Origin of the sequence: Staphylococcus sp. Y174-1 (assembly GCF_049897865.1) — a bacterium.
Lineage (GTDB): Bacteria > Bacillota > Bacilli > Staphylococcales > Staphylococcaceae > Staphylococcus > Staphylococcus saprophyticus.
The window spans coordinates 832,137-947,479 of sequence record NZ_JAFCXB010000001.1 but is presented as its reverse complement, the minus strand read 5'-3'; the positions used below and the strand labels follow the sequence as shown (position 1 = coordinate 947,479).

The following is a 115,343-nucleotide window of genomic DNA, read 5'->3' as shown; positions in this document are numbered from 1 at the left end:
TAATAGAGATTTCGTAGTCCCACCTATGCAATCAAGGCAAGTATGATTAGGATAAAGGTTTACCTGAGCTAACGCTCATGTATAAGTCTCACTAGCATTTTTATGTGACATACCTCATATACTTTTGTATAAGAACTACTCATTTTCATAAAATAAGTAATTCTTTAAAGCAGTGAGACTTTACATTTTCAATTCAGTCATATACTGCCTAAACGAAAAAGAGTCTGAGACAACTATTTATGTCCCAGACTCCTCAATTTTAAGAATAGGTATATTCCAAGTTCTAAAAATACCTTGTATTATAATTTTGTATTTTTTAAATCTTTTTTGATTTCATCGTGCTTCGTTCTTTTTGAAGCGGGTGTATTTAAATTATATGCAGATTTAATAATAAGGTGACTGGCTAATGGTCCGGTAATTAAAATAAACAAGATACCGATGATTAATTGCATATTAACGTACCCTTCACGTCCAATAAAGAATAAGAACACACCACTGATTAATAACATTGCGCCTAATGTTGCAGCTTTACCTGCCGCGTGCGCTCTAGCATAGACATCATCCAGACGTAAGATACCAATGGCAGCAAGAGCACTGATGAGTGAACCTATTATAACCAAGATAAGCGCTATGCTAATGACGATCGTTGTTATCATGTTCAATCACCTTACCTTTATCCATATACTTAGCAAATACTGCTGTACCAAGGAATGCAAGTATACCTATTAATAAAATAGCAACCATCATATATTTAGTACCTAAGAAAATACTAAATAAGGCGACAATGGCCATTAATTGAATACCCATCGCATCGAGTGCAACAACCCTATCAGCTAGAGAAGGGCCGATAATTACACGAACTAACATGCCTAGCATTGACAACGCAACGATAACTAATGCAATTACTAATATGATATTATAGTTCATTCATTTTCTCCTACCTCTCTGACCACTTTTTCAAGGGAAGACTTGATGCTTACAACTTCTTCTTCTTTCGTACTGAAATCGATACTATGAATATAAATTTTTGTCCGATCATCACTAATTCCTAAAACAATTGTACCAGGCGTTAGTGTAATTAAATTGGACAGTAATACAATTTGCCAATCTTTTTTTAAATCTGTGTTGTAAGTAAAGAATGCAGGTTCATTATCAATGTTAGGTTTAACGACAATACGTATGACATCGATATTGGCTTTGATGAGTTCTATTAAAAATACAAGGAAAAGTTTTATGATTTTATATACTGTAATGAGATAAAATCTACCCGGTAATACACCACGCATAATATAAACTAAAAGTAATGCGAATAAATAGCCTAAAATGAAGTTATTAAAATTATAACTACCTGTAACAAATAACCAAAATACAGACAAAATTAAATTCACTAATATTTGAATCGCCATTTTATTTTCCCCCCAATACGCTGTCAGTGTATACACTTGGATTGTAAAACGTTTCTGCTGCATCTTTAATGATTGGTTGTAACCAATCTGCAGAAAGTCCAAATATTACAGAAATAACGACAGCAACAATGGATACAGTAAGAATCCCTTTATATTGTAATTTAGGATTTACTTGATAACCTTCTGATTTACCGAAGAACCCTTGTAAAAAGATTCGTATCACAGAATAAAGTACAACCAGACTTGAAAGTAAGACTACAATACCACTTAAATAAAATCCTTTTTCAAAAGTAGCTTGAACGATATAGTACTTACCATAAAATCCACTAAGAGGGGGAATACCAGCTAGACTAAGTGCTGCTATAAAGAAAGTCCAACCTAGCACTGGGTAGTCTTTAATAAGACCGCCATATTTACGTAAGTCATGTGTTTTTGTAATTTTATACATGACACCAATTAGGAAAAATAAGGCTGCTTTGATTAACATATCATGTAGCGTATAGTAAATCGCACCCATCATACCAGTTTGATTCATCATCGCTACACCGACAAGAATGACACCTACAGCAATCATGATATTATAGAGTATGATTTTTTTAGTATCAAAGTAACTTATGGCGCCAACACAACCAAAGATGATTGTGAGTAGGGCGAGAAACAGTATAGTATAGAATGAAAAGTTCGATGTATCTCTAAAAAATAGGCTGGCAGTTCTAGCAATGGCATATATGCCTACTTTAGTTAATAAGGCACCGAAGAAGGCAATAATTGCAATAGGTGGTGCGTAATAAGCACCTGGCAACCAAATATACATTGGAAAAGCACCAGCTTTTGTAGCAAATACAAAGATAAATAAAATAAATATAATGGTTACAATGCCACTATCTTGTGATGGTAGTTGACTTAACTTTTCGCTGATATCAGCAAGGTTCAACGTGCCTACTACCGAATAAAGCATAGCTACAGCAATAACGAAGAATGCTGAAGAAGTCACATTTACAAGAACATATTTAATCGTTTCACTCAATTGTACTTTTGTGCCGCCAATAACTAAGAGAATATAGGAAGCCATCAAGAATACCTCGAAGAATACGAACAAGTTAAATATATCGCCGGTAATAAATGAGCCTATGACTCCAGTTAGCATAAACATAACAGCGAAGTAATAGTAATATGTTTCGCGTTCAATACCTACAGATTGATAGGAATATAAAATGATGAGCATTGTGACGATGAGGCTTGTGATGACAAGTAATGTACTGAATATATCAAGTACAAAGACAATACTATAAGGTGCATCCCATGAACCAAGCTCTAAAGTAATTGGACCATCTTTTAAAACATTATTTAAATTAATAAAAGCGAATATTAAAGTTAATGCCGTACCTGCTAAGGCAACATAACGTTTGATTTTAGGACGTTTACCAATGAAAATGAGTGCGATAATAGTAATCATTGGTATGACGAGTAATGAAATGATTAAGTTACTCTCTATCATCTTCTAGCACTCCTTTCATACTTTCTACGTTGTCTGTGCCTAATTCTTTATAACTTCTAAAAGCAAGTACTAAGAAAAACGCTGTGACTGAAAATGAAATAACAATAGCGGTTAAAATTAATGCCTGTGGTATAGGATCAACGTAAGAAGTAATACCTTTCTCATATATAGGTACTTCACCTTTTTTTAAACCGCCCATTGTAATTAAAAATAAGTTTGCAGTATGTGTTTGTAATGTAGTCCCAATAATAATGCGTATCAAACTCTTAGAAAGAATGAGATAGACACTCATTGCAGTGAGAATACCACATACGAAAATCATCAATATTTCCATTACTCATTCTCTCCAATCGATAAGATTATAGTCATTACTGTACCTACAACTGCACACATAACACCTAAATCAAAGAAAGTAGCTGTGTGCATCTCCATTGGTGGTAAAATACCTAATGGAATTTCAAACGGCGTATGCGTGAAGAAGTTTTTATTATAAAACCAACTTGCCATTGGTGTTGCTAAACAAAATAATAAGCCGATACCGATTAATATTTTAAAATCCCAAGGGAATATCTTACGCATTGTTTTAATATCAAAAGCGACCGTAATAATAACGAGGGCACTTGATAACAATAGACCACCAACGAAACCACCACCTGGTGTATAGTGTCCGGCCAAGAATAAAGATAGACCAAACATTACTATGAGGAAGAAGATAACAACTGCTGAATATTGAAAAATTAAATTATTCTTCTGTCTGTTCAACGTTTTTACCCCCTTCATCAGATTTATCATTTTTCGCACGTAATTTAATCATGGTATAAACACCTAATCCAGCAATACCCAACACGGAAGACTCAAATAATGTATCGGTACCACGGAAGTCAACCAATATGACGTTAACCATGTTTGTACCATGTGCTAAGTCATAGACATGCGTTTTATAAAATTCTGCGATAGAACCGAAGTGTCTGTTACCATAAGCGATTAATCCAAGTACGGTAACGACAATACCAGCACCAACAGAAATAACAATATTAACCAATTTGAATGAACGTGTTTCTTTATGTCTATTTAGATTAGGTAAATGATAGAAACATAATAAGAATAATGCAGTAGAAATGGATTCAACTACAAATTGTGTAAGTGCTAAGTCTGGCGCACCGAAGAAAATAAAGAATATAGCAACAGAATAACCGACAGCACTGGCCATAATTATACTGAATAGTCTGGATTTAGCGAAAATAATCATTGAAGCTGCTGTAATAATGAGCACTACAATAATTAATTCGAAAGGACGTATCGCACTGACATCTTTAAAATCAATATTGAAAGGTGTAACTAATAATGTAACTAAGGCAATAACAATGAGAGATGCAAAGATAATGACTAAATTATTACGTGTGAATCCAGTAACATACGTATCTGTAAATTTGCTAGAGTATCTAGGTGTTACATCTCCTAATTTATTATACCAGTAATTAATTGTCAGTTTAGTTGGTTGTTTTTGTAATAAATAAATCCAATAACTGAATGTAATGATTAATACAATACCAACAATATAAATGCCTAATGTAGAGAAGAAGGCTGGTGTAAAGCCATAGAACATATGAAATTCCGCTGTCGAATTTGTTGTTTGACCAATTGCATTCACCGCGGGTTCTATAATAGAACCTGAAAGTATCGCAGGGAATAACCCAAATACGATAACTAAAATGGCTAAAATTGACGGAGAAATGAGCATTAATGGTGAAACTTCATGTGCTTTTTTAGGTAATTTATCTTCTTTATAACTACCTAAGAAAATTTGGCCAATAAACCTTACTGAATATACAAATGTAAACACACTACCGATAATAGCGGTAATTGGAATTAAAATACCGAGTGTATCTAAACTAAATAAGTTTACATTAGTAACTTCGATCATACTTTCTAAAAATTTTTCTTTAGATAAAAAACCATTAAATGGCGGTATGCCTGCCATACTTAAAGAAGTGATTAATGTGATGGTAAACGAAATAGGCATAATGGTTAATAAACCGCCCAGTTTTTTGACATCACGGGTACCAGTTGAATGGTCAACAGCACCAGTAATCATAAATAGTGCACCTTTAAAGGTAGCATGGTTAATCAAGTGGAAGATGGCTGCCGTAAATGCTGCGATGTAAATTTGACTTTCAGCACCTTCAAAATGAAAGCTTACTGCGCCTATACCGAGCATTGCCATAATCATACCTAGTTGAGATACAGTAGAAAATGCGAGTATCCCTTTCAAATCTTGTTGTTTTGTTGCATTTAATGATGCCCAAAATAGTGTGATGAGGCCAACAGCAGTCACTGTCCAAATCCAACCTTGAGACACTGCGAATATAGGTGTCATACGTGCCACTAAGTAAAGCCCAGCTTTAACCATAGTTGCTGAGTGAAGATATGCACTAACAGGCGTTGGTGCTTCCATCGCATCTGGTAACCAAACATAAAATGGAAATTGTGCAGATTTAGTCATTGCACCAATTAATACCAGAATCATAGAGAAAATAAAAAATGGACTTGTTTGGATTTCTGAGGCATTACTTATCAATTCTTGAATACTTGTTGTTCCACCGGCAATGGAAAGTAAGATAATACCACCCAAAAGTGATAAACCGCCAAATACAGTAACGAGCATTGATTTTTGTGCTCCGTAAATTGAGGCTTGTTTATCACGCCAAAATGAAATAAGAAGGAAACTTGAAAATGAAGTTAATTCCCAGAATAAATATAAGATAATTAAATTATCTGATAATACAATACCTAACATTGCACCCATAAAAAGCAATAGGTAACAATAAAAATGTCCTAATTGCTCTTGTCGACTTAAATAGCTTATAGAATACAGTATAATTAAACAGCCAATGCCAGTTATAAGTAAACTGAATAATAAACCAAGACCATCTACATACAAATTAAAGTTCATACCAAAATGCGGCATCCAATTTGCTTTTTCCATAATGGTATTGCCTGACATCGTTGTTGAAATATATGATAAAAAATATATAAATAAGACGACGGGGATAGGTAACACAAACCATCCTAAATGTATCCGTTTATAGAACCGATATACAAATGGAATAATGAGTGCAAATATCAACGGTAATAGTACCGCTATATGTAACAAACTCATTATATTATCCTCCTTTTAAAATTTATTATAAATTCATTATACATGAATTGAAGAGTTCTGAAAAACGTGTTTAAGCCTTGAAGGACTTGAAATATATGTGTTGTTAAATAAGAAGAAACACGGTATTTTTATTCAAAATTTTGTTTATATTGAAGTGAATAATCTGCTTTGAGACGCTGTAGATTTTCAAGCGACATTGTTGCGTGCAATGTATTTTCAGCTTTTAATTTTTCTTCTAAATGTGTAATAGCTTGTTGTAAAGATACTTTATATGGTAATGGTTCTACATTAAAAGGTCTTAAATGAGATTTTTTAGTGTAACGCTTTTCATATTGGCTCAGTGCTTTTCTTTCGTGAAAGAAAACATTTTCTGTTTCTGTTGGATTATGCAAATCCCCTTGTTTAGGGTGTTTAATGACTTGTTCAACTTGTACGAGTACTTGATTTTCATCTTCTTCCTTAATGGTAACGCCGTAACTGCCAGTTTTATGTGAAAAACGATATAACATGATTCATTCCATCCCTTCTTTTATGTTAGAATACATATATCATCTTAACATGAAATGGAGAATAAAAATGACGAACTATCCTCAGTTAAATACAGAAATTAACGGTAATGAAATTAAATTGATTATGCACACAAATAAAGGAGATATGACCTTTAAACTATTACCTGATGTAGCACCAAAAACTGTAGAAAATTTTGTGACACATGCGAAAAATGGTTACTATAATGGTGTAACATTCCATCGTGTCATTAATGATTTTATGGTACAAGGTGGCGACCCAACAGCTACAGGTATGGGTGGAGAAAGTATTTATGGTGAACCTTTTGAAGATGAATTTTCAAAAGAAGCCTTTAATATTTATGGTGCGTTATCTATGGCAAATGCTGGTCCACATACGAATGGTTCACAATTCTTTATAGTACAAATGAATGAAGTACCCGAATCAATGTTGAGTCAGTTAGCTGACGGTGGTTGGCCAGAGCCAATCGTTAAAGCATATGCTGAAACGGGTGGCACACCATGGTTAGATCAAAAACATACAGTGTTTGGTCAACTGATTGAAGGTAAGGATACTTTAGAAGACATAGCAAACACTAAAGTAGGGCCACAAGATAAACCATTACATGATATAACAATCGATTCAATTGAAATAGTCGAATAATACGAATGACATTGTAAATTAAAGTACGAATTGAAAGCCTAGATCAACCCAATAAATCGTATGGGTATATCTAGGTTTTTTTTTTATCGACGAATTTTAAAGGCATAGACATCGTTGGCAGTAATATATCAATGCAATAATAATCAGCGTGGCATACGTATGTTTTATCCATTGCTGTAATCATGATGAACCACTGATTTATGTCTGCCTATGAATGAAATGTGAAATTTTTCTACTATAATATTAGTGCCATCGTATAATGTATGCTATTATAATAGTGTTAAGAAAAACGAAATAAGGGGTTATCACGTTGAATAATCACTATAAAGTAGGTCAACATGTCAAAGTTCGTGTGACTGGTATTCAACCGTATGGCGCTTTTGTAGAAACCCCTGACAATGCTGAAGGTTTAATTCATATTTCTGAAATTATGGATGATTACGTCCATAATTTAAAAAAGTTTTTATCAGAAGGGCAAATTGTAAGAGCGAAAGTGATTTCAATTGATGATGAAGGTAAACTGAATCTTTCTTTAAAAGATAATGACTATTTTAAAAATTATGAACGTAAGAAAGAAAAACAGTCAGTGTTAGATGAAATTAAAGAGACCGAACGATATGGGTTTCAAACAATTAAAGAACGCTTACCGGTTTGGATAAAGCAGTCCAAAAACGCGATTAAAGATGAGTAATTTATCTTTTGAAAAAGCTGCCATTTCATGATTGAAATGGCAGCTTTTTTGTTTATAACATTTTAGTAAATATGACAATAAAGTGAGTATTTGTTTTAAAGTATGCGAATATGGCTATACAAAAATATATGCGTGAGCATATTTATTTTAAATTAAAACTGAGGTAGCTAAAATAAAAAAGTATTAAAAATTATCCAAACTTTTTAAAAGTACATTTAGGAGGAACAGTAAACATGAATCAAAAATTCCAACCATTATTTGAAAAATTAACTTTACCGAATAAAGTTGAATTAGATAATCGTTTTGTATTAGCGCCATTAACACATGTATCATCTAATGATGATGGCTCTATTTCTAATGAAGAAGTCGTATATATGGAACAACGCTCAAAAGATGTAGGATTAGCCATTTCCGCAGCGAGTAACGTTACCGATTTAGGAAAAGCATTCCCTGGTCAACCATCTGTTGCACATGATTCGAATTTAGAAGGTTTAAAACGTTTAGCGCAAGCTATGAAGAAAAATGGTGCTAAAGCAATTGTTCAAATTCATCACGGTGGTGCACAATCATTACCTAATTTAACACCGGGTGGAGATGTTGCTGGACCTAGTCCGATTTCAATGAAAAGTTTTGGTGAGCAAGAAGAACACCATGCACGTGAAATTACAGTAGATGAAATTAAAGAAACAATTAAAGCATTTGGAGAGGCAACGAAGAGAGTCATTGATGCTGGATTCGATGGCGTAGAAATTCATGGTGCCAACCATTATTTAATTCATCAATTTGTTTCACCTTATTACAACCGTCGTGATGATGAATGGGGAGAAGACCGTTTGAAATTCGCTTCAGAAGTGATTGATGAAGTAACCGAAACGGTTAAAAAGTATGGTAGTAAAGATTTTATTGTTGGCTATAGACTTTCACCAGAAGAAGTAGAATCTCCAGGTATAAGCATGGAAATTACTGAAACATTGGTTAAGCATTTAATTGAAAAACCATTAGACTATCTACATGTATCATTAATGGATATACATTCTAAAACACGTGAAGGTAAATATAAAGGTCAAGAACGTGTACAATTATTATTAGAATGGATGGACGGCCGTATGCCATTAATTGGAATTGGTTCAATCTTTACTGCTGATCAAGCAATTGAAGCAATTGAGTCTACGAAAGTTGATCTTATTGCTTTAGGTAGAGAAATATTACTAGATCACAACTTTATTAGTAAAATTAAAGACGGTAAAGAAGATGAAATCATTTCACAATTTGATCCTGAAAGAAAAGATAGACATCATTTACCACCAAATTTATGGGATCAATTCAATCGAGGATTCTACCCATTACCAAGAACAGATAACAAATAAATAACACATTTGAACGCATAAATTTTCTGATGAATGAATCCAGAAGATTTATGCGTTTTTTACGAATATAATGCTTAAACATACAATTAAATTTAAAAATAATAATAGTTAATTTTATTTTTAAATTTAAGGAAATTTTCTTGTAATCATAGTTAGGGTTATGTCATTATATATGTAAGGGCTTACATAATTTTGACAATTGTATATATGAATTTAACAATACAAAAAATAGCGTATTTAAGACGTTGAACAGTGATTGAGTAAGCTGTTTTAGAAAATAGTTTCAGTTCACGTGTAAATACGTTATGCTATGAGTGAGTATTGCTTAGGAGTCATTTTTGCTCTTAAATTTTTACAAAGGGGAGATATCATGTCAAGATCAGAAGAAATCATTGAAGTAACAAATCATTATGGTGCACAAAACTATGTACCACTTCCAATTGTTATCTCGGAAGCGGAAGGCGTATGGGTCAAAGACCCTGAAGGAAATAAATATATGGATATGTTATCTGCATATTCAGCTGTAAACCAAGGTCATAGACACCCTAAAATTATCCAAGCTTTGAAAGAACAAGCGGATAAAGTTACATTAGTTTCACGCGCTTTCCATAGTGAAAATCTAGGTGAATGGTATGAAAAAATTTGTAAGCTTTCTGGCAAAGCAAAAGCTTTACCGATGAACACTGGTGCGGAAGCAGTTGAGACTGCATTAAAAGCAGCACGTCGTTGGGCTTATGATGTTAAAAATATACAACCAGATAAGGCAGAAATTATTGCTTTCAATGGTAACTTCCATGGTCGAACAATGGCGCCTGTTTCCTTATCGTCTGAACCTGAATACCAACGTGGGTATGGCCCGTTATTAGATGGTTTCCGTAAAGTAGATTTTGGCGATATTGAGGCTGTTAAAGCAGCAATTAATGAAAATACTGCAGCTATTCTGATTGAGCCGATACAGGGAGAAGCAGGTATTAATGTACCTCCAGAAGGTTATTTGAAACAAATTAGAGAATTATGTGATGAGCATAACGTTTTATTTATCGCTGATGAAATTCAAGCTGGTCTTGGACGTTCAGGTAAATTATTTGCAACAGATTGGGATAATGTAAAACCGGATGTTTATATTCTAGGTAAAGCTTTAGGTGGCGGTGTATTGCCAATTTCAGTGGTATTAGCAGATGAAGAAGTATTAGGTGTATTCACACCTGGTTCACACGGATCAACATTTGGTGGTAATCCACTTGCTTGTGCAGTCTCAAATGCAGCGCTAGATGTCATTATCGATGAAGATTTACCAGGACGTTCTTTAGAGTTAGGTGATTATTTTAAATCAGAATTAGAAAAAATAGACCACCCAGCAATCAAAGAAGTACGTGGACGTGGATTGTTTATCGGAATTGAACTTAATGAAGCAGCAAGACCATTCTGTGAATCTTTAAAAGAGCAAGGTTTATTATGTAAAGAAACGCATGATACGGTAATTAGATTTGCACCACCACTTATTATTTCTAAGGAAGAATTAGACTTTGCATTAGACAAAGTTAGAAGTGTTTTTGAGTAAATTCACATTTCTGTAACATATGTTCTGAAACCCCTTTAAAAAGGTAAATCTTATGTTACAATTATCATGAAAGCGAAATCATTAGTAACGAAAAAGAGGCGAAATGAATCATGACTGAGAATAATAATTTAGTTACTTCTACGCAACAAATTATTAAGGAAGCATTGCATAAATTGGGATTTGACGATGGTATGTATGATTTGGTAAAGGAACCTTTACGTTTCCTACAAGTTAGAATTCCTGTACGTATGGATGATGGTACTGTACAAACATTTACTGGTTATCGTGCACAGCATAACGACGCTGTTGGACCAACAAAAGGTGGGGTTCGTTTCCACCCAGACGTTGATGAAGAAGAAGTTAAAGCATTATCAATGTGGATGACATTGAAATGTGGCATTGTAGATTTACCATACGGTGGTGGTAAAGGTGGTATCGTGTGCGATCCACGTCAAATGAGTATTCATGAGGTAGAGCGTCTATCTCGCGGATATGTTCGTTCAATTTCTCAATTTGTTGGACCGACAAAAGATATTCCAGCACCAGACGTATTTACAAACTCTCAAATTATGGCATGGATGATGGATGAGTATAGTTCGCTAGATAAATTTAACTCTCCAGGGTTTATCACTGGTAAACCGATTGTATTAGGTGGTTCACAAGGACGTGACCGTGCTACTGCACTAGGTGTTGTCATTGCTATCGAACAAGCGGCACAAAGAAGAGGACTAAATCTTAAAGGTGTGCGTATTGTCATCCAAGGATTTGGTAACGCTGGTAGTTTCTTAGCTAAGTTCTTGTATGATATGGGTGCAACAATTGTTGGGATTTCAGATGCGTATGGTGCATTACATGATCCAGAAGGTTTAGATATTGATTACCTATTAGATAGAAGAGATAGTTTTGGTACGGTTACGAACTTATTTGATGAAACAATTTCAAATAAAGAATTATTTGAAATTGATTGTGATATTTTAGTTCCTGCAGCCATTGCGAATCAAATTACTGAAGACAATGCTCATGATATTAAAGCTGATATTGTTGTTGAAGCGGCAAATGGACCAACTACACCAGCTGCAACACGCATATTAACTGAACGTGATATTCTACTCGTACCTGATGTATTAGCAAGTGCTGGTGGAGTTACAGTTTCATACTTTGAATGGGTGCAAAATAACCAAGGTTATTATTGGACTGAAGAAGAAGTTAACACGAAAATGCGTGAAAAGCTTACAACAGCCTTTGACACAATTTATGAATTATCTCAAAATAGAAAAATTGATATGCGCTTAGCTGCATATATTGTAGGTGTTAAACGTACGGCAGAAGCTGCACGTTACCGTGGTTGGGCATAAGCCAATACAGATATAACAAAAACGACAATTGCTGTTTTTATCAGCAATTGTCGTTTTTTCGTATGTTGTTTAATGGATTTAAAAATAAAGGAATAAACAAAAATTAATATTTATTCTGTTCTCCTTCATTTATTACTTGTTTGTATAGATCTGGATAATTTGTAAATACACCGTCAACACCATAATGATTCAATCGCTTCATATCTTCTGGGTCATTAACTGTAAATGGGTGTACAAGTAAACCAGCTTTTTTAAGATTTTTAACATTTTGTGTTGTTAAATCAGAGGCTTCAGGACCTACACCAATTGCATAATTTCTAATTTCATTAAAATCTTGCTGAGATAAAGCTAATAATTCACCTTTATCAAGTAAACGGATTAATGGCACATTTGAGTTTAGTTTCTGCATTTTAAGTAAACTTTCTTGTGAAAAAGATTGTACTAAAACATGACCATTATTAAGTGATTGTTTATTTAACATATGATGTTTATTAAGGGAATCCAATAATTTTTCTTCCATACCTGGATAAACATCAGGCGATTTTGTCTCAATGTAGTAATTAGCTGATGTTCCATAACGCTCTAAAATTTCATCTAGGGTTGGAATTTTTGCACCTTTATAATTTGAATTAGCATATTGCGGATTTTGACTATTAAATTTACTGCCTGCATCTAATTGTTTTAATTCTTTTAATGTATATTGATCCACTCTACCTGTTCCATTTGTTGTACGATCTACTGTTTCATCATGCATTGCAACTAAATGGCCATCTTTAGTCATCTGTAAATCAATTTCTATGTATGAGGCACCTATGGCATTATGACTCTTATCATATGAGAAAAAAGTATGTTCCGGTGCATAGCCGCTCGCACCTCTGTGTGCAATTGTCGTGAATTTTTCGGCTGTCAAATTTTGTACTTTCTTTTGGCTTTGTTGTGATTGATTACTAGACCCGCTTTGTTGCTTTGTAGTGTTTGACTGTTCCGTATAGGCATTACCGTTTCCCGAAGCTTCAATAAATGATGAAGTACACAAACCCGATAATGTTAAAGCAGTTATACTAGAAACGATTAGCTTATGTGTATGTTTCATAATGACGACACTCCTTAATATGAACTATATACTCACAGTACATAAAAAAGAGGGGGATGAGAATAGAATTTACAGTATTATAATTCAAAATAAATAAAATTAATTTTAAGCTTACAATTTTAAAAGAAATATATAGTTATAGAATCTAAAGTGAAGACAATGGAAACTTTTAAAATAAAGATGAAACTGAACCCCAAATTTCTAATAGAGTTTTCCTAGTCATCTATTACCTAATTGAAGAAGAGTCTGGAACATCTATTTTTGTCCCAGACTCTAACTATTATATGCGACCTAATGACATATTAAAAATCTATGCATGTTTAGTCATTGAGTTGTTTATGAATGATATCGAGTTGTTGTTGTACCGATGATTGACCCGTCGAACCGTAACTAATTCTTCTGCTTACACAATTTTCTGGTTTTAAATAATCATAGATATCCGCTTCTATCAGTTCATTTGTACTCTGATATTGTTCTAAAGGTACATCTAATAAATATATATTATGTTGAATAGACCAAAGCACAATTTTACCAACAACCTCGTGTGCGCTCCTAAAAGGGACACCTTTATTCACAAGATAGTCTGCGAGTTCAGTCGCATTTGAAAAATCATTGTATACCGTTTGTTGTAGACGTTCAACATTAACGGTCATTGAATCTATCATACCGTCAAATATGCGTAAGGATCCTTTTAAGGTGTGAACGGCATCAAATAATCCTTCTTTATCTTCTTGCATATCTTTATTGTATGCTAAAGGTAGACCTTTGAGTGTCATCAACATACTCATCAAGTGACCAGTTGTACGTCCAACTTTGCCTCTTATAAGTTCAGCCATATCTGGGTTCTTTTTTTGAGGCATAATGGATGAACCAGTTGAAAAAGCATCTGATAAGGTAATAAAATTTGCTTCAGCTGAAGACCAAAAAATAATTTCCTCAGCAAAACGTGACAAATGTACCATCGTTAATGAAATATTGTGCAATGTTTCAACAATATAATCTCTATCACTCACGGCATCCATACTATTTTCATATATGGCACTAAAATCCAAAAGTGATTGCGTTTCATGACGATCAATCGGATAGGTAGTACCACTTAATGCGGCCGCACCTAAAGGAGAAATATCAATGCGTTTTAAACTATCTTGAAAACGTGATTTATCTCTTTCCAACATCCAATAATAAGTTAGTATATGGTGCGCGAATGAAATAGGTTGTGCTCTTTGTAAATGTGTATAGCCTGGCATAATAGTGTTAATATGCGATTCAGCAGTATTTACAATTGTATGTTGAAATTGTGTAATTAATTCAATCAAAGCATTGACTTCAGCTTTTGTATAGAGATGCATATCTGTAGCAACCTGATCATTTCTACTACGACCAGTGTGTAATCTACCTCCAGCATCACCAATACGCTTAATTAATTCATGTTCAATATTTAAATGAATATCTTCTAACGAAGCATCCAATTCTAAATTATCTTGTTCATAATCCTTCAATATAGCATTTAAACTTTCAATAATTTGCTCGCAGTCTGAATCTGTAATGATATCTTGTTTCGCTAACATTTTTGCATGTGCAATACTCCCTTGCACATCATACTGAATTAACGTCTTATCGAAGTGGATAGAGGCATTGAATTCATCAACCCAATCCTCAGGTTGCTCGCTAAATCTACCACCCCATGCTTTATTGCTCATCTTTATAGCCACCGTGTAACATTGAATTGACTTTTGTAGGTAATCCAAAGATATCAATAAAACCAACTGCAGATTCTTGATTAAATGCGTCTTCTTTTGTATAAGTTGCTAATTTTTCGTTGTATAACGTATAAGGTGATTGTCTACCATTGACGATAGCATTGCCTTTGTACAATTTAAGACGTACATCACCAGTAACGTGTGCTTGTGTACTATCAACAAATATTTTTAAACTATCTGTAAGCGGAGAGAACCATAGGCCATTATATATTTGTTCAGAAAATTGTTTTTCAATAACTGGTTTGAAATGTGCAACATCTTTTGTCAGTGTAATTGTTTCTAGCGCTTTATGTGCATTCATAATTACTTCTGCTGCGGGTGTCTCATAGACTTCTCTTGATTTAATACCAACGAGTCTATTTTCTACGTGATCTACTCTACCAATCCCATGTTTACCTGCGAGTTTGTTCAATTCTAAGATGAGTTCACTTAATTTATAAGCTGTGCCATCTAAAGCGACAGGGATACCTTTTTCAAAAGAGAGTACAATTTCTTCGGCTTCATCTGGCGCGTCTTCTAATTCGTTTGTTAAATCATATGCATCTTTTGGTGGTGCAGCATAAGGATCCTCAAGAATGCCACATTCATTACTTCTACCCCATAAATTTTGGTCAATTGAATAAGGAGAATCATGTTGAATAGGGACTGGAATATTATGCTTAATTGCATAATCGATTTCTTCTTCACGGCTCCATGCCCATTCTCTTACTGGTGCAAATACTTTTAATTCAGGGTCTAATGCTTTAATTGCAACTTCAAAACGTACCTGGTCATTTCCTTTACCTGTACATCCATGCGCAATACCTACTGAGTTTGTTTTGCTAGCAATTTCAACGAGTTTTTTTGAAATTAAAGGTCTTGATAATGCTGATACTAAAGGATATGTTCCTTCATACATTAGATTGCCTTTGATTGCATACGATACATAATCTTGGCTGAATTCTTCTGTAGCATCAATAATATGACATTCTATAGCCCCCATATCTAATGCTTTTTGATGTACTAATTCTAAATCTTTACCCTCACCGACATCTAAGCAACATGCAACCACATCATAACCTTTATCTAATAACCATTTAACTGCCACACTAGTGTCTAAACCACCTGAATATGCTAATACGATTTTCTCTTTCATACTGCCACCTCATTTAATTTGATTGAATTTGTCTTTTTTTATGAATTTGATATGGATAGTATAGCAGATTATGAATGAAAATAAAACCATTATTTTACATAAATATACATATAATATTTTGATCTTTAGTATGAAAGTTGATTTATAGGGCTTTAAATATGAATTTATGTTATAGGAAGGGGAAATGTAATGTATATAATAGTGAATAAATTATAAAGCTCATTATTCTTGGATGATAAGGTTTAACTATTATTTTTGATAAACGATAGGCTAGTTGTTTGAATAGTCAAAATAAACTTAGTAAAATAATAATGAAATTAAAAACACTGGAGGCAATTCAATATGACGCATATTCAATTAGATTATGGTAAAACTTTAGAATTTTTTGGCGAACATGAACTACAACAACAAAAAGATATAGTTAAATCAATTCATAATACTATCCATAAAGGTACTGGCGCAGGCAGCGACTTTCTTGGTTGGATTGATCTTCCTGTTGATTATGATAAAGAAGAATTCTCACGTATTTTAGAAGCTTCAAAACGTGTCAAAGACAACTCGGAAGTATTCGTAGTTATTGGTATTGGTGGTTCTTATTTAGGTGCACGTGCTGCGATTGAAATGCTAACTTCTTCATTTAGAAATAGCGATGAATATCCTGAAATTGTATTTGTTGGCAATCACTTATCATCTACTTATACTCAAGAATTAATAGATTATCTAGACGGTAAAGATTTTTCAGTAAACGTTATTTCTAAATCTGGTACTACGACTGAACCAGCCGTATCATTCAGATTGTTTAAACAACTTTTAGAAAATAAATATGGTAAAGAAGAAGCGAAAAAACGTATCTTTGCTACTACAGATAAAGAAAAAGGTGCATTGAAGCAATTAGCTACAAATGAAGGTTATGAAACATTTGTAGTGCCTGATGATATCGGTGGCCGTTATTCAGTATTGACAGCTGTTGGTTTATTACCAATTGCAGTTGCTGGTATTGACATTAAAGCAATGATGGAAGGTGCAGCGAAAGCACGTGAAGAATTGTCATCTGAGAATTTAGAAGATAATATTGCTTATCAATATGCAACGATTCGTAACGTTTTATATGCAAAAGGTTATGATACAGAAATGTTAATTAACTATGAACCATCAATGCAATATTTCAATGAATGGTGGAAACAATTATTTGGTGAATCTGAAGGTAAAGACTACAAAGGTATTTATCCATCAAGTGCAAACTACACAACAGATTTACACTCACTTGGACAATATGTACAAGAAGGTCGTCGTTTCTTATTTGAAACTGTTGTTAAAGTAAATAATCCAAAACATGATATTACGATTGAAGAAGATAGTGATAATTTAGATGGTTTAAATTATTTAGCTGGAAAAACAATCGATGAAGTAAATACAAAAGCGTTTGAAGGTACATTATTAGCGCATACTGACGGTGGTGTACCTAATATCGTTGTAAATATACCTTGTCTTGATGAAGAAACATTTGGTTACGTTGTTTACTTCTTTGAATTAGCTTGTTCAATGAGTGGTTACCAATTGGGTGTTAATCCATTTAACCAACCTGGCGTAGAAGCATATAAACAAAATATGTTCGCTTTATTAGGTAAACAAGGATTTGAAGATAAAAAAGAAGCATTAGAAAAACGTTTATAATATTTTCTAGTAGTTTGAAGTTAGATTGCTTACATTAAAATATGTAATGACAATGAAAAAGAGTGTGACGTTTATAGCGTCGCACTCTTTTTATGCATTTTTATCGTATGCATAAATCTAATACATGATAGCAAGCTCATTCCTGAGACCGATTTATCACATGCTGAATACTTTATAGTTTTAAATAAGCAACTTTACACTTATAATTATATAGAATAGTTATAATGAGGGTTGATTTAATGACAGAGGAGCAAGTACAGCATTGGTTTGATATGTTTGGTAGTTTAGGTTATATTGCAGGTTTCCTGCTACCTTTTATTGAAGCTTTTATTCCGATTTTACCAATCATTGTGTTTATCATTGTAAACGTCAATGCTTTTGGGTGGTTTATAGGTACTGTATTAGCTTGGGCTGGGACAGTTGCAGGGAGTTATATTGTCTTCTTGTTTTTCAGAAGATTAAATAATACAAAGTATATGAAAAAGGTTCAGCAACGTACTTCTGTGCAGAGGTTGATTCATTTTATCGATCGAAGAGGCGTTATTCCTATCTTTATTTTAATGTGCTTTCCATTTACACCAAGTGCACTCGTAAATATCGTTGCAAGTATGTCCCATATTAAAGCGCATGCTTATCTAACTGTGCTGATTATTTCTAAGTTTATCATGATTGGACTCGTTGGTTGGTTAGGCAATGATATTACGACTTTATTCTCTAATCCAACACGATTGATTACAATTGTGGTTGTCATTATCATCGTTTGGTTCGTTGGAAGGAAGATTGAGAAACATTTTATGAGTTCGTCGGAGGAGTGACAACTTGCGAAAAATATTAAAACATTTGATTTCAATTATAATTGCGATTATTATAGTACTGTTGATTCAAGCTTTTGTTATTACTGGTTCGGTGGTGAAAGATAATACAATGTCTCCGAATCTAAAGGAAAATGATCGTATATTTGTAAATAAAATACAATCAACATTTGATTTGTTAGATAATAATGATATTATAATGTATCGTAATGGTGATGATATTCAATATAGTAGGATTATTGGCAAACCTGGGCAGTCGATTGCTTTTAAAGGCGGTAAGCTTATTAGAGATGATAGGCAAGTTGATGAACCTTATACCCAAAACAGCATAGAAAATTTATCACTTAGGGATATAAAAAATTCTGAAAGTGATATCATACCACCAAATGCTTATTTTGTGCTCAATGATCAACGTACGAATAAGCATGATTCTAGGACATTGGGCTATATTAAGAAAGAAGATATTATCGGTAATGTTAGTATGAGATATTACCCATTTAAAAAATTCACGGTAGACTTCAATTAAATAGACGAGGTGTAAAAATTGAGAAAAGAGATAATCGAATGGATTGTATCCATTGTAGTAGCAGTTGCATTAGTATTGCTGATTGTTAACTTTGTGGCTAAACCGTATACAGTTAAAGGTGACTCTATGGATCCGACATTGAAAGATGGAGAACGTGTGATTGTAAATTTATTTTCTAAAAATTTAAGTGGCATTGAAAAAGGAAATGTTGTTGTATTCCATGCTACAAAAGAAAATGATTATGTAAAACGTGTGATTGGTACAGAAGGTGACAACGTAGAGTACAAGAAAGATGAATTGTACGTTAACGGTAAAAAAGTAGATGAACCTTACTTGGATTATAATAAGAAGCATAAACAATATAATTACATTACAGGAAGCTTTGAAACTAAAGATATCAATCAAGTAGATGAAAAGAATAAAATTCCTAAAGGTAAGTTGTTAGTGTTAGGAGACAACCGTGAAGTAAGTAAAGATAGTCGTTCGTTTGGTTTAATTGACGAAGATCAAATAGTCGGTAAGGTATCATTCAGTTTCTGGCCACTAAATGAAATGAAATTTGGATTCAATCCTGATACAGATTATGGAAAGTAGATAAATTGTGTAAGAGATAGAACGCTCGTACCAATAGATGATTTCATTGTCTATTACAATAATTAAAAAATGAACTGTAGACCAAGTAGGTTTCCAGTTCATTTTTTATATTTTAAGTTTGTACAGTCTTATAATAAAGTGAATAAAAAAATAGTGAATGGTAAGTAGATATGTAAATATTACGACATTGCTTATAGACGTATATAATAAGTAAAATGCTTATGGTAATTAATTAACTATGATAGGTGTAAGAAGTCATAACAGATAGCTTTATATGTTAAAATGTGAGTCAAAGGAGTTGGCGTAGATAATGGAATTAAATGCGTATATCGGTAGAGCAGGTACTGGGAAATCAAAAGCGATTATTGAAGAAATTAAAGAAAAAATGAAACAAGATCCATTAGGAGATCCGATAGTATTAATTGCGCCTACGCAAAATACGTTTCAACTTGAACAAGCATTTGTAAACGACAAAACATTAAATGGTAGTTTGAGAACAGAGGTATTGCACTTTGAACGTTTGAGCTATCGTGTATTTCAAGAAGTCGGCGGATTGATGGAACAACAATTATCAAAAGCAGGCACAGAAATGATGATATATGACATCATACAACAACATCAGTCTGAATTAAGGTTATATCAATCACAGGTAAAATATTATGGTTTTAGCGAGAAACTATATGAACAAATACAGGATTTTAAAAAATATGCGGTATCGCCACAACAACTAGAAATGTATATTGCGGAAAATAATTTACAAACGAGAACAAAGCATAAATTACAAGATATAGCATTGGTATACAAACACTTAGAAGATAGAATCAATGGTGAATATGTATCAACAGAGGATAGTTTGCAGCGGTTTATAGAAATGATGGACCAATCTGAGTGGCTTAAACGCGCAGAAATTTATATAGACGGTTTCCACAACTTTTCAACATTAGAGTATCAAATCATACAAAGTTTAGTAAAATATGCGAAAAAAGTGACGATTGTATTAACGACTGATGGTGATAGAGATCTTTTTAGTTTGTTTAGAAAACCCTCTGAATCATTGACGCATATAGAAGAAATTGCGAATAATTTAAATATACAATTACATAGTAGACAGTTTTTGGATGTGCAGCGATTCATACACAAAGACTTGAAACACTTGGAACACAATTTCAATGCATTACAGTTTGAGCCTATTCCAACAGAAGGTAATGTTGAAATTCTAGAAGCTTCTGGCATGCGTGAAGAAATTAACGAAGTTGCGCGACGTATCTTAAGAGAAAATCGTGAACAAGGTCGTCGTTTCCAAGATATTGCTATTTTATATAGAGACGAATCATATGCTTATTTAATGGAATCTATATTGCCACAGTACGATATACCATACAACATAGATGTTAAGTCATCTATGACGCATCATCCAATAATGGAAATGATACGTTCACTTATAGAAGTTATCCAAACTGGATGGCAATTTGATCCATTAATGCGTTTGTTTAAAACAAATGTTTTAACTAAAAAATTTAAAGATAGCCAATATCTTATTGATATATTAGAGAACTTTGTATTAGAGCGCGGTATATATGGCAAGCGTTGGATAGACGACAAATACTTTGATATAGAACAATTTAGAAAAATGGGTTTGAAACGCCAGCCATTAACAGATGAAGAACGCGAAACCTTTGAGCGTGTCATTCAATTAAAAAATGACGTAATGAAAAAAGTCATGTTATTTGAGGAGAAAATAAATAATGCTAGCACAGCGATCGCTTTTGCAACTGCATTTTATGAAGCGATGGAAGCATTTGATTTGCCAAGTCAATTAATGACAGATAGAGATGCATTAGACTTTAATGGTGAACATAAAAAAGCCGAAGAGATAGATCAAATATGGAATGGTCTTATACAAACACTAGATGATTTAGTGACAGTATTTGATGATCAAAGCATGTCAAAAACGCGCTTCTTAGAACTCTTTGATATTGGATTAGAACAACTAGAATTTATTATGATTCCGCAGACATTAGACCAAGTGAGTATTGGAACTATGGATTTAGCGAAAGTGGATAATAAACAACATGTTTACCTTGTAGGGGCTAATGATGGCGTGTTGCCACAAACGGTGACTGCATCTAGTTTAATTACAGATGAAGAGAAAAAGTATTTCCAAGAGCAGTCATCAATCGAATTAAGTCCCACAGCTGATATTTTACAAATGGATGAAGCATTTGTTTGTTATATTGCTATGACAAGAAGTCGTGCGCATGTCACATTTTCATATGCATTGATGGGAGCGAGTGGTGATGTGAAAGAGCCGAGTCCATTCTTACATCAAATTCAGCAATTGTATACAAATTTAGAAGTACAAAATATTCATCATCAACATCAAGCAGAGCCTTTAAGGTTAATGGAACATCCTCATCAAACTAAGATTGCGCTTTTTGAATCTTTGAAGGCATGGCTAGATGATGAATTGGTAGCTGAAACTTGGTTAGATACGTATCAAGTGATGAGAGATGATACGCGCTTAAATGATGGTTTAAGCTATTTACTTTCTGCTTTAACATACGATAATCAGACAGTTCAACTCAATCCATCATTATCTAAAGCATTATATGGCTCAACCATTAATGCAAGTGTGTCTCGTTTTGAAGGATATCAGGCGTGCCCATTTAAACATTTTGCTTCTCATGGTTTAAGACTTAATGAACGTACAAAATATAAACTAGAAAATTTTGACTTAGGCGACATATTTCATCGGGTTTTAAAATTCATTTCAGAAAAAGTAAATGGTGATTTTAAGAATTTAAATCCAAAACAAATACACAAGTTAACGACAGAAGCATTGAGTGAAATATTACCAGAAGTTCAATTTAATTTACTTAATTCAACGGCGTATTATCGCTATTTGTCGCAACGCATTGGTGCCATTGTTGAGACGACATTGACTGCACTTAAATACCAAGGAAGTCATACTAAGTTTACACCACAACGTTTTGAAGCTAGCTTTAGAAGAAAACCTAAAGATCAAAGTGAGTTATTAGCAGCACCATTGCAAACGAAACAAGGTATACCAATCAATATTCGCGGGCAAATCGACCGTATCGACACATACCAACAAGGCGATGAAAGTTTTGTAAATATTATAGATTATAAGTCTTCCAAGTACAGTGGTACGTTAGATTTAACTAAAGTATATTATGGCATGCAAATGCAAATGATGACTTATATGGATATTGTTCTGCAAAATAAATCAAGACTTGGTTTAACAGATATGACTAAACCAGGAGGTCTACTATATTTTCACGTACATGAACCACGTATTAAATTAGCTTGGAATCAATTAAGTGAAGATAAAAGAAACACCGAATTTATTAATTCGTTTAAACTCAGTGGTTTATTAAATAGTGACACATCTGTCTTAGATGCGTTTGATACACGATTAGAACCAAGTTACAATTCCGATATTGTACCGTTAGGTTTGAAAAAGGATGGCGGAATTAAAAGTAATAGTAAAGTTGCCGATGAACAGACAATTTATAAATTAATTAAGCATAATAAGCAGAACTTTATTGAAACAGCGTCAAATATCATGGATGGTCATACCGAAGTTGCGCCAATGAAATATAACCAAACATTACCATGTGATTTTTGTAATTATAAATCAGTCTGTCATGTAGATGGCATGATTGATAGTAAACGATATCGTACAGTTGACGAATCAATCAATCCACTTGAAGCAATCCAAGATGTAGATTTAGAAAGTGAGGGTGAGTAATGATGAATGACATACCAGTGAAACCAACAGGGACACGATGGACTGATAACCAATGGCAGAGTATCTATGCCAAAGGCCAGGATATTCTTGTTGCAGCTGCAGCCGGTTCTGGTAAAACAGCAGTACTTGTTGAACGTATCATTCAACGCATTATCAGAGATGAAATTGATGTTGATAAATTGCTTGTGGTTACTTTTACAAATGCAAGTGCACGTGAAATGAAACAACGTGTAGATCAACGCATTCAAGAAGCTTCAATTGAAAATCCGGACAATGCACATTTGAAAAATCAACGTGTCAAAATACATCAAGCACAGATATCTACATTACATAGCTTTTGCTTGAAACTCATTCAACAACATTATGATGTCTTAGATATTGATCCTAATTTTAGAACAAGCAGTGAAGCGGAAAATATATTATTACTAGAGCAAACAATCGATGAAGTGCTCGAACGCCATTACGATATATTGGATCCTCATTTTGTTGATTTAACAGAGCAATTATCATCTGACCGTAATGATGATCAATTAAGGAATACCATTAAAGAAATGTATTACTTTAGTGTTGCTAACCCAAATCCATTAAATTGGCTACAACATTTGTCAACACCATACGAAGATGAATCACAGCAAGAAACATTATTCAATTTGCTTAATGATTTAGCGATGATATTTATGAATTCTGCGTTAGAGGCACTCAATAAGAGTTACGATTTATTTATGATGTTGGAAGAAGTAGATAAACAAGTCGCTGTATTAGATAAAGAACGCCGTTTCTTAGCAGAAGCGATGGAAGGTGGCTTGTTAAATACGCAAAAAATTGCTGAACATCAATTTGAATCACGTTTTCCTGCAAAAAATAAAAAGATAAAAGAAGCTAATGAAATGATGATGGATGCATATGATGATGGTAAAAAGCATTATGATGATTACAAAGCGTTAGTGAGTAAAGTCCAAGAAGATTATTTTTCACGTGAAGCCGCTGACTTAAAAACAGATATGCAACGTTTAGCGCCAAGAGTCGCTTATTTAGCGCAAGTTACAGCAGATGTGATTGAACAATTTAATCATAAAAAGCGAAGTCGTAACTTACTGGATTTTTCGGATTATGAACATTTCGCCTTGCGTATTTTGATGGACTCAGACGGTAATCCGTCAGAAATTGCAGATATGTATCGCAAGCAATTTGAGGAAATCCTTGTAGATGAATATCAAGACACCAATCGTGTTCAAGAAAAAATCATTGCCTGCATTAAACGTGGTGGCGAAGCGGATGGTAATTTGTTTATGGTTGGTGATGTGAAACAGTCTATTTATAAATTTAGACAAGCAGATCCAAGTCTTTTTATAGGGAAATATAATCGCTTTACGCTTGATGGGTCTGAACACGGTATGCGCATAGATTTGTCTCAGAACTTTCGATCAAGGGAAGAAATATTAACAACGACGAATTATTTATTTAAGCATATGATGGACGAGGCAGTAGGAGAAATTGTTTACGACGATGCAGCACAGTTATATTATGGGGCGCCGTTTGATCATAAACCACATGATGTACAGTTGAATATGTTAATTGAAGATGCAACATCAGACTTAAATGGATCAGAACAAGAGGCAGAATATATTGTACAGCAAGTTGAAAAAATAATGTCGCAACATGAAATTTATGATATTAAAATGGAACAATATCGAAAACCGAGCTATAAAGATATTGTGATTTTAGAAAGATCATATGGACAAGCGCGTAAAATTCAACAAGCATTTAAGGATCATAATATTCCATTTCATGTGAACAGCAAGGAAGGCTATTTTGAACAAACTGAAGTGCAATTGATTTTATCGTTTTTAAGAACCATAGATAACCCTTTACAAGATATTTATTTAGTCGGTCTCATGCGTTCGGTTATTTATCAATTTACTGAGGATGAGTTATCTAATATACGTGTATTTAGCCCAAACGATGATTACTTTTATCAATCGATAAAGCATTACATGGCCAATGATGTAGCTAATAAAAAATTAGTAGCTAAACTTGCGTCATTCCTTGAAGATATCGAACAATATCAAGACTATAGTCAAAGTCATCCAGTTTATCAACTCATCGATAAATTTTATAATGATCACTACGTCATACAGTACTTTAGCGGCATTATTGGTGGTAAAGGTCGTCGTGCGAATTTATATGGATTATTTAACAAAGCGGTCGAATTTGAAAACTCAAGTTTTCGTGGATTGTATCAATTTATTCGTTTTATTGATGAACTTATTGAACGTGGTAAAGATTTTGGTGAAGAGAATATAGTCGGACCGAACGATGATGTTGTTAGAATGATGACAATTCATAGCAGTAAAGGGCTAGAGTTTCCATTTGTTATATATTCTGGGCTTTCTCGTAAGTTTAGACGTGATGATTTACATCGGCCGGTTATATTAAATCAGAGTTATGGTTTAGGTATGGCGTATTATGATGTTGAAAGTAATTTATCTTATCCGTCGTTATCTTCAGTGACATATAAAGCGATTGCTGAAAAAGAGATGGTTTCAGAAGAAATGCGACTCATTTATGTTGCTTTAACACGCGCAAAAGAACAACTTTTTTTAATTGGTAGAGTTAAAGATGAAAAAACACTTTCACAGTTTGAACAAGTATCCGTATCGGAATCCCATTTACCGGTGAGTTATCGCATAACAGCACAACGACCGATTGATATGATTTATCCAATACTAGCCAAATACCAGTCTTCATCATTGCCAAATGAGTTGCGCTTTGAACAGACGATAGAGGGCGTTGATCAAGCCATGCGACCATATGTACAATTAAACACTGATTTTTATGAAGATATTGCGTCAGAAACAGTCACTGATGTAAGCGAACAGCGCACGGTAGCAGATATAGAAATGAATCATTCGAAAAATGAAGCACTTCAAGCTCAAATTCGTAATCAATTAAGCTATGAATATCCATATCAATCAGCTATAGAAAAGCCCTCAAAGCAGTCGGTTTCGGAGTTGAAGCGTCAGCATGAGACGGAACAATCAGATACGAACTATGATAGAGTTAGACAATATCGTATTGGTTCTACTTCATATGAGAGACCGGCATTTTTAAGCCGTAGTAAGCAAAGAAAAGCGAATGAAATAGGTACATTAATGCATACAGTTATGCAACACTTACCTTTTAATAAGGATAGATTAACCGAAGAAGATGTAAACCGTCTCGTAGATCATCTGATAGCGCAACATATTATTCCTGAAGATGCCAAACAAGATATCCGATTTGATGATATCTACAATTTTATAGCAAGTGACTTGTATCAATTAATTGCTGAAAGTGACGAAATATATCGCGAGTTGCCATTTGTTGTTAATCAAAATGAGGTTGACCATAACAAGCATAGTGAAGAAGATGCTTCAATTATTCAAGGGATGATTGACCTTATATTTGTTAAAGAGGGACAATATTATTTTGTAGATTATAAGACAGATGCCTTTAATAGACGAAGAAATATGTCAGATGAAGAGATTGGTGCTCAATTGAGAGAACGCTATAAGGTTCAAATGAATCATTATCGTAATACATTAGAAACAATATTGAAGACCGATGTGAAAGGATTCTTGTATTTCTTTAAATTTGGTCAGTTATCTATAGAAGGATAAAAAGGAGCGTTACACGTGCCTGTGAAACAAAGAATATTTGAATTAGATGCTTTGCGAGGAATAAGTCTTTTCGGCATTATTTTAATGAATATTTTAGTTTTTAGTCTTCCGTACGAGATGGCTTCAATGTCTCAGACAGTAAAAGGCTTTAATGCTGTATTACTTCATTTGATTACACTGTTTGTTATAGGTTCATTTTATCCAATATTCACTTTTTTATTTGGGTATGGACTTGGTATGATGTTTGAGCATAGTCGAATCAGAAAAATTCGATTTTATCCGATGATCTACAGAAGACTTAGCTTTTTATTAGTCATCGGCGTAATTCACGGTATGTTTATCTTTTCAGGTGATATCCTATTTGGTTATGCATTTACAGGGCTATTCGCAGTACTGTTTATTAAAATGAAAGCCCAAAAGCTAATTAAAATAGCTAGTATTTTATTTGTGTTTAAAATCCTTATCTTTGTGGTGCCTTTTGCCATTTTAAATTATACGCAAGGTGTTTATGAGAAAAATAACTATCTAGGTATATCTCTGCAACAATTTATCGATGTTAAACAGAATGGACACTATGATTCATTTTTAAAGTTGAACGTTCTTGAGAATCTATATAGTATGTTGGATATTTTAATGGGATCTGCATTTCTGGAATTTTTACCTTATGCCCTTTTCGGTATTGCTGCATATAAGATGAATTTAATTGAACTTATTCGAACAAAAAGCTCATCCTTTTTGAAATGGGGGAGTTTAATAGCTATTTTAGGCTATTGTATTAAAATGCCTTTTGCTATTGATTATGATAATGGTTCATTCGCTGTTATCAATGCTGTAGGTGGCCCGATTGTATCTGCAGGATATATTATACTCATAGTATATTTATGTCAAAGTGTTCATGGTGCACAAATCATGCGTATATTTAAGTATCCCGGTAAATTGAGCTTATCGGTTTATATTACTCAAAGTATCATGTTTACATTTATTTTTATGGGCTTTGGCTTAGGGTTATATAACAAGTTGCCATTATATCAATCCTATCTCATTGTTATCATTTTTTATAGCTTACAAGTCATTGGTTGCTATTTTTATTTGAAAAAATTCAGTAAAGGTCCAATAGAATGGTTATGGCGAAAAGTCACATATTTGAAGTAATCGTTTTAGTTTAGGTAAAAGGCCTGAATTTTTGGCTTATGCTAGTTATATATTTGTTATTTAGTGGTAAATATAGTTATAATATGAAATAAGATATAGATGAGGAGCTGATAATGAATGAAATTCCTATCATTCAAACATGAAGGACAGACATCATATGGTGTGAAAGTAAAACGTGAAGAAGCTGCATGGGACTTGAAGAAAGTATTTGCAGATTTTGCTGAAGGTTCATTTCACCCTAAAACGTTATTAAATGGTCTTCAACAAAATCAAGTCGTAGATTTTCAAGAACAAGTTCGTAAAGCGGTTGTTGCAGCGGAAGACAGTGGTAAAGGTGAAGATTACAAAGTTCAGTTTAGCGACATTGAATTTTTACCGCCGGTCACGCCAACTAATAATGTAATTGCCTTTGGACGTAATTATCAAGATCATGCGAATGAGTTAAATCACGAAGTACAACGTTTGTATGTTTTTACTAAAGCTGCTTCGTCATTAACTGGTGATAATAGCACGATACCAAATCATAAAGATATTACGGATCAACTAGACTATGAAGGTGAGCTTGGTATTGTCATTGGCAAATCTGGTGAGAAAATACCTAAAGGTCTCGCTTTAGATTATGTTTATGGTTATACAATTATTAATGATATAACAGACCGTAAAGCTCAAAATGCACAGGACCAAGCATTCTTATCTAAAAGTTTAACAGGGGGTTGCCCTGTAGGACCATATATTGTAACAAAAGATGAATTACCAACGCCAGAAGATGTCAATATTGTAACCAAAGTTAACAATGATATTCGTCAAGATGGCAATACAGGTCAAATGATTCTTAAAATTGATGAATTAATAGAAGAAATTTCAAAATATGTAGCATTACATCCAGGAGATATTATTGCGACTGGCACACCAGCGGGTGTTGGTGCAGGTATGAATCCACCGCAATTCTTACAACCTGGTGATGAAATTAAGGTAACAATAGATAATATTGGTACGTTAACAAACTTTATTGCAGATAAATAATCATTGATTATTGTTAACTGGTTAGTCCATGGCGGGTTAACCAGTTTTATTTTTTGTAAATTAGTAATGTAGTTTTTTTGAATTGTACAGTTATATTGAGTATGATAAGAGATGTAATCTTTTGACTTCAAAGTTAAAAGGGGACAACAATACTTCTGTTTTATATATTTTTGAAGTAAAAATTGTGTGGGGGTAATCAAGTATGTTACATATGCATATTGCTAGTTGGGTTTTATTAATCATCTTGTTCTTTGCTGCTTATTTTAATTTTTCAGAAAAACAAGGTGCATCACCATATTTCAAACCAATTCATATGCTATTAAGACTATTTATGCTATTAGTCTTAATTTCTGGATTTTGGGTTTGGATTCAATCATTTTCATCAGGAGCTGCTGGTGGGCACATGTTACTTACATTGAAAATGATATGTGGTGTGGCTGTAGTTGCATTAATGGAAGTAACAATTACTAAACGTAAAAAAGGGCAACCTAGTCATGGCTTAATGTGGACGACGATTGTAGTAATCATCTTAACGATGATTATAGGTATTATTTTACCTATGGGTCCAATTACGCAAATGTTTGGTTTATAAACGTAAGTGTATAACAATAATAAAAGCCGTACAATTCCATTAGGAAATGTACGGCTTTTATTTATATAGTTATTTATTTCGTGCTTTATAACCTATCATATTAATAATATCTTTGGGTCTACTGTATGGTGGTGCATAAGCTACTTCAAATTCAACTAATTCATCGATAGTGAGTTTATGCATCATAGCCATTGATAGTACATCAATACGTTTGTCGACACCTTTCATACCTACTGCTGCAGCACGAATGATACGTCGATTTGTCTTATCAAAGTAAACGCGTAAGTGCAGCTTGGTATTTCCTGGGTAATAACCGGCATGTTCACCTTGATTTGCTTCGACCATTGCATAATCAAAATTTGAAAGCTCTTTCGGTGATACACCGACACTAGCAAATGTATAATCGAAGAATTTTACGATATTTGAGCCTAAATAACCTTTAAAGTGTATCTTGTGATCACCAGCTAATTGTTCGGCGATGACACTAGCACCACGATGTGCACCCCAAGCTAAAGGAACGTGTGCATTTAAATCAACATGGCGATAATGGGACGTAATGATATCACCTAGTGCATAAATATTTGGAATGTTCGTTTGAAATTGGTCGTTTACTGGAATATAGCCTTTATCATCTAAAGTAACGTTTGAATTTTTTATAAATTCTGAGTTTGGTTTAACACCAACGCCTTCGATAATTAGGTCATAATTTTCAACTTTACCAGATTCAAAATGCACTGCATTGCCCACAACTTTTGAAATTTCTTCGTTGAATCTATAATGAATATCTCTCTTATCCATTTCATCGAGGATTGCTTGATTCATGTCTTGATCCATTAGTTTATTAATATGTGTTGAACGATGGATGAGTGTAGGGGAGATACCTCTTTCATATAGATTGTCTAAAATTTCAAGACCAATATATCCAGTACCTACGACAAGTGCGTTTTTAACTTGATTTTCTTTGATGAATGTTTCAATTGCATCTGTATCTTCCATGTTTCTTAATGTAAACGCAATAGGACTATCTAAATTTAATGAATTGGCACTACAGCCAGGACTTAATATTAAAGTATCATAATGTGTCTCAAAATACGTATCCTGTATACGATCATAGACAGTAATTGTATTCTCTGTGTCATTGATTGATGTTACTTTGTGACAAGGTTTGACAACAATATTTTTAGCTTCATAAAATGATTCAGGTGTTGCTTCAAGCACCTTATTGCGCGAATCTACCACGTTACCTAAATAATAAGGCAGGGCACAATTAGCAAAACTCATATCTCTATCTTTTTCAAAGACAACAATTTCGCTTTCTTGATCAAGTCTTCTAATTTGACTGGCTACCGTTGCACCACCTGCAACTGCACCTACTACTACAATTTTATTCATAATGAAAAGCCTCCTTAAGTATCTATCTATGATTCTATACTAGATTTTACTGTTTCTTCATAAGGCATATTTAATTGGAAATAGTCGTTTAAATAACGTCCAATGCCATCCTCATTATTAGAATATGTAGTTTGATTTGCAACGTGTTTAAGTTCATCTAAACCATTGTCCATCGCGATACCGTGTTTCGCATATTTAATCATTTCCAAATCGTTATCTTCGTCTCCAAAAGCAATGATATGATTTCTATCAATATTTAAATACGATTTCACATAATCAATCCCACGTGCTTTGCTAATACCTTGCTTAACAATTTCTATTACTGGGAATGGTGAACCCCATCGACGATGTTCAATATTTTCAGCGTAAAAACGTGTGAGCATTTGTTTGACTCTAGGAATCATAAATTCTTCTGCTTCAACTAAAATCGATGTTGGAGACTCAGTTAATGAGTTAAGTAAATCGCCTGTTTCAACTTTTGGATTTCCCATAGAGAACCCATCGAATAATTTTTGATCGTAATTATTAATAAAAACATAATCTTTAACTTCAGCAATCATGTTTGTTACGCCATAATCATTCAGTGATTCAATGATGTTTTTAGATAAATCTAAGTCCAATACTTCATGCATTGGCTCAAACTGATCGTCTTTTGGATGATGAACAAAGGCACCATTGAAATTAACAACGGGTGTATCCATATTTAATTCATGGTAATATATTTGACTGGCTCTATGAGGTCTACCAGTAGCAATCATTAATTTATGACCTTGTTGTTGTAGTGTTGTTAAAACGTTTTTTGTATATGGTGAGATTACTTTTTCATCTGTTAATAACGTGCCGTCTAGATCTAGACAAATTAAATAAGATTCCATTTAATTCTCCTTAATGTTTTTTATTGATGTATGAATATCATAGCATTTTATTGGCGTTTTGTAAGATATTTGATATATTGTTAGTATCATTAAATTCGAAGAGGTGATATGAATGGATGAAGGATTAAAAGATAGCATATTAAATGCGTTAGAAATGGTTATTGACCCTGAGTTAGGTATTGATATTGTCAACTTAGGTTTAGTATATAATGTTGATGTTAATGACGAAGGTTTATGTACAGTTGAAATGACATTAACATCTATGGGATGCCCAATGGGACCACAAATTGTTAACCAAGTTAAAATGGTTTTAGCTGAGATTCCAGAAATAGCAGATACAGAAGTGAATATTGTTTGGAGTCCACCATGGGGTAAAGACATGATGTCTCGTTATGCTAAAATTGCATTAGGCATCGGCTAACGCTACTAATAGTAATTGAAAATACTAGCTTAAAGATCGATAATGGTCTATAGGCTAGTATTTTTTTGAAAATTTAAAGCATGCTGACAATCTTAAAATAAAAATTTTCTATAGTGCAAATCATTAAAATAATTGCAGTTATGTTACGAAAGTATTACAATGGCTTGGTGTAAAACATTAAAAAGCAAAAGTAATATATTCGGAGATGAAAGTATGGTAGTAAATGAACAGAAATTCTAATAATCGTAATCAAACCAACCGTCACACGCGTTATATGCCTGGTTTAGATGGACTTAGAGCAATTGCAGTTATAGGTATTATTATTTATCATTTAAATAAGCAATGGTTATCTGGTGGGTTTCTTGGTGTAGATACATTTTTTGTAATTTCGGGCTACTTAATTACAAGTTTACTTTTGTTTGAGTATGAAAGTACCGGCATTATCAATTTGAAGCAGTTTTGGTTACGGCGAATTAAACGTTTGATACCGGCCGTATTGGTATTAGTTGTTACAGTAACTTTAGCGACACTCATTTTTAAGCCTGAACAAATTATAAGTATAAAGCATGATGCATTTGCAGCCATTTTTTATGTATCAAATTGGTGGTATATTGCAACTGATGTAAATTATTTTGAACAGTTTGCCTTTATGCCATTAAAACATTTGTGGTCATTAGCAATTGAAGAGCAATTCTACATAGTTTTTCCAATCGTTTTGATAGCATTATTATTAACAATTAAGAAATACCGAAATGTAACACTTATTTTTTGGATTATTTCACTGATTTCATTACTTTTAATGGTTTGGATTTCTCAACCACATATGCAACATTCTCGTGTTTATTTTGGAACAGATACAAGGTTACAAACGATGTTGCTCGGTGTTATATTAGCCTTTATTTGGCCGCCATTTAAATTAAAGCAGAACCCTAATCCTAGTCTCAGGTTCATTATTGATAGTATAGGTGCAATAGGGATTTTAATACTCTTATTACTTTTCATTAAAGTCGATGATAATAGTGATTGGATCTATAATGGTGGTTTTTACCTTATTTCCGGTATCACTTTATTTGTTATCATTAGTGTAGTGCATCCATCGGGGTATTTCGCTAAATTAATAGGAAATCCTTTCTTTGTTTATATTGGTAAACGCTCTTATAGTTTATATTTATGGCATTTCCCAGTCATAAGCTTTTTACATTCCTATTATGTTGAAGGTCAAGTCCCATTATATGTATATGCTCTAGACATCTTATTGACTATTTTCTTTGCTGAAATATCATATAGATTCATTGAAACACAGTTTAGAAAACAAGGATTCAAGGCCTTAAGTATTAATAAATATAAAAAGTCCACATTAATCAGAACTATACTACTAGGCGTGATACTGCTACCAACCATTTTTATTTTTGCGGGGACATTTGATCGTTTAGGAAAAGGCCAAATTAATAATAAATCAACGTCATATAATACAGCAGAAATTGATAAGTATATGGTTAGACCCATACCGGTCGACGATGTTAACTTTTTAGGAGATTCAAATTTTAAAAAAGATAAAGATAATGAGGTATATACTGATTTGAGTCCACTGCTTATTGGTGATTCGGTTATGGTTGATATTGGAGAAACTTTTAAAACGCACGTTCCCAATGCAACCATTGATGGTAAAGTCGGACGTAATTTATATGAAGCTATACCATTAACAGATGAAAAATATAAATCTTACAATTATAAGTCTAAGCAAGTGATTTTAGAATTAGGAACGAATGGAGATTTTTCTGAAGCACAGCTGGACGAACTGATAGGCAAATATGGTAAAGCCAATGTGTATTTGATTAACACGCGTGTACCAAGAAGCTATGAAGGTCATGTCAACCAAGTTATGTCAGACGCAGCTAAAAAGCATCATAATGTAACATTGATTGATTGGTATCAACGTTCGAAAGGCCATAGCGAGTACTTTGCACCAGATGGTATTCATTTAGAGCCTTCAGGTGTAAAAGCATTAACAGATGAAATTTTAAAACATATTGCAACGAAATCAACCGCTAAGTAGCAAAATTAAATATGAAATTGAGTCAATTTAATAAATTTAATTAGAGTGTGATTTGCATGAAATAGACTGCTAAAACACAATAAAAGGCATAACCGCTTAATGAACAAGCGGTTATGCCTTTTAATTTATTGAGTGTCATGAATATTCATATCTAAGGGGTGTTTATATATCATGTTTAAAATGAACAAAGTCATTGTTTAGAATATAAAAATTATGGGCAAAACATAGGTATATAAGGCATTGCACGCAGCTAAAATAATTTAAAATTTATAGTCATATTGGTTGATAAAAGTGAACAATAGGATTATAATAAAATTAAGGTCAAAGAAAGTCAAAGTCAAACTTACTTTGTTCTTGATCAAAGACTAAATGGTGAGGTGAATCATTTTGGATATTAATCAAATGACCTATGCAGTTCAAGGTGCTTTGCAAAAAGCAATAGAGCTAGCAAAAGATAACGAAAATCAAAATATCGAAATAGAAGCAATATTAAAAGCAGCACTTGAAGAAAGTGAAAGTTTATTTAAAAGTGTATTGGAAAGAGCAAACATAGAGACCGAACTTTTAAATAAGGCTTACGATGAAAAATTGAAAAATTATCCTTCAGTACAAGGGGATAACGTGCAATATGGTCAATATATTAGCCAGAAAGCAAATGAATTAATAAATAAAGCTGAAACGTATATGAATACTTATGAAGATGAGTATATTTCTATGGAACATATCATTTTAGCTGCAATGGACATAGATGATACAACAATTAAATTTGTCGATAATAAAAAAGAAGTTATTGTAGAAATCATTAAAAAAATTAGAGGAGGAAATCATGTGACGTCACAAAACCCAGAAGCAAATTATGAAGCTTTAGAAAAATATGGTAGAGATTTAGTTGAAGAAGTCCGTCAAGGTAATATGGATCCTGTCATTGGACGTGATGAAGAAATAAGAAATACTGTGAGAATCTTAAGTAGAAAGACTAAGAATAATCCAGTATTAATCGGTGAACCAGGTGTAGGTAAAACAGCAATTGTTGAAGGCCTTGCACAACGTATTGTGCGTAAAGACGTGCCTGAATCACTTTTAGATAAAACAATATTTGAATTAGATTTAAGTGCGCTTGTTGCAGGTGCAAAATATCGTGGTGAATTCGAAGAACGTTTAAAAGCAGTACTTAAAGAAGTGAAAGACTCAGACGGTAGAATTATATTATTTATAGATGAAATTCACATGCTTGTTGGTGCAGGTAAAACAGAAGGCGCGATGGATGCAGGTAATATGCTAAAACCAATGCTTGCACGTGGCGAATTACACTGTATCGGTGCAACAACACTCAATGAATATAGAGAATATATTGAAAAAGACTCTGCATTAGAGCGTCGTTTCCAAAAAGTAAATGTGTCTGAGCCAGATGTAGAAGATACAATTTCCATTTTACGTGGACTGAAAGAACGTTATGAAGTTTATCATGGTGTACGTATTCAAGATAAAGCATTAGTAGCTGCGGCAGAACTATCAGATCGTTATATTACTGATCGCTTCTTACCGGATAAAGCGATTGATCTTGTGGACCAAGCGTGTGCAACGATTCGTACTGAAATGGGTTCAAATCCAACAGAGTTAGACCAAGTTAATCGTCGCGTCATGCAATTAGAAATTGAAGAAAGCGCATTGAAAAACGAATCAGATAACGCGAGTAAACAACGCTTACAAGAATTACAACAAGAATTGTCTAATGAAAAAGAAAAACAAAACGCAATTCAATCACGCGTAGAAGAAGAAAAAGGCAAAATTGCAAAACTACAAGAAAAACGTACTGAATTAGACGAAAGTAGAAAAGCCTTAGAAGATGCAGAAAACAATTATAATTTGGAAAAAGCGGCAGAATTACAACATGGTAAAATTCCTGAATTAGAAAAAGAATTACGCGAGTTAGAAGCTGCATTCCAAAATGAGCAAAATAGTGACAATGAGCGCATTATACGTGAGATTGTATCAGATGAAGAAATTGGTGATATTGTTAGTTCATGGACAGGTATCCCTGTTTCTAAACTTGTAGAAACAGAAAGAGAGAAGTTATTAAATCTTTCAGACATTTTACACGAACGTGTCGTTGGTCAAGATAAAGCTGTAGATTTAGTTTCTGATGCTGTTGTCAGAGCGCGCGCTGGCATTAAAGATCCAAATAGACCAATAGGTAGTTTCTTGTTCTTAGGACCTACAGGTGTTGGTAAAACAGAATTAGCCAAATCCTTAGCGTCAACTTTATTTGATTCAGAAAAACATATGATACGAATTGATATGAGTGAGTACATGGAAAAACATTCAGTTTCCCGTTTAATTGGTGCACCTCCAGGCTATGTAGGTCACGATGAAGGTGGACAATTAACTGAAGCGGTTCGTCGTAATCCATATTCTGTTATATTATTAGATGAAATTGAAAAAGCACATTCAGACGTATTTAATGTATTGTTACAAATACTTGAAGAAGGTAGACTTACTGATTCTAAAGGTCGTGAAGTTGATTTTAAAAATACAATTATCATTATGACTAGTAACATTGGCTCACAAATCCTATTAGAAAACGTAAAAGATGCTGGTGTGATTACTGATGATACAGAAAAAGCTGTTATGAATAGCTTAAACCAATACTTTAAACCAGAAATTATTAACCGTATGGATGATATTGTATTATTTAAACCATTAACAATCAGTGATATGAGTTCTATAGTAGATAAAATATTAACTGAATTGAATATTAGATTAATGGCACAACGTATTTCAATTAATGTGTCAGATGAAGCTAAAGCGTGGTTAGGTGAAGAAGCATACGAACCACAATTCGGTGCAAGACCGTTGAAACGTTTTGTGCAAAGACAAATAGAAACACCACTTGCACGTAAAATGATTAGAGAAAATTTACCTGAAGGCACAACAATAGACATCGACCTATCAGAAGATGGTTTAAGATTTACTGAAAACAAACCAGAAATCGATTAGTAAGTATAATTGAATTTAACAAAACGGTGTGGCGCAGAAACCTTAATTTTTACATTGGTTTCTGCGCCACTTTTTTAATTATAAAATCGGGGAACAAGATTGTAAGTTGATATATCATATCTCAACAAACCAATAAGTTTATTTTTTAATATTGAAAATAAAAAAACTGCCAACGTCAGTCAGAAGACTTTGTTGACAGTTTAAAGATTCTAGGATATAAATCAATGTTTCAAACTTTACATTTCATTAAAATGATTCGTTCTTAAACATAAGCTAAACCATTATCCTAGTCATCTAATGTTGTTCATTTGTATTATTATGTTTAGGTTTAATTACCAAATCAAATAAGATAATAATAATCGTAAATACAACAGCGCCTATGACTGGTGTAATGAGGTTCAGTGCACCGCCACCATTTAAGCTGTTAAGTACGAAATTAATCATTTGTAATAAGACAATAGACCAAAATAAAACTGCGAGGTATTTCATTATGTAATGCCTCCAATATCGTATATATATCTACATTATAAATAAAAAAGTGTAGTTTGTATAGTAGGTTAGTAATAATTGTGGTTATACTTTGTGATAATGAGCTAAGTCATTTATAATTATTTGTGGAAAATACGCAATGAAATATGTATAGTTCTTGTATTTGAAATGTGTATTATGTTAAATTAATACCTGGTATTAAAATTAAATTTAAGAAGGTGTACAACCATGGACGTGGGTATTAAAGGTTTTGGTGCATACGCACCTGAAAAAGTTGTAGAAAATACCTATTTTGAATCATTTTTAGAAACATCAGACGAATGGATTTCTCAAATGACTGGTATTAAAGAACGTAGATGGGCTGGTGAAGACGAAGAAACTTCAGACATGGCTTATCAAGCTAGTTTAAAAGCAATTGAAGATGCAGGTATAGAAGCATCAGAAATAGATATGATTATTGTTGCGACATCAACAGGGGATTTTCCATTCCCAACAGTTGCCAATATATTACAAGAAAGATTAGGCATCGGCAAAGTTGCTTCTATGGATCAATTAGCCGCTTGTAGTGGTTTCATGTATTCAATGATAAATGCTAAACAATTTGTTCAATCTGGTGATTATAAAAATATTTTAGTAGTTGGAGTGGACAAATTATCTAAAATCACAGATTTGACAGACCGTTCAACAGCCATTTTATTTGGTGATGGAGCTGGAGCTGTAGTAATCGGTGAAGTATCTGAAGGTCGAGGTATCTTAAGTTATGAATTAGGTTCAGACGGCTCAGGTGCTAAGCATTTATATTTAAATCCAGAAAACGGAAAAATATTTATGAATGGCCGTGAAGTTTTTAAATTTGCTGTAAGAATTATGGGTGAAGCATCTAACAACGCAGTAGCAAAAGCTAATTTAACTGCAGATGATGTAGATATGTTTGTACCTCATCAAGCAAATATAAGAATTATGGAGTCAGCGAGAGAACGTTTAGGTATACCAAAAGAAAAAATGAGTGTATCTGTTGATCGCTTTGGTAATACTTCAGCAGCGTCAATCCCATTAAGTATAGGACAAGAGTTAGAAAATGGTAGGATTAAAGATGATGATGTCTTAGTGTTAGTAGGTTTTGGTGGCGGCTTAACATGGGGCGCTGTGACACTAAGATGGGGAAAATAGGAGGATAAATTATGAGCAAAGAACAACGTGTTGTTATTACAGGAATTGGCGCATTATCACCTATAGGAAATAATGCTAAGTCTACTTGGGACAATGCATTAAAAGGTGTAAGTGGTATAGATTCGATTACACGCATAGATACAACGGATTACAATGTCCATTTAGCTGGAGAGTTAAAAGACTTTGATATTGAAGAGCATATTCCTAAAAAAGAAGCGAGACGCATGGATCGCTTTACACAATATGCAGTTGTAGCTGCAAGAGAAGCCGTTAATGATGCTAAACTTGAAATTAATGATAGTACTGCGGATAAAATTGGCGTATGGATTGGTTCAGGTATTGGTGGTATGGAAACATTTGAAATTTCACATAGCCAATTATTAAATCGTGGACCAAGACGTGTGAGTCCATTCTTCGTACCTATGCTGATCCCAGATATGGCGACAGGTCAAGTATCAATAGATTTAGGTGCTAAAGGGCCGAATGGTTCGACGGTTACTGCTTGTGCAACTGGTACGAACTCAATAGGTGAAGCATTCAAGATTATACAACGTGGCGATGCAGATGCAATGATTACTGGTGGTACAGAAGCACCGATTACACATATGGCATTAGCTGGCTTTAGTGCGAGTCGTGCATTATCTACAAATGATGATAAAGAAACTGCATGTCGTCCTTTCCAAGAAGGTCGTGATGGATTTATCATGGGTGAAGGTGCAGGTATTGTCGTTTTAGAATCACTTGAATCAGCGAAAGCTCGTGGTGCGCAAATTTACGCTGAAGTCGTAGGTTATGGATCAACTGGTGACGCATATCATATAACAGCCCCAGCTCCAGAAGGTGAAGGCGGTTCACGTGCTATGCAAGCGGCAATAGATGATGCTGGTATTGAAGCGAAAGACATTCAATATTTAAATGCACATGGAACAAGCACTCCAGTAGGTGACTTAACTGAAATTCAAGCTATTAAGAATACTTTCGGTGAAGCGGCGAAATCATTGAAAGTAAGTTCAACTAAATCAATGACAGGTCATTTACTAGGGGCTACAGGTGGATTAGAAGCTATTTTCTCTGCACTTTCAATTAGAGATAGTCGTATTGCACCAACGATTCATGCTGATTCACCAGATCCTGAATGCGATTTAGATATCGTTCCAAACAAAGCAGAAGATTTAGATATTACCTATGCAATGAGTAATAGTTTAGGTTTTGGTGGACACAATGCTGTACTTGTATTGAAAAAATTTACTGATTAATGTAGATAAGTTATATTTTGAAAAGCAAGATCATCTCAACCGGATGCTCTTGCTTTTTTTGTAAATATCGAACTTAAGAAAGTTAGAGAAATGATAACAATAATAGAGAGGCTTATAGTTTATTATAATAACTTTTTAACGGTTGAATATTTAAAATTCTTGTAAAACATAAAATTTATATTGTGAAATGTTTAGAAAAAGTTAAAATATAAAGTGAAGATAATTTTATATTTATAAAATGTCTATTCAAGACATACATTTAGTGTATAATGTAAATTATTGGATTATAAAGTGGGGTGTAATTAAGATGAAGCAATTTCTAACATTATCTACAACGTTGAAAACAAGAATGATAGCAGATTTCATCTTAATTATAGCGAGCCAAGCGATTTTACCCTTTATGGCATTATATTTAACGAGTAAAGTAAATGCTGTATTTGCTGGTACATTTTTAATTGCCAATATCATTGTAAGTTTTGTAGTGTCCTTCGTAGGTGGATATTTAGGAGACAATTATAATAGGAAGAAAGTAGTCAATTTAATACATTTTATCTACGCTGTGTGTCTGATTATTTTAAGTATTACGGTGACTATGGATGGTTTAGGTTTAATCATATTTTGTATAACGGTATTTATCTTTGAATTATTGTTTGCTGCGAGTGAACCTATTTTTGAAGCAGCAATTATGGATGCCATTTATGAAGAAGTTCGCGAGTACGTTTATCAATTAAATTATTGGATGTTTAATATTGGTACGGCGATTGGCATGGCATTAGGCGCGTTGTTATATTTAGGACATAAGCATTTATTATTTGTATTATTTTTCATTGCTATGCTGATAAGTTGGTATTTATTTGAAAAATATTATGACGTGGAGCAAGTTATTACTAAAAAAGAAGATCTAACCTCTAAATTTAAACATTTCGTAGATAGTTATCATGTTGTCATTAAGGATAAATACTATATGTTGCTTAATATTGGGTTTATGATGGTCATCATGGCTGAACTCAGTTTGAATTCTTATGTAGTTGTAAGACTAAAAGAAGCGTTTGAACCTTTACATTTTTTAGGCTTTTATATTGATGGTGTCCGAATGTTTACAGTAATTATGATCATCAATACACTTGTAGTGGCGACATTAACTTTTACGGTTAATAGAATTGTAGATAACACCTCAAAGAAAATTGCATTTATGATAGGTATTGTTTTATATACCGTTGGTTACAGTGTTTTGATGTCAGCTTCTGAATTTTGGATATTATGCTTATTTTCTATTATAGCTACATTAGGTGAATTGATTTATTCCCCAATTCAAAATGCGCAACGTTTCTTGATGATTCCTGAAGATAAACGAAGTACTTATAATACATTTGGGATGATTTCATTCTATGGAGGGAATATATTGGCACGTTTGGGATTAATAATTGGTGCGTTTATTCTGCCTTGGATGATGTCAGTATATGTAGCTGTTATAGTACTATTAGGATTTATCCTCTTGTATTACGCATTATTTCATAACCCTAATATTGAAACAAAATAATGAAAAGACTGTATTCGTTTATTGTGAATCATCACAATAGCTAATACAGTCTTTTTTATATAATAAATGAAATGGCAATCGAAATAAGTAAATATAGCAAATTAAAAACAAAGCCCACTTTAATCCATGGATTTACAAAGTAGGATGATTTTTTGGCTTGTGTAGGTTTAAAAAAATCATCATTTTCTAGCGTATCTTTGTGTTTTTTATTCGTTAGCTGATACTTTAGTCTTCTAAAACCGTAACTCGTAGGATCTAATATACCTTCTTGAACAATGATTAAACTAAATAGGATAATCACAAATATAAAAGATACATAGAATATGATATTTAAATACTGAGTTAATTGATGTGAGGCAAAGAGCCAACATAAGAATGAAATCAATGGTGTAAATAATAGCCAAAATAGATAAGTGGTAAATTTCCTCATATTTATTGTCTCCTTTATTTAATAAATTTATTGTAACTTAAAATAACTAAAAAATGAATAATTTGCCTTATAAATTCTTTTATATCAACACTTTTAAAGAGAAAGAAAATTAAATAAAATTCATTTACTTTAATAAAGTAAAGCAAAACAATATTGATTAAAATATGAACTATAAGTATACTATTATTAAATATTTCTGAATATTTCGAAGGGAATGTTTATTCTGAAATTAAAGGGGGATAAAAAATGCTTAAGTATGTTTTGAAGCGTTTAGGCTACATGATTTTATCACTGTTCATTATCATTTCGATAACATTTTTCTTAATGAAGCTGATGCCCGGTTCACCATTTAATGATGAAAAATTAAATGAAGAGCAAAAGCAGATTTTAAATGAAAAATATGGTCTCAATGATCCAGTACCAGTGCAGTATGTTAGTTATTTGAAGAATGTCGTTACGGGGGACTTTGGTAACTCATTTCAATATGATAACCAACCTGTATGGGAGTTAATTAAACCGAGATTAGTTCCGTCGCTTGAGATGGGGTTAACGGCAATGGTGATAGGTGTAATTATAGGTTTGATACTAGGCGTTATTGCAGCAGTACGGCAAAATACTTGGGTTGATTATACAGCAACGGTCATCTCAGTTATTGCAGTTTCAGTACCATCGTTCGTGTTAGCGGTATTGTTACAATACGTATTTTCAGTTAGATTACAGTGGTTTCCAGTCGCAGGTTGGGAAGGTATATCGACAGCTGTACTACCTTCACTGGCATTGTCAGCAGCAGTATTAGCAACAGTTGCAAGATACATAAGAGCGGAAATGATAGAAGTTTTAAGTTCAGATTATATCTTGTTAGCACGTGCAAAAGGGAATTCAACGATGAGAGTGTTGTTTGGTCATGCATTAAGAAATGCATTAATCCCAGTCATCACAATTATTGTACCGATGTTAGCAAGTATATTAACGGGTACATTGACAATTGAAAATATATTCGGTGTGCCTGGTTTAGGGGATCAATTTGTACGTTCAATTACGACAAATGATTTCCCAGTAATTATGGCGACAACGATTTTATTCAGTACACTATTTATTGTTTCTATTTTCCTTGTAGATATTTTATATGGTGTGATTGATCCACGTATTCGTGTACAAGGAGGTAAAAAATAATGGCTGATAAAAGAGATGAAAAATACAATGATGACCATTCAAATGCAGTTATGACACATACCTCAGAAGCGATACCAGCTTCGGATTTTATTAGAAGTAAAAACAATTTAGAAAAAGAACCAGAAATGCAAAGAGAAAGTAAAAACTTTTGGCAAGACGCTTGGGCACAGCTTAAAAGAAACAAGCTTGCCGTCGTAGGGATGATAGGTTTAATCATCATTATCTTACTAGCATTGATTGGACCTTTATTAAGTTCTCATGATTATGCAGAGCAAGATGTAGAGAGACGTAACTTACCTGCAAAAATTCCTGTATTGGATCAAATTCCATTTTTACCTTTTGATGGTGAAGGAGCACAGGGCGTAGATGCATATAAAGAAGCAGGTGTGAAAGAAAACTTCTGGTTCGGTACAGACCAACTTGGAAGAGATTTATGGTCTAGAACTTGGCAAGGTGCACAAGTATCCTTATTCATTGGTGTTGTAGCAGCGTTACTAGATATATTCATAGGCGTTGTATATGGCGCAATATCCGGTTTCTTTGGGGGACGGATAGATAATGTCATGCAACGTATTATTGAAGTCGTTGCGTCTATACCTACACTAATTGTTGTTATTTTATTCGTACTAATATTCGAACCGTCTATTTGGACAATTATATTAGCCATGGCAATTACAGGATGGATTGGCATGAGTCGTGTGGTTCGTGGTGAATTCCTAAAGTTAAAAAACCAAGAATTTGTATTAGCATCTAAAACTTTGGGAGCATCTAAAATAAAATTAATATTCAAACATATTTTACCTAATACATTAGGTGTTATCGTAGTTACATCTATGTTTACAGTACCTAATGCAATATTCTTCGAGGCTTTCTTAAGTTTCATTGGTATTGGGGTACCAGCACCTAGAACATCATTAGGTTCTTTAGTGAATGAAGGTAGAGCCATGTTATTAATTCATCCGCATGAATTATTTATTCCAGCACTTGTATTAAGTTTATTAATCTTATTCTTCTATCTATTTAGTGATGGATTACGTGATGCATTTGATCCTAAAATGCGTAGATAACAAAAGGGGGCAACATATATGTCAGAAAGAGTATTGGAAGTTAGTAATTTGCATGTTTCCTTTGATATCGATGCAGGGGAAGTGCAAGCGGTAAGAGGCGTGGACTTCTTTATCAATAAAGGAGAAACCCTTGCAATTGTTGGTGAATCTGGTTCTGGGAAGTCAGTTACAACCAAAGCGATCACTAAGTTATTCCAAGGAGACGCTGGACGTATTAAAAAAGGTGAAATTAATTTTTTAGGGGAAGACTTAGCTAAAAAATCAGAGCAAGAATTAATCAAATTACGTGGAAAAGACATTTCAATGATTTTCCAAGATCCAATGACATCATTAAATCCAACAATGAAAATTGGGAAACAAGTCATGGAACCACTTATGAAACATAAGAATTACAGTAAAACAGAAGCTAAAAAAAGAGCGTTAGACATATTGAATTTAGTTGGGTTACCAAATGCAGATAAAAGATTTAATGCATATCCTCATCAATTTTCAGGCGGACAACGTCAAAGAATTGTTATCGCAACCGCGCTTGCTTGTGAACCTAAAGTGCTTATTGCAGATGAACCAACAACAGCGCTTGATGTAACAATGCAAGCTCAAATATTGGAATTAATGAAAGAACTACAAGATAAGATTAGTACCTCCATTATATTTATCACGCATGACTTAGGGGTCGTTGCGAATATTGCTGACCGAGTAGCGGTCATGTATGGAGGACAAATGGTAGAAACAGGGGATGTGGATGAAATATTTTATGATCCTAAACATCCATATACATGGGGATTATTATCATCTATGCCAGATTTGACAACTGGTACAGAGACTGAATTATTAGCTATTCCAGGTACACCACCCGACTTGTTACATCCACCTAAAGGTGATTCGTTTGCAGAAAGAAGTCAATTTGCTTTAGATATTGATTTTAAAACGCCACCGCCATGGTACCAAGTGTCACCAACACATTTTGCAAAATCTTGGTTATTAGATGAACGCGCACCACATGTGGAACCACCGGAAATGGTGAAAAAACGTTTGCGTAACATGCCAAATAATTTCGATAAGCCACAACAGGTAGAAAGGGTGTCGTTCGATGGAAAATAAAAATGAACTGTTATTACAAGTGAAAAATTTAAAACAGTATTTTAACGAAGGTAAACGCAATGAAGTAAGAGCAATTGAAAATATTTCATTTGACGTTTATAAAGGTGAAACTTTCGGCCTAGTTGGAGAATCTGGTTGTGGTAAATCAACGACAGGTAAAGCGATTATTAAACTAAATGATATTACTGATGGTGAAATTTTATATGAAGGTATAGATATTCAAAAAATTAAAAATCGTAAAGATTCATTGAAATTTAATAAAAAGATACAAATGATTTTTCAAGATCCATACGCATCGCTCAATCCAAGACTTAAAGTAATGGATATTGTGGCAGAGGGGATTGATATTCATAAACTTTCTACAGGTGTCAAAGATCGTAAAAGACGTGTCTACGATTTATTAGAAACTGTGGGACTAAGTAAAGAACACGCCAATCGTTATCCACATGAGTTCTCTGGAGGACAAAGACAACGTATTGGAATTGCACGTGCACTTGCCGTTGAACCTGAGTTTATTATTGCGGATGAACCTATTTCAGCATTAGACGTTTCAATACAAGCACAAGTTGTAAATTTATTACTTAAATTGCAAAAAGAACGAGGCATTACGTTTTTATTCATCGCTCATGACCTTTCCATGGTTAAATACATTTCGGACAGAATTGCAGTGATGCACTTTGGTAAAATTGTCGAAATTGGTAGTGCGGATGAAATTTATAATCATCCTATGCACCCTTATACGCAATCACTACTGTCGGCTGTACCTCAGCCAGACCCAGAAAGTGAACGTGTGAGAAAGAGAACACTTTTTAAAGAAGACGAGACTAAAAATGACCAACGTACATTGCATGAAATCAGACCGAATCATTTTGTATTTACAACAGATGACGAAGCGGAAGATTTGAAATCACATACACAAGAAGCATCTGTATAACATGGGAAAGGGGGATTACGATGAGAAAATTCAAATTATTTATTATTCTGATTGCACTATCGGTTGTATTAGCTGGTTGTGGTAGTGCGGAAGGGGTATATTCTGATAAAGGACAAGTTTTTAGGAAAGTACTGCCATCAGATATTTCAACATTAGATTCTGCATTAGCTACAGATACGGTGTCATTCGATATTTTCAATCAAATATACGAAGGCTTATATACATTAGATAAAGATGATAAAGCACAACCAGGGGTAGCAAAAGCAATGCCAAAAGAAAGTAATGGGGGAAAAACACTTACAATCAAGTTACGTAAAGATGCCAAGTGGTCAAATGGGGATCCAGTAACTGCACATGATTTTGAGTACGCTTGGAAACGTGTGGTGAATCCAGATACGGCATCTGAGTATGCTTATATCATGTATGATTTGAAAAATGCTGAAGCAATTAATATGGGTAAAAAGGATGTCGATGAGCTAGGTGTGAAAGCGGTTGATGACCATACATTAAAAGTTGAGTTAACAAAACCGATTCCATATATTAATGAAATGTTCGCATTTGGTACGTTTATGCCACTGAACGAAAAAGTAGTGAAGAAAAATGGTGACCAATATGGGACAACAGCAGCTAAAACAGTATTTAATGGGCCGTTCAAAGTGAAAGAATGGAAAGTAGAAGATAAGATACAACTTGTAAAAAACGAAGATTATTGGGATAAAAAGCAAGTACACTTAGATCGTGTAAACTATAAAGTATTAAAAGATCAGCAAGCTGGTGCCTCACTTTATGATACTGGTTCAGTTGATGATACGACGATTACAGCAGATCAAGTGGATAAATATGCTGACAACCCAGGCTTGAAAAAACGTTTATTAGCAAGTACATTCTACATTAAAATGAACCAAGATAATGTACCTGAATTTAAAAATAAAGACTTAAGACTGGCAATTGCACAATCTATTGATAAAGAAGGATATGTTAATTCAGTTAAAAACAATGGGTCAGAAGCAACAAATGGTTTCACTGCGAAACTAACAGCAGAGACACCTGATGCTAAAGATTTTTCTGAGTCTATTGATTCGCCATTAACTTATAATCCAAAAGCAGCAAAAAAACATTTTGAAAAAGCTAAAAAGGATTTAGGCGTTAAAAATATAACCTTTACGATGAACACTGAAGATACACCAGATGCTAAAATATCTGCTGAATATATTAAATCACAGGTGGAAAGCACTTTACCTGGTGTTACTTTGAAAATTAAACAATTACCATTTAAACAGCGTTTAAATCAAGAATCAACAGAAACGTTTGAAGCTTCATTATCTGGTTGGGGTCCTGATTATCCTGATCCACTAACATTCTTAAATATTATGACAACAGGTAACTCTAATAATAATACAGCATGGAGTAGTAAGGAATACGATAAACTTGTTAAAGATGCTAATGGAAAACTATTGAAAAAACCTGAAGAACGTAATGCAGCTATGAAACAAGCTGAAGAATTAATGTTAAATGATGCCCCAGTTGCACCAATTTATCAAAAAGGGGAAGCGCATTTAACAAATCCACAAGTTAAAGGTTTGGTATATCACCAAATCGGTGGTGATACAACACTTAAAGATGTAACCATTGATAAAGATATCGATCCTAAAACTGGTAAAAAGAAAGACTAATAAAAAATTAAAAAGTAACATAAAAGGAGCATCCAACTTAATGGATGCTCCTTTTTAACTTGCGGGATTTGAGATAAATAACTTATCTTTTACGACCTAAGCCCATTGCTTTTTCCATTTTTTTCAACGTTTTGAATGATACTTGTTGTGCTTTGTCTCTACCATTATCTAAAATAGTGTCAAGTTCTTCTGAATTTAAATAGTATTCATATTTTTCTTGGAAAGCAGTTAAGAAATCACTCACGATTTCTGCTAAGTCTGCTTTAAACACACCATAATTCGAATCTTTGTATTTTTCTTGAAGCGCATCAATTGATTCGTCAGTTAAACTTGAATAAATAGATAATAAATTAGAGATACCTGGTTTATTGTCGCGATCGAATTTAATAATACCATCTGAATCAGTTACAGCACTTTTTATTTTTTTAGCCGCAACGCTTGGTTGGTCTAGTAAAGAAATGAAGTTTTTTTGATTATCATCACTCTTACTCATTTTTTTCGTTGGATCTTGGAGACTCATTACGCGGCCGCCAACTTTAGGCATACGAATCTCAGGCTTAACTAAAATGTCGTTGTAGCGAGAATTAAATCTATCAACTAAGTTTCTTGTTAATTCCATGTGTTGCTTTTGGTCATCACCAACGGGTACGATATTTGTGTTGTATATAACGATATCCGCTGCCATTAAAGGAGGATATGTTAATAAGCCGGCAGGGACACCTTCCGTTTGTTTAACGGCTTTATCTTTAAACTGAGTCATACGTTCCAATTCACCGATAGAAGAAATGGTTGTTAACATCCAACTTGCCTGAACATGCGCTGGCACTTCTGATTGAATAAATAAAGTTGATTTTTCTGGATCGATGCCAGAAGCTAAATAAATTGCAGCTAGTTGTCTTGTTTGTTTACGTAATTTCAAACGATCTTGTGGTACCGTAATTGCATGCTGATCTACGATACAAAAGAAACAATTGTAATCGTCTTGAACTTCACCGAATTGTTTTAAAGCACCAATATAATTACCAATTGTAGGAATACCACTAGGCTGGATACCCGAAAATAATGTTTCCATATTACAATGCCTACTTTCTTAAATTTAATTTTTTACATAATAGGTTTATTATAACAGTATTTCAATCATTTGTAAGTTATGTTATACTATAGACATATCAATATTTTTAATTGAATTTATTGAGAAATACTTTTAATTTAAAATTTTTGAAAAAATTAGAGAATTCTCATTTAATTTTAATGTTGAAAGGGTATACTTTCATTGTAAGGTTAAGGAAGACGAAATTACTTAAGCAATTTCTTAATCATATAAATATTGAAATCAAATGAATTTACATTCATGAAAAATAGGAGAGTGAGATGTATGGTAACATTATTTACTTCACCAAGTTGCACATCTTGCCGTAAAGCGAAAGCATGGTTACAAGAACATGACATTCCGTATACGGAGCGTAACATTTTTTCAGAACACTTAACAATCGACGAAATCAAACAAATTTTAAAAATGACTGAAGATGGTACAGATGAAATTATATCTACACGTTCTAAAACTTACCAAAAATTAAATGTGGATATTGACGCATTACCACTTCAAGATTTATATTCAATTATTCAAGATAATCCTGGTTTATTACGTCGCCCAATTATTTTAGACGAAAAACGTTTACAAGTTGGTTATAATGAAGACGAAATTAGACGTTTCTTACCAAGAAAAGTTCGTACGTTCCAATTGCAAGAAGCACAACGTATGGTTGACTAATTAATACATTAAATACATGAAATAGACGAGCCATAAAGCGATATTTAAGCATGTTGCTTTGTGGTTTTGTTATATTTTTAACATAACAAACAATTGGGTATGCACGTCAAATGATAAGGTGATATCATCTTATTGTTATGATGTGGCTAGCTATTTGTAAATAAGTAATGACATGATTGCAACAGCACTTTCTTAGTTTAGTGCTGTTTTTTTGGCTAATTCAAAGGTATATGTTAATATTAGAGACCAAATAGGATTTAGTAAAAATTAATCAAACAAATCAATTGTAATTCTTACTACGTTCTAATACAATATGATTACTATTCATCGACTGTAAGGAGTGAGATGATATGAGAATAGAGCGCGTTGACGCTACAACTGTTAAATTATTTATAACTTATAGTGATATTGAGGCTAGAGGATTTAAACGAGAAGATTTATGGACAAACCGCAAACGTGGAGAAGAATTCTTTTGGAATATGATGGAAGAAATCAATGAAGAAGAAGACTTTGTAGTAGAAGGCCCATTATGGATACAAGTGCATGCGTTTGAAAAAGGCGTTGAAGTTACGATATCTAAATCTAAAAATGAAGATCTTATTAATATGTCAGATGAAGACAATGAACAACTTGATTATCAGGTAAATGATTTATTGTCACAAACATTTGATCAAGATGATAGTTTAGAAGATTTATTTGATCAACGTCAACAACAAAAAGATAACAAGCAAAATCAAGATCAAAATGAGCGCAATCGTCAAAATACACGTACTGTGATTGTTAAATTCAATGATTTAGAAGAAGTTATTGAATATGCACACTATAATAATCAAGTGACAGATGAGTTCGAAGATTTATTATATAGTCTTAACAATGTATATTATTATGCTGTCCATTATGATGAAACAGTAGATCAAGAAACAATTAATGATAGTTATAGTCAATTACTTGAGTTCGCATATCCTACTGATAAATCAGAAGTGTATTTAAACGACTATGCCAAAATTATCATGAGTCATAATGTTGCATCACAAGTACGTCGTTATTTCCCAAACACAGAAGCATAAAATACAAGTCAAAATTAACGTATTTAATTTATAAAAGCACGTTAGATAACAAATGCATTATAAGATGTTGAAACCAGCTATGGGTCATTACCCTTAGCTGGTTTTTTTATAGAGCAATTGCGTTTTTAAATAAATAGGCAATATTTTATCTAGTAGTAGAAGTAATTTATTGATTAATAAGGTGTAATTATTATGAGGTGAAGAAGCGTGTTGTTAGCGTATGACCATCATAAACATTTAGTTTTTGCAAATCATGCTGTTAAAGGTGCCGAATATACATGTCCACATTGTAAAAATAAAATGATTTTAAAAAAAGGTGAAATAATCACACCACATTTTGCTCATTTAAAAGTAGCTTCTATTTTTTGTAGTAAAGGTGAAACTCAGGCACATTACTCACTTAAATATCAGCTTGCACTGAAATTGTCATGTATCGGTTATCATGTACAAATCGAGCCTTATATTGCTGGGATTTATCAATATCCTGATTTAATTATTGATAAAAAGATCGCCATAGAAATACAATTTTCAAAAATCACAATTTCTAGTGTGAAAAAACGTAGTAACGGTTTGTTACATATTGGTTATAGATTAATATGGATTATTCCAAACCCATATTACGATAAACTTAGGCATATTTTAATATTAACGAAGTACGAAAGAACTTTTATAGATTTTAAATCTAAACGCTTGCTCACATGGGACAGTAGTAACAAGCAGTTATATATGTATCAAATTTATAATTTTATTGGTGGCAATCGCTATATTGCACATAAATTTAAACTGGAGATTAAAGATTTTGACTATGTGTTTAGTCAAATTGAAACTGAAGATTTTACGCGTGATATCAAATTAAACAAAAATACGATTCAGCAATATATAAATCGTTGTCGATGTACACGCTCTGTTAAAGAACCAAGTTTAAGCGTTATGTATAATTTAGGTCTATCTGATAATTGGGTAAGTACGTATTTAGGAATCATATATCCAGAACAATTATACATTCAATCCCATCCTATTTATTGGCAATTGCAATTATTATATTTACTTGTTAAAACACCGCAAAATTTAAACGAATTTAATGAAAAAATAATGCTTAATCACTTTTATAACATAGAAAATACAAAGGATGTCATAGTTAATGAGCTTATAAATAAATTCAGAAATTCTTACAGTAAAATGGAATACAATAACGTGCAAAATTAGGCCGGACGTGAGAAAATTAAAGTATTGAAAAACATAGGAGGTTTACTAAAAATGACACAACAATTAACAAGAGAAGAACAAGAACGTAAATATCCTGAATATACATGGGATTTAACAACTATATTTGAATCAGATGAAGCTTTTGAACAAGCTTTCAAAGAGGTTGAGGATAACCTCGGTCAAGAGCAACAATTTCAAGGACATTTAGGAGATAATGCTGAAACTTTATATAAAGCGTTAGCATTAGAAGATGAACTAGGTTCAAAATTAGAAAAAGTATATGTATATGCACATTTAAAACAAGACCAAGACACTGCCAATGATAAATATACAGGATACGAATCACGTGCACATCAATTAATTATAAAATTTAGTTCAGGTTGGAGTTTCTTAGTACCTGAAATCTTACAAATAGATGAAGAAACAATTCAATCATTCATTGAAGAAAATGATGATTTAAAACAATATGCATTTGATTTGAAATTAATTAATGAAAAACGTCCTCATGTATTAACTGCAGATAAAGAAAAGTTACTAACAGAAGCGCAAGATGCATTATCAACACCAGATAATGTATATGGTATGTTTAGTAACGCTGATTTAGAGTTTGAAGACGCTGTCGATAAGGATGGTAATACGCATTCACTCACTCAAGGTACATTTATTAAATGTTTAGAATCAGATGATCGCGTGTTACGTAAATCTGCATTCGAAAACTTATACAAAGCATACGGCGCATACAATAATACGCTAAGTGCTACATTGGCTGGAGAAGTTAAAAAGAATGTATTTAATGCAAGAACACATCATTATGAATCGGCAAGAGCAGCGGCGTTAAGTAATAACCATATACCAGAGACAGTATATGATAATTTGGTGAAAACAGTACATGAATACTTACCATTGTTACATCGCTATACCAAATTACGTAAAGAGTTATTAGGTTTAGATGATATGAAAATGTATGATCTTTATACACCATTAGTTAAAGATGTGAAATTTGAAATGCCATATGAGGAAGCAAAAGACTGGATGGTAAAAGCGTTGCAACCAATGGGTGAAGAATATATGAAAGTAGTACATGAAGGCTTAAACAATCGCTGGGTTGATGTGTTTGAAAACAAAGGCAAACGTTCAGGCGGTTATTCTTCAGGTGCGCACTTAACCAACCCATTTATTCTCTTAAATTGGTCGAATACAGTTTCTGATTTATATACTTTAGTGCATGAATTTGGACATTCAGCGCATAGTTATTTTAGTCGTCAAAATCAGCCTTCTAATTCAAGTGATTATACGATTTTTGTTGCTGAAGTTGCGTCTACTTGTAATGAAGCTTTATTAAGTGACTATATGGATAAGCATTTAGACGATGAAAGAAGACTATTGTTACTAAATCAAGAGTTAGAACGTTTCCGTGCTACATTATTTAGACAAACAATGTTTGCAGAATTTGAACATAAAATTCACCAAATTGAAGAGGCGGGTGAGCCGTTAACAGCTAATCGTATGAACGAAGAGTATGCAGAATTAAACAGATTATACTTTGGCGATTCAGTTGAAACTGATGAAGATATTAGTAAAGAATGGTCTAGAATTCCTCATTTCTATATGAACTATTATGTGTATCAATATGCAACCGGATACAGTGCAGCACAAAGTTTAAGTCATCAAATATTAACTGAAGGACAACCTGCTGTTGATCGTTATATTAATGAATTTCTGAAAAAAGGTAGTTCAAATTATCCTATAGAAATATTGAAAAATGCTGGGGTAGATATGACAACACCAGAACCAATTGAACAAGCTTGTAAAGTCTTTGAACAAAAATTAGACGCTTTTGAAAAGCTAATGAAAGCTTAATGTGAATGTATTCGTTTACAATATGACAAGTTTGTGACAAACTAAAATTATTTAATTCAAATGGTTGAAAGGTCTATTTTAGCGTGTTATATTATAAACATGAAATTAATCACATAACAAACATACCCCTTTGTTTGAAGTGAAAAATTTCTCCCATCCCCTTTGTTTAGCGCCGTGTAATCAGACACGGCGTTTTTTTATGCTCTTTTTAAATAAATTTCCAAGATGCGTTTAAATGAATAACTATTCAATTGACTTTATTCCGAAAAAGCGTTATCCTAAACTTGTATCTAAAATAAATACAAGAAAGAAGTGTTTTCATGAAAATTGCAGTAGTAGCAGCAAATGGGAAAGCCGGTCAACTTATTACTAAGGAAGCGGTAGAAAGATCGCTAGATGTTACAGCAATTGTTAGAAGTGAGAATAAAACAGTTGCGCATCAAGTCTTACAAAAAGATTTGTTTGATTTGACTAAAGAAGATATTGCACCTTTTGATGTCATTGTTGATGCATTTGGACAAATGAATAAAGATAAGTTGAATGAGCACAGTCAATCGCTAGAACATCTTAGTAATTTGGTTAGTGACAGTCAAAAACGACTCATTATTATAGGTGGCGCAGGTAGTTTATACGTAGATAAAGCACATACAGAAAGATTGATTGATTCTCCTGATATGCCAGAAGAAGTAAAACCTATTAGCATGGCGCAAGTCAAAACATTTGAAGAAATTAAAAAGCGTGATGATGTGCAATGGACTTTTGTGTGTCCAGCACCAGATTTTCAATTTGATGGTGAGAAAACAGGCACTTATAAAGTGAGTGATGATGAAGTAATAGGTACACATGTAAGTTATGCAGATTTTGCTAAAGCAATTGTAGATGAGGCAATGGGCCCTGAACATATTCAAAGTCGCTTTGCGGTATTTGCAAAGTAATTTTCAAAAAACAAAAAAGTAGTAAGCCATTCATAATAAAGCACTATCATAAAATGGGCTGGTGAGCAAAAGCGCACTAGTCCATTTTTTATGAACATACTAAGTAGTGCAAATATCTCTGCAATTAAAAAGATGTCATCGTAATAAAGGAAAATAGTTTGACTATGAATAGCTTAATAACTAAATATTTGTAAGATTAAAGGACAAAATATAGGAATTCACGTTTTGTTTACATTAATATAATTTTCTAATGTATTAAGTAATCTTTTTACTATAGTGTCATTAGGACAATTTCAAGTTCTTATTTATGAATAGCGTGAAAATCAAGTGCATTTTAAATTGTATGTATTTATCGTTTCTACACGAAATCTTCACGTGCTGATATACAGAGAAATTGTATGAGTTAAGGACTATGGGTTGGTCTATATCTCTAGAGTAGCAAGTACAATCTAAATGGTGTAATGAATATAAATAAAGAGGGCTAATCCATTTACATAGTGATTAGTCCTCTTTATTTGAACATGGGACTGTATGTCCCAACTTCATGTTTTTGAAATTAATACATTTATACTATATCGTACGTGTTAAAAAGATTAATTTTTTGCTTTCCAGAATTTGCCATCTGGTGATTTAAGTTTTTCAATTTTTTGCTGTAGTGCTAGCTTTTTAAGTTCTTTATTCATTAGTTTTTCCGGCCATTCATAAATCGTAAGTAGCTCTTCTTTGGTAACCAATTGTTGTTGTTGAATATAGTCTTCTAAACTTGGTGGTAATTCTTTTTCTATTGTTGAACCAATAAGCTCATTAATAATATATGTGTATATATGGTAAGGATATAAGCCTTCCACTTTTAAGCCTTCTTCATGAACATCTTCATTAAAAAATACGAGAGAGGGCGCTTCCTCAATTTCCATTTCTCGAGCAATATGCAAGTCTACTTGTAAACTTTCTTTTAAGCAAGAACTATTTAAATCTTCTTTAAATACTTCGTAATCTAAACCTGCGTTACTGATACAACTATTTACCATTGATTCAGTAATAATATCACGCTTAGGAATAATTTCATTTTGAACGAGATGTATAAATCGTTCAGCACGAATACGTCCTTGAAGTTCCGCAGCCTTATAGGCTAATGCGATATTATCTAAATCAGAGGTGCTCTGAGCTTGGCATTTTGTTAAAACACGTAATGAAGGGTTCAATATATGTCTAATACTAATATATTGCTTATATTCAATACGTAATTTAGAAAGGATAGCCGATAGCTTAAAGCATTCCTTACTGAATGGATCGAAAAAGGAATAAATTTCTATCTTGCTCACAGGTGAAAGATTTGCATCTTCACGACTATTAGGTTGTATTAATATTAATTCTTCAGTCATGTCTATTCCACCTACAATTAATTTTCGGAATTAACCATGTGATTTGCCGTTAAACGTAATCGTTCATATAAGTAATCACCAACACCAGCTGGAAATTGTGCATGCGCGATTGCATGTGCCATATTTTCAAGCCACGCATCTCGTTCGTGATTTGTGATTATGAAATCCATATGCCGTTTTTTTAGCATTGGGTGACCATGTTCCTGTGTATAAAGGTTTGGACCACCTAAAAATTGCGTCAAGAATTGCTTTTGTTTTCTACTCGTTTCTTCAAAATCCCCAGGAAACAAATGGTTAATTCTATCGTCGCGTTTAACTAAATAATAAAAATGATCAATCATCTTGTATAAGGCGTCATGTCCAATGATTTCATAAGGTGTTTGAGTCATAATATCACCGTATCCTGTTAATATATTACTAATATAACATGAATTTTTACATTTGGAAGTAATTCGACTTCTTGCTATTGTGCTTGATTAATTGCCAGATAAATTTGATTTACGTTTAAAAAATCTTTGGACTTTATTATCTGGTATTTCATGTTGCATATTAAATTGTTCAAGAATATTTTTAAATTGTTTGAACCCTTCATCGTAATCATCAACTTCAAATTCTAGTTCAAAATCTTCGAAAGCAAGATAGCGACTTTTATCTAATACAAGTAAATTCCCATTAACTTCTTTTTCGAGTCGTTCTGTCGTTAATGCGCCAAGAATAACTAATTGATTTAAGTCAAAGTCCATTTTTTCAAGTTGTTCTATGATTTCAGCAGGCAACATTTGTGTCGTGATTGATTTGTTTAATTCAGGCACGACCCGAGTTTCAAAATTATATTCCATCAGACCAACTTCAGCAGGTATTTTTAAAGTCATCTCATTATAATCATCTTTCACACGAATTCTTAAGGCTGACTGGTTTGCCTTCAAGTCAAATTGTGGTGTATCAATATAGTAGTTAGTTTGACTAAAGGTACCGACATCCTGAAAATAGGTTTTATAAATGGATTGGTATTGTGATTGGGTTAATAATTGTTTAAATTCAATTTCATTATTCGTAGCCATGCATACACTCCTTTTTTACATATAATAACTTATTTTAAATCACTTTTTCCTTATTTTAAATTGAACTGCATTTGTAAAATTTGAATTAAGTAAAAGTTATGTATATATGTTGGTAAAACATGTAAGTTGTGACGTGTTATGTACGATAGAATTATGTTAAAATGATGAGGAATAAGGAGGAACAAGCATGCGTATTTATGTAAATGAAATTAAAGTTACAGAAGACAGTATAAATTGTTATACAGAGCAATCTACAGAAGGCTTACAAGAAGCAGGACAAATGCTTGTTGATAGCGATAATTATAGTTTTGCATATATTTTAGACGATGGACAATCATATTCTTATTTAATATTTGTCCAAGAAACTTGGTCTATGTTACATGAAAATAAAGGCAAGAAATTGATTATTAATGATGAACTAGAATTAAAACAATTCGAAAATGAATTTAACTATATATTGGATAACATACAAGGTAATTCAAATTATGGTAAGGAGTTTGTGTCCGTTGTTGAAAATACTTTCGAATTAGATTGAAGCGGAGTGAAGCACAATGAATCAGTGGGATCAGTTTTTATCTCCATATAAGCAAGCAGTCGACGAACTGAAGATTAAATTAAAAGGGCTTAGAAAACAATATGAAGTAGAAGATAATGCTTCTCCTATAGAATTTGTAACGGGCCGTGTGAAACCAATGACGAGTATTATTGATAAGGCAAATAAGCGCCAAATATCATTTGATCGTTTACATGAAGAAATGTACGATATCGCTGGTTTACGTTTAATGTGTCAATTTGTTGATGATATAGATATCGTGGTTAATTTATTGAGACAACGTAAAGACTTTAAAGTTGTCGAAGAAAGAGATTATATTAGTAATACGAAACAAAGTGGTTATCGTTCATTCCATGTGATTATTGAATATCCTATAGAAACACTTAATGGAGAAAAGAGCATTTTAGCAGAAATTCAAATCAGAACGTTAGCGATGAATTTTTGGGCAACGATAGAACATACACTGAGATATAAATATGATGGAGACTATCCACCTGAGATTCAACATCGTTTAGAGCGAGCGGCAGAAGCAGCTTTCTTATTAGACGAAGAAATGTCTGAAATAAAAGAAGAAATTCAAGAAGCACAGAAATATTATTCTAAAAAGCGTGCGAAAAAGCATAATAATGACTAGGGGATGTTACGATGCGTTACACGATATTATCTAAAGGTGATTCAAAATCAAATGCTTTAAAACATAAGATGATTAACCATATGAAAGATTTTCAAATGGTTGAAGACCCAGATAATCCAGAGATTGTCATTTCTGTAGGGGGAGATGGCACATTGTTACAAGCGTTTCACCAGTATAGTTACATGCTTTCTCGTTGTGCATTTGTTGGGATTCATACAGGACATTTAGGTTTTTATGCTGATTGGCTACCACATGAAGTGGAAAAGTTAATTATTGAAATTAATAATTCCGAATTTCAAGTCATTGAGTATCCCTTATTAGAAATCATCGTTCGTTATAATGATAATGGTTATGAAACTCGCCATTTAGCTTTAAATGAGGCTACTATGAAAACGGAAAATGGGTCTACGCTTGTTGTGGATGTAAATATAAGGGGTAACCAGTTTGAGCGTTTTAGAGGTGATGGTTTGTGTATATCCACACCATCAGGTTCAACTGCTTATAACAAAGCGTTAGGTGGGGCATTGATACATCCTTCATTAGAAGCAATGCAAATTGCAGAAATCGCATCGATTAATAATAGAGTCTTTAGAACGGTAGGTTCTCCCTTAGTCTTACCTAAACATCATACGTGTTTGATAACACCAGTTAATCAGGACACAATTTTAACTACCATTGATCATGTGAGTATTAAACATAAGAATGTGAATGCAATACAATATAGAGTAGCCAATGAGAAGATACGATTTGCTCGATTTAGACCATTTCCTTTTTGGAAAAGAGTTCATGATTCATTTATTTCCAGTGGAGAGGATGAATAATGAAGTTTACTTTTAATATTACTGCTTCAGAAATGTTACGTTCTTTTTTACAACGACATCATTTCTCTAAGCGAACGATAAGCGCCATTAAACATAATGGCGCTTTAGTAGTTAATGGTCAAACTGTTACGGTTAGAAAACAATTGGCTATTGGTGATATTTTGGAAGTATACCTTGGTAAAGAAATCCCAAGTACAAATCTTAAACCTTATCAACAACCATTAAATATTTTATTCGAAGATGACTATTTAATTGTTGTATCAAAACCACCGTATCAGAACTGCGCACCTTCAAGAGACCATTTGCATTATAGTATAGTAGAACAAGTATTAGGCTATTTAAATGAAAAACAGCCTGGCATCAATCCCCATATAGTGACACGACTAGATCGTAATACCTCTGGAATTGTTATATTGGCTAAACATGGGTTTATTCATCATTTAATGTCTAACCTTAATATAGATAAAAAATATCTTTGTATCTGTTATGGTAAGACTGAAAAAGAAGGCGTGATAGATGCGCCCATTGCAAGACACCCAGAAAGTATTATTCAACGTCGTGTCGATGCAGCTGGAAAAACAGCGCAAACACGGTTTAAGCGAGTGGAATATAAGGAAGGATTTAGTATGTGTGAAGTAACATTACTAACTGGAAGAACACATCAAATACGTGTGCACTTTCAGCATATCGGTCATTCTATCGTAGGCGATGCGCTTTATGGTGGCAAGCATGAAAGCTATCATCATCAACTATTGAGATGTACCCAGGTGGCATTCATACATCCTATAAAAAATCAAAATATTGTAATTAATGATAAATATGATGCAATAGAAACGCTATTTAATATGATATAATTTTAAACATACATGGAGGTGTACGAATGGCTAATGAGAAAGATTCAATCGTTTTAGAGGATGAACAAGTTTATGACCAAACATTATTAGACAATTTGTTGTTAAATAATCATATAGATGAATTTAGAGATGAATTCTTATCCATGCATACATATGAACAAAGTGAATACTTTGAGGATAGCAATGAAGATATACGCCAACGTATGTATGAAGTACTATCGCCAGAAGAAGTAGCGGATTTCTTTGAACAATTAGAAATTGATGAAGATGAATACGAATCACTTTTTGATGCGATGAATGCTAATTATGCAAGCAAGGTACTAGAAGAAATGTCTTACGATAATGCAGTTGACATTATGAACCAGCTATCTAAGCAAAAAATAGTTAGTCTCCTCACGTTAATGAATAGAGAAGATGCAAAAGAAATAAAAGCATTATTACATTATGATGAAGATACTGCCGGCGGTATTATGACAACTGAATATATTTCTTTAAAGGCAACCATGCCAGTAAAAGAAGCGCTCATGCATGTCAAAGAACAAGCGCCAGACGCTGAGACAATTTATGTTATTTTTGCAGTTAATGATAACAAACAATTGGCTGGGGTACTCTCTCTTAGAGATTTAATTATTGCTGAAAATGATGCATACATAGAAGACATAATGAGTGAACGTGTCATTAGTGCAAATGCTGCAGATGACCAAGAAGATGTAGCTCAAAAGATGAGAGACTATGATTTTATTGCAATGCCAGTTGTCGATTATCAAGATCATTTGCTAGGTATTATAACAATCGATGATATCTTGGATGTTATGGACGAAGAAGCAAGTGAAGACTACTCTCGTTTGGCTGGTGTATCAGACGTAGATGCAACAAATGATTCAGTGTTTACGACAGCTAAAAAGAGATTGCCATGGTTAATTATTTTAACATTTTTAGGGATGATTACAGCAACAATATTAGGTTCATTTGAAGATACTTTATCAAAAGTAGCATTATTAGCAGCATTTATTCCTATTATCAGCGGGATGTCCGGGAACTCTGGGACACAATCACTCGCCGTATCCGTACGTAATATTTCTACTGGTGAAATATATGAACAAAGTAAATTTAAAGTCGCTTTAAGAGAAGCGGGTAGTGGATTTTTAAGTGGTCTTGTATGTGCTTTGTTACTATTTATTATTATAATGGTGCTGTACGGACAAGCAATACTAGCTATCATTGTTGGTGGAAGTTTGACGATTGCAATGACGGTAGGTACTTTAGTGGGATCCATGATTCCCTTAGTAATGAATAAATTGAAAATTGATCCAGCGGTTGCTAGCGGACCATTTATCACAACAATCAATGATATTGTCAGTATGCTAATTTATTTTGGATTAGCTACATCATTTATGTCTTATTTAACTTAAGGGGGTTATATGGAATTTTTATCGCTTGTTGTCGTAGTGTTAGCGGCATTTTTTACACCAATATTAGTCAATCGACTCAGAATCACATTTTTACCTATAGTGGTAGCTGAAATTTTAATGGGCATTGTCATTGGGCACTCATTTTTAAATTTAGTAGAACGAGATGCAATGCTCAATATATTATCAACTTTAGGATTTATTTTCTTGATGTTCTTAAGTGGTTTGGAAATAGATTTTAAAGCTTTTAAAAGAGATAAAAGTTCAGCGAATAAAGAACAAAAATTGAAGAAACAAGAACCTGGCCATTTACAATTAGCAGTTGTTGTTTTCATGTTTATTATGATTATTTCTATTATTTTCGCATATATGTTTAAGTGGTTTGGACTTATTGATGATGTCTTACTAATGGTTATTATTATTTCTACGATCTCATTAGGTGTAGTCGTGCCGACACTTAAAGAAATGAATATTATGCGTACGACGATAGGTCAGTTTATCTTATTAGTAGCTGTACTTGCAGACTTAGTTACAATGATTCTATTAACAGCTTATGGTACATTACATGCTTCGGGTAATACATCGTTATGGCTAATTGGTAGTTTAGTCGTCTTTACCATTATTTTTTATTTGTTAGGCGGCATTTTCAAAAAAGCACAATTTTTACAGAAATTAATGGATGGTACGACTCAAATCGGTATACGTGCAGTATTTGCCCTGATTATTTTGTTAGTTGCTTTAGCTGAAGGGGTAGGGGCAGAAAATATTTTAGGTGCATTTTTAGCAGGTGTGGTTGTCTCATTACTTGGTCCAGATGAAGATATGGTTGAAAAGCTAGACTCTTTTGGCTATGGCTTTTTTATTCCAATCTTTTTCATAATGGTCGGCGTAGATTTGAATATTCCACAACTCATTAAAGAACCAGCATTATTATTAATTATTCCATTTTTAATTTTAGCATTTTTAATTTCTAAATTAATTCCATTGTTTTACATACGAAAATGGTTTGATATGAAAACAACGATTTCTTCCGCATTTTTACTAACATCAACTTTATCGTTAGTTATTGCTTCTGCAAAAATAGCAGAACAATTAGGTACAATTTCACCAGAAATTTCAGGTATTTTGATATTAAGTGCAGTGATTACATGTGTATTTGTACCTATTGTATTTAAAAAAATGTTTCCTATGCCTGATGAGGCCACTAGACAAATTGAAGTTAGTTTGATTGGGAAAAATCAATTAACGATTCCAATTGCCCAAAATTTATCATCACAACTTTATCAAGTATCGCTTTATTATAGAAATGATTTAAGTGATAAACGTAAATTGTCTGATGCCATTTCAATGATTGAAATTTCGGATTACGAAGAAGAGTTGTTAGAACGTCTAGGACTATTCGAAAGAAATATCGTAGTATGTTCTACAAATGATGATGAAATTAACCGTAAAGTAGCATTGATGGCTAAGGCGTATGGTGTGAAACGTGTTATCTGTCGATTGGAGTCTAGTTCGTCAGATGAAACGTTACAAAAAGCGGGTATTGAAATCTTCAGTAGTTATATGAGTAACAAAATTTTGTTAAAAGGTCTCATTGAAACACCAAATATGCTTAATCTTTTAAGTAATGTTGAAACATCATTATATGAAATTGCGATGTTAAATCATCAATATGATCAAATCCAATTACGTAATTTCCCATTTGGTGGAGATATTATCTTTGTACGAATTATTAGAAATAATGAATCTATCGTGCCACATGGTGATACACAATTACGTTACAGAGATAGAGTAATCGTTACTGGTTCAAAAGAATATGTAGACGAATTAAAACGCGAATTAGAATTCTATTATTAAGTTAGTGAAAAATAGAGCGAAGGACATTGCATGGTATGCAATGTCGTTTGCTTTATTTTTATGTTTTTTTTGTACGAAAGCGCGTTATACTGACAAATTTGGAAGTGAAAACGTATTAAATTTATGAGTATAGTAAAATAAATTGTTTATTCAATCAAACCAATGTTAAAATAGGGAATGCTTATATTGGCATAGAGCAAAGTGATCGTTCGTAGCTTCATAACTACTCGAACCAATTAAAAATGGAAATTTAAATAAAGGAGTTATATTCATGTTAAATTTAGAGAATAAAACATTCGTCATTATGGGTATTGCGAACAAACGTAGTATCGGTTTTGGTGTAGCTAAAGTATTGGACCAACTTGGTGCAAAATTAGTATTTACATACCGTAAGGATCGCAGTAAAAATGAATTAGAAAAATTAGTTGAACAATTAAACCAATCAGAACATCATATGTATCAAATTGATGTTCAACAAGATGAAGATGTCATTAATGGTTTTGCTAAAATTGGTGAAGATATCGGACATATTGATGGCGTATACCACTCAATTGCTTTTGCAAATATGGAAGATTTACGTGGTCGCTTTAGTGATACATCACGTGATGGTTTCTTATTAGCGCAAGATATTAGTTCTTATTCATTAACACTTGTAGCGCGTGAAGCAAAAAAATTAATGCCTGAAGGTGGTAGCATTGTAGCTACAACATATCTAGGCGGAGAATTTGCAGTACAAAACTACAATGTGATGGGTGTTGCTAAAGCAAGTTTAGAAGCAAATGTACGTTATTTAGCTTTAGACTTAGGTGAAGATAACATTCGTGTTAATGCGATATCAGCTGGTCCTATCCGTACATTAAGTGCGAAAGGTGTTGGCGGCTTTAACACTATCTTAAAAGAGATTGCAGAACGTGCGCCTCTAAAACGTAACATTGATCAAGAAGAAGTAGGTAAGACAGCGGCATACTTGTTAAGTGATTTTTCAAGTGGTGTAACGGGTGAAAATATCCATGTAGATAGTGGTTACCATATCGTTAAATAAAGAAACACAAAATACGCATGACCATCGTTACAATTCAACGATGGTCATGCGTATTTTTATATAAATAAGACCGAGACATAGATTATTGTCTCGGTCTCAAACTTTATTTTCAAAAAAGGAAGATGAGCGCATTTTATATAACCATGAGTTCATCTTCCCACTTATTTTTTGATGATTATTCTTTTACATCACTATTCGCTTTTTCCATAATCTTTTCTCGATAATGGAATACATTTCGAACAATTGTTTTAATGACTGCATATAATGGAACGGCTACTAGGATGAGTACGAAACCACCTAAATTACCAGCAGCAAGAATAACAACAATAATCGTTAGTGGGTGAATATTTAATGATTTACCCATAACGTTTGGTGTGATGACATTACCTTCTAATTGTTGAGCGATTAGTGTAATGATACATACCCAAATGAAAATTGTAGGACTTTGAATAATACCAATAATACCTGCTGGTGCAAATGCCATCCAAGGACCTAAGAACGGTATCATATTGGCAACACATGCAAATATAACAAGTAATAATGTGTAATTTAAACCTACAATAGAATAGCCTATATATAAAATGATACCTAAGATAATACTTACTGTCACTTGACCTTGAATATAAGATTTTAAAGTGTCATTTAAGTCTTTTAATAAATCAACAATAAATACTTTTCTTTCGCCTTTAAATAATTTAGCGATAAATGGAATAAAACGTTCGTGATCTTTTAACATATAGATCAAGAAGAATGGCACCATGATGAGTAAGAATAAAGTTGAAATAAATGAAGTCAAGTAACTTAATGAGTTAGATAAAACATTTGCAGTACTATCACTCATAGATTGAACCATTTTATTAATTCTATCTGTGACATCATTAGGTAGTCTTTCCATTTGGTCTAATGAAAAGTTAATGATGTGTTGAACTTCGTGCTGTAATGCTGGAATTTGATTAATTAAATTTTCAATTTGCTCGGCAATCAGTGGTCCTATATAACCAATGACAACACCAATGATGATAATTAAGCCAATGAAAATTAAAGTGATACTTCCCCAACGAGGGATTTTATTTTTTTCAAGTATTTTTTGAAAAGGTAAGCAAATATAGAATAAGAAGCTACTTAATAAGAGTGGTAACAACACCGATTGTAAAATAATAATAAATGGCGTGAACACACTATGGACTTCCATTACTAATTTGATTAGTAAAAACAGGATTAATAGTGCAATACCTGTTCTAAACCAAACCTTATTTAGCATAGAACGGTTCCTCCTAAAATTCATTATTTAAGTACAATTCAGTATATCTTAAATGAAGACATAACAAAAGATGAAATTAAAATTATTGAAGCCAATAGAGTATATTGTGATAAATAAAGAAATCTAAAAACGATATACGCGTGACGTCATATTAAATAGTGTGAAATTATTTTCCTTTGATATAAAGTCATTGTAAATATTTTATATTAATTATAACTTGAAATATATAAATTGTGAAAATGATTACTTATGAAATACGTTGCACGGAATATTTTATAAGTGTATAATGATAAAAAATATATCATTTTACATAATGGTACTACAAGGGGGATACATTATGTTAGAGGGGTTACTTACTTGGTTTTATGATATTGTTTGGAGCAAACCGTTAGTTTATGGGTTACTGATTACAGGTGTACTTTTTTCATTAATGATGCGCTTTTTCCAAGTTAGGCATTTTAAAGAAATGATCAGATTAATGTTTCAAGGGGAAAAATCACCTACGGGGATATCGAGTTTCCAAGCCATTGCACTGTCACTCGCTGGCCGTGTCGGTACTGGTAACATAGTGGGTGTATCAACTGCAATCTTTATTGGTGGACCAGGTGCTGTATTTTGGATGTGGGCAACGGCTTTCTTAGGGGCAAGTAGTGCATTTATAGAATCAACACTAGGTCAAATATATAAGCGAGAAGAAAAGGGACAATACCGTGGTGGACCAGCATTCTATATTGAATATGGGATTAAGGGCAAATTAGGAAAAGTCTATGGCTTAATTTTTGCTATTGTCACAGTCATTTCTGTAGGACTCCTATTACCAGGTGTTCAGTCTAATGCGATTGCCAGCTCTATGAAAAATGCATTTAGATTGGAACCATGGATTATTGCAATATTTTTAGCGGTGCTTTTAGCCTTAATTATTTTTGGAGGTATTAAATGGATAGCGAATGCAGCAACCGCTATTGTTCCATTTATGGCAATTGCATATATTATAATGGCTGTTATCATTATATTCTTGAATATTGAACAAGTTCCAGGATTGATTGCACTTATTTTCAAATCTGCTTTTGGTATGCAAGCGGCTTTTGGTGGTATCTTAGGTGCCATGATTGAAATCGGTGTTAAACGTGGATTGTATTCTAATGAGGCTGGACAAGGAACTGGACCACATGCAGCTTCAGCAGCAGAGGTGTCACACCCAGCTAAGCAAGGGTTAGTTCAAGCGTTTTCTGTCTATGTAGATACATTGTTTGTATGTTCGGCAACGGCTTTAATTATATTACTTTCAGGTACATATAATGTGACAGATGGAGAGACAACCTCAAGTGGTAAACCGAGTATGATTAAAGATAATGGCATTTTTGTAGAAATGTCAAATGGTGATAAAGATTATTCGGGTACAGCGATGTATGCACAAGCTGGTATTGATAAGGCCTTTCAAGGTGGTAGTTATCATTTTGATCCTGCATTTTCAGGCATTGGCTCATACTTTATTGCATTTGCGTTATTCTTCTTTGCATTTACAACGATATTAGCGTATTACTATATTGCAGAAACCAATATTACTTATTTGACTCGGAAGGGAACAGGAAGGACAACATTCTTCTGGATTAATGTCACGAGAGTCGTATTAATTGCTGCCACAGTATATGGTGCAGTGAAGACGGCGGATATCGCTTGGATGATGGGTGATTTGGGAGTTGGTATGATGGCTTGGTTGAATATCATAGCTATTTGGATATTGCACAAACCAGCTATTCAAGCATTGAAAGATTATGAATTACAGAAAAAACAACTAGGTTCTGGTAAAAAAGCAATTTACAAACCAGACCCCAAAAAAGTACCAAATGCCGTCTTTTGGCTAAAAGACTATCCACAACGGTTGGCCAAACAGAAAACAGATGAGTCATAGAGGTATTTACACCACAAATAATAAGATTTCAACATTTTAAAATAATGCGTCTCTTGGTACAATGTCATTAAGACTACGAGGGGGCGCATTATTTATGTATGATTTTAAACCAGGATGTATCACTAAAATTAATTTTCCTAGTAAAATATTAGATAGAGATGTCACACTATCTATTTATTTACCAAAAGATTTTACCGAATTATTTAAATATAAAATCGTATTTTGTTTTGATGGTGCTGATTTTTTCAGTTTTGGTAGAATTCATCGAACTTATGAGCAGTTACGAGAGGCCAATGAGGTAGAAAGAGCTATATTTGTTGGATTTCACTATGAAGATGTTGATAAACGGCGCGCAGAATTTCATCCACAGGGTGCACGTACACATTTAACTGTAAAAGCAATGGCCAATGAAATATTGCCATATATTGATCAAACATTTCCTACATTTAAAGTAGGTAACGCACGCATTTTATTAGGTGATAGTTTAGGGGGGAGTGCTGCGTTAATTACGGCGTTATCTTATCCGCGTATCTTCAGTCAAGTTGGTTTATTAAGTCCACAACATGATGAAGCGATTGAAATGTTAATTGAACGTTGTCAGTTTAAAGAACAATTATCCATTTGGCATGCTGTAGGATTAGAGGAAGAAGACTTTAAATTGCCAACAACAGGCAAATCTGCAGACTTTTTAACACCTAATCGAAAACTAAATCAAGTCATTGAAAAAAATGATTTCACATACCATTATTTAGAATTTGAAGGTGGCCATATGTGGAAGTCATGGAAACCATTATTAGGAGATCTGTTAAAATATTTTTTATCAGATAATATTTCTTTTTAATAATCTGAACTAAGATGACTTTAGAGTAACGAATTTTTCAGAAATTTGCTATAATGAAAATATGTTAAACAAAGGAGGAATTTAAATGATTTTAGGATTAGCATTAATTCCGTCAAAAGCATTTCAAGATGAAGTGAACGCATATCGTAAGCGTTATGATGCACATTATGCGACAATTATGCCGCACATTACGATTAAGGGGCAATTTAAAATAAACGATGGTGATTTAGAATCTGTTAAAGAGACAATTAAATCTAAAATCGAAGGCATTCCAACGATTGATATACATGCGACAAAAGCATCAAATTTTGCGCCAATCACTAATGTTATTTATTTTAAAGTTGAAAAAACTGAAACTTTAGAAAGACTATTTAATCAATTTAACAATGGTGATTTTTATGGTGTAGCAGATCATACATTCGTGCCTCACTTTACTATTGCTCAAGGCTTGACTAGTCAAGAATTTGAAGATATTTATGGTCAATTAAAGTTAGCGGGAATTGATTACAAAGAAACAATTGAGCAGCTTTCACTTGTTTATTATGATGAAAAAGAAGAAAAATGGAAAGTACTTGAGAACTATAACTTAGCTTAAGATTAAACTATAAAATATGAGTCATAACATACGATAAAAACTTGGAATGAATAAAAGCGCCACTCGCAATACTAGAAATAAATTTTCTAATATGCGAGTGGCGCTTTTTTATATTATTTAGTTAAGAAGTTTTAGTTTTATTGTTCACTTTTACAAAATAAATACCATAAAAGATGGCTAAGAATAAGAATACAAGTGCTGAGAAATAAAAAGTATTGTTAACTGATTTGGTGAATTCAGTAATGAGTCCACCTACAAGGGGACCGATCATTGAACCGAAACCTTGTACACTATTGAATACCCCCCAAGTTTCTTCTTGTTCATCTGAATGGATATGACTTGCCATAAACGTATTCCACGCTGGCAGTAAAATACCGTACATAAGACCTATAAATACTGCTAGCACCCAAACGATTGTAATATTTGTAATAAGTGAAAGTGCAAATATCATCAGCGTGTATAAGACAAAGCCACCAAAAATAACCCAGTACATAAATAAGGTGCCATGTTTATCTATTATTTTAGATAAGAAGAGCATTGAAATAGCACAACCGATACCGCCGAACACAATTGCCATAGTATATTCTAATGTGGAGACACCAACAACTTTAGTAGCGTATGTAGGTAATATGGGTACCAATGCAGTGATTGAAGCACCTTGTAATAATATACCAGGGAATAATATCATGTGACGTTTAGTCACATCGACAATTTGCCCTAATTGTTGTTTGACTGGGCGTGTATTGTAATTCGTCAATCTTATTTTCACGAAGTAGTATAATATCCAAGCGATTAATACAACGAGTGACATTAAAAATGCAAATTGAGTTGGATGGAATTTAAAAATGATATTCATACCAACCATACCGACTAGCAGGCCTAACAGCCAAGAGAAATATACATATCCCATTTGCTTACCACGATTATTCTCATCTACACTTGCTAACATAATCACCCAAATTGGACTCACAGCGATACCAAGTAAAATGGCACTGGCTATTAAAACAAAGGGCGATGTAGGGAACCAAATGACTAAAAATAAACTTGCAAAGGCAAGTAAGAAACCTAGTGTTAGCACTAATTTAGTACCTAAACGCTTAAGTAAAAAGCCAATCACAAAATTGGTAGTTGCATCAGCAATAAAATGTATAGAAATAGCGATAGATGTAATACCTACCGCGATAGATGTTGCTGTTGGAAGTAGCGCTAAATAACTGAGTATGTACATTCCGCGAGCGAATTCCATTAAGAATAAGATGATGAGCATGATTATGAAATTTTTATTTGAGTTGTAATTATTTAACGAAGAGCTTTGCATATAAAGGAACCTTTCCATATACTTCTTCATAATGAGATGAATGATTAAGTAAGTTTAATAAATCTTTACATAATTTATAAGTTGAATATGGAATTCTTGACGCGTCCATAGATTCTGACATCGAAGCTAATTTGGTCGGTGCATTCGTTAGAGCAGCGACTTGCTCAATAGCAGCTTCAGGTGTATTGGCAATACGACCATAGCCTTTTTCTTCAAAGTAAACTGCGTTCTCAAGTTCTTGACCTGGCGCAGGATCTAAGAAAATCATAGGGATTTGACGCGTTAATGCTTCTGAGATCGTGATGCCACCTGGTTTAGTAATCATCAATTGACTCGAAGCCATCCATTCATTCATATGTTTGGTATAACCTAAAATCAAGACGTTGTTATAATCTTTAAATTGCGATGTTAATGAACGTTTTAAATCTTTATTTTTACCACATATCATGACAACTTGTGCATGCGGACTGCGATTTAAAATTTCTTGAATCATTTGACCAAAACCTTTAGAAACACCAAAAGCACCCGCAGACATTAGAATTGTCGGTTTGTCAGGGTCTAAGTGATTTTGACTTAGCCATGCCGTTTTATCAATGTCTGTTTCGAATTTATCAGATATAGGAATACCTGTAACCTTCAATTTATCTTTAGGAATGCCAATACTTGCAAACTCATCTTTCAGTTCCTCTGTAGCAAGATAGTATCGTTGAGAGAAAGGTGTAATCCAATTCTTTTGCATACGATAGTCAGTCATGACAGTAGCGATTGGTATATTCATATCAAATTGCTCAGTTAATACAGACATGACTGGTGTAGGAAATGTGAGTAAGATAAGGTCTGGCTTTTCTTTCAAAAGTAAATTCATTAATTTATTTAATCCGTAATATTTATAGAAACATTTATCTAATTGATCTGGTTGGCTATAATAAAAAGCTTTATACATATTTCTAAAGTATTTAAAGCTGTTAATGTACCATTTTTTACAAATAGAAGTGAGGATAGGGTGTGCTTCTAAAAATAAATCGTGTTCGATAACTGTTAAATTGTCTAGATTCATTTCTTTGAATTGGTTCACTACACTCTGAGTAACTTGTAAATGCCCATTACCAAAAGATCCAGTAATTATCAGTATTTTTTTATTTTGAGTAACCATTAAAAGCCACCCTCCAATAGATTATATTTAGCTCATGTTAAGTTTAACGTATTTTTTTAACGTGTGAAAGAAAAAACACAATTAATAATGATTATATCATTTTACAATCAGATAAGAAATGCTACATACTGTATTGGAAATTAATACATATTAAAATAAGATTGTTGTATATCTATACCATACCACTATTAATCTAGAAGTAAGCTTGCAAAATGGTAATTTAAGCAAATATATAGAAAATATTAACAATTATATAACATGGGGTTAATATTTAACAGATTTTAAATGTATAAAATAGCTATATACAATAGGAAGAAATTATTAGCATCTCATCTTTAGATTCTATAAAATAAGTTGAAAATGTGTATAATAGAACTATTGGAAATAAAGGAGCGATAAATGTTGGATGCAAATGTGTTGTTTGAAAAAATAAGAGTGAAACAAGTTATCGGCACACTAGAAAAAAATATAACAGATATAACGACCGATTCACGTACGGCACAACATGGCAGTGTGTTTGTTGCCTCAAAAGGTTATACAGTGGATAGTCATAAATTCTGCCAAGATGTCGTTAATCAAGGATGCCAAGTGATTATCGTTAGCCATCAGCAAGAAATAACAGGCGATGTAACTCAAGTTATCGTACCTGATACTTTGCGTGTGGCTAGTTTATTGGCAAATACATTGTACAATTACCCTAGTAAACAATTGATAACTTATGGTGTAACTGGAACAAATGGTAAAACGTCAATTGCAACAATGATACACCACATATATAGAAAGTTAGGTAAAGGAAGTGCTTATTTAGGTACGAACGGCTTTCAAATTAATGAGGATAAATCAAAAGGTGCTAATACGACGCCTGAAACAGTCTCACTGACTAAAAAAATAAATGAAGCAGTAGAAAAAAATGCAGAAGCCATGACTTTGGAAGTGTCAAGTCATGGATTATCATTAGGTAGATTACGAGGCGTTGATTTTGACGTAGCAATCTTTTCAAACTTAACACAAGATCATTTGGACTTTCATGGTACTATGGAAGCCTATGGACATGCCAAATCATTATTATTTAGTCAATTAGGAGAAGACTTATCACAAGAAAAGTTTGTAGTATTGAATAAGGATGACGCTTTTTCAGAATATCTTGCCTCTGTTACACCATTTGAAGTATTTACATATGGAGTGACAAATGATGCACAATTTACAGCACATCATATCAATGAATCATTACAAGGTGTGCAGTTTACCTTTAAAACCCCTGAAGGTGAGTTTCAAGTGAAATCACCTTACGTTGGTTTATTCAATGTCTCTAATATTATGGCAGCAATGATTGCTGTGTGGAGTAAAGGTATTGCGTTAAATGATATCGTTGATGCGGTAGAAAATCTAGAACCAGTTGAAGGACGATTGGAAGTACTTGATCCGTCATTACCTATAGATTTGATTATAGATTATGCACACACGGCTGATGGTATGGATAAACTGATAGATGCGGTTAAACCATTTGCTAAACAAAAATTGATATTCTTATGTGGTATGGCTGGAGAACGAGATTTAACGAAGACGCCAGAAATGGGCCGGGTCGCTTGTCGTGCAGACTATGTTATTTTTACACCTGATAATCCAGCTAATGATGACCCTAAGACACTAACTCAAGAATTAGCAAAAGGTGCTACACATGATAATTATATTGAATTTGAAGACAGAGCTGAAGGTATTCGTCATGCAATCAATATAGCGGAACCAGGAGATACTGTCGTATTAGCTTCTAAAGGGCGTGAGCCTTATCAAATTATGCCTGGACATGTCAAAGTGCCACATCGCGATGATTTAATTGGTCTTGAAGCGGCTTATGATAAATTCGGTGGTGGTCCAATTGAAGATTAAAAATTTACATTTTAATGAAATAGCTGGTCATGTGTATATTTATGAAAACAAAGTGAATCAATGTATGTTAATCGCAATTCCTGATATGCTTTGGTCATTAGAAATCGATTCATCTTTAAATGAAGATGATATGAACGAGGAACTTGTGATACACTTGTTTACGTTACTTGATGAGTCAACAGCTTCACAAATTGCTGATGACATCGTTAAATGGATATTTGAAAGTTAAAGGAGAGTATAAATGAGTATAAAGGAAGAAGTAGAATCAAGAAAAACCTTTGCGATTATATCTCACCCAGATGCTGGGAAGACTACATTAACAGAAAAGTTATTACTATTCGGTGGTGCGATAAGAGAAGCAGGTACGGTTAAAGGTAAAAAAAGTGGCAAATTTGCGACGAGTGACTGGATGAAAGTTGAGCAGGAGAGAGGGATTTCTGTTACAAGTTCAGTGATGCAATTTGATTATGACCACTATAAAATCAACATTTTAGATACGCCAGGACATGAAGACTTCTCAGAGGACACATATAGAACACTGATGGCAGTTGATAGTGCTGTAATGGTGATTGACTGTGCTAAAGGTATCGAACCTCAAACATTGAAACTATTCAAAGTATGTAAAATGAGAGGTATACCTATTTTCACATTTATTAACAAATTAGATAGAGTCGGTAAAGAACCTTTTGAATTATTAGATGAAATAGAATCTACATTAGAAATCGAAACATACCCAATGAATTGGCCAGTAGGTATGGGGCAAAATTTCTTTGGTATTATCGATCGTGAATCTCACACAATAGAGCCTTTTAGAGATGAAGAAAATGTACTGCATTTAAATGATGATTATGAGTTGGAAGAAGACCATGCAATGAAAAACGATAGTGCATTTACTCAAGCAATCGAAGAGTTAATGCTTGTCGAAGAAGCGGGCGAAACGTTTGATAATGAAGCATTATTAAGCGGTGATTTGACACCTGTATTTTTCGGATCTGCACTAGCGAATTTTGGTGTTCAAAATTTCTTGAATGCTTATGTTGATCATGCGCCAATGCCGAATGCTCGTCAAACTAATGAAGATATAGAAGTTAGTCCATTTGATCTTGATTTTTCAGGATTTATCTTTAAAATTCAAGCTAATATGGATCCTAAACATAGAGATAGAATTGCATTTATGCGAGTTGTAAGTGGTGCTTTTGAACGTGGTATGGATGTAACCCTTCAACGTACACATAAAAAACAAAAGATAACACGTTCAACTTCGTTTATGGCAGATGATAAAGAAACCGTTAATCATGCTGTTGCAGGCGATATTATTGGACTTTATGACACAGGAAATTACCAAATTGGTGACACGCTCGTAGGTGGTAATCAGAAATTCAGTTTCCAAGAACTACCGCAATTTACACCGGAATTGTTTATGAAAGTTTCTGCAAAAAATGTTATGAAGCAAAAACATTTTCATAAAGGTATTGAACAGCTTGTTCAAGAAGGTGCTATTCAATATTATAAAGCATTGCATACAAATCAAATTATTATTGGTGCAGTTGGACAATTACAATTTGAAGTATTCGAACATCGTTTGAAAAATGAATATAATGTTGACGTAGTGATGGAACCGGTGGGTCAGAAAATTGCACGTTGGATTGAAAACGAAGAAGACATAAAAGATAAAATGAGTACATCACGTTCAATCTTAGTAAAAGATATATACGATAACTATGTATTCTTGTTTGAAAATGAATTTGCTACAAGATGGTTTGAAGAGAAGTTCCCAGAAATTAAATTATATGGATTGTTATAAATTTTATTTTTGTGTATAATAACTATATTAATAGAATACCTATGACTCAGTTGTCAGAGGGGAGTAACTTAACTTTAGTTGAAAATATATGAGTTTCGCATACAATCGTTTATATATGGAAAGTAATGCAACTTGTTTATCTTTTAACTTAGTCATTTTATCGTCATTACGAAGTATCAAACTTCCGGTAAAGTGGGCAGAATAAAACTGTCGAGTGAGACCTTTGCTAATAGTGAATATGGATTGCCAGTTGGTTCTTAACATCATTATAAATGATGAAGACAAGTGCAAGTTACGTAAACACTAGCTTAGCTTAGGTCTCTATTTTTATTCTTAAAAAATTAAAGGAGTTGTCCTATATGGATCCAAGTTTGATCTTACCTTATCTATGGGTACTATTAGTGCTCGTATTTTTAGAAGGTTTACTCGCTGCAGATAATGCAGTTGTAATGGCTGTTATGGTGAAACATTTACCACCAGAGCAACGTAAAAAAGCACTGTTTTATGGTTTGCTTGGTGCATTTGCATTTCGTTTTATTTCTTTATTCTTAATCAGTATCATAGCGCATTTCTGGTGGATACAAGCACTAGGTGCGATATATCTACTTTATATGTCAATACGGAACTTGATAACCTTCTTTAAAGAGAAAGATCAGCAAGAGCATGATGGTACCGACGATCATCATTTTGATGATGATGGAGAAGAAATTCATGCCAGTGCTAAATCATTCTGGGGTACAGTATTGAAAGTTGAATTTGCAGATATTGCTTTTGCAATAGACTCAATGCTTGCAGCACTTGCAATAGCAGTTACGTTACCAGCGGTTGGTATACACTTTGGTGGTATGGACTTAGGTCAATTTGCTGTGATGTTCTTAGGCGGTATGATAGGTGTTATCATTATGCGTTTTGCAGCAACATGGTTTGTCAACTTATTAAACAAATATCCAGGTTTAGAAGGCGCGGCATTTGCCATTGTTGGTTGGGTTGGTATTAAACTTGTTGTTATGGTGTTAGCACACCCAGACATTTTAATTTTACCTGAACACTTCCCACACAGTATTTTATGGCAATCTATCTTCTGGACAGTTATGATATTATTAGTTCTAATTGGTTGGTTGACGTCAGTTCGTCAAAATAAAAAAGAAGAGAAAAAATAATCATTTATTATTAGACTGGAAAGCCATTGTGCTTTTCAGTTTTTTGTTTGCAGAAAATAGTTTATTTTAAATAATGATTGTTTAAGTAAATTTAAAAATATCTGCTTAAATTATTTAAAGAGAAAATGAGATAAAGTTAGAAATTTGTATAAAAAGTGCTTATAATCAAAGCTAAGGTATAAATGATAAAATATTTGAAAATATAATAGCTAAATAGTAAATTTGGCGATTTATGCAATACATTTACACACTCAATCAAAATAGAATTCAGTATGAATATTTGTGTGTACTAGTAAAATAAATCGGAAAAATCCTTAATGATATGTCATAATGGATAGTATAAAAAATATGTAGTTTAGGGGGGCGTTTTTGTGGCGAATGATAAAAAACATGTGATCCCAAGAGAGAAATATGGTCGTAAAAGACGAGAATATTTTCACAATGAAGAACGGGAACAACGTGTCCAAATGGAACGTAAAGCTAGAAAACAACGGGCTGAAAAAGCGGAAAAATTAGCAAAGAATAACGAAGAACGTGTTAAAGAAAATTTAAGAAAAGCACGCATAGAAAAACTAACACAAGAAGAAATTCAGCAGCAACAAGCAATGGCTGCGAAACGAAATAGCAGTAATTCAGAAAGTGAATTTGAACCATCTGAAGATAACGCTCTGAATCATGTATCTAAGCAACAACCAGAAGAAGTTTCGCCTACATCGGATATAGCCAAAGATGATGTTGAAGTGGCATCAACGACAAATGAAACAAATGGTTATTTAAAAACCAACGAAACATCAAATGATTCAGATATAGATGTAAATGCGTCTACTAACAAAGACCGTTTACATGATGATCATTTTTATTCTGAAGAAGCGCAACAGTCAAGGGTTAATCAGTATATTGAAGAAGATAACTCAGATAAGGTTCATAACAATATTGCCAGAAATCATAAGTCTGGACAGACAGATGATAAATCTGACCAACACAGACATAGTGACCAACCAACTTTAATAGATAAAGTTAAGTATTTCTTCAAAGAACACTGGGCGAAAGTACTAATTGTATTGGCAGTTATTTTGTTAATTGTCTTAATTAATGCCATCTTTAATAATGTAGATCATAATGGAAACACGAAGGATAATATATTCCAAAGCAACGATAATGCTAATAAAGAAAAAACATATACAGATACAATGAAAAGTGCGAATAGTGCCATTCATTCCATCGTAACAGTCGAAAATGATACAAGTAATAATAGTTCATCTGCGGAGAAAGAGACACAAGAAGCAGGAAAAGAAAATGAATTAGGATCAGGTGTCGTCTACAAAAAAGTGGGCGACTCTATTTTTATCATGACGAATGCACATGTTGTAGGTGATAAAAAGGAACAAAAAATTACATACGGTAATAATGATACATCTATTGGTAAGGTCATTGGAACGGACAAATTTTCTGATATTGCAGTAGTTAAAACCAAAATAAAATCAGGTAGTGATGTTAAATCAATTAAAATGGGTGATTCCAGTACATTAGTCCTCGGTGAGCCTATTATTGTCGTAGGGAACCCACTAGGTGTTGACTTTAAAGGTAGTGTTTCAGAAGGTATTGTGTCTGGTTTAAATCGTCATGTGCCAGTTGATATCGATAAAGATAATCAATATGATGTGCTCATGAGCGCTTTTCAAATGGATGCACCTGTTAATCCTGGTAATTCAGGTGGTGGTGTTATTGATAAAAATGGTAAATTGATTGGTATAGCTTCTTTAAAAATTGATATGGATCATGTTGAAGGAATTGCATTTGCAATCCCAGTCAATGACGCTGAATCTATTGCCAAACAACTTGAAGCAAAAGGCGAAGTTAAATATCCTAATACTGGCATAAAAATCGCGAATGTTAAAGATATGGATGAAGCTACGCATCAATCCCTTAACTTACCTGAAGAGGTTAATAAAGGTGTTATCATTGGAGATGTAAAAGATAATAGTTTAGGTGAAAAATCTGGGTTGCAAAAAAATGATGTAATAGTAGAATTAGATGGTAAAGAAGTTGAAGATAATCTAAGATATAGACAGATTATTTTTAGTCATAAAGATGATTTAGATACATTGCCAGCAAAAATATATAGAGATGGTAAAGAGCAAGATATCAAGATTAAATTGAAGTAGCGTTGGGGTGAGTACGCGTTGTCCATTTTCAATCAATTATTTAAAAAATCAAGTCCTCAACAAGGTATTGTGATGTATTATATAGTCGCGATTATCGTGGCATTCTTACTGTTGAACTTACCTTATGTTCATAAAGCAGGTGTCTCTGTAGACCCAATCGATTCATTGTTTGTTGCTGTTTCAGGTGTGAGTGTTACAGGGTTATCACCAGTTAATATTGTAGAAACATATACGACGTTTGGACAAATTATCATCATGATCATCCTAAACATTGGCGGTATTGGTGTAATGGCAATTGGAACAATGTTGTGGGTAGTACTTGGTAAACATATTGGTATGCGTGAAAGACAGTTAATTATGTTGGATAATAATAAAGATACAATGAGTGGTACAGTTAAATTAATTCTCGATATCGTGCGTACCATTTTAATAATCGAAGTGGTTGGTGCAGCATTATTAACGTTCTATTTTTATCGAGATAACCCTGATTTGCAGTATGCTATCATGCAAGGGTTATTTGTTGCAGTATCAGCAACGACGAATGGTGGTTTAGATATTACCGGTCAATCCTTGATTCCATATGCTAATGATTATTTTGTGCAAACCATTGTAATGTTTTTAATTATATTAGGTTCGATTGGCTTCCCTGTGTTAATTGAAGTGAAGGCATATATTAAAAATAGAATCCCTAATTTTAGATTTTCATTATTTGCTAAAATAACAACAGTAACGTATTTAGTACTATTTGTATTTGGTGTCATTATCATTTTACTATTTGAATATAACCATGCATTCCAAAATATGTCTTGGCACAAATCGTTATTCTATGCTTTGTTCCAATCTGCAACGACGAGAAGTGCTGGATTACAGACAATTGATGTAAGTCATTTTGGTGAAGGTACGAACGTGATTATGAGCATCTTGATGTTTATTGGGTCATCACCAAGCTCGGTCGGTGGTGGTATTAGAACAACAACATTTGCAATTTTAATCTTATTTTTATTAAACTTTAATAATAATAGCGAGAAATTGTCAATTAAAGTATTTAATCGTGAGATACATACAACAGATGTTCAACGATCATTTGCAGTGTTCACAATGGCAGGTATTTTAACTTTTGCAGCGACGATTTTTATATTAGTTGTTGAGAATGGTAAAATTTCATTTCTTCAAGGCTTTTTTGAGGTGATGTCTGCGTTCGGAACGTGTGGGTTATCATTAGGTGTCACTGGCGATTTTAATGATATGTCGAAAGTTACACTTATGATATTAATGTTTATCGGACGTGTAGGTTTAATTAGCTTTATTATAATGATTGGTGGACGTAGAGAACCAGATAAATTCCATTATCCAAAAGAACGTGTGCAAATTGGATAATGTGATGAGCATAGAATCCTAAAAAAACACTTAGTTGAACGACAAATTCAATTAAGTGTTTTTTAATTATCTATTTTTAATATTAGTTATAAATAATGAAGATAAGATATTAGTATCGACGTAATTTAAAAACATGTTAAACTGTGATTAACGAGGAGAGAGGCATATGAAAAAAAGTGAAAAGATTGCAATTGATGTTATTGCTACTTCAGATATGCATAGTTATTTTCTAAATGGAGATAATGGTTCTAATATCTATCGAGCTGGTACGTATGTTAAATCGAAAAGAGAAGAAAATGAACATGTCATTTTACTAGATAGTGGCGGGAGTTTAGCGGGTTCTCTGGCTGCGTTTTACTACGCTGTGGTAGCGCCATATAAACGCCATCCAATGATAAAATTAATGAACGCCATGCAATATGATGCAAGTGGCATTAGTCCTAATGAATTCAAATTTGGATTATCCTTCTTTTCTAGAGCAGTTTCATTATCGAGATTTCCATGGCTTTCTGCCAATATTGAATATAAGAAAACACGTGAGCCTTATTTTTCAACGCCTTATACAATTAAAGAAATAGAAGGTGTTAAAATTGCAATCGTTGGATTAACTTCGGACGGTTTAATGGAGAGAGAGCATTTTGAAATGGAGAATGATGTACAAATTGAAAAAACCTTGCTGTCTTCTAAGCGATGGATTCGATTTATTCACGAAACAGAGATGCCAGAATTTCTAATTGTCATTTATCATGGGGGATTAGATCAGCTTAATAAGTCATCAAATGAACGTGAGCAAAATGTGAATGAAGCAGAAAAACTAATGCAAACCTTAGGTGTCATCGATTTGCTTATTACTGGTCATCAGCATCAAACATTTATTGGAAAAGATGAAAAAACTTTATATGTTCAAGCTGGCCAAAATGCAGAACAGTTAATCCACGTGAAAATCAATTTTAAAAAGCGAACGAATTCATTCGAATTAGAAAATGTAGAATCAAAAATCGTTGATTTAAATGAATATAAAGAAGATGAAGCGTTATTAGATTTAACTTATTATGATCGAAAAACAGTTGAACATTGGGGAAAAGAAATTTTAACAAATAAAGATATAGATGCACATATTGATGGGTTAGATGACGTGATTACCAAACCTCATGCATTTACCCAACTATTACATGATAGTATACGTCGCAAATTTGATTATGATATTTCCTGTGTCCATTTGCCTACAAGCGGCGAAACTGGATTATCTGGACAAATTACTAATGAGGCATTATATAATGCATATCCTCATCCAGATGTACCAATTGATTTAACTTTGAAAGGTCAACAAATAAAAGATATTTTAGAATATTGTTATGCACATATTGAATTTAGTGGAGGTTCGTTAAGCTTAACTATTGTGGATGAAACACTCTGTACATTTTGGCAAGGTGTGGACTATACAATTGATATGAATGCATTGCCATTTGAAAGGGTTCAATTAAATAATATAACATTAGATCATATGTATCGCGTAAGTATGACAGATTATTGCTACAGAAATTATAAACAATATTTAGAGCAAGCAGTTATTCATGAAACAGGTGAAATTACGATGGTTGAATTGATTTCACGAAATTTGAAAGATGACCAATATAAAATAAAACAAAAACAGACATTTGAAGTTTTAATATAAGCACGTCTAGTATATAAGTAACTTTGACTAAAAATAAACGTCAATTTCTATTGAGATAATATAGAAATTGACGTTTTCTTTACTTTTTGCAAAATTATACGAAAGTATCTTTATTTAGAATATTAAATTAAAGATTATATGATGTTGTAACATCCTGACTCTCGGGCGCATTGTATAAATATCGTTTTGTATCGCTAACTTTCAATAGCTTGAATGAATCTCCAAAAGTGCAAAATGTTAATAACGAAAGGGGAGTGGGACAGAAATCAAATTTTTTAATAGAGATTTCGTAGTCCCACCTATGCAATCAAGGCAAGGATGACTAGGATTGAAATGTTTATCTGAGCTAAAGCCCATGCATAAGTCTCCTAGAATTTTATGCAGAATACATAAGCTTTGGCTTATGCATAAGAACTACTGATTTTCATAAATTGAAAAAGTAGTTCTTTAAATCAGTGAGACTTTACATTTTCAATTCAGTCATCTGCTGCCTAAATGAAAAGGAGTCTGAGACAACTATTTATGTCTCAGACTCCTTTTCATTTGAGAAGGGTATTGAAGTCCCAACGTTTATTAATAATCGTATAGGTTTATACGTTGAATATTAATAAGATAACAACTGCTACAATTTGAGCTACAACAGTTGTTGCTATTCTGCGTGTATAGAAATAACTTAATGAAAGTGCCATTTGTACAATAAATACAAAGAAAACAATCCATAAGTTGTCAAGATAGTAAAATAATGAAGCAGAACATAATGCTGTAATTATAATACTTAACCAACTTGGGATATTTAATTTGATTAATTCTTTTTGTAAAACAGTTCTCATGTAAAGCTCATGACAAGGTATAACAAAGACTAATGTTACTAACATTTGCCATTTATAATAGACACCCGTACGTGTGAGTTCTTTGATTAATTCAGCATATTTTATATCAGAAGCAATTGCTGCGATAATAAGTTGAATAATAATCAATACAATACCAGTAATAATGCCCACACCTAGTGATGTGAGTAAACGTTTAGATTCAATATCTCTCTGATAAAAGATATAACTGATACCAGCAATTAGCATAATGCCCGTATAAAGATACCAATATTCTTGTTTCTCGCCCCACATTACCAAAAGAATAATGTGGAATACTATGAAACTTACGACAAACCAAATTAGTGCCTTAGAAATTCTATTCATTTTAACTATCCTTCTTGTTCGACGATTGTGTATCGTTTGTGATTAATGACAGTTTTTTCTGGCAAGTCTAGTTCTTCGAAGTTCTCCATAATTGTTAAATCAACAATTACTGAGTTGTCATTAATTTTTTCAACTCGACCTTTTAAGCCGTCATAAAATTCTACGATATTTCCCACTTCTGCAACAGTCATTTTTAGTCCTCCCTAGAAATGCTAACTAGATAGTATTATACAAAAAATCGGCAGACAAATAAACAAAAAACCATTAAATTGCATGATGTAAAACAATTTTCAATTTTTAGCAAAATATCAAAGTGAATGATTGGCAATTTTTGTGAAAATATAGCATAAATAGGGTAAGGGCATATATTTATGGAAAAGGAGTGCAGTAGATGAAGTTTATTAGTAACAACGACATTACAGATCCAACATTAAATTTGGCAATGGAAGAATATGTTTTAAAAAATATGCCAAAAGATGATAGTTATTTTTTGTTTTATGTAAATAGACCTTCGATTATTATTGGGAAAAATCAAAATACAATTGAAGAAGTGAATCAACCATATATAGACGAACACGGCATTGATGTCGTTAGACGTATATCTGGTGGAGGAGCAGTATACCATGACACAGGCAATTTAAACTTTAGTTTTGTAACTGATGATGATGGTAACAGTTTCCATAATTTCAAAAAATTCACAGAGCCGATTGTTGAGGCATTACAATCATTAGGCGTTGATGCTGACATGAGTGGTAGAAATGACATTCAAGTAGGTAGTGCAAAAATATCAGGTAATGCTATGGTCAAAGTAAAGGATCGTATGTTTAGTCATGGCACATTAATGCTAAATAGTGAATTGAATGAAGTCCAAAATGCATTGAAAGTTAATCCAGCAAAGATTAAATCGAAAGGTATCAAATCAGTAAGAAGCAGAGTAGCCAATATTTCTGAGTTTTTAGATGAACCTTTAGATATTGATCGATTTAAGGAAATAATTTTAAAAACAATTTTTGGAGAAGCTACGCAAGTAGAAGAATATATATTAACTGATGACGATTGGAAAAAAATTGAACAACTAAGTAATGAAAAATACCGTACATGGGAATGGAATTACGGTAGGAATCCAAAATATAATTTTGAAAGAGAAGAAAAATTTGAAAAAGGTTTCGTTCAAATAAAATTAGATGTAAAAAAAGGTCGGATTGAGCATGCAAAAATTTTCGGTGACTTTTTCGGTGAAGGCGACATAACTGAATTAGAAAATGCACTAGAGGGTACAATGCATGAATTCGATAGTATAGAAGAAGCACTTTCAAATTACGATATTTATCATTATTTTGGTGATATTGAACGCTACGAATTAATCAGATTAATGTCATAATAAATAACATATAAAAAGGTCTATTCTCTATCTTAATTTTAAGTAGGGAATAGACCTTATTTTAAGTAACAAAACAATAAATTAACCAACGAGAAATTCCTCCAAATTTTTGTATTCTTCAGTATAGCGTTTGAAATCATTCTCGTTTTTATTTTTTAAAGCATTATCAATGAGTTGTTCCAATTTTTGCTTACGAACGTTGCGCAATGATTCATCTATGATCAATTCAATGCCTAAATCATTAATCGTAGATACAAATGATTCTAGTGTATTGTACTTTACATGTGTATTATGTTTCATAATCAACACAGCCCCTCTATCTATATTTATATACAGTATACAAGGTTTTAATTTTTAAATCAATGAATATTCAGACTTTTCCGAAAAAAATAAGTGTAAAATGCAACTTTACAAAAAATAAATTAATGCAAAAGTATAGATACTAAAAATTAATTGTAGAAAATTTATAAAAATTATTATTATATAAGTTGATTTTAAGATGCTTGTATTATATTATTTGGTTGTCGCCATAATATATAAGGAGGTAAAAATATGATTCAACCCTATATCATTAAAAAAGGGGATATGGTTTTACAACCATGCAGTTTATCAACTGGTAAGTATGAAGGTAGTTATCTTTTAAAGTATAAGGATGACAGCAAAGTTCTAAAAGAACGTGTTCCAAAGATTATTGATCGATCGTGTAGATTTTATGGTAGTAGTTATCATTTTAAGAAAGAAGATACGATGAGAATTACTGGCATAAGCAGTAAACCCCCAATTTTATTTACTCCACTTTTTCCTACTTATTTTTTCCCAACGCACTCTGATAGAAAAGAAGAAAATACTTGGATTAATATTCATTATGTTCACCAAATCAAACCACTAAAAGAAAAGAAATGTAAAGTGACATTTGTAGATAATCAAACAATTGTAGCTAACATTTCAGCACATAGCATGCATCATCAATACCTAAATGGTATTTATTATTACTATATGATGGATAGGGCAGCAAGAGTTGCTACCTTTGATCCAGAATCTCCTATTGATTATACAAAACCTCAATTAAATATTTATGAAGCATTAGCAAAATATTCATTATTTGAAAATAAATCGTAGTAAATTTGGCGACGTAAGCATGTAAAAATGATATATGTGGAATATTATATTAATTTAGTGTAAATATTCCGCATATTTTTTTACGTTTACTACTTGAAAATTTAACGAGAGTTGATATAATAATATTTGTGCTTGATTAGAGCAACCCATTATTCCACAGTAGCTCAGTGGTAGAGCTATCGGCTGTTAACCGATCGGTCGTAGGTTCGAGTCCTACCTGTGGAGCCATTGGAAACGTACTCAAGTTGGCTGAAGAGGCGCCCCTGCTAAGGGTGTAGGTCGCGAGAGCGGCGCGAGGGTTCGAATCCCTCCGTTTCCGTAATATAAAACTTTGTTTTAAACACCGTAATCCTTTTTGGGATTGCGGTGTTTTTTTGTGCGTTTAAAGTAAGTGAATTAAGTAGTTTTTGTAATTCTATAAAATAGCTCAAATCATATTTTTGTTAATCACAAAAAAATAATGTTATATTATTAATGAATTAATGTTTATTGTATAAAAAAATAATATAATTTTAAAAGGAGATTTTAAGATGGTCAAACCTTTATATGAAACAAAAGTGATTAGCAATGGTGGAAGAGATGGTAAAGTATTTAGTGAAGATAATACATTTTATCAGGATTTAGCAGTGCCGAAAGAGATGGGTGGTAATGGCGTAACAGAATCTAATCCCGAGCAGCTATTTGCAGCAGGTTACAGTGCATGTTTTAACAATGCACTTATGCATATTTTAAAAAGCGATAGTAAAGGCACGATTGAACCAGAAGTAAGTGTGACAGCTTATTTATTACCAGACAAGAATGACGGTGGTGTTAAATTAGCTGCAGAATTAGATGTAACGTTAACTGATATGACTCAGGAAGAAGCAGAAACTTATGTTGAAAAAGCGCATAACTATTGTCCATATTCTAAGGCTTTAAAAGAATCAATCGATATTGAAATTCAAGTCAGTGTCAACTAAATTAACGAAGATAGAAAAAGCTTATAACCCTTAAAGTACAAGGCGTTATAAGCTTTTTTGATTTATACAATTTGCGATTAGCTTTATTATTTATTTTTACTTATTAAATTTCTAATTGCTTTAACAATATAACCTACAGCTAAAGCTCTGAATACACGTTGAATAATATTTTTCATCCTAAGACCTCCCAAAATACAATTGAAATGTTTTAATTTGCGTTATTTTTCTATTTACCCAATTTTAAGACAAAATATAGATGATTTTGCAAATTCATAAATTTTATAAGAGGTTAAAGTCTATTTCTCGAGGATAATCAATCCATCTTCATCAGCTTTGTTGAAAAATATTGTTAACAATCCACTAATAATCGCAATGATATAGGGGATACCAGTCCAAAAGAAAATAAGGTGAAGTATTCCTTGTAAAAGCTGATTTGAATAAAATTTGTGTATACCACACCAGCCTAAAATAAACGCAAGTACGACGTAAATGACTTTATTTACTTTCATTATTCCATATCCTTTCATAAATTATAGTTAATACGGTAATTATCTCTTATCTTTTACGATACAACAATTGAAAACAATTGATTTAAAAGAGAAAAATTAAATAGTATTAACTTCGAAATTTTAGATTTTATCATTTATAATTAAAATAAATAATTAACGAAGCTGAGGAGATTATATATGATTAGAAAAGCAAATCCAAACGATATTCAAAAAATTGCAGAATTGTGTTACATCATTTGGCAAGAACTAGAAGTTGATATGGTAAAAGGTATTGAAAAGGAACGTTTACTGAAAGTAATGGAGCAAAGTATGATTGAGGTACCTTACAGAGGTCATTATAGCAATACATGGATATATGAAATAGATGGAGAGGTAGCAGGGTGCTTAATTGCATATCCTGGCAATAAGGAATTAGAAATGGAACGTGCGTGGCTAGATATGACGTTAGACGATGATATTAGAGCATACGGGTCGCCGATGCCGATGAAAGAGGCTAATGATGATGAATGGTATATAGAGACAGTCGCAACATTTCCACAATATCGTGGAAGAGGTGTTGCCACACAGTTAGTTAAACATGTGCTAAATGCATATAAAGATGAAAAATGGAGTTTAAATTGTGATGTAACTAATGAAGGCGCATTAAGTGTGTATAAAAAGTTGGGATTTGAAGCGAATAGTAAATTTGATCTATATGGTCATATACATTATCACATGGTTTATAAAGCGAATTAAAAAAGCCGAGACATGAATATATGTCTCGACTTAATTCAGCTTATTTACAGTGGTTAACAGGGACGAAAATGTATACGTCCGAGTCATGGTAATGTGACACTAGCACGTTCTTAAATACCACCAAGTAATGCGCTAATATAAATACCTAATGCATATAGTAAACCAAAGAATGTATTGGTTTTACCTGTCGCTGCCATCGCTGGCATCATTGTTTGAGGTGTATCGTTTTTCTTGAATCTACGCACGGCTTTAATTGGCATTGGGAATGAAAGCAATGCTAATAAAAAGAAGATTGAACCACCAGGGATAAAGAAAGTGATATAAATAACAAGTACATAGGCAATAATATACATGAGACCTAAGAAGCGTACTGAATTATTTTTGCCTAATAAGATTGGTAGTGTCTTTCGACCACTTTCTTTATCTTTAACACGATCTCGAATATTGTTGGCCATATTGATAAGACCAATAGTGATTACAATTGGAATGCTTATCCAAACAACAAGGCTTTGTAAATTGCCAGTTTGAATAAAGAATGCAATTAATATAATGATCATACCCATAAACACGCCAGAAAACAGTTCGCCGAATGGTGTCCATGAGATTGGTAAAGGACCACCAGTATACAAATAACCAACTGACATACAAACTAGACCAATTGGCAGTAACCAGAATGAGCTTTGTATTGCAATGAAAATACCTAATAACGCGGCTATAATATAGAATGCAATGGCTAAATTCATTACTAATTTGGGACTCATACCATTTCGAACAATGGCGCCTCCGATACCAACTGAAGTATGATCATCTAAGCCTTTTTTGAAATCATAGTATTCGTTGAACATGTTCGTTGCAGCTTGTATTAATAGACAGGCAATTAACATAGCTAATAAGAGACTTAGTTTTAAATGATCTTCACTCCCCAGTAAGAAGAGCTTAGCTGAAGCAGTACCAACGAGTACAGGTACGACAGCAGCAGTCAATGTATGTGGTCTCATTAACTGCCAGTACTTTTTGACAGTTGAATATTGTTGATATTGAGATGACATAATGATTTACCTCGAATTCTTTAAATTTATGATATTTTTTATCTAATATATTTTAATAGAATAAGGTGTAAAGGTCAAATTACGTAAAAATTTGTAGTAACGAAATAAGCTAGAAACCATACACACATTGTGAAAAGTGGTACAATATTATAATGAGTGTAAACTGATAAATGAAAGAAGTGAAATAGATGACATTAGACCTCAGGGAAAGTGAAATTGTCGAAGCGGTATACGAAAGTAATCATACTTGGGTTTCAGTAGAAGCAAAAATAGACTATGAATTAGATCCTACAGTGTTATTCCATTTGACTGAAGAAAATGCTGGAGACCGTTTTTATTACAAGAAAAATGACAACAAAACTTCATTCTTTGGCTATCATGCTATTACTAGATTTAAAAATGATTTTGAAAATAAACAATCTATTTTTCGAGAATGGCAAAAATACAAAAGTGATATTGAATTAATACATCCGAGCTCCGATAAACATCATCTGAAGATTTGCGGAGGTTTCCAATTCTCAATGCATAAATCTGGTGATGAGTGGCGAGAATTTGGTATTAATCATTTTATACTACCAGAAGTATTAATAACTATGGAAAATGGTGTTTCTTATATTACTTATACTGTAAAAGCAGAACAATTTGAAATTGAACAATTTAAAGCGTTGATTGTACATTTAACTCAAAATACAATAGATTCTGAGTCTGAAATTGGTAATATTAAACGCATTGAAGATATATATAAAGATGAATGGCGTGATTTAGTTAAGGATACAATTGATGTATTAGATGAACATAAAAAAATTGTATTAGCGAGAAAACGTTTGGTTATGTTTGATAAAAATATCAATATACCGTATATCTTACAAAAAGCATCACAAGGTGAACATAATAGTTACTTATTTGTCTTAGAGTCACAGGATAGTATATTCTTCTCGCAAACACCGGAACAATTAATGGAAGTTAACAATGGTATATTATCTACCAAGGCTGTTGCTGGAACAATCAAACGTACACATCAAGATGAAGTAGATAAAGAAAATATACAGGCTTTCTTAAATGATGATAAAAATTTAAACGAACATCGTTTCGTAGTAGAAAGTATATTAAACGATATAGCACCTTATGTTAGAGATATTACTTTTAACGAAACACCGCAGATATTAACCAATGATCATTTATATCACCTATATACAAAAATTAAGGGTCAATTAGAAAATGATTCATATATTGGATTGTTAGACAATTTACATCCAACACCAGCGCTTGGAGGCTATCCAAAAGCTGAAGCAATTGAATACATTGAACAAAATGAATTCGGTACGCGTGGATTATATGGTGCACCTGTTGGATATATAGATATGAATGATGATTGCGAGTTTATTGTAGCAATTAGATCCATGCTAATTAAGAAAAACCAGGCCACATTATTTGCTGGTTGTGGCATTGTGAAAAATTCTGATGCGGATAGTGAAGTCGAAGAAACTGCAGTTAAATTTAACCCTATGATGAAAGCTTTAGGAGTCGAGGAATATGAATAATCATACAGATGCATTAACAAAGCAGGTTTTTACAATTGTTTCTGAATTATATGCTTATGGCATTAGAGAAGTAGTTATAAGTCCTGGATCGCGTTCTACACCACTAGCAATTGCTATAGAAGCGCATCCCAAATTGAAATCGTGGATTCATCCAGATGAAAGAAGTGCAGCCTTTTTTGCAATGGGTTTGACGAAAGGTAGTGAAAAACCAGTCGCTATCCTTTGTACATCAGGAAGTGCAGCTGCTAACTATACACCTGCGATTTCCGAAAGCAGTTTGAGTCACTTACCATTAGTTGTACTTACAAGTGATCGACCTCATGAATTAAGAGGCATTGGTGCACCTCAGGCAATAAATCAAACGAATATGTTTGCTAATTATGTGCAGTATCAGTTTGATTTTCCAATTGCTGAAAAGAATGATAATGAAGATATAATGGCGAATACAATTAAATTCCAATTGCAAAAAGCGAGTCAATTTCTTTATGGCCCACATCGAGGACCCATACATCTTAATTTACCTTTTAGAGAACCATTAACACCAAATACTGAAAAAGTAGAATGGTTAACTTCAGATACAAAGATATTGCCACACTATCAAAAAACAACGAGTTTAAATGAAATTAGTGCAATGATGAAAAAAAGAAAAGGTTTAATCATTGTTGGTGATATGCAACATCAAGATGTGGATCAAATTCTTACATTTTCAACAATCCATGATATGCCAATTTTAGCTGATCCATTGAGTCAATTAAGACGTGAACACCATCCGAATGTGGTTACGACTTATGATCTATTGTTGAGATCAGGTTTAGAATTAGAGGCTGATTTTGTCATTCGTGTTGGTAAACCTGTAATTTCGAAAAAATTAAATCAATGGTTAAAAGTAACAGAAGCATTCCAAATATTAGTACAAAATAATGATCGTCCGGATGCATTTCCGATCACCCCACACGTATCATATGAAATGTCTGCTAATGATTTCTTTAGACAATTATCAGAGATGCCAACAGTTGAGCGTAAGCAATGGTTAGAGAAATGGCAAACAGTGGAAAAACATGCAATAGTAGAAATCAAAGATCATTTAAGAACTGCTACAGATGAAGCTGCTTATGTGGGTAATGTATTAGATAAATTAACCAAGGATGATGCTATGTTTGTGAGCAATAGTATGCCAATTCGTGATGTTGATAATCTATTTATTGATTGTGAGGCAGAAGTATTCGCGAATCGTGGTGCGAACGGTATAGATGGTGTCACATCTACGGCGTTAGGTATGGCCGTGCATAAAAAGATTACATTGTTGATTGGAGATTTAGCATTTTACCATGATATGAATGGCTTATTAATGTCTAAATTGAATGATATACAACTCAATATCGTCTTACTTAATAATGATGGTGGCGGTATCTTTTCATATTTACCTCAAAAAAATGAGGCAGATGCATATTTTGAAAGATTGTTCGGTACACCAACTGGATTGAATTTTGAACATACGGCGTTATTATATGATTTTGCATTTGATCGATTTGATACGATTGAAGCCTTTAAATATGCAGATTTATCGCAATTTGGTTCACATATTTACGAAATCATGACACATCGAGAAGATAACAAACAGCAACATCTTAAACTCTATAAAAAGTTGAGTGATATTATCGATGTTACATTATAAATTTCATCAATCAACCGCCCCAACAGACAAATTGTTAGTCATGTTGCATGGCTTTATTAGTGATCAACAGACATTTGATCAACATATTCATAGTCTAAATAAAAATATAAATATTTTAACTATTGATTTACCAGGTCATGGTGCAGATCAGTCTGATTTAGAGCATAAATGGGATTTTCCTTTTATTAGTCATGAGTTAGATCAAACGTTGCGATTATTTACAAATTATCAAATTTACTTACATGGTTATTCCATGGGTGGTAGAATTGGACTTTACTATGCTTTATATGGTCAAGCGCAATTAACAGGGCTTATACTAGAAAGTACATCTCCTGGAATTGAAAACAGTGATGAGCGACAAGAAAGACAGCTAGTTGATCAAGCAAGAGCAAAAGTGCTTGAAATAGCTGGCTTAGAGGTGTTTGTGAATGATTGGGAAAAATTACCGTTGTTTTATACGCAGTATGAGTTAGATAAATCAACAAGAAACGCAATTCGTGATATGAGATTACGTCAAAATCCAATGCGTTTAGCCAAAGCTTTGCGTGATTATGGAACTGGACAAATGCCGAACTTATGGCCACAATTAAATCAAATTCAAATACCAACGTGTATCATAGTAGGTGAATTAGATGGTAAGTTCTGTAAAATAGCTAGAAATATCATTTCAGTTATGCCAAATTTTGAAATGCATGTTGTTGCTAATAGTGGGCATACAATTCATGTGGAAGAAATGGCAGAATTTGATAGAATAGTAATAGGTTTTATTAATAAGGAGGAGCAAAATGACTAGACAGTGGGAAACAATTAGAGAATATAAAGAAATTAAATATGAATTATATGATGGTATTGCAAAAGTTACAATTAATCGTCCTGAAGTACGTAATGCATTCACACCAAATACGGTACAAGAAATGATTGATGCATTTACAAGAGCACGTGACGACCAACGTATTTCTGTCATTATTTTGACAGGTGAAGGAGATAAAGCGTTTTGTTCTGGCGGAGACCAAAAAGTCCGTGGCCATGGTGGTTATGTAGGCGATGATCAAATTCCACGTTTAAACGTTTTAGATTTACAAAGACTTATTCGTGTAATCCCTAAACCTGTAGTTGCAATGGTTAGAGGTTATGCTATCGGTGGCGGTAACGTATTGAACGTTGTATGTGATTTAACAATTGCTGCTGATAATGCTATTTTTGGCCAAACAGGACCTAAAGTAGGTTCGTTTGATGCTGGCTATGGTTCAGGTTATTTAGCTCGTATCGTAGGACATAAAAAAGCACGTGAAATTTGGTACTTATGTCGTCAATATAATGCTCAGGAAGCATTGGACATGGGCTTAGTCAATACGGTTGTTCCTTTAGATCAAGTTGAAGATGAAACAGTACAATGGTGTCAAGAAATGAAACAACATTCTCCTACAGCATTAAGATTCTTAAAAGCAGCTATGAATGCTGATACGGATGGATTAGCTGGTTTACAACAAATGGCAGGAGACGCTACTTTACTTTATTACACAACGGATGAAGCTAAAGAAGGTAGAGATGCGTTTAAAGAAAAACGTGATCCTGATTTTGATCAATTCCCTAAATTCCCATAAAAATTTAGGATGTGAAAGTAGTGTATAAGGATTACCTGAGCTAACCTCATGCATAAGAATTACTAATTCACATAAAATGTGAAAGTAGTTCTAAGTTGTACTTTATATCTACTGGTAATTAAGAAAAGAGTCTGGACATTTTGACATGTGCCAGGCTCTTTTTTATTAATTTTAGAATATCAATTGTATTTAATAATTAATAATAATATTAATATTCAAGCGTACTAATATTGGTAGATTATGATTTGTTATTGTGAGATAGTTAAAAATTTTAGAATGTAAATTCAAAATATTTACCTTAATGTTTTAGTGTTTCTTTTCAAAATAATAAATGGCGGTATACCTTTATATGTGAAAACTTTTTTACAATTAATTATTAAATTTGACCATTATTAAAACATCTATTAATATTATTATTAATAGATTGGGGGAGACAGATGACTTCAAACGATTATGATCAAATGAGAAAAGAAATGTGCTATTTATTTTATATTACTAGCAAAGAAGTAGTAAATAGATTTAATAAGTATTTAAAGCAATTTGATATTAGCTTTCCGAATTATATTGTCTTACTTTATATTGAAAATGATAAACCTATATATATTAAAACCTTGTGTGATGAACTTTATTTAGATTCAGGTACAATCAGTCCAATTATTAAACGTTTAGAAAAAAAATCACTTATTGAGCGTATGAGAACGGAAGAAGATGAGCGCAGAGTGAAGGTTCGATTAACTGAAAAAGGATTAGAATTGAAAGATCATTTTCCAAAAATATCAGAGGATGTCATTCAACAGTTTAATATGAAGAGGGAAGATTCTCTTGCTTATCATGAAATTTTAAAAACGTTCGCTGAACAAAATATATATATAAATGATGAAGAAAGATAAATATAACAGGATTGAATAGCTGACGAGCAGCACTTGTTTATAAAAAACCGAGTAAAAGTTATTAATAGACATAACTTTTACTCGGTTTTTATTTTAATTATATTTATTTTTAAGGTAATCTTCTAATCTTCTCATGGCTTCTTTTAAAGCATCAAGTTCGTATGCGTAAGATATACGAACATGCCCCTTTCCAATATCAGTAAAAGATGAACCAGGTACAATTGCAACATGAGCATTTTCCAGAACATCTACACAAAAGTCAAAATCGTTTTCTGTAAAGCGTTGAATACTTGGGAAAATATAAAAAGCACCTTCAGGTTTGGCATCGAGTTCAAAACCTAATGATTCAAGTTTTTGTATAAGGAAATTACGGCGTTCAATATATGCTTCGTTCATATATTGTGGTGCTTCAAGTCCTTCGTTCAATGCAGCGATACAAGCAATTTGTGCTGGTACATTTGCACAAATACAATTGTAGGCATGCATAAAAGTTAATTTTTCAATAAGATATTCTGGACCTATTAAGAATCCAATGCGAATACCTGTAGCAGAGTGAGATTTACTTAAACCACCAACTAATAATAATTGTTCTCTAATAGATGGGAATTCAGCGAATGATGTATGTTTGCCAGTAAAAGTGTTTTCAGCATATATCTCATCACTAATAACAAATATAGGCATATGCTTTAAAGTTTCAGTTAGTGCTTGAACCTCATTGTGGTTCAAAATGACGCCCGTTGGATTAGTAGGGTAGTTTAGTAATATGGCTTTGGTCTTCGCAGTTAAATGTGCCTCTATAGCTTCAGGTATGACTTTATAATTCGTCTCTGTGGTATCAATATAAACCGGCACGCCACCTAATGTTTTGATAAGTGGAATATAGCCAGAATATACTGGACCTGGTATTAATATTTCATCACCTTCATCAATGATGCTTCTTAATGCAGTATCTAATGCTTCACTAGCACCGTTGGTAATAATAATTTCTTCGGAACTATATTTAAATCCATAACGTTGATGGAAATATTGGCTAACTGCATTTCTTGTTTCCTCTAGACCTTTATTATGTGAATAGCTTGTTTGATTTTCATTTATTGCCTGGATATAAGCAGATTTAACAACATCAGGCATTGGAAAATCTGGTTGACCAATTGTTAAATTAATACAGTCTTTTATACCGCTAATACGGCTTGAAAATTGACGAATACTTGGTGCACTTAAATGTTTTGAATTATTATTTAATGATAGTTTCATTGTATAAATCACCTCAAGATTTAAAAATACCAAATTTAATTTTATATGTAGAGTTAGAGCGAGAATCAAAGATAGCTTTGGCTTTTGATTCTCGCTCCACAAGCATGTCGATATAAAGTTATAATGGATAGCAAAAATTTATATCATGCTTATTTTTTAATGATACTTGCTATAAAGCGATTGCGTTAATTAATGGTTACGCATCATTACTTTAAATATATCATATCGCGTTTCACAGTACCTTTATTCTTTGAATTTAGAAGGGGATTGTAGATTAATAATTGGATTTGTCCATTTTGATACAAAACGTGTTGATAATGCATAGACAATAATCGTCGTAAAGAGCAGTAAATAGACATAAGTTAATATCGATACTGAATCTTTAAATGGATAAATACCGAATCCACGTATAACCCCGATGACTAAACCATGTAATAAATAAACATACATTGTTCTACGTCCAATATAAGTGTAAAACTTTTCTTTTTCTGGTATTAGATTTAAGAAAGAGAAAAGTGTTATTAAAATTATGAAATAAAGTAATAACCTTTTAATAGGACTGTATAAGTCTGGTTTACCTTCGAGTGACATATAGGGTGAGTCACCTAATAACCAATCTGCATTAATAGGATGATATGTATAAGTAACATAAAATACAATCAAAATGATGATAGAGATTGGAACAAGTTTTTTATTTTTTAAAGTTTGGATATGCTTATTCGTAAACAGATAACCTAAATAAAATATTGGAAAGAACATGATGGTTCTTGAAAAGCTTAGATAATTATCGATATTTGATGAATAACCCGCAAATAATGAGATAATTATGGCAATCGGTAAAACATAGTATGGTTTATAGTCCTTCACGATTACTAATATAACGTGGAAAAAGAATAATGTAAGTAAAAACCATAATGCAAATACTGGATCGAATGGATCAAATTTCACACTATCTTCTTTACCAGTTAAATAATAGTAAAAAGAGAAAAAGCCAAAGAAAACAACGTAAGGAATTAATAGTTTTTTAGAGACTTTTTCTAAATAACCAGCTTGGCCTGCTTTTTTTGCAAAATAACCAGAAATAAATAAAAAGCCCGGCATATGAAAGCTGTATATTGTTAAATACAATGAAGAAAGATGTTTACTGGCTTCTGTATATGGCTGTAATAAATGGCCAAACACAACAAGAAAGATTAACATTGCTCTAGCATTATCGAAAAAGTAATCTCTCTCTTTCAATTGTGACATTATTTTGCTCCTTTTATATATGCGATAAATTTTATATGCGCTACTTCTAATTTATTATAAAACATATGAGAAATGCAACAAAATAGTACAATTTGTCTTTTATCATTGTATATTAGGAAGAATACTATTATAATATTAGAAAATAAAATAGTGTATTTAACCTCTTAAGAATTTAATTTAAAGTAGTGGAGATGACCAACATGTATAAACAACTAGAACAATTAATTACACTGACGAGCAATGATCTTAATTTAGTAAGTAGACGATTTGGACAACGTACAGATTTAACTTCAGAGCAATTGGAGATGCTAAGAATTTTATATAATTATAAAAAGTTATCTCAATATGATTTAACAATGAAGATTAATAAAGAACAATCTATCGTATCACGTTGGATCAAGAAGTTATGTCAAATGGGTTATATCACGAGCAAACAATCCAATAAGGATATGAGATGCAAAGATTTAATGGTGACAGAGAAGTCAAAAGCTTTAGTCGAACAAATAAATGAAGTTAGGATAGCGCTAATCGAAGCACGATGTCAAAATTTAACAGCTAAAGATATTGAAAGCTTAAATCAGTTATTAAAAAAATTAAATGCACATCATACATATTTTATTAAATGAAATATAAAATAAACGAAGCGTAGGTGATATATAGCACTTTTTTGAAAAGTGATGTATTACCTACGCTTCGTTTAATATCTTTTGTTATTTATAAAGCATAAAGTGATTTTTACTTTTTAGTCATCAAATACCAAAAATTGGGATACAGGTAAAGCTGATAAACATTTAATAATGCCTCTAAAAAGTAGTGCGATTATTTATAAGTATCTACGTCAAAGTATTTACCTAATTTACCCATTGAATCATAAAACCCTTTAATACGTGTAGCATTATGTGCTGCCCATGCTACATCTGTTGCATATTGATGAACACCTGGATTTTCAGGGTTCCAACGCATTTTGTAAAGTGTGTTTTGACCTTGATTGATATATGAGCCAGCAATGAATTTAGCACCACCAACAATTGCTTTTTTAACAGTATTCCAACCATTATTTTTGGCTGTAGCGAAACCTTGTTTAACAGCATCGCTGTCAACAGCACCAATACCAAACATATTATAGTATTTATCTTTGCCATTAGTTACAACTTTACCGTTAACAACATCTCCGCCATTAGCTAGTTTAGATGTACCATTACCAGTTTCAAGTAGGGCATGTGAAATTAAATATACTTCATTGATATTATACGCTTTGGCAGCTTCGCTAAATGCTTCACCTTGGCCTTCTAAAATACCTTTACCAACTAATAGTTTATCCAAATCAGCTGAAGAAATATTTTGTGATTTATCTAAACGTAAGAATTGATATTTTTGAGTTGGATCTTTAATTAATTTGCTAGAATCCATAGCATTTTTAATTTCAGTTGCAGAAGCATCTTGCCATTTACCAGCTGTATGTTGAATTTGTGGTTTGAATTTCAATCCTTTTTGGATAGCAACTGCTTGATCAAGTGTAAGACCTGATTTGTAATATTTCACTAATTCTTTACGTAAGTCATCTTCTTTTACCCAAACGACTTTACCATTAGCTAATTTACCATGGTACCAAGTGACACCATTAATGACTTGTTTTTCAAATACAGTGAAAATACCTTCATAAAAGTCTTTCAATGAACCAGCAGCTTTTCCTGTTAATGGATCAATATAATAACTACCTTTTTGGTTATGAATGATGTAATCATATTTTATAGGTGTTACAGCTGATTTTGTAACGCTAGGTGTCTTCGTGGTACTATTTAAATCTTTTGCAGCAATCCAACCAGTTTTATTATTAACAATACCGTAGATATATTCATCTTTGTCAACGTAGACTGATTTTGATGCATTAAATTGATTGTTTTTTACATTTTTTAAAGTATCTAGTTGTTGTGATTTTGTACCCCAAGGGACAGCATAAAGACCATTATTTGTAGCTTTAACAGTATATTGACCATTTTTAGCCGTTGTCTTACTTAAGTTACGTGTATTGATATCTTTTGTATTAACCCAACCGATTGGTGTGTTTTGATTTGTATTTTGGATTAAGACATATGTGTTATTGCCTTGTGTACATTGTTTAGTAACAGTAAATGTTTTACCTGAGAATTTAGATGCATCTTTACCTTTTGGATCATAAACTGTTGTTTTAATTCCAGAGTTAGTAGCATTTAATTGACCAATCTTACTTACAGTTTGTGTTTGAGTTGCTGCTGGTTTCTTAGCAGTCTCTTTAACTGTTATATCTCCAGTTTGCATCCAACCTAAATTAGTATTGGTTTTATTATCAGTAATTAAATAAAATGCATTGCTACCTAAAGTTGCTTTTTTACTTAATTTGTATGTTTGACCATTCACATATGATTTTTGTACACCTTGCTTATCATATACAGATGTATATACACCATGATTAGATTTAGCAACTGTACCTTGTTGATTAGTTAAATTAGATACAACTAACTTGGCAGTCGTAGACGGCTTGCTTGGCGTCGTAGGTGGTGCCGTTAATTTACTTAAGCTAACCCATCCAGTTAAATTATTTACAGTACCATAAATATAGTTTGTTTTACCAATTTGTTGTTGCTTAGTTGCTTTAAATGTTTGAGCTGATTTACCTGAAACAGAACCTGCTTTTTGACTACTTGTTCCCCAAGGAACTGTATAAATCACTTCTCCAGGATTAATTTTATAAGTTTTATTGATTTTTGCAGCGGCTTTAGCGGCGTTATAACTCACATCACCTTGATGTACCCAACCAATTAAAGTGCCTTTGTTATAGTCAGAAACTAAATAGTATTGTTCTTTACCTAAAGTAGCAGATTTAGTTACTTTAAGTGTTTGGTTTACGCGATCAGTCTTTTTACCTTTTTGGTCATAAACGGTTGTATATAAACCATCATTTTTTGAGTTGATACGGCCTACGCCATTATTTTCAGTAACTTTAACGGTACCTAATTTTGATGGGGTAGTTGTGCCTGTGTTTCCAGAACCAGTGCTACCACCAGTACCACCTGTACTGCCAGAAGAAGTAGTACCCCATGCTGCTGCTTGACCAGTTTTAATTAAATATTTTTCATAAATTAAATCGTAAAGTTCATCATAGCTATAATTATGTGCTGCTAAGTAACCATGAGGGTCAGAGTGGTCAGAACCACCTAAATAATTGCTGACTGCTTGGTGAGTCCATACCGTACCAACACCATCATATTCAGCACTGTCTGGGACTAAACCATAATATTGTAGGTTAGTTGCTGCGTAGTCTGCATAATTATTTATTGAACGTGCAAAAGAGTCATAGTCATGCGTATGAACTAATTCAACATGTATAAAACGATCATTTGCTTGTGGACCGGCACCCCATGCTAAGTAGTCAGTATTTGCAGTTTCAATAATACGATCACCATCTACATATGCATGAACAAAAGCGCTCGTGTAATTATTCTTCATATAGTTAATCTCACCAGTGATAGTTGAATTATCATTAGCAGTATCATGCATTACAATACCTTCAGGTTTGCCATAACGGTAATTATATTGAGGTAAGTAATTTGCTATATCTTGTTCGTAATTTGGTGCTTTAAAATTATTTTTACGAATATAGTTATTAATTGATGAATTAACTTTTGGTGAATATTTAGGTAATGCCGCACGTGTTGTTGCTTCTTTAGTTACTGCAGAACGTGTTGCTACTGCAGTATTAGCACTAGTAGTAGCTACTCTAAGCTTAGGTGTTACTTTTGCACTAAATGTAGCTGGCTGTACTTTGTTTTCTGCTGTAGAAGCTTCTTTAGATGATGTAGATACTTTGGCATTATCTTGCTTGTCATTAGAAGCAACGTCATCTTCTTTAGAAGTTGCTTTGTCATCTTGAGTGGCAGATTCATTTTGATCTGCTATATCAGAAGCGCTATCGTTACTATGAGTGTCGTCTTGTTTATCACTAGAAGCAACGTCTTCATTAGAAGATTCTGCTTTATCATTTTGAGTTTCAGATTCGTTTTGATCTTTTACATCATCAGAAGCGTTAGCGTCACTTTGAGTGTCATCTTGTTTAACATCAGAAGAAGCAACGTCATCTTCATTAGAAGATTCTGCTTTATCATTTTGAGTCTCAGATTCGTTTTGATCTTTTACATCATCAGAAGCGTTAGCGTCACTTTGAGTGTCATCTTGTTTAACATCAGAAGAAGCAACGTCTTCATTAGAAGTTTCTGCTTTGTCATTTTGAGCAACAGATTCGTTTTGATCTGTTACGTCAGAAGCGTTATCGTCACTATGAGTGCCGTCTTGCTTAACGTCAGAAGAAGCAACGTCTTCATTAGAAGTTTCTGCTTTGTCATCTTGAGTGGCAGATTCATTTTGATCTGCTATATCAGAAGCGTTAGCGTCACTGTGAGTGTCGTCTTGTTTATCACTAGAAGCAACGTCTTCATTAGAAGTTTCTGCTTTATCATTTTGAGTTTCTGATTCGTTTTGATCTTTCACATCATCAGAAGCGTTAGCGTCACTATGAGTGTCGTCTTGCTTAACATCAAAAGAAGCAATGTCATCTTCATTAGAAGATTCTGCTTTATCATTTTGAGTCTCAGATTCGTTTTGATCTTTTACATCATCAGAAGCGTTAGCGTCACTTTGAGTGTCATCTTGTTTAACATCAGAAGAAGCAACGTCATCTTCTTTAGAAGTTTCTGCATTGTCATTTTGAGTCTCTGATTCATTTTGATCTGCTACATCAGAAGTGTTAGCGTCACTTTGAGTGTCGTCTTGCTTAACGTCAGAAGAAGCAACGTCTTCATTAGAAGTTTCTGCTTTGTCATTTTGAGCAACAGGTTCATTTTGATTTGCTACATCAGACGAATTTTCATCTGTATTTGTTTCTTCAGCATTCGAACTCACATCATTAGATGTCTGTGATGCTTCATTAGTTGAATTTGTTTCTGATTGTATTGAGTCAGTGTTGTTTTCTTCATTCTCTTGGTTGTTATCTTCAACAGAAGTTTGCTCAGTATCTAAAGATTTCGTGTCATTATCTGATGAAACATCTTGTTGATCTTCTTGAACGTCTGTCTCCTGATTATATGTATCTTGATTTGATGTTTGTTCAGAAGTTTGATCATTCAACTCATCTAACTGTGCATCATAATTTGTATCTTCATTTGAAGATGCATCTTTTACTTGTGTAGGGTCTTGGTATGTTTGTGTACCTGAAATGTTAGTTGTTGGTTTGCTAATTTCAGATTTAATTTGTTCACTTTGGTTAAGTGCTTTTTCATCATCCAATACATTTTTATTCGGAGTTTGATCTTGTGTATTACTTGCTGCTTGAGCATGATGAGTTGTCAAAGCTGTACCTGCTAATGTAAGTGCTACAATCGAAGGTACCTTATAAGTGTTCTTTTTCTTAGCCATTTAACTGCCCCTTTAACTATATATTTTGTATCCTATTATAATACGACGAAAGACCTAGAGGCTGGTTTTTACTGTTTTGTAATATAAAATTAATCTAAAGCCAGTATTAAAAAATTATAAAGCTAATAGAAAAGCGTTATAACGCCTAATTTACATTATATTAAAATATTACACTTTCTGAAATATTACAAAATTTAAATGAAGAATAACTGTAATATTCGGATGAAAAATTTTTAAATTATTTTTGTCATAGCAATGTGTTCGATATTTTCTTCCATAAAGATATCACCAGTAGATTTATAACCAAGCGCTTCATAAAAGGGCTTGGCATGATATTGTGCATTTAACGTCATTTTATTATAACCTTGTTGTTTTGCAGATGTTTCAAGAAATTGCATAAGTAATTGACCATATCCTGATTTACGGTGCGTCGCTCTAACAGCTACACGTTCTATTTTTACACTATTATTTACAGGACGAAATCTTCCAGTAGCAAAAGGTATATGATTTGAATCATAACCAATGACATGAGTGGCAACGTCTTCAAATTGATCAATTTCATTTTCTAATGGAACACCTTGTTCTTTCACAAATACTTCTTTACGAATTTCTAATGCATCGTCCATCATTTTAGGTGTAGTCACAATATTAAACATATATTTACCTCTTTTCTCATTTTAGATATTAAAAATACCCTACCATAAAATAGATGGTAGGGTAGAGTTATTTGAATTTATTGTGCTTCTTTTCTTACGATTGCTGTATACTGCCAAAAAATACGCATTTGTGCAATATTCCAGTTATTCATTCCCATGGTAAAGCCAGAAGGTTTGAATAGGTTTACATCGGTTACTTCTAACGCTGCAGCAATCAAGTATTGGATAGGTACACTGATTTGCTTCATAGTATCAGTGATACCATTTTGATCATATACCCAAGTAAATGGTAACTCAGATTCAAAAACATCAACTTTTTCAAATATTTCTGGGAGTGCAACGATGTAACACGCACCATCAACTACAGGATTAAGGTCACTATCTTTATAGTAAATGCGTAAGGCCTCATAATTCTCACGATGTTCATGATTAACGTAGAAAAATTCATTTCTGTATAGCGCCATATCTTTGCTGTGAATCAATTGCTGCTCTAAAACATTAAACATGCCATTCACATGTGCTAGTTTTTCATAAGTTTTGCGTGACATATTACGAGCTCCTTTCTAGATTAATATTGATTCGTTGGTACTTCTTGAGCGTTCTGTTGTTGGTTTGGATCAATTTGCTGTTGGTTAGGATCGTTTTGTTGTTGATTAGAATCGTTCTGGGGTTGATTCACGTTATTTTGTTCGTTACCAAACTGATCCGTTTGTTGCTGATTATTATAATCTTCAGCGTTATTTGTTTCTGAGTTGCTATTGTCATTCTCATTTGATTGATTTTCATTACTATTTTCATCTTCCGAGCTATCTTTTTGTGATTTCGTTAGAAGACTATCATCTAACTCGGTTAATGGTACGAGTGTACCATAATAATCAATCACGCGTTGATTTAATAATTCATCTTTATCTTTAATTTTAGGTAAATCTAAGTCACTTCGCAACATATTTGTCGTTGACAGGATATTTTTTATATCTGGATTATAGTAATAAATGCCATTTAAATAATCATCGTCACCTTCAAGTTGTGAACTTTTTATTTTTATATCATCTTTTAAATAAGAAGTAGCAAGTACTTTTATTTCATCATAACTTAAATTATGTTTGGCATTTTTTCCGACAATTTCAACAACATCATCTAGTTTATTAAATGAGTCTGCTTTTTGTGCTTTTGCAAATAGTTTTTTAATTAAATCCATTTGTCTCTGACCACGTTTTAAATCTGAGTCTTGATGACGTGTTCTAGCTACAGCCAATGCTTCATCGCCATTAAGATTTTGATAGCCTTTTTTGACTTTAATTTTACCAGTATCGTTTGTATTTGGTTCATTAATGTTGTAAGGGACGTCATATTTAATGCCGCCCAATTCATCAACTGCATCAACAAACGCTTCCATATTAATTCTGACATAGTAATCGACTGGTAAATCTAATGTAGCCTCTACCGAGTCCATTGAAGCAGTAGGGCCTCCGTATGCATGTGCATGCGTAATTTTATCATAATAACCAACTTTTGGTATGTAGCTGATTGTATCACGCGGAATACTTAACATTCTAATTTGTTCCTTATCTGCATTAAAAGTAGATAATATCATTGCATCGGTTCTAGATTTTTCAGCTGTTTGTCCATTTTTTTCACGGCCACTATTATCATCAATTCCCAAAAATAGGATAGATATAGGATCTTTTGAAGGATTTACTTTAGAGTCACGTATATTTGACTTCCTAGAGGAATCACTATCATTAAAGGAAGACTCAAAAGCGCCTTGAGAAGATTTTAGCAATATGATCGCAAAAATAATTGGAACAACGACAAGAACTAATGAAAGAAATATTAAGAAATATTTTAAAAATTTATTCATGTTTGAAGCTCCCAAATTATTAGATTTTTTGTACATGTAACTATATTTATATTTTGATTATACTTCTTTTTAACTTTGTAAATTATTTGTAAAGAAGAAAATGCACTATAAATTATAATTTTATTACTATCACTAAAAAATATCAACTATGAAGTTGTTAATTGTAATTTTATTGGCAATGTGTAATAAAATGATGAAACAATATGCACGCAGAAGTTATGTGTTAATCATAAATATACAATGCACTTGTCATGTATGATTAAGTAAATATGATTGTATTTAATAAAATCATCATTTATGAAATGATTTAAATCATTGAAAGTGGCAAGGTTAATAAACATAAAAATAGTATTACAATAATGTCATTTGATAAAATATGATTTATTTAAAGACATAGGATATAATATATATTGGAAATATCATCTTGTAGACGATTATAATTAAAAGATGTTAGAAATTTTAGATTGCCTTTGTACTTAATTATAGCAAGCGTTGAAACAAATTTAATCATATTCCAGCATAAAGATAGAATAAACGTACTAGGAATGAATGATTTGAGGAGGAAATATAATAGTGAAAGCACTTTGGTTAGAAAATATAAATGAAAGTTTAGTAAAGGATTTTTACGAAACACAAACAGAAGAAGAACAGAATGCTGGTTTTGAAGGGGTCTTATCATTTGGTACTGCAGGTATTAGAAGTACATTTGGTTTAGGACCAGCAAGGTTAAATGCTTTTACAGTCCGCAAAGTAGCGCTAGGTTTAGCTCAATATTTAAATCATAATGTTGATGACGCATCTGTTGTCATACATTTTGATACAAGATTTTTATCAAAAGCATTTTCACAAGAGATGGCAAGTGTGTTGGCAAATAATGGTATCACAGCTATTATTTCAGACAATTATAAATCGACACCAGAATTATCCTTTGCCGTAAGACATCTACAAGTAAATGCAGGCATCATGATTACAGCAAGTCATAATCCTAAAAATTATAATGGTATAAAGATTTATAATGAAAAGGGTGGCCAATTATTACCTGAAGCTTCAGAGCAATTAAGTGAATATATAAATTCAATTGAAACTCCGTTAAATATTGAAAAAGGTGATTTTAATGCGTTCGTAGAAAACGGTAAAATAAAATATATGTCGAATGAAGTAACAGAAAGTTATAAAAAAGAAGTTAAGTCATTAGTAGGATCAATAGATGCACATGACGCAAAAGTCATATTGACGAGTTTACATGGTACGAGCCTACCTTTGGTATCTGACATTTTAACTGAATTAGATTATCATAATTTTGTTATAGAAAAAGAACAGTCAGAACCTAATGGTAATTTTCCAACAGTAGCTATTGCTAATCCTGAAGATGAAGCAGCTTTTGCACTTGGCAAACAGCTAGCAGATAAAACAGATGCACAGCTTATTATTGCAACTGATCCTGATGCGGATCGATTAGGATTTATAGAACGTTATGGTGATAATGATTTTAGATATTTTAATGGCAATGAAATAGGGCTATTATTAATGAAATTAAGGTTCCAAGATTTAACTGAAGATAGTACGCCGCAATATATGATCAAATCAATAGTTACGAGCGAGCTAGCAGAAAGGTTAGCAACATCTCTCAATGTAGAAGTTAACGATGTTCTGACAGGTTTTAAATTCATTTCAGATTTAATAGAACACAAACAGAAAGATGATGATAAGCAATTACTGCTTGCATTTGAAGAAAGTCATGGGTACTTAGCACAACCTATTTCAAGAGATAAAGATGCTATACAAATGGTACCATTATTAGTTAAATATAAGAATTTACTTGATAAAAACGGTATAACATTTAAGGAAACAATTGAAGATATTTACGAAAATATCGGTTATTTCAAGGACAGAACACTTGCGCCTACATTTGAAGGAAAAGCCGGTGTTAAAAAAATAGAAAGTATTATGGCGCAATTTAGAAATGAACAGGTATTTTCTATATGTGGTATGGATGTACTAAAAATTGAGGACTACCATGTTGGAGAAGTTAGAGACATGATAACAGGTCATACTGAGAAATTAACATTACCAAAGACAAATTTAATTAGATTTATTTTTGAAAATGGTTTTATTGCGTTAAGACCTTCTGGTACAGAGCCAAAAATTAAATTATATTTTTCACTTGAAGTTGAAAATATTGATGAAATTACACAACAGTTTGAAGCAAACTATATTAATAATATAGTTTAAACAAATATAGAGGCAACATTATGACAACAAAGATACTCAAAAAAATAACAATCATTTTAATTATATTATTAATAGTAATTATTATTACAATCGCCTATAAGCTATATCATCGTAGTCATCAAGAAACGCCAATGTTACAAAATGAGACGAAACAAGAAACTACGAATAAACAAATGGGGCATTTACAGACTATTGTCGATAATCAAAATCCACAGATGATGCAGATTAATCAATATCTTGAACAAGTTAAATTTAACGGTACTGCAACTGTGTTCGAAAATGGTCAACTCAAATTAAATAAAGGATACGGTTTGCAAAACATTCAAGAAAATAAACAGAATCAAGCAGATACTTTATATTTAATTGGATCTTCTCAAAAGTTTGCAACAGGATTAATGTTGAAACAATTAGAAAGCGAAAATAAAATTAACATGAACGATTCTGTAACTAAATATTTGCCATGGTTTAAAACGAAGCAGCCAATTACTTTAAATCAACTCATGTTGCATAAAAGTGGATTGTTTAAATATAAAGCTTCTCCAAATTATAAAAATTTAAACGAAGCGGTACATGCGATTCAACAAAAAGGCATTGAGCCTAAATTTTACAATAAAAATAGGTACAACGACGGAAATTATTTAGTATTATCGCGTGTGATTGAAGAAGTGACAAACAAGTCGTATAAGAAAAATTTTGAGGATAGAATTTCAAAACCGCAACATCTAAATTTCACTGCATTTTTTGATGATCCAAATTTTCAAGCATATATGGCTAAGGGTTATAAAAAGGATGGTAAATCTGGCAAACCACTACAACAGTATCCCAACGTTTTAGAACAGTATTATGGGGCGGGTAATTTATACATGACGCCGAGTGATATGGGAAAATTGATTTTAGGATTACAGAATAATGGAATATTAAATAGCCATATATCAAAACCACTGATACATGAGAGTAAGACGTCTAAATATCCTCAACCTTATCGCTATGGGTTTTATTCCTTTGCAGATAAAAATAGAATTAATGGTGGTTTTTTTGGTCAAGTTTTTACGTCATATTTTAATGACAAGTATATTGTAATCCTAGGAACTAATTATGAAAATAGTGACGTGAATAATGAACAGAAAATCCAACATATTTACAATCAGATTTTAAAACAGGGTGGACCTTATAATCATGTGGGTAAATCATATTAATTGAAATTTTAAAACACACGCCATGGAAATGGGCGTGTGTTTTTTACTAAGATTATATACAGTATTTTAAAGCTTCAATAAATAGTTTTTTGAAATCGTTTGTTTCGATAGACATAACAACTGAGCAGTTAGGGAAGTGCGTGTTAAAATCTGTAACAGTTGCACCTTTTGTAAGTGTTCCAGTGGTCTCAATTTGTACATCTGCCTCTTTCACATCAAATTTTTCAGGATGTAATAAATAAAGTATCGTATATGCATCATAGATATTGATTCCTTTTTCAAAATCGTCGCCCTTATAATGTTTGAAAAGTTGATGCAACATGTCACCGGTTTTGTTTAAACTTTGTAATTCATTCACCGTTGCGTGACTAAGTGTAGAACTTCTAGCTACATCCAAGCCAACCATAGTAATTGGTAATCCAGAGTTAAATACAATGTGTGCTGCTTCTGGATCACAATAAATATTAAATTCTGCTAATGGTGTGACATTGCCTCGAGCTGCCGAACCACCCATTAATACAATTTCTTTAATATAATCTTTTACTTCTGGATAGGTTGAGAGTAATAGGGCAATATTTGTTAAAGGTCCTATTGGTATTAAAGTAATAGGGTCTTCACTTGATTGAAGTTCTTTGCGCATGGCTTCTACAGCATGAGTGGATGATAAATCACTGTAATTAATCTTAGGAAAATCATATCCTCCCATCCCAGATTCACCATGTACTGCACTAGCATCTACGATTTCTGATAATAATGGTTGAGAGGAACCTCTATGTACAGGAACGGTACTCGAGAAAAAGCGTTTAAGTTTCAAAGCGTTCGCAGTTGTTTTTTCAATACCCACATTTCCATTAACTGTAGTAATCATTCGCAAATCAAAATTAGGATGATTTAATGCAATGCTAATCGCAGCAGCATCATCAATTCCAGGATCTGAATCTATGATAATAGGTTGTTTCATAATTGAATTTCCTCCTAAAAATAAATAATCATTTAAATATAGTGTACATTGTTTTACCTAGAAAATGTTGTATAGCAATTGAAAAATTAAGCGACTATTGATAGGAATATGAGCAAATAATGTTGTAAAGACATTCCATAGAGCCTAAGTTTAGTTTATTAGTATTTATTTTGAATAATCTAGGTTAGTTTTTAATATTCGTGAAGTATTTTCATTAGAAATCAGCGTCATCTAATGAAAATACTATTTGAAAATAGGGGGGATATGAAGAAGGAAAAGTGACGGTCAGTTGCATGTTTGGTTTACCATAGTTAATATAAACGATTAATTTAGTACTTTCTTTTCATACGAAAAATTTATAACAACAAAACATACATATTTTGAAATTAACGAAATCAATATATAAAGAGACCCCCTACACAAATGAATGCGTAGGGGGTCTCTATGTTCTAAGGCTTCTCAGAAGAGAAGTCTATATTGATTATAAGTGGCTTGAGTGTCCACCTTGCATTACCCAATAAGTACCGATAACAGTAATTAAAGTAATGATAATCGCAAATAAAACTTTAAAGGTTTGTAAATTACCACCTTTACCTTCAGTTAAGTGCATGAACATTAATAATTGAACTGCAGCTTGTATAAAAGCAAAACCAAAGATGATGGTAATCTTAGCATTAAGTGCCATAGATGTGTATAAGGTTACAAATACAGCTAAGATCGTTAAAACGATTGAGGCGATAAAACCTACAGTATGTTTTACTATTGTATTCATCCGCTAAACACCATCCCTATCATATATACGGCAGTGAAGATGAAAATCCATACAACATCTAAAAAGTGCCAGTATAAACTAACTATAAATAATTTAGGAGCATTGTCTTTATTTAATCCGCGCATTGCTACTTGAATTAATAGGCAAATAATCCAAACAATACCTAATGACACGTGGGCACCATGTGTTCCTAATAGAATAAAGAAACTAGACCAATAAGAACCGATAGTTAGATTAACACCTTCATGTACGTAGTGCGCAAACTCATAAATCTCGAAGCCTACGAATACCATACCAAGTAATACAGTGATAATCATCCAAATCAGCATTAATTTTTCTTTTTCTTTTCTCATATAGTAAATTGCAATACCACATGTATAAGAACTAATTAATAATGCAAATGTCATAATTAAAACTAATGGTAATTCAAACAATTCAGTCGTCATTTTTCCAGCATAATCGCCACCGTGTTGAAGTGTTAATAATGTTGCGAATAACGTACCGAATAATGAGAATTCTGCTGTAAGGAATACCCAAAAGCCAAGTTTATTTAAATTACCTTCATGCGAACGTTGATCAATTGTGTTTGCATCATGACTCATGACTTACAGCCTCCCTTTCTTTTATACGTGCATCACGTAAACGTTTTTCAGTTTCAGCAACTTCAGACGCTGGTATATGATAACCATGGTCGATTTGGAAACTGCGATAAACCATAGTTGCGAAGATACCAATTAAACAAATAATAGCTGGAACGAGTGTTTCAAAGATAAGGAAGAATCCACCAATAGTGAAGAGAATTCCCATCCAGAATCCAACAGGAGTATTATTTGGCATATGGATATCTGTATAGTTATGGTTGTCTAAATAATGACGACCATGTTCTTTCATATCTACAAATGTATCATAGTCATTCCAGTCTGGTGTGATAGCAAAGTTGTATTTAGGTGGCATTGCTCCAGCAGTTGCCCATTCTAAAGTACGTCCTAAACCATCCCAGTTGTCGCCAGTTGCTTCACGTGGTGCTTTGAAGAAGCTGTATACGATACTTGCAACTAAGAACATAAATCCTAATGCCATTAATAGGGCACCGACAGTTGAGATTGCGTTTAGTAACCACCAACCATCTTCTGGCATATAAGTGTATAAACGACGTGGCATACCATCTAATCCAAGGATGAATTGTGGTATGAAACAAACGTTAAATCCGATCATGAATAACCAGAAACACCATTTGTTTAATGTTTCGTTTAACTTGAAGCCAGTCATCTTAGGCCACCAGAATATTAAAGCTCCAAGACAGGCAAATACTACACCAGCTACTAGCGTATAGTGGAAATGCGCTACTAAGAAGTAAGTATTATGATATTGATAATCTGCTGCCGCCATTGAAAGCATAACACCTGTTACCCCACCGATTAAGAAGTTCGGTATGAACCCTAATGCGAATAGCATTGGAGATTCGAAGGTAACACGACCTTTATAAAGCGTGAACAACCAGTTAAAGATTTTAACACCAGTTGGTATACCAATTAACATGGTTGAAATTGAGAAGAATGAGTTAATTAATGCACCATTACCCATTGTGAAGAAATGGTGAACCCAAACTAAGAAACTTAAGAATGCGATACCTGCAGTCGCCCAGACCATGCTTTGATGTCCGAATAGGCGTTTACGTGCAAATGTCGGAATAATTTCAGAGTAGATACCGAATGCTGGCAAGATAACGATATACACTTCAGGGTGCCCCCATACCCAGAAGAAGTTAGCCCAAAGCATTGGCATACCACCATTTGCAACTGAGAAGAATGCTGTGTCGAAAATTCTATCAGTTGTAAATAGCGCTAATGTAACTGTTAATACTGGGAAAGCCAAGATAACGATTAATGCTGTAATAAAAGTCGTAACCGTAAACATTGGCATTTCCATAAATTTCATTGTTGGTGTTTTACATCTAAGTATAGTAACAAAGAAGTTAATACCAGTCATCAGTGTACCAATACCGGAAATTTGTATCGCTATTAAGTAATAGTTGACACCAGGTCCTGGACTGAATTCTCCTGCGAGTGGTGCGTAGTTTGTCCAACCAGCTGCAGGTGAGCCTCCGACTATAAATGAAAGGTTGAATAAAATCATACCTGAGAAGAATAACCAGAAACTTACGTTATTTAATACAGGGAATGCAACGTCACGCGCACCAATTTGTAGTGGTACGACAACATTCCATAAACCAAAGATGAAAGGCATAGCCATAAAGATAATCATTATTACGCCGTGCGTACTAAAGACTTCATTATAATGGTTTCCTTCTAAAAATGTATTGTCTGGAATGGCTAATTGCGTACGCATCATTAGCGCGTCAATACCACCACGTACGAACATTAATACCGCACAGATTAAGTACATTGCACCAATTTTTTTATGGTCAATAGATGTGAACCATTCTCTGTATAGATATTTCCATAATTTGAAATAGCTAATTACTGCGATCACGGCAATAACTGCGAAAGGAGCACCAATTTGTCCCATTGTTATCATCCAGTTACCTTGAACGAGTAATTGATCCCATGGAAAATTCATTAATGTCCACCTCCATTTTCATGGTCTTTTTTCTCAATTTTAGATGCTTTTTCATCTTTAGCACCTTCAGAGATTTTTTCCATTTCATCCATATTATGTGATTCTTCATCTTTGAATTCACTATCATATGGTTCATTATTGCCTAAAATCATGGCTTTCATTCCATGACGTTCGTAGTTAGCATTTGTGATTTGCGGCTTACGTGCAGGTTGATCTGGTTTATCTAACACATCTGCTGTACGTTCTTCTTCAGTGTTAAAGTTTGGATCTTTTTGAACGAAATTATAACGATCATAAGCATAGAAAATATACTCAGGATCTGCTGCAGGATCAACAAATGCTAAATGCGTACCACTGAAAGTTAAATTTTTGTTTTCAGTAGTTGGTAAAAGTTGCTTATCAAATGTATCTTGATCCAATACTTTTTGTTTTTTGGCATCTTTTACCCAATCCTCGAATTTGCTTTGGCTTACTGAATTCACATCAAATGTCTGACGACTGAAGCCTTCACCATTGAAGTTTGAGTTACGTCCACGGAACGTACCTTCTTCACTAGCTGTTAAAGTCCAGTCCATAGTCATACCTGTCATCGCATATTTTTGACCACCTAATTGTGGAATCCAGAAACTTGTCATCATATCCATTGATTGGAGCTTGAAGACAACTGGGCGATCTTTCGGAATAGTTAAATGGTTAACTGTTTCGATTTTCTCTTCAGGATAACTAAAGAACCACTTATAACCAGCACTTGTAGCATAAACAACAAGTGGATCGTCTTCTTTCTGTGGTTTTTCCTCGTAATTATAAAGTGAATTAACTGTTGGAATAGCTAATGCAATTACAATAATTACTGGAATAATAAACCAAATTGTTTCTAATAAAGAATTGTGGTGCATCTTACCTGATTCATCAGTGTTTCCAATTCTATATTTATATAGAAAAACTGTGAATAGAATAAGTACAGCGGCAATAATAACAAGCATGAAGATAATTGAATACATAATCAAAAACTTCGAATCACTTGCCATCGGCCCTTTTGGGTTTAAAACTTCTACGTTAGAACAGCCACTAAGTAAAATTAGCGAGCCAAAGAGTAGAAGCAAAGACTTAAATTTTGACACTTTTTTGACCTCCTAATACTACAAATGTAGGGCTTAACATCAATTTTAAGATATTACGTAATATTTACAAGTGTTTGTGCGAAAAAAAATATTGTAAAATTAAAAGAAACCCAACAAACTCAACGTCTGGTGGGCTTTCAAAGATTTGTTAAAATTATGTGTACATTTTGTGAAAAGTGTCATATTTAAGGCGAAAGGGTGATTTTATCAAAAAAGTAGTGATAAAGGTTATCATTTAGCTTGATTTTTGCTATGTATGGAATTTTAATTTATTTAACTTCTATATAACGTATCGATTTACTTGATGCGCCGTTTGAATCTTCCACTTTATACTCAATTTTGTATTTTCCAGCTTGGTTGATATTAACATTACCATCAACTTTAATTTTATGTGTTAAATCGCCGTCTTCTTTATCGTATGCATGTACACCATTTAAAAGATTATATTCTTCACCTTTATCTATGATTGTATCATTCGTACCTTTAAGCTCTGGAATTGAATTGTCAGTGGCTTCTGCACTTAGGTTTGGGGATACAAGAGTTGCAGAAACGCCAATTGCTGATAACGATTGTATAAGTTTATTCATTTATTGACCTCCAAGAAGAGACTTTAATTGATTTATCTATACTATACTGTAATGCGCTGTGTATTACATCATACTATAGTCCTAATATACCTTATTTATTTAAATATAATTGTAATTTTTAGTTAAAAATAAGTAAAATGAACTTTTTGTGAATTTTATCACAAATTTGTTTTGAAATACTATAATTTGTAATAAAATAAAGTAGAAATGATAAAGCTATATTTGAAGAAATGGAAGTGCTTATTATGTTGAATGAAAAAGAAAAAGCGATTATTAAAGAAACGGTTCCGGTATTGCAAGAAAGAGGGGTAGAAATCACATCGTTTTTCTATAATAGAATGTTTACACAACACCCTGAATTAAGAAATATGTTTAATCAAACAAACCAAAAGAAAGGATTGCAATCAACAGCGCTAGCACAGAGTGTATTAGCTGCAGCGATGAATATTGATGATTTGACACGTATTTTACCAGTTGTGAAAGAAATTGCATTTAAACATTGTGCATTACAGGTGCCGCCAGCTGGTTATGATATTGTAGGTGAAAATTTATTAGCTGCCATCCAAAATGTTTTAAAATTATCGGATGATGATGCAAT

General features: G+C 33.0%; 100 protein-coding genes and 2 tRNA genes (1 of these 102 only partly in view). 62 read left to right on the top strand and 40 right to left on the bottom strand.

What is annotated here, in order from left to right; all coding sequences use genetic code 11:
- Window positions 1-299: 299 nt before the first annotated feature.
- The 8 genes from ACP7BT_RS04670 to kapB form a co-directional block, all read right to left on the bottom strand.
- Complete coding sequence (locus ACP7BT_RS04670; RefSeq protein ID WP_037538893.1) at window positions 300-656, bottom strand: Na+/H+ antiporter subunit G1; 357 nt, start codon at window positions 654-656, stop codon at window positions 300-302.
- Window positions 634-927 carry a Na(+)/H(+) antiporter subunit F1 gene (locus ACP7BT_RS04665; protein ID WP_002483805.1) on the bottom strand — a complete coding sequence of 98 codons (294 nt, stop codon included), beginning with the start codon at window positions 925-927 and terminating at the stop codon, window positions 634-636. The genes ACP7BT_RS04670 and ACP7BT_RS04665 overlap by 23 nt, the downstream gene beginning before the upstream one ends.
- Window positions 924-1,406 carry a Na+/H+ antiporter subunit E gene (locus tag ACP7BT_RS04660; protein ID WP_426303743.1) on the bottom strand — a complete coding sequence of 161 codons (483 nt, stop codon included), beginning with the start codon at window positions 1,404-1,406 and terminating at the stop codon, window positions 924-926. The genes ACP7BT_RS04665 and ACP7BT_RS04660 overlap by 4 nt, the downstream gene beginning before the upstream one ends.
- A gap of 1 nt (window position 1,407) precedes the next feature.
- On the bottom strand, window positions 1,408-2,904 hold the full coding sequence (gene mnhD1, locus ACP7BT_RS04655; RefSeq protein ID WP_002483803.1) for a Na+/H+ antiporter Mnh1 subunit D: 1,497 nt from the start codon (window positions 2,902-2,904) through the stop codon (window positions 1,408-1,410).
- Window positions 2,891-3,238 (bottom strand): Na+/H+ antiporter Mnh1 subunit C, encoded by a 348-nt coding sequence (gene mnhC1 / locus ACP7BT_RS04650; protein WP_002483802.1) that lies wholly within the window; start codon window positions 3,236-3,238, stop codon window positions 2,891-2,893. Before mnhC1 ends, mnhD1 begins: the two co-directional genes overlap by 14 nt.
- Window positions 3,238-3,666, bottom strand: coding sequence for a Na+/H+ antiporter Mnh1 subunit B (gene mnhB1, locus ACP7BT_RS04645; protein ID WP_011303515.1), 429 nt, complete (start codon window positions 3,664-3,666; stop codon window positions 3,238-3,240). Before mnhB1 ends, mnhC1 begins: the two co-directional genes overlap by 1 nt.
- On the bottom strand, window positions 3,647-6,064 hold the full coding sequence (locus ACP7BT_RS04640; RefSeq protein WP_041079606.1) for a Na+/H+ antiporter subunit A: 2,418 nt from the start codon (window positions 6,062-6,064) through the stop codon (window positions 3,647-3,649). The genes mnhB1 and ACP7BT_RS04640 overlap by 20 nt, the downstream gene beginning before the upstream one ends.
- Before the next feature lie 128 nt (window positions 6,065-6,192).
- Entirely contained in the window at window positions 6,193-6,576 is a 384-nt protein-coding gene (gene kapB, locus ACP7BT_RS04635; protein WP_100217402.1) for a sporulation phosphorelay system protein KapB, read from the bottom strand.
- Window positions 6,577-6,640: 64 nt separating this feature from the next.
- On the opposite strand from kapB, the gene ACP7BT_RS04630 reads away from it, so the two are divergent.
- The 5 genes from ACP7BT_RS04630 to ACP7BT_RS04610 all read left to right on the top strand — a co-directional run bounded on the left by ACP7BT_RS04630 (window position 6,641) and on the right by ACP7BT_RS04610 (window position 12,208).
- Entirely contained in the window at window positions 6,641-7,234 is a 594-nt protein-coding gene (locus ACP7BT_RS04630) for a peptidylprolyl isomerase (RefSeq protein ID WP_002483798.1), read from the top strand.
- Between the two features lie 310 nt (window positions 7,235-7,544).
- On the top strand, window positions 7,545-7,925 hold the full coding sequence (ygs, locus tag ACP7BT_RS04625; protein WP_002483797.1) for a S1 domain-containing post-transcriptional regulator Ygs: 381 nt from the start codon (window positions 7,545-7,547) through the stop codon (window positions 7,923-7,925).
- Between the two features lie 233 nt (window positions 7,926-8,158).
- Window positions 8,159-9,292 carry an NADH-dependent flavin oxidoreductase gene (locus ACP7BT_RS04620; RefSeq protein WP_002483796.1) on the top strand — a complete coding sequence of 378 codons (1,134 nt, stop codon included), beginning with the start codon at window positions 8,159-8,161 and terminating at the stop codon, window positions 9,290-9,292.
- Between the two features lie 370 nt (window positions 9,293-9,662).
- Entirely contained in the window at window positions 9,663-10,853 is a 1,191-nt protein-coding gene (locus ACP7BT_RS04615) for an ornithine--oxo-acid transaminase (protein WP_002483795.1), read from the top strand.
- Window positions 10,854-10,963: 110 nt separating this feature from the next.
- Entirely contained in the window at window positions 10,964-12,208 is a 1,245-nt protein-coding gene (locus ACP7BT_RS04610) for a Glu/Leu/Phe/Val family dehydrogenase (protein ID WP_002483794.1), read from the top strand.
- A gap of 103 nt (window positions 12,209-12,311) precedes the next feature.
- Here the strand turns inward: ACP7BT_RS04610 and ACP7BT_RS04605 are convergent, their stop codons facing one another.
- From ACP7BT_RS04605 to ACP7BT_RS04595, 3 genes are all read right to left on the bottom strand, one after another.
- On the bottom strand, window positions 12,312-13,301 hold the full coding sequence (locus ACP7BT_RS04605) for a glycerophosphodiester phosphodiesterase (RefSeq protein WP_037538890.1): 990 nt from the start codon (window positions 13,299-13,301) through the stop codon (window positions 12,312-12,314).
- Window positions 13,302-13,621: 320 nt separating this feature from the next.
- On the bottom strand, window positions 13,622-15,001 hold the full coding sequence (gene argH, locus ACP7BT_RS04600; protein ID WP_426303742.1) for an argininosuccinate lyase: 1,380 nt from the start codon (window positions 14,999-15,001) through the stop codon (window positions 13,622-13,624).
- Window positions 14,991-16,196, bottom strand: a complete 1,206-nt coding sequence (locus ACP7BT_RS04595; RefSeq protein ID WP_041079603.1) for an argininosuccinate synthase — start codon at window positions 16,194-16,196, stop codon at window positions 14,991-14,993. The genes argH and ACP7BT_RS04595 overlap by 11 nt, the downstream gene beginning before the upstream one ends.
- A 342-nt stretch (window positions 16,197-16,538) precedes the next feature.
- Between ACP7BT_RS04595 and ACP7BT_RS04590 the strand changes: the two genes are divergently transcribed.
- From ACP7BT_RS04590 to ACP7BT_RS04550, 9 genes are all read left to right on the top strand, one after another.
- Entirely contained in the window at window positions 16,539-17,870 is a 1,332-nt protein-coding gene (locus ACP7BT_RS04590) for a glucose-6-phosphate isomerase (protein WP_041079601.1), read from the top strand.
- A gap of 239 nt (window positions 17,871-18,109) precedes the next feature.
- A complete protein-coding gene (locus ACP7BT_RS04585; RefSeq protein ID WP_011303507.1) occupies window positions 18,110-18,685 on the top strand; it encodes a TVP38/TMEM64 family protein in 576 nt (191 codons plus the stop codon).
- A gap of 4 nt (window positions 18,686-18,689) precedes the next feature.
- Window positions 18,690-19,208 carry a signal peptidase I gene (lepB, locus tag ACP7BT_RS04580; RefSeq protein ID WP_002483788.1) on the top strand — a complete coding sequence of 173 codons (519 nt, stop codon included), beginning with the start codon at window positions 18,690-18,692 and terminating at the stop codon, window positions 19,206-19,208.
- Between the two features lie 18 nt (window positions 19,209-19,226).
- Window positions 19,227-19,802 carry a signal peptidase I gene (lepB, locus tag ACP7BT_RS04575; RefSeq protein ID WP_011303505.1) on the top strand — a complete coding sequence of 192 codons (576 nt, stop codon included), beginning with the start codon at window positions 19,227-19,229 and terminating at the stop codon, window positions 19,800-19,802.
- A gap of 310 nt (window positions 19,803-20,112) precedes the next feature.
- Entirely contained in the window at window positions 20,113-23,574 is a 3,462-nt protein-coding gene (gene addB, locus ACP7BT_RS04570; RefSeq protein ID WP_041079600.1) for a helicase-exonuclease AddAB subunit AddB, read from the top strand.
- Entirely contained in the window at window positions 23,574-27,233 is a 3,660-nt protein-coding gene (addA, locus tag ACP7BT_RS04565) for a helicase-exonuclease AddAB subunit AddA (protein WP_081324765.1), read from the top strand. The genes addB and addA overlap by 1 nt, the downstream gene beginning before the upstream one ends.
- Window positions 27,234-27,248: 15 nt before the next feature.
- Window positions 27,249-28,385, top strand: a complete 1,137-nt coding sequence (locus tag ACP7BT_RS04560) for a DUF418 domain-containing protein (protein WP_041079596.1) — start codon at window positions 27,249-27,251, stop codon at window positions 28,383-28,385.
- A gap of 117 nt (window positions 28,386-28,502) precedes the next feature.
- Window positions 28,503-29,408 carry a fumarylacetoacetate hydrolase family protein gene (locus ACP7BT_RS04555; protein ID WP_002483783.1) on the top strand — a complete coding sequence of 302 codons (906 nt, stop codon included), beginning with the start codon at window positions 28,503-28,505 and terminating at the stop codon, window positions 29,406-29,408.
- A gap of 202 nt (window positions 29,409-29,610) precedes the next feature.
- Window positions 29,611-30,000 (top strand): YisL family protein, encoded by a 390-nt coding sequence (locus tag ACP7BT_RS04550; RefSeq protein WP_011303500.1) that lies wholly within the window; start codon window positions 29,611-29,613, stop codon window positions 29,998-30,000.
- A 69-nt stretch (window positions 30,001-30,069) separates the two neighbouring features.
- Here the strand turns inward: ACP7BT_RS04550 and ACP7BT_RS04545 are convergent, their stop codons facing one another.
- Together ACP7BT_RS04545 and ACP7BT_RS04540 are read right to left on the bottom strand one after the other, a co-directional pair.
- Window positions 30,070-31,392, bottom strand: coding sequence for a CoA-disulfide reductase (locus ACP7BT_RS04545; RefSeq protein WP_011303499.1), 1,323 nt, complete (start codon window positions 31,390-31,392; stop codon window positions 30,070-30,072).
- A gap of 26 nt (window positions 31,393-31,418) precedes the next feature.
- Window positions 31,419-32,267, bottom strand: coding sequence for a Cof-type HAD-IIB family hydrolase (locus ACP7BT_RS04540; protein ID WP_041079594.1), 849 nt, complete (start codon window positions 32,265-32,267; stop codon window positions 31,419-31,421).
- Window positions 32,268-32,379: 112 nt separating this feature from the next.
- Here ACP7BT_RS04540 and ACP7BT_RS04535 point away from each other — a divergent pair, with 112 nt between their 5' ends.
- The 3 genes from ACP7BT_RS04535 to clpB all read left to right on the top strand — a co-directional run bounded on the left by ACP7BT_RS04535 (window position 32,380) and on the right by clpB (window position 37,741).
- Complete coding sequence (locus tag ACP7BT_RS04535; RefSeq protein ID WP_002483779.1) at window positions 32,380-32,688, top strand: metal-sulfur cluster assembly factor; 309 nt, start codon at window positions 32,380-32,382, stop codon at window positions 32,686-32,688.
- 223 nt (window positions 32,689-32,911) lie between these two features.
- On the top strand, window positions 32,912-34,744 hold the full coding sequence (locus ACP7BT_RS04530; RefSeq protein ID WP_041079592.1) for an acyltransferase family protein: 1,833 nt from the start codon (window positions 32,912-32,914) through the stop codon (window positions 34,742-34,744).
- Between the two features lie 387 nt (window positions 34,745-35,131).
- Window positions 35,132-37,741, top strand: coding sequence for an ATP-dependent chaperone ClpB (gene clpB / locus ACP7BT_RS04525; protein WP_041079591.1), 2,610 nt, complete (start codon window positions 35,132-35,134; stop codon window positions 37,739-37,741).
- Window positions 37,742-38,035: 294 nt separating this feature from the next.
- On the opposite strand, the gene ACP7BT_RS04520 is transcribed toward clpB, so the two are convergent.
- Window positions 38,036-38,230, bottom strand: a complete 195-nt coding sequence (locus ACP7BT_RS04520; protein ID WP_037538889.1) for a YjzD family protein — start codon at window positions 38,228-38,230, stop codon at window positions 38,036-38,038.
- 228 nt (window positions 38,231-38,458) lie between these two features.
- Between ACP7BT_RS04520 and ACP7BT_RS04515 the strand changes: the two genes are divergently transcribed.
- The 3 genes from ACP7BT_RS04515 to ACP7BT_RS04505 all read left to right on the top strand — a co-directional run bounded on the left by ACP7BT_RS04515 (window position 38,459) and on the right by ACP7BT_RS04505 (window position 42,196).
- Window positions 38,459-39,400, top strand: a complete 942-nt coding sequence (locus ACP7BT_RS04515) for a beta-ketoacyl-ACP synthase III (RefSeq protein WP_002483775.1) — start codon at window positions 38,459-38,461, stop codon at window positions 39,398-39,400.
- 11 nt (window positions 39,401-39,411) lie between these two features.
- Window positions 39,412-40,656 carry a beta-ketoacyl-ACP synthase II gene (gene fabF / locus ACP7BT_RS04510; RefSeq protein WP_210124634.1) on the top strand — a complete coding sequence of 415 codons (1,245 nt, stop codon included), beginning with the start codon at window positions 39,412-39,414 and terminating at the stop codon, window positions 40,654-40,656.
- Between the two features lie 307 nt (window positions 40,657-40,963).
- Window positions 40,964-42,196, top strand: coding sequence for an MFS transporter (locus ACP7BT_RS04505; RefSeq protein WP_037538888.1), 1,233 nt, complete (start codon window positions 40,964-40,966; stop codon window positions 42,194-42,196).
- A gap of 55 nt (window positions 42,197-42,251) precedes the next feature.
- Here the strand turns inward: ACP7BT_RS04505 and ACP7BT_RS04500 are convergent, their stop codons facing one another.
- Window positions 42,252-42,626, bottom strand: a complete 375-nt coding sequence (locus ACP7BT_RS04500; protein WP_011303492.1) for a DUF3899 domain-containing protein — start codon at window positions 42,624-42,626, stop codon at window positions 42,252-42,254.
- 246 nt (window positions 42,627-42,872) lie between these two features.
- Here ACP7BT_RS04500 and opp3b point away from each other — a divergent pair, with 246 nt between their 5' ends.
- Genes opp3b through ACP7BT_RS04475 form a run of 5 tightly spaced genes read left to right on the top strand, consistent with a single transcriptional unit; the run spans window position 42,873 to window position 48,574 of the window.
- Complete coding sequence (opp3b, locus tag ACP7BT_RS04495) at window positions 42,873-43,799, top strand: oligopeptide ABC transporter permease (protein ID WP_011303491.1); 927 nt, start codon at window positions 42,873-42,875, stop codon at window positions 43,797-43,799.
- Entirely contained in the window at window positions 43,799-44,866 is a 1,068-nt protein-coding gene (gene opp3C, locus ACP7BT_RS04490; RefSeq protein ID WP_041079588.1) for an oligopeptide ABC transporter permease, read from the top strand. Before opp3b ends, opp3C begins: the two co-directional genes overlap by 1 nt.
- 18 nt (window positions 44,867-44,884) lie before the next feature.
- On the top strand, window positions 44,885-45,967 hold the full coding sequence (locus ACP7BT_RS04485) for an ABC transporter ATP-binding protein (protein ID WP_002483769.1): 1,083 nt from the start codon (window positions 44,885-44,887) through the stop codon (window positions 45,965-45,967).
- Window positions 45,957-46,901, top strand: a complete 945-nt coding sequence (locus tag ACP7BT_RS04480) for an ABC transporter ATP-binding protein (protein ID WP_011303489.1) — start codon at window positions 45,957-45,959, stop codon at window positions 46,899-46,901. Before ACP7BT_RS04485 ends, ACP7BT_RS04480 begins: the two co-directional genes overlap by 11 nt.
- Before the next feature lie 20 nt (window positions 46,902-46,921).
- Window positions 46,922-48,574, top strand: coding sequence for a peptide ABC transporter substrate-binding protein (locus tag ACP7BT_RS04475; RefSeq protein ID WP_041079586.1), 1,653 nt, complete (start codon window positions 46,922-46,924; stop codon window positions 48,572-48,574).
- An 82-nt stretch (window positions 48,575-48,656) separates the two neighbouring features.
- Here the strand turns inward: ACP7BT_RS04475 and trpS are convergent, their stop codons facing one another.
- Window positions 48,657-49,646, bottom strand: coding sequence for a tryptophan--tRNA ligase (gene trpS, locus ACP7BT_RS04470; protein WP_002483766.1), 990 nt, complete (start codon window positions 49,644-49,646; stop codon window positions 48,657-48,659).
- Window positions 49,647-49,949: 303 nt separating this feature from the next.
- On the opposite strand from trpS, the gene spxA reads away from it, so the two are divergent.
- From spxA to ACP7BT_RS04445, 5 genes are all read left to right on the top strand, one after another.
- Window positions 49,950-50,345: a transcriptional regulator SpxA gene (gene spxA / locus ACP7BT_RS04465; RefSeq protein ID WP_002483765.1), complete on the top strand. Its 396-nt coding sequence runs from the start codon at window positions 49,950-49,952 to the stop codon at window positions 50,343-50,345.
- A gap of 350 nt (window positions 50,346-50,695) precedes the next feature.
- Window positions 50,696-51,412, top strand: coding sequence for an adaptor protein MecA (gene mecA / locus ACP7BT_RS04460; RefSeq protein ID WP_002483764.1), 717 nt, complete (start codon window positions 50,696-50,698; stop codon window positions 51,410-51,412).
- A 207-nt stretch (window positions 51,413-51,619) separates the two neighbouring features.
- Window positions 51,620-52,618, top strand: a complete 999-nt coding sequence (locus ACP7BT_RS04455) for a competence protein CoiA (RefSeq protein WP_002483763.1) — start codon at window positions 51,620-51,622, stop codon at window positions 52,616-52,618.
- A 51-nt stretch (window positions 52,619-52,669) separates the two neighbouring features.
- Window positions 52,670-54,478, top strand: a complete 1,809-nt coding sequence (pepF, locus tag ACP7BT_RS04450; RefSeq protein WP_002483762.1) for an oligoendopeptidase F — start codon at window positions 52,670-52,672, stop codon at window positions 54,476-54,478.
- A 320-nt stretch (window positions 54,479-54,798) separates the two neighbouring features.
- Window positions 54,799-55,413, top strand: coding sequence for an NAD(P)-dependent oxidoreductase (locus ACP7BT_RS04445; protein ID WP_002483761.1), 615 nt, complete (start codon window positions 54,799-54,801; stop codon window positions 55,411-55,413).
- A 593-nt stretch (window positions 55,414-56,006) separates the two neighbouring features.
- Here ACP7BT_RS04445 and yjbH read toward each other — a convergent pair.
- The 3 genes from yjbH to ACP7BT_RS04430 form a co-directional block, all read right to left on the bottom strand.
- The gene (gene yjbH / locus ACP7BT_RS04440; protein ID WP_426303740.1) at window positions 56,007-56,795 is read right to left on the bottom strand and encodes a protease adaptor protein YjbH; all 789 of its coding nucleotides are present in this window, start codon (window positions 56,793-56,795) and stop codon (window positions 56,007-56,009) included.
- A 17-nt stretch (window positions 56,796-56,812) separates the two neighbouring features.
- Window positions 56,813-57,184: a truncated hemoglobin YjbI gene (locus ACP7BT_RS04435; RefSeq protein ID WP_002483759.1), complete on the bottom strand. Its 372-nt coding sequence runs from the start codon at window positions 57,182-57,184 to the stop codon at window positions 56,813-56,815.
- A gap of 87 nt (window positions 57,185-57,271) precedes the next feature.
- Window positions 57,272-57,856: a CYTH domain-containing protein gene (locus tag ACP7BT_RS04430; RefSeq protein WP_069821851.1), complete on the bottom strand. Its 585-nt coding sequence runs from the start codon at window positions 57,854-57,856 to the stop codon at window positions 57,272-57,274.
- 187 nt (window positions 57,857-58,043) lie between these two features.
- Between ACP7BT_RS04430 and ACP7BT_RS04425 the strand changes: the two genes are divergently transcribed.
- The 7 genes from ACP7BT_RS04425 to fabI all read left to right on the top strand — a co-directional run bounded on the left by ACP7BT_RS04425 (window position 58,044) and on the right by fabI (window position 65,026).
- Window positions 58,044-58,391: a hypothetical protein gene (locus ACP7BT_RS04425; protein ID WP_002483757.1), complete on the top strand. Its 348-nt coding sequence runs from the start codon at window positions 58,044-58,046 to the stop codon at window positions 58,389-58,391.
- 16 nt (window positions 58,392-58,407) lie between these two features.
- Window positions 58,408-59,043 (top strand): GTP pyrophosphokinase, encoded by a 636-nt coding sequence (locus ACP7BT_RS04420; RefSeq protein WP_002483756.1) that lies wholly within the window; start codon window positions 58,408-58,410, stop codon window positions 59,041-59,043.
- A gap of 11 nt (window positions 59,044-59,054) precedes the next feature.
- Window positions 59,055-59,864, top strand: coding sequence for an NAD kinase (locus tag ACP7BT_RS04415; RefSeq protein ID WP_002483755.1), 810 nt, complete (start codon window positions 59,055-59,057; stop codon window positions 59,862-59,864).
- Window positions 59,864-60,718 (top strand): RluA family pseudouridine synthase, encoded by an 855-nt coding sequence (locus ACP7BT_RS04410; protein WP_002483754.1) that lies wholly within the window; start codon window positions 59,864-59,866, stop codon window positions 60,716-60,718. The genes ACP7BT_RS04415 and ACP7BT_RS04410 overlap by 1 nt, the downstream gene beginning before the upstream one ends.
- Window positions 60,719-60,744: 26 nt before the next feature.
- Window positions 60,745-62,130 carry a magnesium transporter gene (gene mgtE / locus ACP7BT_RS04405; protein WP_002483753.1) on the top strand — a complete coding sequence of 462 codons (1,386 nt, stop codon included), beginning with the start codon at window positions 60,745-60,747 and terminating at the stop codon, window positions 62,128-62,130.
- Between the two features lie 9 nt (window positions 62,131-62,139).
- On the top strand, window positions 62,140-63,984 hold the full coding sequence (locus tag ACP7BT_RS04400; RefSeq protein WP_426303739.1) for a cation:proton antiporter: 1,845 nt from the start codon (window positions 62,140-62,142) through the stop codon (window positions 63,982-63,984).
- Between the two features lie 271 nt (window positions 63,985-64,255).
- Window positions 64,256-65,026: an enoyl-ACP reductase FabI gene (fabI, locus tag ACP7BT_RS04395; RefSeq protein ID WP_002483750.1), complete on the top strand. Its 771-nt coding sequence runs from the start codon at window positions 64,256-64,258 to the stop codon at window positions 65,024-65,026.
- Window positions 65,027-65,201: 175 nt separating this feature from the next.
- Here the strand turns inward: fabI and cozEa are convergent, their stop codons facing one another.
- Entirely contained in the window at window positions 65,202-66,287 is a 1,086-nt protein-coding gene (gene cozEa / locus ACP7BT_RS04390; protein WP_037538884.1) for a lipoteichoic acid biosynthesis protein CozEa, read from the bottom strand.
- 337 nt (window positions 66,288-66,624) lie between these two features.
- Between cozEa and ACP7BT_RS04385 the strand changes: the two genes are divergently transcribed.
- From ACP7BT_RS04385 to ACP7BT_RS04375, 3 genes are all read left to right on the top strand, one after another.
- The gene (locus ACP7BT_RS04385; protein ID WP_069821853.1) at window positions 66,625-68,199 is read left to right on the top strand and encodes an alanine/glycine:cation symporter family protein; all 1,575 of its coding nucleotides are present in this window, start codon (window positions 66,625-66,627) and stop codon (window positions 68,197-68,199) included.
- A 94-nt stretch (window positions 68,200-68,293) separates the two neighbouring features.
- Complete coding sequence (locus tag ACP7BT_RS04380; RefSeq protein WP_069821854.1) at window positions 68,294-69,040, top strand: esterase family protein; 747 nt, start codon at window positions 68,294-68,296, stop codon at window positions 69,038-69,040.
- A gap of 85 nt (window positions 69,041-69,125) precedes the next feature.
- Window positions 69,126-69,635 carry a YjcG family protein gene (locus ACP7BT_RS04375; RefSeq protein ID WP_002483746.1) on the top strand — a complete coding sequence of 170 codons (510 nt, stop codon included), beginning with the start codon at window positions 69,126-69,128 and terminating at the stop codon, window positions 69,633-69,635.
- A gap of 121 nt (window positions 69,636-69,756) precedes the next feature.
- Here ACP7BT_RS04375 and ltaA read toward each other — a convergent pair whose 3' ends face one another.
- Window positions 69,757-70,953 (bottom strand): lipoteichoic acid biosynthesis MFS flippase LtaA, encoded by a 1,197-nt coding sequence (ltaA, locus tag ACP7BT_RS04370; RefSeq protein ID WP_037538878.1) that lies wholly within the window; start codon window positions 70,951-70,953, stop codon window positions 69,757-69,759.
- A complete protein-coding gene (locus ACP7BT_RS04365) occupies window positions 70,931-72,106 on the bottom strand; it encodes a diglucosyl diacylglycerol synthase (RefSeq protein WP_037538876.1) in 1,176 nt (391 codons plus the stop codon). Before ACP7BT_RS04365 ends, ltaA begins: the two co-directional genes overlap by 23 nt.
- A gap of 402 nt (window positions 72,107-72,508) precedes the next feature.
- Here ACP7BT_RS04365 and ACP7BT_RS04360 point away from each other — a divergent pair, with 402 nt between their 5' ends.
- The 7 genes from ACP7BT_RS04360 to ACP7BT_RS04330 all read left to right on the top strand — a co-directional run bounded on the left by ACP7BT_RS04360 (window position 72,509) and on the right by ACP7BT_RS04330 (window position 82,174).
- On the top strand, window positions 72,509-73,993 hold the full coding sequence (locus ACP7BT_RS04360) for a UDP-N-acetylmuramoyl-L-alanyl-D-glutamate--L-lysine ligase (RefSeq protein ID WP_041079090.1): 1,485 nt from the start codon (window positions 72,509-72,511) through the stop codon (window positions 73,991-73,993).
- The gene (locus ACP7BT_RS04355) at window positions 73,983-74,222 is read left to right on the top strand and encodes a YueH family protein (RefSeq protein WP_041078999.1); all 240 of its coding nucleotides are present in this window, start codon (window positions 73,983-73,985) and stop codon (window positions 74,220-74,222) included. Before ACP7BT_RS04360 ends, ACP7BT_RS04355 begins: the two co-directional genes overlap by 11 nt.
- 12 nt (window positions 74,223-74,234) lie before the next feature.
- Window positions 74,235-75,797 (top strand): peptide chain release factor 3, encoded by a 1,563-nt coding sequence (locus ACP7BT_RS04350; RefSeq protein ID WP_002483741.1) that lies wholly within the window; start codon window positions 74,235-74,237, stop codon window positions 75,795-75,797.
- 359 nt (window positions 75,798-76,156) lie between these two features.
- Window positions 76,157-76,957 (top strand): TerC family protein, encoded by an 801-nt coding sequence (locus tag ACP7BT_RS04345; RefSeq protein ID WP_041079003.1) that lies wholly within the window; start codon window positions 76,157-76,159, stop codon window positions 76,955-76,957.
- A 371-nt stretch (window positions 76,958-77,328) separates the two neighbouring features.
- Entirely contained in the window at window positions 77,329-79,122 is a 1,794-nt protein-coding gene (locus ACP7BT_RS04340) for a S1C family serine protease (protein WP_041079005.1), read from the top strand.
- A gap of 18 nt (window positions 79,123-79,140) precedes the next feature.
- On the top strand, window positions 79,141-80,499 hold the full coding sequence (locus ACP7BT_RS04335; protein ID WP_041079007.1) for a TrkH family potassium uptake protein: 1,359 nt from the start codon (window positions 79,141-79,143) through the stop codon (window positions 80,497-80,499).
- A 166-nt stretch (window positions 80,500-80,665) separates the two neighbouring features.
- Window positions 80,666-82,174: a bifunctional metallophosphatase/5'-nucleotidase gene (locus ACP7BT_RS04330; RefSeq protein WP_002483737.1), complete on the top strand. Its 1,509-nt coding sequence runs from the start codon at window positions 80,666-80,668 to the stop codon at window positions 82,172-82,174.
- A 590-nt stretch (window positions 82,175-82,764) separates the two neighbouring features.
- Here the strand turns inward: ACP7BT_RS04330 and ACP7BT_RS04325 are convergent.
- Both ACP7BT_RS04325 and ACP7BT_RS04320 read right to left on the bottom strand, forming a co-directional pair.
- The gene (locus tag ACP7BT_RS04325) at window positions 82,765-83,367 is read right to left on the bottom strand and encodes a CPBP family glutamic-type intramembrane protease (RefSeq protein ID WP_002483736.1); all 603 of its coding nucleotides are present in this window, start codon (window positions 83,365-83,367) and stop codon (window positions 82,765-82,767) included.
- 5 nt (window positions 83,368-83,372) lie between these two features.
- Entirely contained in the window at window positions 83,373-83,558 is a 186-nt protein-coding gene (locus ACP7BT_RS04320) for a YkvS family protein (protein ID WP_002483735.1), read from the bottom strand.
- 200 nt (window positions 83,559-83,758) lie between these two features.
- Between ACP7BT_RS04320 and ACP7BT_RS04315 the strand changes: the two genes are divergently transcribed.
- Window positions 83,759-84,748 (top strand): lipoate--protein ligase, encoded by a 990-nt coding sequence (locus ACP7BT_RS04315; RefSeq protein ID WP_002483734.1) that lies wholly within the window; start codon window positions 83,759-83,761, stop codon window positions 84,746-84,748.
- Between the two features lie 81 nt (window positions 84,749-84,829).
- Here ACP7BT_RS04315 and ACP7BT_RS04310 read toward each other — a convergent pair whose 3' ends face one another.
- Window positions 84,830-85,048 carry an IDEAL domain-containing protein gene (locus ACP7BT_RS04310; RefSeq protein WP_011303465.1) on the bottom strand — a complete coding sequence of 73 codons (219 nt, stop codon included), beginning with the start codon at window positions 85,046-85,048 and terminating at the stop codon, window positions 84,830-84,832.
- A gap of 252 nt (window positions 85,049-85,300) precedes the next feature.
- On the opposite strand from ACP7BT_RS04310, the gene ACP7BT_RS04305 reads away from it, so the two are divergent.
- The 4 genes from ACP7BT_RS04305 (at window position 85,301) to ACP7BT_RS04290 (ending at window position 86,826) form a co-directional block, all read left to right on the top strand.
- On the top strand, window positions 85,301-85,867 hold the full coding sequence (locus ACP7BT_RS04305; protein WP_041079011.1) for a competence protein ComK: 567 nt from the start codon (window positions 85,301-85,303) through the stop codon (window positions 85,865-85,867).
- 153 nt (window positions 85,868-86,020) lie between these two features.
- Window positions 86,021-86,095, top strand: a tRNA-Asn gene (locus tag ACP7BT_RS04300).
- A 2-nt stretch (window positions 86,096-86,097) separates the two neighbouring features.
- Window positions 86,098-86,186: transfer RNA gene (locus ACP7BT_RS04295), tRNA-Ser, on the top strand.
- 211 nt (window positions 86,187-86,397) lie between these two features.
- Entirely contained in the window at window positions 86,398-86,826 is a 429-nt protein-coding gene (locus ACP7BT_RS04290) for an organic hydroperoxide resistance protein (protein WP_002483731.1), read from the top strand.
- Between the two features lie 86 nt (window positions 86,827-86,912).
- Here the strand turns inward: ACP7BT_RS04290 and ACP7BT_RS04285 are convergent, their stop codons facing one another.
- Both ACP7BT_RS04285 and ACP7BT_RS04280 read right to left on the bottom strand, forming a co-directional pair.
- Window positions 86,913-87,002 carry an SAR1012 family small protein gene (locus ACP7BT_RS04285; protein WP_011303463.1) on the bottom strand — a complete coding sequence of 30 codons (90 nt, stop codon included), beginning with the start codon at window positions 87,000-87,002 and terminating at the stop codon, window positions 86,913-86,915.
- Between the two features lie 120 nt (window positions 87,003-87,122).
- The gene (locus tag ACP7BT_RS04280) at window positions 87,123-87,335 is read right to left on the bottom strand and encodes a TM2 domain-containing protein (RefSeq protein ID WP_011303462.1); all 213 of its coding nucleotides are present in this window, start codon (window positions 87,333-87,335) and stop codon (window positions 87,123-87,125) included.
- 177 nt (window positions 87,336-87,512) lie between these two features.
- Between ACP7BT_RS04280 and ACP7BT_RS04275 the strand changes: the two genes are divergently transcribed.
- Entirely contained in the window at window positions 87,513-88,070 is a 558-nt protein-coding gene (locus ACP7BT_RS04275) for a GNAT family N-acetyltransferase (protein ID WP_002483730.1), read from the top strand.
- Window positions 88,071-88,180: 110 nt separating this feature from the next.
- On the opposite strand, the gene ACP7BT_RS04270 is transcribed toward ACP7BT_RS04275, so the two are convergent.
- Window positions 88,181-89,119: a 1,4-dihydroxy-2-naphthoate polyprenyltransferase gene (locus ACP7BT_RS04270; protein ID WP_041079016.1), complete on the bottom strand. Its 939-nt coding sequence runs from the start codon at window positions 89,117-89,119 to the stop codon at window positions 88,181-88,183.
- Window positions 89,120-89,307: 188 nt separating this feature from the next.
- On the opposite strand from ACP7BT_RS04270, the gene ACP7BT_RS04265 reads away from it, so the two are divergent.
- The 5 genes from ACP7BT_RS04265 to ACP7BT_RS04245 all read left to right on the top strand — a co-directional run bounded on the left by ACP7BT_RS04265 (window position 89,308) and on the right by ACP7BT_RS04245 (window position 94,829).
- A complete protein-coding gene (locus tag ACP7BT_RS04265; RefSeq protein WP_069821856.1) occupies window positions 89,308-90,660 on the top strand; it encodes an isochorismate synthase in 1,353 nt (450 codons plus the stop codon).
- Window positions 90,653-92,335: a 2-succinyl-5-enolpyruvyl-6-hydroxy-3-cyclohexene-1-carboxylic-acid synthase gene (menD, locus tag ACP7BT_RS04260; RefSeq protein WP_041079020.1), complete on the top strand. Its 1,683-nt coding sequence runs from the start codon at window positions 90,653-90,655 to the stop codon at window positions 92,333-92,335. Before ACP7BT_RS04265 ends, menD begins: the two co-directional genes overlap by 8 nt.
- Complete coding sequence (gene menH / locus ACP7BT_RS04255) at window positions 92,322-93,128, top strand: 2-succinyl-6-hydroxy-2,4-cyclohexadiene-1-carboxylate synthase (RefSeq protein WP_041079022.1); 807 nt, start codon at window positions 92,322-92,324, stop codon at window positions 93,126-93,128. The genes menD and menH overlap by 14 nt, the downstream gene beginning before the upstream one ends.
- Window positions 93,121-93,939: a 1,4-dihydroxy-2-naphthoyl-CoA synthase gene (menB, locus tag ACP7BT_RS04250; RefSeq protein ID WP_002483725.1), complete on the top strand. Its 819-nt coding sequence runs from the start codon at window positions 93,121-93,123 to the stop codon at window positions 93,937-93,939. The genes menH and menB overlap by 8 nt, the downstream gene beginning before the upstream one ends.
- 437 nt (window positions 93,940-94,376) lie before the next feature.
- Complete coding sequence (locus tag ACP7BT_RS04245) at window positions 94,377-94,829, top strand: MarR family winged helix-turn-helix transcriptional regulator (RefSeq protein ID WP_041079024.1); 453 nt, start codon at window positions 94,377-94,379, stop codon at window positions 94,827-94,829.
- A 93-nt stretch (window positions 94,830-94,922) separates the two neighbouring features.
- Here ACP7BT_RS04245 and ACP7BT_RS04240 read toward each other — a convergent pair whose 3' ends face one another.
- Together ACP7BT_RS04240 and ACP7BT_RS04235 are read right to left on the bottom strand one after the other, a co-directional pair.
- Window positions 94,923-96,083 carry an aminotransferase class I/II-fold pyridoxal phosphate-dependent enzyme gene (locus tag ACP7BT_RS04240; protein WP_075339735.1) on the bottom strand — a complete coding sequence of 387 codons (1,161 nt, stop codon included), beginning with the start codon at window positions 96,081-96,083 and terminating at the stop codon, window positions 94,923-94,925.
- A 243-nt stretch (window positions 96,084-96,326) separates the two neighbouring features.
- Window positions 96,327-97,331, bottom strand: a complete 1,005-nt coding sequence (locus ACP7BT_RS04235) for an acyltransferase family protein (protein WP_041079028.1) — start codon at window positions 97,329-97,331, stop codon at window positions 96,327-96,329.
- 200 nt (window positions 97,332-97,531) lie between these two features.
- On the opposite strand from ACP7BT_RS04235, the gene ACP7BT_RS04230 reads away from it, so the two are divergent.
- The gene (locus ACP7BT_RS04230; RefSeq protein WP_002483721.1) at window positions 97,532-97,957 is read left to right on the top strand and encodes a MarR family transcriptional regulator; all 426 of its coding nucleotides are present in this window, start codon (window positions 97,532-97,534) and stop codon (window positions 97,955-97,957) included.
- Between the two features lie 193 nt (window positions 97,958-98,150).
- On the opposite strand, the gene ACP7BT_RS04225 is transcribed toward ACP7BT_RS04230, so the two are convergent.
- The 4 genes from ACP7BT_RS04225 to ACP7BT_RS04210 form a co-directional block, all read right to left on the bottom strand.
- Window positions 98,151-102,779, bottom strand: a complete 4,629-nt coding sequence (locus tag ACP7BT_RS04225) for a GW dipeptide domain-containing protein (protein ID WP_210124636.1) — start codon at window positions 102,777-102,779, stop codon at window positions 98,151-98,153.
- A gap of 233 nt (window positions 102,780-103,012) precedes the next feature.
- Complete coding sequence (locus ACP7BT_RS04220; RefSeq protein ID WP_041079030.1) at window positions 103,013-103,435, bottom strand: GNAT family N-acetyltransferase; 423 nt, start codon at window positions 103,433-103,435, stop codon at window positions 103,013-103,015.
- A gap of 77 nt (window positions 103,436-103,512) precedes the next feature.
- The gene (locus tag ACP7BT_RS04215; protein ID WP_002483718.1) at window positions 103,513-103,983 is read right to left on the bottom strand and encodes a DUF2538 family protein; all 471 of its coding nucleotides are present in this window, start codon (window positions 103,981-103,983) and stop codon (window positions 103,513-103,515) included.
- A gap of 20 nt (window positions 103,984-104,003) precedes the next feature.
- Complete coding sequence (locus tag ACP7BT_RS04210) at window positions 104,004-105,296, bottom strand: LCP family protein (RefSeq protein ID WP_011303450.1); 1,293 nt, start codon at window positions 105,294-105,296, stop codon at window positions 104,004-104,006.
- 573 nt (window positions 105,297-105,869) lie between these two features.
- Between ACP7BT_RS04210 and ACP7BT_RS04205 the strand changes: the two genes are divergently transcribed.
- On the top strand, window positions 105,870-107,528 hold the full coding sequence (locus tag ACP7BT_RS04205; protein WP_002483716.1) for a phospho-sugar mutase: 1,659 nt from the start codon (window positions 105,870-105,872) through the stop codon (window positions 107,526-107,528).
- Window positions 107,529-107,548: 20 nt separating this feature from the next.
- Window positions 107,549-108,724, top strand: a complete 1,176-nt coding sequence (locus tag ACP7BT_RS04200) for a serine hydrolase domain-containing protein (protein WP_002483715.1) — start codon at window positions 107,549-107,551, stop codon at window positions 108,722-108,724.
- A gap of 52 nt (window positions 108,725-108,776) precedes the next feature.
- Here the strand turns inward: ACP7BT_RS04200 and rihC are convergent, their stop codons facing one another.
- From rihC to ACP7BT_RS04170, 6 genes are all read right to left on the bottom strand, one after another.
- Window positions 108,777-109,685 carry a ribonucleoside hydrolase RihC gene (rihC, locus tag ACP7BT_RS04195; RefSeq protein ID WP_041079033.1) on the bottom strand — a complete coding sequence of 303 codons (909 nt, stop codon included), beginning with the start codon at window positions 109,683-109,685 and terminating at the stop codon, window positions 108,777-108,779.
- 481 nt (window positions 109,686-110,166) lie between these two features.
- Window positions 110,167-110,457: a cytochrome aa3 quinol oxidase subunit IV gene (gene qoxD, locus ACP7BT_RS04190; protein ID WP_041079035.1), complete on the bottom strand. Its 291-nt coding sequence runs from the start codon at window positions 110,455-110,457 to the stop codon at window positions 110,167-110,169.
- Window positions 110,454-111,059, bottom strand: a complete 606-nt coding sequence (gene qoxC, locus ACP7BT_RS04185; protein WP_002483712.1) for a cytochrome aa3 quinol oxidase subunit III — start codon at window positions 111,057-111,059, stop codon at window positions 110,454-110,456. The genes qoxD and qoxC overlap by 4 nt, the downstream gene beginning before the upstream one ends.
- Window positions 111,049-113,037 (bottom strand): cytochrome aa3 quinol oxidase subunit I, encoded by a 1,989-nt coding sequence (qoxB, locus tag ACP7BT_RS04180; RefSeq protein ID WP_011303444.1) that lies wholly within the window; start codon window positions 113,035-113,037, stop codon window positions 111,049-111,051. The genes qoxC and qoxB overlap by 11 nt, the downstream gene beginning before the upstream one ends.
- Window positions 113,037-114,158 (bottom strand): cytochrome aa3 quinol oxidase subunit II, encoded by a 1,122-nt coding sequence (gene qoxA, locus ACP7BT_RS04175; RefSeq protein WP_037538850.1) that lies wholly within the window; start codon window positions 114,156-114,158, stop codon window positions 113,037-113,039. Before qoxA ends, qoxB begins: the two co-directional genes overlap by 1 nt.
- A gap of 269 nt (window positions 114,159-114,427) precedes the next feature.
- Window positions 114,428-114,745, bottom strand: a complete 318-nt coding sequence (locus ACP7BT_RS04170; protein WP_002483709.1) for a DUF5011 domain-containing protein — start codon at window positions 114,743-114,745, stop codon at window positions 114,428-114,430.
- Window positions 114,746-114,990: 245 nt separating this feature from the next.
- On the opposite strand from ACP7BT_RS04170, the gene ACP7BT_RS04165 reads away from it, so the two are divergent.
- Window positions 114,991-115,343, top strand: partial view of a globin domain-containing protein gene (locus tag ACP7BT_RS04165; RefSeq protein ID WP_041079039.1) — the start only. The gene runs 793 nt beyond the window's last position; the window shows 353 of its 1,146 coding nt (coding positions 1-353); its start codon is at window positions 114,991-114,993; its stop codon lies beyond the right edge, outside the window.

What these genes read in the sequence shown, in the direction of transcription:
- ACP7BT_RS04520 (WP_037538889.1), bottom strand. Translation starts at nt 38,230, where the DNA reads ATGAAATACCTCGCAGTTTTATTTTGGTCTATTGTCTTATTACAAATG.
- ACP7BT_RS04595 (WP_041079603.1), bottom strand. Translation starts at nt 16,196, where the DNA reads ATGAAAGAGAAAATCGTATTAGCATATTCAGGTGGTTTAGACACTAGT.
- ACP7BT_RS04630 (WP_002483798.1), top strand. Translation starts at nt 6,641, where the DNA reads ATGACGAACTATCCTCAGTTAAATACAGAAATTAACGGTAATGAAATT.
- ACP7BT_RS04240 (WP_075339735.1), bottom strand. Translation starts at nt 96,083, where the DNA reads ATGAAACTATCATTAAATAATAATTCAAAACATTTAAGTGCACCAAGT.
- trpS (WP_002483766.1), bottom strand. Translation starts at nt 49,646, where the DNA reads ATGGAAACATTATTTTCGGGTATCCAGCCTAGTGGTATTCCTACAATT.
- menD (WP_041079020.1), top strand. Translation starts at nt 90,653, where the DNA reads ATGAATAATCATACAGATGCATTAACAAAGCAGGTTTTTACAATTGTT.
- ACP7BT_RS04515 (WP_002483775.1), top strand. Translation starts at nt 38,459, where the DNA reads ATGGACGTGGGTATTAAAGGTTTTGGTGCATACGCACCTGAAAAAGTT.
- pepF (WP_002483762.1), top strand. Translation starts at nt 52,670, where the DNA reads ATGACACAACAATTAACAAGAGAAGAACAAGAACGTAAATATCCTGAA.
- rihC (WP_041079033.1), bottom strand. Translation starts at nt 109,685, where the DNA reads ATGAAACAACCTATTATCATAGATTCAGATCCTGGAATTGATGATGCT.
- ACP7BT_RS04215 (WP_002483718.1), bottom strand. Translation starts at nt 103,983, where the DNA reads ATGTCACGCAAAACTTATGAAAAACTAGCACATGTGAATGGCATGTTT.
- ACP7BT_RS04320 (WP_002483735.1), bottom strand. Translation starts at nt 83,558, where the DNA reads ATGACTGTTGCAGAAGTGGGAAATATCGTAGAATTTTATGACGGCTTA.
- ACP7BT_RS04310 (WP_011303465.1), bottom strand. Translation starts at nt 85,048, where the DNA reads ATGAAACATAATACACATGTAAAGTACAATACACTAGAATCATTTGTA.
- ACP7BT_RS04670 (WP_037538893.1), bottom strand. Translation starts at nt 656, where the DNA reads ATGATAACAACGATCGTCATTAGCATAGCGCTTATCTTGGTTATAATA.
- menB (WP_002483725.1), top strand. Translation starts at nt 93,121, where the DNA reads ATGACTAGACAGTGGGAAACAATTAGAGAATATAAAGAAATTAAATAT.
- addB (WP_041079600.1), top strand. Translation starts at nt 20,113, where the DNA reads ATGGAATTAAATGCGTATATCGGTAGAGCAGGTACTGGGAAATCAAAA.
- ACP7BT_RS04665 (WP_002483805.1), bottom strand. Translation starts at nt 927, where the DNA reads ATGAACTATAATATCATATTAGTAATTGCATTAGTTATCGTTGCGTTG.
- ACP7BT_RS04615 (WP_002483795.1), top strand. Translation starts at nt 9,663, where the DNA reads ATGTCAAGATCAGAAGAAATCATTGAAGTAACAAATCATTATGGTGCA.
- ACP7BT_RS04420 (WP_002483756.1), top strand. Translation starts at nt 58,408, where the DNA reads ATGAATCAGTGGGATCAGTTTTTATCTCCATATAAGCAAGCAGTCGAC.
- ACP7BT_RS04480 (WP_011303489.1), top strand. Translation starts at nt 45,957, where the DNA reads ATGGAAAATAAAAATGAACTGTTATTACAAGTGAAAAATTTAAAACAG.
- ACP7BT_RS04225 (WP_210124636.1), bottom strand. Translation starts at nt 102,779, where the DNA reads ATGGCTAAGAAAAAGAACACTTATAAGGTACCTTCGATTGTAGCACTT.
- ACP7BT_RS04315 (WP_002483734.1), top strand. Translation starts at nt 83,759, where the DNA reads ATGAAGTTTATTAGTAACAACGACATTACAGATCCAACATTAAATTTG.
- ACP7BT_RS04620 (WP_002483796.1), top strand. Translation starts at nt 8,159, where the DNA reads ATGAATCAAAAATTCCAACCATTATTTGAAAAATTAACTTTACCGAAT.
- ACP7BT_RS04640 (WP_041079606.1), bottom strand. Translation starts at nt 6,064, where the DNA reads ATGAGTTTGTTACATATAGCGGTACTATTACCGTTGATATTTGCACTC.
- ACP7BT_RS04475 (WP_041079586.1), top strand. Translation starts at nt 46,922, where the DNA reads ATGAGAAAATTCAAATTATTTATTATTCTGATTGCACTATCGGTTGTA.
- ACP7BT_RS04505 (WP_037538888.1), top strand. Translation starts at nt 40,964, where the DNA reads ATGAAGCAATTTCTAACATTATCTACAACGTTGAAAACAAGAATGATA.
- ACP7BT_RS04290 (WP_002483731.1), top strand. Translation starts at nt 86,398, where the DNA reads ATGGTCAAACCTTTATATGAAACAAAAGTGATTAGCAATGGTGGAAGA.
- ACP7BT_RS04325 (WP_002483736.1), bottom strand. Translation starts at nt 83,367, where the DNA reads ATGAATAGAATTTCTAAGGCACTAATTTGGTTTGTCGTAAGTTTCATA.
- ACP7BT_RS04265 (WP_069821856.1), top strand. Translation starts at nt 89,308, where the DNA reads ATGACATTAGACCTCAGGGAAAGTGAAATTGTCGAAGCGGTATACGAA.
- ACP7BT_RS04385 (WP_069821853.1), top strand. Translation starts at nt 66,625, where the DNA reads ATGTTAGAGGGGTTACTTACTTGGTTTTATGATATTGTTTGGAGCAAA.
- ACP7BT_RS04530 (WP_041079592.1), top strand. Translation starts at nt 32,912, where the DNA reads ATGAACAGAAATTCTAATAATCGTAATCAAACCAACCGTCACACGCGT.
- ACP7BT_RS04605 (WP_037538890.1), bottom strand. Translation starts at nt 13,301, where the DNA reads ATGAAACATACACATAAGCTAATCGTTTCTAGTATAACTGCTTTAACA.
- opp3C (WP_041079588.1), top strand. Translation starts at nt 43,799, where the DNA reads ATGGCTGATAAAAGAGATGAAAAATACAATGATGACCATTCAAATGCA.
- menH (WP_041079022.1), top strand. Translation starts at nt 92,322, where the DNA reads ATGTTACATTATAAATTTCATCAATCAACCGCCCCAACAGACAAATTG.
- ACP7BT_RS04330 (WP_002483737.1), top strand. Translation starts at nt 80,666, where the DNA reads ATGAAAAAAAGTGAAAAGATTGCAATTGATGTTATTGCTACTTCAGAT.
- ACP7BT_RS04170 (WP_002483709.1), bottom strand. Translation starts at nt 114,745, where the DNA reads ATGAATAAACTTATACAATCGTTATCAGCAATTGGCGTTTCTGCAACT.
- ACP7BT_RS04375 (WP_002483746.1), top strand. Translation starts at nt 69,126, where the DNA reads ATGATTTTAGGATTAGCATTAATTCCGTCAAAAGCATTTCAAGATGAA.
- ACP7BT_RS04550 (WP_011303500.1), top strand. Translation starts at nt 29,611, where the DNA reads ATGTTACATATGCATATTGCTAGTTGGGTTTTATTAATCATCTTGTTC.
- ACP7BT_RS04540 (WP_041079594.1), bottom strand. Translation starts at nt 32,267, where the DNA reads ATGGAATCTTATTTAATTTGTCTAGATCTAGACGGCACGTTATTAACA.
- ACP7BT_RS04280 (WP_011303462.1), bottom strand. Translation starts at nt 87,335, where the DNA reads ATGAAAGTAAATAAAGTCATTTACGTCGTACTTGCGTTTATTTTAGGC.
- ACP7BT_RS04230 (WP_002483721.1), top strand. Translation starts at nt 97,532, where the DNA reads ATGTATAAACAACTAGAACAATTAATTACACTGACGAGCAATGATCTT.
- mnhD1 (WP_002483803.1), bottom strand. Translation starts at nt 2,904, where the DNA reads ATGATAGAGAGTAACTTAATCATTTCATTACTCGTCATACCAATGATT.
- qoxD (WP_041079035.1), bottom strand. Translation starts at nt 110,457, where the DNA reads ATGAATACAATAGTAAAACATACTGTAGGTTTTATCGCCTCAATCGTT.
- qoxB (WP_011303444.1), bottom strand. Translation starts at nt 113,037, where the DNA reads ATGAATTTTCCATGGGATCAATTACTCGTTCAAGGTAACTGGATGATA.
- ACP7BT_RS04500 (WP_011303492.1), bottom strand. Translation starts at nt 42,626, where the DNA reads ATGAGGAAATTTACCACTTATCTATTTTGGCTATTATTTACACCATTG.
- ACP7BT_RS04245 (WP_041079024.1), top strand. Translation starts at nt 94,377, where the DNA reads ATGACTTCAAACGATTATGATCAAATGAGAAAAGAAATGTGCTATTTA.
- ACP7BT_RS04380 (WP_069821854.1), top strand. Translation starts at nt 68,294, where the DNA reads ATGTATGATTTTAAACCAGGATGTATCACTAAAATTAATTTTCCTAGT.
- ACP7BT_RS04345 (WP_041079003.1), top strand. Translation starts at nt 76,157, where the DNA reads ATGGATCCAAGTTTGATCTTACCTTATCTATGGGTACTATTAGTGCTC.
- ACP7BT_RS04485 (WP_002483769.1), top strand. Translation starts at nt 44,885, where the DNA reads ATGTCAGAAAGAGTATTGGAAGTTAGTAATTTGCATGTTTCCTTTGAT.
- ACP7BT_RS04545 (WP_011303499.1), bottom strand. Translation starts at nt 31,392, where the DNA reads ATGAATAAAATTGTAGTAGTAGGTGCAGTTGCAGGTGGTGCAACGGTA.
- ACP7BT_RS04660 (WP_426303743.1), bottom strand. Translation starts at nt 1,406, where the DNA reads ATGGCGATTCAAATATTAGTGAATTTAATTTTGTCTGTATTTTGGTTA.
- ACP7BT_RS04415 (WP_002483755.1), top strand. Translation starts at nt 59,055, where the DNA reads ATGCGTTACACGATATTATCTAAAGGTGATTCAAAATCAAATGCTTTA.
- ltaA (WP_037538878.1), bottom strand. Translation starts at nt 70,953, where the DNA reads ATGCAAAGCTCTTCGTTAAATAATTACAACTCAAATAAAAATTTCATA.
- qoxC (WP_002483712.1), bottom strand. Translation starts at nt 111,059, where the DNA reads ATGAGTCATGATGCAAACACAATTGATCAACGTTCGCATGAAGGTAAT.
- mnhC1 (WP_002483802.1), bottom strand. Translation starts at nt 3,238, where the DNA reads ATGGAAATATTGATGATTTTCGTATGTGGTATTCTCACTGCAATGAGT.
- mgtE (WP_002483753.1), top strand. Translation starts at nt 60,745, where the DNA reads ATGGCTAATGAGAAAGATTCAATCGTTTTAGAGGATGAACAAGTTTAT.
- ACP7BT_RS04275 (WP_002483730.1), top strand. Translation starts at nt 87,513, where the DNA reads ATGATTAGAAAAGCAAATCCAAACGATATTCAAAAAATTGCAGAATTG.
- ACP7BT_RS04350 (WP_002483741.1), top strand. Translation starts at nt 74,235, where the DNA reads ATGAGTATAAAGGAAGAAGTAGAATCAAGAAAAACCTTTGCGATTATA.
- argH (WP_426303742.1), bottom strand. Translation starts at nt 15,001, where the DNA reads ATGAGCAATAAAGCATGGGGTGGTAGATTTAGCGAGCAACCTGAGGAT.
- yjbH (WP_426303740.1), bottom strand. Translation starts at nt 56,795, where the DNA reads ATGACTGAAGAATTAATATTAATACAACCTAATAGTCGTGAAGATGCA.
- ACP7BT_RS04590 (WP_041079601.1), top strand. Translation starts at nt 16,539, where the DNA reads ATGACGCATATTCAATTAGATTATGGTAAAACTTTAGAATTTTTTGGC.
- ACP7BT_RS04425 (WP_002483757.1), top strand. Translation starts at nt 58,044, where the DNA reads ATGCGTATTTATGTAAATGAAATTAAAGTTACAGAAGACAGTATAAAT.
- ACP7BT_RS04365 (WP_037538876.1), bottom strand. Translation starts at nt 72,106, where the DNA reads ATGGTTACTCAAAATAAAAAAATACTGATAATTACTGGATCTTTTGGT.
- ACP7BT_RS04305 (WP_041079011.1), top strand. Translation starts at nt 85,301, where the DNA reads ATGATTCAACCCTATATCATTAAAAAAGGGGATATGGTTTTACAACCA.
- ACP7BT_RS04220 (WP_041079030.1), bottom strand. Translation starts at nt 103,435, where the DNA reads ATGTTTAATATTGTGACTACACCTAAAATGATGGACGATGCATTAGAA.
- ACP7BT_RS04585 (WP_011303507.1), top strand. Translation starts at nt 18,110, where the DNA reads ATGACAGAGGAGCAAGTACAGCATTGGTTTGATATGTTTGGTAGTTTA.
- ACP7BT_RS04235 (WP_041079028.1), bottom strand. Translation starts at nt 97,331, where the DNA reads ATGTCACAATTGAAAGAGAGAGATTACTTTTTCGATAATGCTAGAGCA.
- ACP7BT_RS04430 (WP_069821851.1), bottom strand. Translation starts at nt 57,856, where the DNA reads ATGGCTACGAATAATGAAATTGAATTTAAACAATTATTAACCCAATCA.
- ACP7BT_RS04610 (WP_002483794.1), top strand. Translation starts at nt 10,964, where the DNA reads ATGACTGAGAATAATAATTTAGTTACTTCTACGCAACAAATTATTAAG.
- ACP7BT_RS04270 (WP_041079016.1), bottom strand. Translation starts at nt 89,119, where the DNA reads ATGTCATCTCAATATCAACAATATTCAACTGTCAAAAAGTACTGGCAG.
- ACP7BT_RS04200 (WP_002483715.1), top strand. Translation starts at nt 107,549, where the DNA reads ATGACAACAAAGATACTCAAAAAAATAACAATCATTTTAATTATATTA.
- ACP7BT_RS04435 (WP_002483759.1), bottom strand. Translation starts at nt 57,184, where the DNA reads ATGACTCAAACACCTTATGAAATCATTGGACATGACGCCTTATACAAG.
- ACP7BT_RS04400 (WP_426303739.1), top strand. Translation starts at nt 62,140, where the DNA reads ATGGAATTTTTATCGCTTGTTGTCGTAGTGTTAGCGGCATTTTTTACA.
- addA (WP_081324765.1), top strand. Translation starts at nt 23,574, where the DNA reads ATGATGAATGACATACCAGTGAAACCAACAGGGACACGATGGACTGAT.
- fabI (WP_002483750.1), top strand. Translation starts at nt 64,256, where the DNA reads ATGTTAAATTTAGAGAATAAAACATTCGTCATTATGGGTATTGCGAAC.
- ACP7BT_RS04445 (WP_002483761.1), top strand. Translation starts at nt 54,799, where the DNA reads ATGAAAATTGCAGTAGTAGCAGCAAATGGGAAAGCCGGTCAACTTATT.
- fabF (WP_210124634.1), top strand. Translation starts at nt 39,412, where the DNA reads ATGAGCAAAGAACAACGTGTTGTTATTACAGGAATTGGCGCATTATCA.
- spxA (WP_002483765.1), top strand. Translation starts at nt 49,950, where the DNA reads ATGGTAACATTATTTACTTCACCAAGTTGCACATCTTGCCGTAAAGCG.
- cozEa (WP_037538884.1), bottom strand. Translation starts at nt 66,287, where the DNA reads ATGCTAAATAAGGTTTGGTTTAGAACAGGTATTGCACTATTAATCCTG.
- ACP7BT_RS04210 (WP_011303450.1), bottom strand. Translation starts at nt 105,296, where the DNA reads ATGAATAAATTTTTAAAATATTTCTTAATATTTCTTTCATTAGTTCTT.
- mecA (WP_002483764.1), top strand. Translation starts at nt 50,696, where the DNA reads ATGAGAATAGAGCGCGTTGACGCTACAACTGTTAAATTATTTATAACT.
- ACP7BT_RS04555 (WP_002483783.1), top strand. Translation starts at nt 28,503, where the DNA reads ATGAAATTCCTATCATTCAAACATGAAGGACAGACATCATATGGTGTG.
- ACP7BT_RS04535 (WP_002483779.1), top strand. Translation starts at nt 32,380, where the DNA reads ATGGATGAAGGATTAAAAGATAGCATATTAAATGCGTTAGAAATGGTT.
- ACP7BT_RS04410 (WP_002483754.1), top strand. Translation starts at nt 59,864, where the DNA reads ATGAAGTTTACTTTTAATATTACTGCTTCAGAAATGTTACGTTCTTTT.
- opp3b (WP_011303491.1), top strand. Translation starts at nt 42,873, where the DNA reads ATGCTTAAGTATGTTTTGAAGCGTTTAGGCTACATGATTTTATCACTG.
- ACP7BT_RS04285 (WP_011303463.1), bottom strand. Translation starts at nt 87,002, where the DNA reads ATGAAAAATATTATTCAACGTGTATTCAGAGCTTTAGCTGTAGGTTAT.